The 115,343-nt window shown below is 39.9% G+C and carries 77 protein-coding genes, 2 tRNA genes and 1 other RNA gene (2 of these 80 running past the window's edge); 40 read left to right on the top strand and 40 right to left on the bottom strand.

Annotated elements, in window-relative coordinates; translation table 11 throughout:
- The 6 genes from ACS8FB_RS04165 to ACS8FB_RS04140 all read left to right on the top strand — a co-directional run.
- Positions 1-142, top strand: partial view of a glutamine--tRNA ligase/YqeY domain fusion protein gene (locus tag ACS8FB_RS04165; protein ID WP_439261160.1) — the 3' end only. The gene continues 1,586 nt to the left of window position 1, outside the view; the window shows 142 of its 1,728 coding nt (coding positions 1,587-1,728); its start codon lies beyond the left edge, outside the window; it ends in the stop codon at positions 140-142.
- A gap of 127 nt (positions 143-269) precedes the next feature.
- Positions 270-1,283 carry a patatin-like phospholipase family protein gene (locus tag ACS8FB_RS04160; RefSeq protein ID WP_439261159.1) on the top strand — a complete coding sequence of 338 codons (1,014 nt, stop codon included), beginning with the start codon at positions 270-272 and terminating at the stop codon, positions 1,281-1,283.
- Positions 1,284-1,423: 140 nt separating this feature from the next.
- Positions 1,424-2,170 (top strand): phospholipase D family protein, encoded by a 747-nt coding sequence (locus ACS8FB_RS04155; RefSeq protein WP_439261158.1) that lies wholly within the window; start codon positions 1,424-1,426, stop codon positions 2,168-2,170.
- Between the two features lie 194 nt (positions 2,171-2,364).
- Complete coding sequence (locus ACS8FB_RS04150; protein ID WP_439261156.1) at positions 2,365-3,003, top strand: peroxiredoxin; 639 nt, start codon at positions 2,365-2,367, stop codon at positions 3,001-3,003.
- Positions 3,004-3,167: 164 nt separating this feature from the next.
- A complete protein-coding gene (locus tag ACS8FB_RS04145; protein WP_439261154.1) occupies positions 3,168-3,824 on the top strand; it encodes a glutathione S-transferase family protein in 657 nt (218 codons plus the stop codon).
- 267 nt (positions 3,825-4,091) lie between these two features.
- Positions 4,092-4,958: a DUF4377 domain-containing protein gene (locus ACS8FB_RS04140; protein ID WP_439261152.1), complete on the top strand. Its 867-nt coding sequence runs from the start codon at positions 4,092-4,094 to the stop codon at positions 4,956-4,958.
- A 134-nt stretch (positions 4,959-5,092) separates the two neighbouring features.
- Here the strand turns inward: ACS8FB_RS04140 and ruvC are convergent, their stop codons facing one another.
- Positions 5,093-5,677, bottom strand: coding sequence for a crossover junction endodeoxyribonuclease RuvC (ruvC, locus tag ACS8FB_RS04135; RefSeq protein ID WP_299219227.1), 585 nt, complete (start codon positions 5,675-5,677; stop codon positions 5,093-5,095).
- A gap of 143 nt (positions 5,678-5,820) precedes the next feature.
- On the opposite strand from ruvC, the gene ACS8FB_RS04130 reads away from it, so the two are divergent.
- The gene (locus ACS8FB_RS04130) at positions 5,821-6,441 is read left to right on the top strand and encodes an FxsA family protein (RefSeq protein ID WP_439261149.1); all 621 of its coding nucleotides are present in this window, start codon (positions 5,821-5,823) and stop codon (positions 6,439-6,441) included.
- 110 nt (positions 6,442-6,551) lie between these two features.
- Here ACS8FB_RS04130 and ssrS read toward each other — a convergent pair.
- A non-coding RNA gene (gene ssrS / locus ACS8FB_RS04125) (6S RNA) lies at positions 6,552-6,747 on the bottom strand.
- Between the two features lie 241 nt (positions 6,748-6,988).
- Here ssrS and gpmI point away from each other — a divergent pair.
- Both gpmI and ACS8FB_RS04115 read left to right on the top strand, forming a co-directional pair.
- Entirely contained in the window at positions 6,989-8,626 is a 1,638-nt protein-coding gene (gene gpmI / locus ACS8FB_RS04120; protein WP_439261298.1) for a 2,3-bisphosphoglycerate-independent phosphoglycerate mutase, read from the top strand.
- A gap of 355 nt (positions 8,627-8,981) precedes the next feature.
- Positions 8,982-10,481 carry a S41 family peptidase gene (locus ACS8FB_RS04115; protein WP_439261147.1) on the top strand — a complete coding sequence of 500 codons (1,500 nt, stop codon included), beginning with the start codon at positions 8,982-8,984 and terminating at the stop codon, positions 10,479-10,481.
- Positions 10,482-10,576: 95 nt separating this feature from the next.
- On the opposite strand, the gene ACS8FB_RS04110 is transcribed toward ACS8FB_RS04115, so the two are convergent.
- From ACS8FB_RS04110 to ACS8FB_RS04100, 3 genes are all read right to left on the bottom strand, one after another.
- Positions 10,577-12,238, bottom strand: coding sequence for a sigma-54-dependent transcriptional regulator (locus ACS8FB_RS04110; protein ID WP_439261146.1), 1,662 nt, complete (start codon positions 12,236-12,238; stop codon positions 10,577-10,579).
- Between the two features lie 173 nt (positions 12,239-12,411).
- On the bottom strand, positions 12,412-14,193 hold the full coding sequence (locus ACS8FB_RS04105; RefSeq protein WP_439261145.1) for a sensor histidine kinase: 1,782 nt from the start codon (positions 14,191-14,193) through the stop codon (positions 12,412-12,414).
- Positions 14,194-14,256: 63 nt separating this feature from the next.
- Complete coding sequence (locus ACS8FB_RS04100) at positions 14,257-14,892, bottom strand: response regulator (RefSeq protein WP_299219237.1); 636 nt, start codon at positions 14,890-14,892, stop codon at positions 14,257-14,259.
- Between the two features lie 500 nt (positions 14,893-15,392).
- Here ACS8FB_RS04100 and ACS8FB_RS04095 point away from each other — a divergent pair, with 500 nt between their 5' ends.
- Together ACS8FB_RS04095 and ACS8FB_RS04090 are read left to right on the top strand one after the other, a co-directional pair.
- On the top strand, positions 15,393-16,466 hold the full coding sequence (locus ACS8FB_RS04095) for a serine hydrolase (protein WP_299219239.1): 1,074 nt from the start codon (positions 15,393-15,395) through the stop codon (positions 16,464-16,466).
- Between the two features lie 101 nt (positions 16,467-16,567).
- Positions 16,568-17,245: a thiamine phosphate synthase gene (locus tag ACS8FB_RS04090; protein WP_439261144.1), complete on the top strand. Its 678-nt coding sequence runs from the start codon at positions 16,568-16,570 to the stop codon at positions 17,243-17,245.
- A gap of 40 nt (positions 17,246-17,285) precedes the next feature.
- On the opposite strand, the gene ACS8FB_RS04085 is transcribed toward ACS8FB_RS04090, so the two are convergent.
- Positions 17,286-17,615 (bottom strand): TraR/DksA family transcriptional regulator, encoded by a 330-nt coding sequence (locus ACS8FB_RS04085; RefSeq protein ID WP_439261143.1) that lies wholly within the window; start codon positions 17,613-17,615, stop codon positions 17,286-17,288.
- Between the two features lie 363 nt (positions 17,616-17,978).
- Between ACS8FB_RS04085 and ACS8FB_RS04080 the strand changes: the two genes are divergently transcribed.
- The 5 genes from ACS8FB_RS04080 (at position 17,979) to ruvB (ending at position 23,290) form a co-directional block, all read left to right on the top strand.
- On the top strand, positions 17,979-19,196 hold the full coding sequence (locus tag ACS8FB_RS04080) for a phosphoglycerate kinase (protein WP_439261141.1): 1,218 nt from the start codon (positions 17,979-17,981) through the stop codon (positions 19,194-19,196).
- Between the two features lie 325 nt (positions 19,197-19,521).
- Complete coding sequence (locus tag ACS8FB_RS04075; RefSeq protein WP_439261139.1) at positions 19,522-19,908, top strand: hypothetical protein; 387 nt, start codon at positions 19,522-19,524, stop codon at positions 19,906-19,908.
- Between the two features lie 458 nt (positions 19,909-20,366).
- The gene (fba, locus tag ACS8FB_RS04070) at positions 20,367-21,404 is read left to right on the top strand and encodes a class II fructose-bisphosphate aldolase (protein WP_439261137.1); all 1,038 of its coding nucleotides are present in this window, start codon (positions 20,367-20,369) and stop codon (positions 21,402-21,404) included.
- A gap of 114 nt (positions 21,405-21,518) precedes the next feature.
- On the top strand, positions 21,519-22,139 hold the full coding sequence (gene ruvA / locus ACS8FB_RS04065; protein WP_439261135.1) for a Holliday junction branch migration protein RuvA: 621 nt from the start codon (positions 21,519-21,521) through the stop codon (positions 22,137-22,139).
- A 170-nt stretch (positions 22,140-22,309) separates the two neighbouring features.
- Positions 22,310-23,290, top strand: coding sequence for a Holliday junction branch migration DNA helicase RuvB (gene ruvB, locus ACS8FB_RS04060; RefSeq protein ID WP_299188522.1), 981 nt, complete (start codon positions 22,310-22,312; stop codon positions 23,288-23,290).
- A gap of 78 nt (positions 23,291-23,368) precedes the next feature.
- On the opposite strand, the gene ACS8FB_RS04055 is transcribed toward ruvB, so the two are convergent.
- The 5 genes from ACS8FB_RS04055 to ACS8FB_RS04035 form a co-directional block, all read right to left on the bottom strand.
- The gene (locus ACS8FB_RS04055; RefSeq protein ID WP_439261133.1) at positions 23,369-24,811 is read right to left on the bottom strand and encodes an FAD-binding oxidoreductase; all 1,443 of its coding nucleotides are present in this window, start codon (positions 24,809-24,811) and stop codon (positions 23,369-23,371) included.
- Between the two features lie 29 nt (positions 24,812-24,840).
- Positions 24,841-26,502, bottom strand: a complete 1,662-nt coding sequence (locus ACS8FB_RS04050; RefSeq protein ID WP_439261131.1) for an ABC1 kinase family protein — start codon at positions 26,500-26,502, stop codon at positions 24,841-24,843.
- Between the two features lie 81 nt (positions 26,503-26,583).
- Complete coding sequence (locus tag ACS8FB_RS04045; protein ID WP_439261129.1) at positions 26,584-27,291, bottom strand: ubiquinone biosynthesis accessory factor UbiJ; 708 nt, start codon at positions 27,289-27,291, stop codon at positions 26,584-26,586.
- A 97-nt stretch (positions 27,292-27,388) separates the two neighbouring features.
- The gene (ubiE, locus tag ACS8FB_RS04040) at positions 27,389-28,231 is read right to left on the bottom strand and encodes a bifunctional demethylmenaquinone methyltransferase/2-methoxy-6-polyprenyl-1,4-benzoquinol methylase UbiE (RefSeq protein WP_439261297.1); all 843 of its coding nucleotides are present in this window, start codon (positions 28,229-28,231) and stop codon (positions 27,389-27,391) included.
- A gap of 436 nt (positions 28,232-28,667) precedes the next feature.
- The gene (locus ACS8FB_RS04035) at positions 28,668-29,381 is read right to left on the bottom strand and encodes an FFLEELY motif protein (RefSeq protein WP_439261127.1); all 714 of its coding nucleotides are present in this window, start codon (positions 29,379-29,381) and stop codon (positions 28,668-28,670) included.
- 238 nt (positions 29,382-29,619) lie between these two features.
- Here ACS8FB_RS04035 and ACS8FB_RS04030 point away from each other — a divergent pair, with 238 nt between their 5' ends.
- Both ACS8FB_RS04030 and ACS8FB_RS04025 read left to right on the top strand, forming a co-directional pair.
- Complete coding sequence (locus ACS8FB_RS04030) at positions 29,620-31,281, top strand: ATPase (protein ID WP_439261125.1); 1,662 nt, start codon at positions 29,620-29,622, stop codon at positions 31,279-31,281.
- A gap of 444 nt (positions 31,282-31,725) precedes the next feature.
- Positions 31,726-33,333 (top strand): inorganic phosphate transporter, encoded by a 1,608-nt coding sequence (locus ACS8FB_RS04025; RefSeq protein WP_439261123.1) that lies wholly within the window; start codon positions 31,726-31,728, stop codon positions 33,331-33,333.
- A gap of 105 nt (positions 33,334-33,438) precedes the next feature.
- Here ACS8FB_RS04025 and ACS8FB_RS04020 read toward each other — a convergent pair whose 3' ends face one another.
- A complete protein-coding gene (locus ACS8FB_RS04020) occupies positions 33,439-35,091 on the bottom strand; it encodes an aminotransferase class I/II-fold pyridoxal phosphate-dependent enzyme (RefSeq protein WP_439261121.1) in 1,653 nt (550 codons plus the stop codon).
- A 388-nt stretch (positions 35,092-35,479) separates the two neighbouring features.
- Between ACS8FB_RS04020 and msrB the strand changes: the two genes are divergently transcribed.
- From msrB to ACS8FB_RS04000, 4 genes are all read left to right on the top strand, one after another.
- Entirely contained in the window at positions 35,480-35,905 is a 426-nt protein-coding gene (gene msrB / locus ACS8FB_RS04015) for a peptide-methionine (R)-S-oxide reductase MsrB (protein WP_319050608.1), read from the top strand.
- A 109-nt stretch (positions 35,906-36,014) separates the two neighbouring features.
- A complete protein-coding gene (locus ACS8FB_RS04010; protein WP_439261120.1) occupies positions 36,015-36,500 on the top strand; it encodes a glutathione peroxidase in 486 nt (161 codons plus the stop codon).
- 296 nt (positions 36,501-36,796) lie between these two features.
- Positions 36,797-36,872 (top strand) — tRNA-Val (locus tag ACS8FB_RS04005).
- A 36-nt stretch (positions 36,873-36,908) separates the two neighbouring features.
- Positions 36,909-36,985: transfer RNA gene (locus tag ACS8FB_RS04000), tRNA-Asp, on the top strand.
- Positions 36,986-37,324: 339 nt separating this feature from the next.
- On the opposite strand, the gene ACS8FB_RS03995 is transcribed toward ACS8FB_RS04000, so the two are convergent.
- Entirely contained in the window at positions 37,325-38,602 is a 1,278-nt protein-coding gene (locus ACS8FB_RS03995) for an McrC family protein (protein WP_439261119.1), read from the bottom strand.
- A complete protein-coding gene (locus ACS8FB_RS03990; protein ID WP_439261117.1) occupies positions 38,599-40,923 on the bottom strand; it encodes an AAA family ATPase in 2,325 nt (774 codons plus the stop codon). Before ACS8FB_RS03990 ends, ACS8FB_RS03995 begins: the two co-directional genes overlap by 4 nt.
- Positions 40,924-41,429: 506 nt before the next feature.
- Between ACS8FB_RS03990 and ACS8FB_RS03985 the strand changes: the two genes are divergently transcribed.
- Complete coding sequence (locus tag ACS8FB_RS03985) at positions 41,430-43,691, top strand: hypothetical protein (protein WP_439261116.1); 2,262 nt, start codon at positions 41,430-41,432, stop codon at positions 43,689-43,691.
- Positions 43,692-43,743: 52 nt separating this feature from the next.
- Here ACS8FB_RS03985 and ACS8FB_RS03980 read toward each other — a convergent pair whose 3' ends face one another.
- Positions 43,744-44,472, bottom strand: a complete 729-nt coding sequence (locus ACS8FB_RS03980; protein WP_439261115.1) for a hypothetical protein — start codon at positions 44,470-44,472, stop codon at positions 43,744-43,746.
- Positions 44,378-50,692 carry a P-loop domain-containing protein gene (locus ACS8FB_RS03975; protein WP_439261114.1) on the bottom strand — a complete coding sequence of 2,105 codons (6,315 nt, stop codon included), beginning with the start codon at positions 50,690-50,692 and terminating at the stop codon, positions 44,378-44,380. The genes ACS8FB_RS03980 and ACS8FB_RS03975 overlap by 95 nt, the downstream gene beginning before the upstream one ends.
- Positions 50,693-51,029: 337 nt before the next feature.
- On the opposite strand from ACS8FB_RS03975, the gene ACS8FB_RS03970 reads away from it, so the two are divergent.
- Positions 51,030-52,565, top strand: a complete 1,536-nt coding sequence (locus ACS8FB_RS03970; protein WP_439261113.1) for a site-specific DNA-methyltransferase — start codon at positions 51,030-51,032, stop codon at positions 52,563-52,565.
- A 3-nt stretch (positions 52,566-52,568) separates the two neighbouring features.
- Positions 52,569-55,250 (top strand): DEAD/DEAH box helicase, encoded by a 2,682-nt coding sequence (locus tag ACS8FB_RS03965; RefSeq protein ID WP_087814642.1) that lies wholly within the window; start codon positions 52,569-52,571, stop codon positions 55,248-55,250.
- A 227-nt stretch (positions 55,251-55,477) separates the two neighbouring features.
- On the opposite strand, the gene ACS8FB_RS03960 is transcribed toward ACS8FB_RS03965, so the two are convergent.
- On the bottom strand, positions 55,478-55,867 hold the full coding sequence (locus tag ACS8FB_RS03960; protein ID WP_439261112.1) for a hypothetical protein: 390 nt from the start codon (positions 55,865-55,867) through the stop codon (positions 55,478-55,480).
- 321 nt (positions 55,868-56,188) lie between these two features.
- Here ACS8FB_RS03960 and ACS8FB_RS03955 point away from each other — a divergent pair, with 321 nt between their 5' ends.
- Positions 56,189-57,802 (top strand): hypothetical protein, encoded by a 1,614-nt coding sequence (locus ACS8FB_RS03955; protein WP_439261111.1) that lies wholly within the window; start codon positions 56,189-56,191, stop codon positions 57,800-57,802.
- A 455-nt stretch (positions 57,803-58,257) separates the two neighbouring features.
- Here ACS8FB_RS03955 and ACS8FB_RS03950 read toward each other — a convergent pair whose 3' ends face one another.
- Both ACS8FB_RS03950 and ACS8FB_RS03945 read right to left on the bottom strand, forming a co-directional pair.
- Positions 58,258-58,536, bottom strand: a complete 279-nt coding sequence (locus ACS8FB_RS03950; RefSeq protein ID WP_439261110.1) for a hypothetical protein — start codon at positions 58,534-58,536, stop codon at positions 58,258-58,260.
- Between the two features lie 232 nt (positions 58,537-58,768).
- On the bottom strand, positions 58,769-58,984 hold the full coding sequence (locus tag ACS8FB_RS03945; RefSeq protein WP_439261109.1) for a helix-turn-helix domain-containing protein: 216 nt from the start codon (positions 58,982-58,984) through the stop codon (positions 58,769-58,771).
- 124 nt (positions 58,985-59,108) lie between these two features.
- Here ACS8FB_RS03945 and ACS8FB_RS03940 point away from each other — a divergent pair, with 124 nt between their 5' ends.
- The 5 genes from ACS8FB_RS03940 to ACS8FB_RS03920 all read left to right on the top strand — a co-directional run bounded on the left by ACS8FB_RS03940 (position 59,109) and on the right by ACS8FB_RS03920 (position 66,802).
- A complete protein-coding gene (locus ACS8FB_RS03940) occupies positions 59,109-59,324 on the top strand; it encodes a hypothetical protein (protein ID WP_439261108.1) in 216 nt (71 codons plus the stop codon).
- Positions 59,325-59,326: 2 nt separating this feature from the next.
- Positions 59,327-60,502 (top strand): Arm DNA-binding domain-containing protein, encoded by a 1,176-nt coding sequence (locus tag ACS8FB_RS03935; protein ID WP_439261107.1) that lies wholly within the window; start codon positions 59,327-59,329, stop codon positions 60,500-60,502.
- A 118-nt stretch (positions 60,503-60,620) separates the two neighbouring features.
- Positions 60,621-63,152, top strand: coding sequence for a hypothetical protein (locus ACS8FB_RS03930; RefSeq protein ID WP_439261105.1), 2,532 nt, complete (start codon positions 60,621-60,623; stop codon positions 63,150-63,152).
- Positions 63,153-63,154: 2 nt separating this feature from the next.
- Complete coding sequence (locus ACS8FB_RS03925; protein ID WP_439261104.1) at positions 63,155-66,199, top strand: tyrosine-type recombinase/integrase; 3,045 nt, start codon at positions 63,155-63,157, stop codon at positions 66,197-66,199.
- A gap of 24 nt (positions 66,200-66,223) precedes the next feature.
- Positions 66,224-66,802 carry a hypothetical protein gene (locus tag ACS8FB_RS03920; RefSeq protein WP_201559911.1) on the top strand — a complete coding sequence of 193 codons (579 nt, stop codon included), beginning with the start codon at positions 66,224-66,226 and terminating at the stop codon, positions 66,800-66,802.
- A gap of 247 nt (positions 66,803-67,049) precedes the next feature.
- Here the strand turns inward: ACS8FB_RS03920 and ACS8FB_RS03915 are convergent, their stop codons facing one another.
- From ACS8FB_RS03915 to ACS8FB_RS03895, 5 genes are all read right to left on the bottom strand, one after another.
- Positions 67,050-67,727, bottom strand: coding sequence for a hypothetical protein (locus ACS8FB_RS03915; protein ID WP_439261103.1), 678 nt, complete (start codon positions 67,725-67,727; stop codon positions 67,050-67,052).
- Complete coding sequence (locus ACS8FB_RS03910; RefSeq protein ID WP_439261102.1) at positions 67,727-68,851, bottom strand: patatin-like phospholipase family protein; 1,125 nt, start codon at positions 68,849-68,851, stop codon at positions 67,727-67,729. Before ACS8FB_RS03910 ends, ACS8FB_RS03915 begins: the two co-directional genes overlap by 1 nt.
- Entirely contained in the window at positions 68,848-69,777 is a 930-nt protein-coding gene (locus ACS8FB_RS03905) for a diguanylate cyclase regulator RdcB family protein (RefSeq protein ID WP_439261101.1), read from the bottom strand. Before ACS8FB_RS03905 ends, ACS8FB_RS03910 begins: the two co-directional genes overlap by 4 nt.
- Positions 69,778-69,842: 65 nt before the next feature.
- Positions 69,843-72,338, bottom strand: a complete 2,496-nt coding sequence (locus tag ACS8FB_RS03900; RefSeq protein ID WP_439261100.1) for a dynamin family protein — start codon at positions 72,336-72,338, stop codon at positions 69,843-69,845.
- Positions 72,339-72,379: 41 nt separating this feature from the next.
- Positions 72,380-73,285 (bottom strand): WYL domain-containing protein, encoded by a 906-nt coding sequence (locus tag ACS8FB_RS03895; protein ID WP_439261099.1) that lies wholly within the window; start codon positions 73,283-73,285, stop codon positions 72,380-72,382.
- A 2,471-nt stretch (positions 73,286-75,756) separates the two neighbouring features.
- Here ACS8FB_RS03895 and ACS8FB_RS03890 point away from each other — a divergent pair.
- The 9 genes from ACS8FB_RS03890 to ACS8FB_RS03850 all read left to right on the top strand — a co-directional run bounded on the left by ACS8FB_RS03890 (position 75,757) and on the right by ACS8FB_RS03850 (position 91,007).
- On the top strand, positions 75,757-76,128 hold the full coding sequence (locus tag ACS8FB_RS03890; protein ID WP_439261098.1) for a hypothetical protein: 372 nt from the start codon (positions 75,757-75,759) through the stop codon (positions 76,126-76,128).
- Positions 76,129-76,236: 108 nt separating this feature from the next.
- Positions 76,237-78,531, top strand: coding sequence for a tyrosinase family protein (locus ACS8FB_RS03885; protein ID WP_439261097.1), 2,295 nt, complete (start codon positions 76,237-76,239; stop codon positions 78,529-78,531).
- 903 nt (positions 78,532-79,434) lie between these two features.
- Positions 79,435-79,707 (top strand): hypothetical protein, encoded by a 273-nt coding sequence (locus ACS8FB_RS03880; protein ID WP_439261096.1) that lies wholly within the window; start codon positions 79,435-79,437, stop codon positions 79,705-79,707.
- A gap of 108 nt (positions 79,708-79,815) precedes the next feature.
- Entirely contained in the window at positions 79,816-82,782 is a 2,967-nt protein-coding gene (locus ACS8FB_RS03875; RefSeq protein WP_439261095.1) for a tyrosinase family protein, read from the top strand.
- Between the two features lie 383 nt (positions 82,783-83,165).
- Positions 83,166-83,927, top strand: coding sequence for an acetoacetyl-CoA reductase (phbB, locus tag ACS8FB_RS03870; RefSeq protein ID WP_439261094.1), 762 nt, complete (start codon positions 83,166-83,168; stop codon positions 83,925-83,927).
- 123 nt (positions 83,928-84,050) lie between these two features.
- The gene (locus tag ACS8FB_RS03865) at positions 84,051-84,770 is read left to right on the top strand and encodes a phasin family protein (protein WP_439261093.1); all 720 of its coding nucleotides are present in this window, start codon (positions 84,051-84,053) and stop codon (positions 84,768-84,770) included.
- A 241-nt stretch (positions 84,771-85,011) separates the two neighbouring features.
- Entirely contained in the window at positions 85,012-87,159 is a 2,148-nt protein-coding gene (gene phaC, locus ACS8FB_RS03860; RefSeq protein ID WP_439261092.1) for a class I poly(R)-hydroxyalkanoic acid synthase, read from the top strand.
- A 111-nt stretch (positions 87,160-87,270) separates the two neighbouring features.
- Entirely contained in the window at positions 87,271-89,796 is a 2,526-nt protein-coding gene (locus ACS8FB_RS03855) for a DUF3141 domain-containing protein (RefSeq protein ID WP_439261090.1), read from the top strand.
- Positions 89,797-90,005: 209 nt separating this feature from the next.
- A complete protein-coding gene (locus ACS8FB_RS03850; RefSeq protein ID WP_439261089.1) occupies positions 90,006-91,007 on the top strand; it encodes a D-cysteine desulfhydrase family protein in 1,002 nt (333 codons plus the stop codon).
- Positions 91,008-91,247: 240 nt separating this feature from the next.
- Here ACS8FB_RS03850 and ACS8FB_RS03845 read toward each other — a convergent pair whose 3' ends face one another.
- From ACS8FB_RS03845 to ACS8FB_RS03770, 16 genes are all read right to left on the bottom strand, one after another.
- Positions 91,248-92,228, bottom strand: coding sequence for a glutathione S-transferase family protein (locus ACS8FB_RS03845; protein ID WP_439261088.1), 981 nt, complete (start codon positions 92,226-92,228; stop codon positions 91,248-91,250).
- A 445-nt stretch (positions 92,229-92,673) separates the two neighbouring features.
- Positions 92,674-94,044: a cation:dicarboxylate symporter family transporter gene (locus ACS8FB_RS03840; protein ID WP_439261087.1), complete on the bottom strand. Its 1,371-nt coding sequence runs from the start codon at positions 94,042-94,044 to the stop codon at positions 92,674-92,676.
- Positions 94,045-94,305: 261 nt separating this feature from the next.
- Positions 94,306-95,331: an AraC-like ligand-binding domain-containing protein gene (locus ACS8FB_RS03835; RefSeq protein WP_439261086.1), complete on the bottom strand. Its 1,026-nt coding sequence runs from the start codon at positions 95,329-95,331 to the stop codon at positions 94,306-94,308.
- Between the two features lie 146 nt (positions 95,332-95,477).
- Positions 95,478-97,559 (bottom strand): caprolactamase subunit alpha, encoded by a 2,082-nt coding sequence (gene capA, locus ACS8FB_RS03830; RefSeq protein WP_439261085.1) that lies wholly within the window; start codon positions 97,557-97,559, stop codon positions 95,478-95,480.
- 56 nt (positions 97,560-97,615) lie between these two features.
- Positions 97,616-99,400: a caprolactamase subunit beta gene (capB, locus tag ACS8FB_RS03825; RefSeq protein ID WP_439261084.1), complete on the bottom strand. Its 1,785-nt coding sequence runs from the start codon at positions 99,398-99,400 to the stop codon at positions 97,616-97,618.
- A 117-nt stretch (positions 99,401-99,517) separates the two neighbouring features.
- Positions 99,518-100,903, bottom strand: a complete 1,386-nt coding sequence (locus ACS8FB_RS03820) for a purine-cytosine permease family protein (protein ID WP_439261083.1) — start codon at positions 100,901-100,903, stop codon at positions 99,518-99,520.
- Positions 100,904-101,369: 466 nt separating this feature from the next.
- Positions 101,370-102,044, bottom strand: coding sequence for a hypothetical protein (locus tag ACS8FB_RS03815; RefSeq protein WP_439261082.1), 675 nt, complete (start codon positions 102,042-102,044; stop codon positions 101,370-101,372).
- Between the two features lie 175 nt (positions 102,045-102,219).
- Positions 102,220-103,608 (bottom strand): hypothetical protein, encoded by a 1,389-nt coding sequence (locus ACS8FB_RS03810; protein WP_439261081.1) that lies wholly within the window; start codon positions 103,606-103,608, stop codon positions 102,220-102,222.
- A 208-nt stretch (positions 103,609-103,816) separates the two neighbouring features.
- Positions 103,817-104,842 carry a DUF2345 domain-containing protein gene (locus tag ACS8FB_RS03805; RefSeq protein ID WP_439261080.1) on the bottom strand — a complete coding sequence of 342 codons (1,026 nt, stop codon included), beginning with the start codon at positions 104,840-104,842 and terminating at the stop codon, positions 103,817-103,819.
- 160 nt (positions 104,843-105,002) lie between these two features.
- Positions 105,003-105,746 carry a hypothetical protein gene (locus ACS8FB_RS03800; protein WP_439261079.1) on the bottom strand — a complete coding sequence of 248 codons (744 nt, stop codon included), beginning with the start codon at positions 105,744-105,746 and terminating at the stop codon, positions 105,003-105,005.
- Positions 105,747-105,770: 24 nt separating this feature from the next.
- Complete coding sequence (locus tag ACS8FB_RS03795; RefSeq protein ID WP_192520870.1) at positions 105,771-106,187, bottom strand: hypothetical protein; 417 nt, start codon at positions 106,185-106,187, stop codon at positions 105,771-105,773.
- A complete protein-coding gene (locus ACS8FB_RS03790) occupies positions 106,180-109,098 on the bottom strand; it encodes a DUF2345 domain-containing protein (protein ID WP_439261078.1) in 2,919 nt (972 codons plus the stop codon). Before ACS8FB_RS03790 ends, ACS8FB_RS03795 begins: the two co-directional genes overlap by 8 nt.
- 74 nt (positions 109,099-109,172) lie before the next feature.
- Positions 109,173-110,009: an OmpA family protein gene (locus ACS8FB_RS03785; protein WP_439261076.1), complete on the bottom strand. Its 837-nt coding sequence runs from the start codon at positions 110,007-110,009 to the stop codon at positions 109,173-109,175.
- Between the two features lie 73 nt (positions 110,010-110,082).
- Positions 110,083-111,063, bottom strand: coding sequence for a type VI secretion system-associated protein TagF (tagF, locus tag ACS8FB_RS03780; RefSeq protein WP_439261075.1), 981 nt, complete (start codon positions 111,061-111,063; stop codon positions 110,083-110,085).
- Entirely contained in the window at positions 111,060-114,980 is a 3,921-nt protein-coding gene (gene tssM, locus ACS8FB_RS03775; RefSeq protein WP_439261074.1) for a type VI secretion system membrane subunit TssM, read from the bottom strand. Before tssM ends, tagF begins: the two co-directional genes overlap by 4 nt.
- Before the next feature lie 90 nt (positions 114,981-115,070).
- Positions 115,071-115,343, bottom strand: partial view of a hypothetical protein gene (locus ACS8FB_RS03770; RefSeq protein WP_439261073.1) — the 3' portion only. The gene runs 1,329 nt beyond the window's last position; only the last 273 of its 1,602 coding nucleotides appear in the window; its start codon lies off the right edge, out of view — the gene reads right to left on this strand; it ends in the stop codon at positions 115,071-115,073.

Below are 115,343 nucleotides of genomic sequence, written 5' to 3'. Positions count from 1 at the left end.
ATCGCTCGCCAACGCTGATGCTGGCACGCGCTTTCAGTTTGAGCGTGAAGGCTACTTTATCGCCGATAGCGAGGAGCACACCAGTGACAAGCCGGTATTTAGCCAAATCGTCAGCTTACGCGACAGTTATAAGCCAGCTTAATTATCGTCTATCAAACTCTTGAAAGTACGATGTTTGGATTAGGAATACAAGCCAGTAGTAAGATGTGTTTGATAGTTTGATCCAATAGACATGCTCAACGACATATCTAAGGGAGAGTAAAGAGATTATGATTAAAAAGTCGATCAATCTAGCATTGCAGGGCGGCGGTTCTCACGGCGCCTTTACTTGGGGCGTACTAGACTATTTTATGGAAGATGGCCGAATCAGTGTAGAAGGTATTACAGGGACAAGTGCTGGAGCCATGAATGCAGCGGTATTAGCTCAAGGCTATATGGATAATGGTGCAGATGGCGCACGTGAGGCGCTTGAGCAGTTTTGGCGTCAAGTGGCTTATATGGGCATGATGAACCCCGTTAAACGTAGTCCCTTAAGTATTTTGACTGGCAAGTGGGATGTGGACGACTCACCAGCGTATCTAATGCTTGATTTATTTAGCCGGGTTGCTTCGCCTTATGATACCAACCCGTTGGATATCAACCCGCTACGTGATCTGGTTGAGTCTACCATCGATTTTGAAAAGGTCAGAGCATGTAGCAAGTTAAAGCTGTTTGTGGCGGCAACCAACGTGCATACGGGCAAAATAAAAGTATTCAATCGTGAAGAGCTGACTGCAGACATGATTTTAGCTTCGGCATGTCTGCCTTCTTATTTTCAAGCGGTTGAAATCGATGGTATACCGTATTGGGACGGTGGTTATGTTGGCAATCCACCTTTGTATCCTTTGTTTCGTACCACCAAGTCTCAAGATATTATGATTGTGCAGATTAACCCTATTGAACGCAATGAAACCCCAACAAGTGCCATAGAGATACAGAACCGTATTAATGAGATTTCGTTCAACTCTTCTTTGTTAAGAGAGTTACGAGCGATTGATTTTGTGACCCGTCAGCTGCAAGAAAACAATTTGGATAAGGAGCGCTATTCTAAAGTATTCTTACACCGTGTTGAAGCCACCGAACAAATCAATCCACTGTCAGCGTCTAGTAAAATAAATTCTGAATGGGCGTTTTTAACGCACCTGCGTGATATTGGCCGCGAATCTGCAAAAGCTTTTCTTGATCAACACTACGAGGGTCTAGGTCAACAGTCTACCTTAGATTTACGCCGTGAATTTTTATAAATGAGTTATATAAGTTAAAGTATTGCCGTTATAGATTAAACTCGACAATAGTAGTTTGCAATTGTGCCTATTTCTAGTACGCTAGAGATGGGCCTTTTTGTGCATAAGTATAATCTTAATAATAGATATTGGGGGTAAAGATGGCAAAATTTTTGAACAGTAGTGGCACAACTTATCATTTGGAAGAATTGATCAAAAATGCATCGGATAGGTTGGTTATTATTAGTCCATATCTAAAGCTGAATGAACGTATCAAAGAGCTATTAGAAGATCGTAATCGACTAAAAATTGATATCCGAATTGTTTACGGTAAAAACGACTTGCACCCTGAAGAAATAAATTGGCTTAAAAACTTGACCTTTATTCGTACCAGCTTTTGTAAAAACTTACATGCCAAATGTTACCTTAACGAAAACGAGTGCATTATCACAAGCTTAAACCTGTATGAGTTTAGCCAAGTCAACAACAACGAGATGGGCGTGCTTATCTATCGAAATGAAGATGCTAAGCTCTATGCTGATACTTATGAGAAAGCACAACGTATTATTCGTGTTAGCGATGAGGTACGTATGTCGCTTGAAAAAGTCAGTGAGTCTGAAGATAAAGCGATACCTGCTAGAGAATCAGTAAATCCTAATATCGATACGTTCGGTAAGTCTAGCGCAGAAGCGGTAACGCCAAATTATTCGAAACTCACGACCGCAAAGCTTGCAAAAGAGCTGGGTTTAAAGACGCAAGCGTTAAATGATAAGCTAATCGCAGCAGGCTATTTACAAGAGCAGGAAGGGGATCTGGTGTTGACGGATGCTGGCCGTGTGGCTGGTGGCACAAGCAAACGTGGTAAGTTTGGTGAGTTTTGCTTATGGGATGCTGGAATGGTGATTTAGTCTATATTGATTCCCTTAAACAAAAATGGAATAACCGCATTACAATCCGTCACAAGACATTCATAACCAGTTTGTTAATATAAAATAGAATGCTTACTGACGCTAGCCGAGTCGTTGTTTATCGGCTACGTCTACGATAATAACAGAGCGCCTTGAGACATTTTAGCGCTCATCACTAATACAAGGAATTAAGTATGGCACATTTACGTCTAGGTGACGCTGCACCAAATTTTGACGCTGTAACCACAGATGGTGATATTAATTTTTATGATTGGGCAGGGGATAGCTGGGTTGTATTGTTTTCGCATCCTGCAGACTATACGCCAGTTTGTACGACTGAACTTGGACGTACCGCAGCACTGGGCGGAGAGTTCCAAAAACGTAACGTCAAACCCATTGCGCTGTCAGTTGATAGTTTAGAAGATCATAAAGGCTGGGTCGGTGATATCGAAGAGACTCAGGGTACGGCGGTCAATTTCCCTATCATCGCGGACTCAGATCGCACGGTTGCAGATCTTTATGACATGATTCATCCAAACGCTGATAATACCGCCACAGTCAGAAGCGTCTTTATCATCGATCCAAACAAAAAAGTACGCTTAACGCTAACTTATCCTGCCAGCTGTGGTCGTAACTTTGATGAAATCGTTCGTATCATCGATGCGCTACAATTATCTGATGAATACAATGTCGCGACACCTGTAGACTGGCAAGATGGTGACGACGTTATTATTCCGCCAAGTGTCAAAAACGAAGATATCGCTGCTAACTACCCTAAAGGACATACAGAAATTAAGCCATATCTACGTACCACACCTGCACCAAATAAATAAGCTAAGTGCTATAGTCCGGTTGAATCATAGATTAAAGCCAAAAAACCTCATAACGCAAAGTTATGGGGTTTTTTACTAATATGCTGACAAGTATTAATAAGGCTTTGCTATGATAACTATAGTAGGCTATAACTAGTATTGATCACCCTTCCACGGAGTTTGCCATGAAGACATTGTATGTAACTCGTACTGCCCCTAATCCACGTAAAGCACTTATTTTACTAGCCTCAAAAGGTATCGACGTTGATAATATGGATGACATAAATGTCGTAGATATCGACTTTGCAGCCAATGAGCAGATGTCAGACGCTTTTACCCAAATGAATCCTATGCAAACGGTACCAGTATTAACCCTAGATGATGGTACTGTGCTTAATGACTCTCAAGCGGTTTGCGAATACCTTGATCGCGTTTATGGTGAGCGCTCAGTGATGGGCAATGACGTGGTACAACGTGCCCAAGTCTGCTCTATGCGCCGTATTGCTGAGTTTGAAGTTTTATACAACCTTATGCTGGCATTTCAACACAGTCATCCATCTAAAGCCCAGCGCGTTGAGCAAGTGCCAGAGTTTGTAACACCGTCTATAAACCGTGCGATCAAAGCACTGTCTTATTTTGAAAAAGCGTTAGATAGTCATGAGTACTTAGTTGGGGAGCAATTAAGCTTTGCTGATATTGTGCTATATTTAGGATTAGATTTTGGCAAGATTCTTAAGGTTAATCCCAATGAGCAAGGAGAAAATTTAGCGCGTTTTTATCAAATGATGAATGAGCGTTTTAATATCAAAAAAACGGCCAAACCTACAAAGAATTGCAGATAAAAAATCTCGGTATAACACTATATTTTATACAACATTTAATAATGGATAGCTAAGAAATTGGCTATCCATTGTTATTTAAAAAAATAATACGGACAGTTATATGTGAATATAAGAAAGTACCAAATAATAAAATTAAACATTTAGTTACATAAGGTAACGTAGTTATTCTTACAGTAGTTATACTATTTGATATCGTTCATATCACCTAATAAAAGAAACTGAATACTTGTAAGCAAGTTTAAATAACTGTCGTAAGAGAGATGTAACATGGTAAGTAAAATTTTAAAATTCTCTTTGCTGCCAAGTTTGCTAGCATCTAGCTTAGCGTTAACTGCCTGTAATAATACTTCAACCAATAATAATTCAAGCGATACTACTGTAGAAAACGCGGCTATCAATACTGATGCTCAATCAACACCTACTACTCAAAAACTTAGTGCTGAAGAAAAAATGAGTGCCAAGCTTGCTCGTTACCGCTGGACATTGAACACTGCAACTAATGCCGATACCCAGCCGATAACATCGTTAATGAATATTAACAACCAAGTTGTTTTAAACTTTAACAAATATCAAGGACAAAATACCATCAGCTATAGTGTAGGCTGCAATACTGTTAATGCTGTTTATCAGTTGCAAGATAATATACTGATGACTGAAGATGGTATGGGTACAAAAATGCTGTGTAATGATTTGAATACAGCTGAGAATAAACTAAATGAGTTAATGCAAAGTGAAAGCCAGCTAAGTTTGACAAATGAGGCGCCTCCAACTCTTACTCAAATCACAAGCGACAGCACTACTCTCGTTTGGAGAGGCAGAATGACAGCGCAAGCAAAATATAATAGTAGAGGTGAAACAATATTTTGGGCAGTGGACGCAAACACAAAACTTTGCCCCAATGATAAGGCGCAGAGTTGTTTACAAGTAAAACCTATTACCTATGATGATCAAGGTATTAAGATAGACGAAGGTGAGTGGACAGCGTTCAAAGGTAATATTGAAGGTTATGAGCATAACCCTGGTCATGATGAAATATTGCGCTTGCAGCGTTATAAGCTTGCAGCGGATGGCGACACAGATACAAAGTATGCTTATGTGCTTGATATGGTGATAGAAAGTTCGGTATCCAGTTAAATACAGTAGCTTAAAAAGCAAAACATGGCCATAAAAAGCACGTGCCTATATAGCGATAGCGCGTGCTTTTTGTTTAATGGTTACCGATATTACAATGTGTTGCTTGATCGCTCATATATAGGACAAACAAGTGCTTAACGCAAATTCCCCAAGTCCTCTTCGGTTAGACGCCAGCGGCCCTTTTTCTTAGAAGCACCGCGTCCACGCATAGAGCTATTGAGCAATAATTTATTCATCGAATGACTAGAGTGCGCATGGCAGATAGCACAGGCTAGGCCGTCAGCAGCATCTGCTTGTGGCACCACATCTAAAGATAATATTCGACAAACCATTTCTTGTACTTGCTCTTTAGCTGCTGCACCGTAACCGCAAACTGCTTGTTTGATTTGACGGGCGGTATATTCTGATACTTCTAAATCCAGTGCGACCATTGCTGCAATAGCAGCGCCGCGAGCTTGCCCAAGCTTGAGCGCAGAGTCGGGGTTTTCTGCCATAAATACTTGCTCAATAGCAGCATAAATAGGTTCATTGGCATATTTTAGATGATACTGGGTAATACGAGTTAGACCATTAAAGATACGCTTAAGACGTTCAGGCATCTCTTTTGTGTCAGTACGGATAGTACCTGCATCAATATAAGTTAGCTTGTCGCCCGTTTGCTGAATAACCCCGTAGCCCGTCATACGTGAGCCAGGATCAATGCCTATAATAATTGTCATAGTATTCCGTCTTGCTTTCATTTTTTTATGGCTTAAAAATCAACCTCAAGTTTGATAGTATAGCAATCAATCCCCATATACATGACATGTTAACCATTTTAATTTTATGGTGCTTAATTTTTTATTTGATAGGATGACACTTTATGGGTCAGATAGTTGGTATTGCCATCGTTTGGTTTATTATTGAGATGCTAATATGGTATTTGCTTGCTCAATTTATGAGTGGCTGGCTTGTGTTTATGTGGTTTATTGTCGCTGCTGTCATTGGTATTTCTCTTATTCGTAAAGGCATGTCGGCTCTTAATCCGATGGCTCAGCAGATGAAAGCAGGAGGTATGATGAACCCTGCCATGCGTCCGCAAGAATCGACGATGCTCAAAAGTGTGGCAATGGCGGCGGCTGGAATTTTACTATTAATTCCAGGTATTATTAGCGATGTGTTAGCGTTGCTCGTGGTGCTACCTCCTGTCCAGAAGAAGCTCAAAGATGTAGCCAATAACTATGTCATGAATAATCAACAAAAAATGATGGAGATGATGGCCAAACAGATGGGTGGGCAAATGGGCGGTCAAAACCCGTTCGGTGGGATGGGTGGTCAAAACCCATTCGGCGGTGCAGGTGGGATGGGTAGTCAAAACCCATTTGGACAACAGCAACAGAATCCATTTGGCGATGTGTTCAAACAACATACCACGGTTGATGGTACGGCTAAAAACATTCCAAAAGATGTCAAGAAAATTAGTAAGTCTGCCAATGATGAATAGTTTTTTAATCGGTAAATAAGAGATTAGTTAACGATCAGACATAAGAAAAGCCCCCTTGTTCAATAAACAAAGGGGCTTTTAATGGCGTAACCTAGAAGGTGCGACCGAATATAACAACCAGAGTGCCGCCGTAAAATGGTGACCCATGAACCGTGAAGTTCAGGGCGGATGTGTCACTGCCTCGGCAGGTTTCCTGATACACCGCAAGCGGTGCAGGCATACACAATGAAGCAATAGATAGCACATCCAGGTAAAGCATTATCGGCTCAGGGAATAAACATTCACTAGCTAACACTCTAGAATATTTTTATCTTAACCAATGATATAACTGATTGCAAGCTGATTTACAGATTGATACTTTGTCTTAATCTTCGTTTTACTTATCAACGGCTTTAATTTAGTAACGGTTTAAAAAGCTTCATAAAATATATTGACTGAAAAATGTTGAGTTTTCAGCTATTTTGAGTTTTGTGGTAGTATAGACACTTTAATCTAATACAGTACTATAGGCGTTCATTCATTTGAGGAGCGGTAATCTATGTCCAATATGCAACAACAAGCAGAACATACCACAGACAGTAAAGCTAAGTCTAATAACAATCCTAACAAAAAAGTGCCACATGTCCTAATGATACTAGATGGTTTTGGACATCGTGAGGAAGCTGAAGACAATGCCATTGCCGCCGCAAACATGCCAAATTTGGATAATATTTATCAGCAGTATCCGCATGGGCTTATATCAGCTTCAGGAGAAGATGTTGGTTTACCAGATGGTCAATTCGGTAATTCAGAAGTAGGGCATATGAATCTTGGTGCTGGCCGTGTTCTTTACCAAGACTCAACCCGTATCTCAAATGAGCTTAATAATCGCGAATTTTACAAAAATGACGCGTTGGTTGAAGCAGTAAAAGCGGCTAACGAGTTGGGTGGTAATGTTCATATTATGGGACTACTATCTGATGGTGGCGTGCACTCACATCAAGATCATATTGAAGGTATGTGTCATTCTGCATTGGTTCATGGGGCAAAAAACGTTTTTGTCCATTGCTTTTTAGATGGTCGCGATACGCCGCCAAAATCTGCGGATAAGTATATCAATCGTCTGCGTGACTATATTAATAAACTCAATGCCCATTATGAAGGCGGCCGCGTACAGATTGCCAGTATCATTGGGCGCTATTATGCGATGGATCGTGACAACCGCTGGGATCGTGTCCAAAAAGCCTATGAGCTTATTACTGAAGGAAAGGCTGATCGTCTAGCAACGCGAGCAGATGGGGCTGTCCAAGCGGCTTATAAAGCACGTGAGACCGATGAGTTTATCAGTCCAACGACCGTGATTGGACGTGATGAGATGCCATATACTGTTGAAGATAATGATGCATTAATATTTATGAACTTTCGTGCTGACCGTGCTCGTGAGCTTGCGCAAGCGTTTGTGCTACCAGATCATAAGTTTTCAGGTTTTGCTCGTCAAAAGCAGCCAAACCTTGCAGCTTTTGTGATGTTGACCAAGTACTCTGACGTTTTAGCAGATAACACTAAAACTAGCATAGCGTATTATCCAACCTCACTTACCAATACACTGGGTGAGTATCTGCAGAATCAGGGCAAAACCCAGCTGCGTATCGCTGAAACTGAAAAGTATGCGCATGTGACTTTCTTTTTTAGTGGTGGCCGTGAAGCAGAGTATGAGGGTGAAGAGCGTATCTTAGTGCCATCTCCAGATGTAGCCACTTATGACTTAAAACCAGAGATGAGTGCACCTGAGGTGACTGATAAGCTAGTGGCTGCTATAGAATCAGGAAAGTATGATGTGTTGGTTGTAAATTACGCCAATGGTGACATGGTCGGACATACAGGTATTTTTGAAGCAGCGGTACAAGCTGTGGAAGCGCTTGATGTATGTATCGGACGTATTGAATCAGCAGTACGGGCAGCTGGCGGTGATATGTTAATCACGGCAGACCATGGCAACTGCGAGCAGATGCAAGATTATGAAAGCGGGCAAGTGCATACTCAACATACGACAGAACATGTCCCTCTTATCTACGTTGGTGAGCAAAATATACGAGTACGTAGGGGAGGCAAGTTAAGCGATGTCGCTCCCACTATTTTGTCATTAATGAATATCGAACCACCAGCTGAGATGACAGGTAAGAGTTTGTTAATCCCTACTTTGTAGTAAACACGACTTTTTAGAAAAAAAGGGGAAAGACAGTATTTATCTTTCCCCTTTTTGTTTGCAATATTACGCTATTTTCTAATGGTGTCTTAATGCTATAGTCGATCCTACATAGAAAAAGTACAAAAATATAATAAGCTACTGAGCTAAATCTTGCATAGCATCGAGCTGTATAGGTACAGTAAATAAGTAAAAGTTATCTTAGTAGCATGGTACTTACCTTATACTGAAGCGCCTATATATTATCACTTGTTATCGTATCGCTGCTGTAGACCCATTAGCTTTTTTTAGGGCGTCGGCATTCATGTGGCAATGATAGATCTGTACATATTCTTTATCCTATACGAGTTTCTTTATGCCTTTATTACCTTTAAAACTACCAGCCATACTGCTCAAGTTTGATTTGGTACCGTTTGCTATCTGTGAGTCTGCGCTAAAGATAGGTTTAGTGGGAGTCCTTGGTATAACTGGTGTCAATATATCTGCACAGGCAGCCATTACAGAACCTGTAGGGATGGGTGTAAACACTGATAATCCTACTGCAGACTTGCAACTGATCAGCTTGAACATTGATGACAATACAGTAGGTAGTGACGCGGTAGGCGCAGATGACTTGAGTAGCGAGAATCAACCAACTGGTCAAACAGAGGATGATATAGATGCTGTAGCCGATGAGACAGCAGTTGATACAGTAGAAGATGATTTGTCTGATATACCAGCTGACGTTGCGCAGGTGTCCTTAAATGCAATCTCCCCTGAGACACTAAAAACCTTTGTCGCAGTAGTGGATTTAGTACGTCGTCAGTACGTCGATCCTGTCAATGATGAAGCGTTATTTGATAATGCGATGAGTGGTATGTTGACCAAGCTTGATAGCCATGCTGAATTTTTGGATGCTGAAGCGTATGAAAACTTACGCGCATTTACTGAAGGAGATGTTGGAGATGTTGGCTTAAAGGCAGTATATAAACCAGATGAGGGGTATTGGGTTGTAACTGATATTGTAGATGAGTCACCTGCTGATAAAAAAGGTATTACCGTTGGCGATTATATTCATCAGATTGGTGAGTTTAAGGTTGATGGTGATCGGCAGTCTGATGATGTAGAGCAGCTACTGAACGGAATTGCCGGTACGCAAGTTGATGTAACTGTGTCTAAAGCCGGTCGCCGCAAGCGTGTCATTACTTTGCAGCGCAATAATACTCACCAACAAGATATTGAGACGCGGCTTGTTAATGGTATTGCTGTTATCAAACTTCCCGCTTTTCAAAATAATACACGTGAAAAGATTTTACAAAGTCTAACCAGTCTTGATGCACCCATTACCGGAATACTGCTTGATGTGCGTGACAATCCAGGTGGCGTACTGACATCGGCTGTGAAAGTAGCCAGTCTATTTATGAACGACACTGACGTGGTGCAGGTAAAGAGTAGACAAAGTGAGCTACGTACTTTATCTACCCAAGATACAGCCTTACTTAAATCTTTACCTGTAGTGATTTTACAAAATCGTTATTCTGCTTCGGCAGCAGAAGTGCTGGCAAGTAGTCTACAGACACAGAAACGTGCAACTATCGTCGGTGAAGTCAGCTATGGTAAAGGGTCTGTACAGTCAGTCATACCGCTTAATAACGAACAAGCCGTCAAGTTGACTGTGGCTCATTATTTAACAGCAGCAGGCAAAAAGATAGATAAAATAGGTGTACAACCTGATATAGCACTATCTGGTAATGAGCGCACATGGGAGCAACAAGCTATCGATGTGTTGCGACCGCAAGTACACTCTTCAGGACTTCATTTTGTAAAAAAAGACAACACCTATAGCATGACTGATACTGAAAAAGGGGATTTATAAAAAGTGCTAAAAATAGTATCAGTGAGTTTTATTTGTTAATAAGGCTAGGGCGTTTATACTCATTCCATAACACTAATATAATCTAAGGTATTGCGCTACTCTTCATCAATCTCAAGCTTTTTCATCCGGTAGCGTAGCGAGCGAAAAGTCGTACCTAACAACTCTGCTGCTTGCGTCTTATTTCCATCAGTCTGATTAAGCGCCTTAATGATCAAACGTTTTTCTTGCTCCTGCAAATAGGCTTCTAGACCTTTTTGAGGCAATTCAGCTTCAGAAATACTGACGAGTGATGGTTGCGTATGTATGTCGTCAACAAACTGGTCAGGCTTGCGGCGGTCTTGGTTGTAGACAGATGAAGTATTAACACTGTCAGACTTAGTAGTAGACATCTGAAATGCTGAAGAATAACGTTGGCTATGAGTACGATATGGATGCAAATTGTTCGAAAGATGTCCGCTATTATCATTTTTGATGCTTTGTTTGGGGCCATCCACTTGTAATATCATAGGCTCATCATTTATTGTAGAGACAGTATTGATATCCTCGCGTTCTGCCATCTCTTTTGAGCCTACAGTATCGCTATCATTAAGTTTGGGCAACCCTAGATGGGTATCATTTATCATGGTAGTTTCTGCTAGAGTAATTGCACGCTCTAATATATTGCGCAGTTCACGAACGTTTCCAGCAAATTCATGCTGCTGCAGACGCTCGCAAGCACTTTCAGTCAGCTCTGCTGGTGTACCTAGCTGCCACTCTTCAGATATCAGCGCTAAAAAGTGCTTGGCGAGTAAAGGAATATCGTCACGGCGTGTATTGAGTGTGGGAAGCTTAAGCTCTATCACATTAATTCTATAGTACAAATCTTGCCGGAACTCTCCGTCTTTTACCAACTGGCTTAAGTCTTTATGGGTAGCTGATAAAATCCGAATATCTACAGGTACCTCTTTGGTGTCACCAATAGCGCGCACTGTCTTTTCTTGGATAGCACGTAATAGCTTTACTTGCATAGCAAGTGGTAAATCTGCCACTTCATCTAAAAATAATGTACCACCACTGGCTTGTTGAAACAAACCTTGCTTATCTGCAACCGCACCAGTAAAGCTACCTTTTTTATGGCCAAAAAACTCTGACTCCATAAGCTCAGATGGAATCGCACCACAGTTGACTGGGACAAAACTACCATCACGGCGTGGACTTAAATCATGGATGAGTCTGGCGACCACTTCTTTACCAGTACCAGAAGCACCTGATAAAAATACGGGCGCCTGTGAGCGGGCAAGCTTAATGATGGTGGTTTTTAGGGTTTGCATGACAGTAGAGTTGCCAATCAGGCGACTGTCTAATAACTGCTGTTCAGGCGTAATTTCATCAGTTGCTTGAACACTTTCATCTTGATGAATAACTTTGAGGGCATTTTCGACCAGTTGGCGTAGTCGCGGTAATTCAAGCGGCTTGTTCACAAAATCAAAAGCGCCAATCTTAAGTGCTTCAATAGCCAGATCCATACTACCGTGTGCCGTGATCACAGCAACTGGTGTATTAGAGCTACTACTAATCTGTTTAACCAACTCCAATCCTGAACCATCTGGCAGTTGTAAATCTGTCAAACAAAAGTCATAGTGGTTATTTTCTAGATAAGATTTTGCTTGCGATAAACTGTAAGCCACGTCACTTTTGATGCCCATCTTTGTCAGCGTAATTTGCATAAGTCGGCATAAATCTACTTCATCATCGACGACCAGCGCGATTGCTGTCATATACAACCTCATTATTGCTTAATTGATACAAGGGATTGAACGAATATTCATTATAAATAAAAAACCTTTATCTGTAAGACTTTTTATCTTTTATTAATTGCACACATGTGTTGTACTGACTATGGGTCAAAATCAATGTATTAGCAGTAGATGCATCATTGACACCTTGAACCTTAATATTCGTCATCCCATACTACTTCTGAACAAGAGCCCATGGGTGTGATTAAGCGAAAACAGGTCTTTTCGTGTTCAGCGACATACAGTAGCCTGGCATGATTGGCTTCGCTGAAGGCCTGAGACAAGTAAAGCCCCAGTCCCGTACCTGCTTTATCGGTAGTAAAAAACGGATCAAATAAGCGCTCTACATCAGCTGGAGCGATTTTTTCACCTTCATTTAAAACATCGATTATAACATCGTTCTGCACGCAATATATTTCCACCTCAGCATAAGCATGCGGATGTACAAGACCGCAATAACGCAAACCATTGTTGATTAAATTAATCAATATTTGCTCTAACTGATGATTATCAAACTGTATCACGGGATGAGAGATATCATGCAAAAAAATATCATTGCCACGAAAATAGTTCTCTAAAAATTGTGGCATCCAAGTTCCAAGCTCTATGGTCTGTTTGTTAGAGCGCTGCTGACGTGATAGTTTTAACACATCTTCAATAATACGATTAACACGTTTGGTTTGTGCAAATATCATCTTATACAGCTCATTATTACCACTAGTATTCATAGCAGTTTGACTGTGGCTCTCGTCTGCGTCAGCCACATCGTTCATATCTTCCAATAACAACTGACTGGCTTGTGAGATAGCAGCAAGTGGATTGCGAATTTCATGAGCAATGCTGGCTGTGAGCTGCCCTAAAGAGGCCAGCTTTAATTGTTGGGCATTGGCTTGTTCGCGGCGCAAATCTTCAAGCAATATCAATTGACTGCCATCTTCTAGCGGGATTACTTGTACACGCAGTTTGTTGGTAATAGACGCAGTGGCCGCTTCAGGCAATTCGTAAACAAAGTTCCTTGACTGATTAGTAGGGACAGATAAGCAACTGTTGAGTAGCGCTCTATGCTGATGGGCCAAGGCCTGTTGAAAAGCATATAATGGATTATGATGATTTTTAAAATTACGCTGCTGTTGCCTAAGAGTTGGTTTTGGATCCCTATAATTAGTAGGTACTTCTTTAAACGGTGATACTTCGGTCTCAGGAATACCTAGCAGCTGATAAGTTGCATGATTGGCCAACACAATGTGCTGCTTATCAATCACCATAATGCCGTTTAGCATCTGACTAATGACTTCTTGGTTAATCGTATTTAGACGCTCCACTTCCTCTGCTTGACGCGTTATAAACCTTTCGACATGCACCAAGCGCTGAGAGATTGACCAACTTAAAAAGCCAACTGCTAAAAAGCTGGCTGACATGAGTAGGGCATCACCTAAATTGGTCAGGCTCATACTATTGGAAATCGCGTGGAAAAATTGCTGATAAATGACGAATAAAATTGCAAGTAAGGTAATGACCAGCGCTTGTGAGCTACGCAGCAACATAAAACTGGCTGCTACCACAACCATATATAGCATTGCCAATTGTAAGTCTGGGGCGCCGTTGGTATATAGCAGCAAACTTAATACAATAACATCAATGCCTAGACCAAACACTAACTGGCGTTGTAACTGCTTGGTAGCAACTAAGAATAAACTGAGTAAAATCAAACTAAGAATGACGTAAAACCCAAGTGCAGTTTGTTGCAATAAGCTCAGTAATAACAAATCGGTGTCAGCTTTAATATTGGCATATGCCATTAATAGCAAAAACGCACTAACTACTAATCGATAACCATTATAAATTATCCCAAGCTTACGCAATTGTGATACAGGTAAAGTATTATCCTGCTTTAAAGTCTGAAAAATGACGTTGATGGTTCTAAAAGCAGATTTCATAAAATAACCGAAGGGGAGTAGTAATGAGCAATAGACCAATTAAAAGTACAGATAAGTCTAGTATTAAGGCTGAATCAGCCCATGGCGGATGGCTAGATGCGTCAATTTAACGTCACTATCTACCCCAACTTTTTCATAAATACGGTAGCGATAGGTGTTAATGGTTTTTACACTTACAAATAACTGGTCAGCAATTTGTTGAGGACTTTGACAGTTGACCACCATCATAGCAACCTGTTTTTCGCGATCACTTAGCAAGTCAAAAGGCGAAGAGGCATTATCTGATAGTAATACTTCTGCTAGCTGCTCGGCAACATCATGGCTGAAATAACGGCCACCTTGATATATTTTTTTGATACCGCGTATCATCTCATCAAGTGGTGTGCCTTTAGTAATATAACCATTGACCCCAGCTTTAAGAAGCATTGATGGGTATGGCTGCGCTGACATGCTACTTACCGCTAGTATTTTTATTCCCATGTCCAACTGTACCAAACGCTTTGTCGCCTCAAGACCACCGATATTAGGCATGTTGACATCCAATAAGACCACATCTGGACTAAGCTGCTTAGCAAGTTTTAATGCCATATCACCACTATCAGCTTCACCGACTACTTCAATATCTGCACTGTCAGACAACATCCGACTGATACCCATACGCACCAAGTCGTGATCATCTACTACTAATACTCGAATCATAGTTATACTCTTTACTATTTGATAGATTAATATGCAATAGAATAGCCAAACGCTAATGAAAGCTGGCTACAATACAAACATGTTATTTAATAGTGACTTGTCTTATATAGTTTAGTACAAGTATTTAATTCTATATCGATGTTGCTATTTATAATAATCTTGTTCTATAGTGACTTATATAAGATTGCTTTATTTACGGAAATAATACTTAACGATAACGGTAGAGAAAACTCAATACTTGACTAAGATATGGAACTATAACAAATATTTTTCGAGTATTATTTATTATTACCCAAATCCAAAGCAATTGTAGTAATCTTCGTATATATACAAAAAAATCTTGCGAAGTCAGCCTGATACGTTAAACTTATGTAAAAACCATGATACACTAAAAGTACAAAAACTCTATACGAGTGTCTACAAACACCATCAAAAACGCTACGTTACCCAATTGTGCATAATAATATGCAATTGATGTGAGACCAATAGCAGGGGGAAGAATGAAACATTTACCATTAACCAAACAGCAACTGGTTGCTGCCATGATTTCGTTAAGCTTAGGCAGTGCTGCACAAGCTGCGCTAAGTATTAATGGTAGCCCTGCTGAGTCTAGTGCACGCGTCAGTTGGGGCGGCGCTGATAGCTTATCAGAAGCACGCAACATTATGTACAGCTCTAAAAGTGCTACTACGCCTCTCAAAAAAGTCGACAATGGCTATGGCACTACCAGCATTACCAATTCTAACAGCTACGGTAGCAGTAGTAACAGATATAACACCACTTACCGTGGTAGTTTTGGTAGCAGTAGCATGATTCCGATCAGCACTGACTCACGCAGTGTAGCAGTAATCGATGCTGAAACTGGTGAGTCCATTTATGAAAAAGATGCAAATATTGCTCGTCCTATGGCCAGTATTACTAAGGTAATGACAGCAATGGTTGTGTTAGATGCGGGTCTTGATATGCGTGAAGAGATTACGCTTGATCCAGAGGATTTTGTAGGTCCTAAACGTGCAAGCTCACGTTTAAAGTCAGGCGATCGTATGAATCGTGCCGAACTGTTACTGATGTCTTTAATGAAGTCAGAAAATCCTGCTGCAAAAAGCTTAGCGCGTAATTATCCAGGTGGTTACAATGCCTTTATACGGGCCATGAACCGTAAAGCTCAAGAATTAGGAATGACAACGGCATTCTTTGGTGATCCAACTGGTCTTGATAAGCGTAATGTTGCTTCGTCAAATGATTTGGTAAAAATGGTACGTGCGGCTGGTAATTATGACGTTATTCGTCGTTTCTCTACTACCAAAAGCTACGACTTTTTTGTGGCCAATTATTCAAGTGGCAATCGTACTTATAAAGCCAATAATACCAGTAGCCTTGTGCGCTCAGGGAACTATCCAATTGGTATCTCCAAAACAGGCTTTATCAATGAGGCAGGTCGTTGCGTCGTCATGGAAACCCGTGTCAACAACCGCCCTGCTATTATTGTGATTTTGGGTGCTAATAGCTCAGCGACTCGCTGGGGTGATGCCAAAAACATTTTGACCAGTTTAGCCACGCGTCAGACAGTATAAGGTGCTGATATAAACGGTTGTAAAGCTAAAGTTTGTAGACAAAAAAGGCTGTTATCTAAGATAACGGTCTTTTTTTTATTAATTAAACTTAAGGATAAATAATGGCTAAAACATCAGTTTCGGATATACCAAAAAAAGGGCCTACATTGTATTTGCTGACTAACGATGATGAGTTTGATTTGCTTTATGCCAAGTTAGCGGCAGCTTTAGCGACAGGTACGATAGGGTTGTTACAAATCAGAAGAAAGCGGGTATTGGCACAGCCAAATGGTAAAGAGCAGTTGTATGGTGAAGCCGTAAAAATAGTCACACTGGCTAAACGATACAGGGTGCCAGTCATCATAAACGACGATGTTACTTTGGCTGCCAAGCTTGGCGTGGGGGTACATCTTGGACAACAAGATGGTGCTATCGACGAAGCTAAACAACAATTAAAAACCAACCAAATTATTGGTCGCACTTGTCATGGGAATATGGCCCTTATTGAAGAAGCGATTTCTTCAAACGCAACTTATATTGCTATGGGCGCTATATTTGCCTCATCTACTAAACCCAATGCCAACATTATTACTCGACAGCAACTTATCGATGGCTGCCAATATGCCACTCACAATAATACTGATGTTTGTCTTATCGGGGGACTAACGGCTGAAAATATTCGTCAATTAAAAGGACTGCCTATCGCTTATATTGCCGTGGTTGGGGATATCATGGATTTGCCTGTACAGTCGATAGAGAAGCGCTGTCAAGAGTGGCAACAGGCACTTACCAACTGGTAAATACCTGTCTAAAAATTCAATAGGGTGTTGTGCAAAAAGCCTATTCAGCGTGATCCATACATAAGGTAGCGTAAGGCAATGCTTCTAAACGCTTTTCTTCTATTGGTTCACCGCACACTTCACATTCACCGTAAGTGCCGTTTTCGATACGGCTTAAAGCGTTTTCGACATAAATAAGACTTTGTCTTGCTTCACCCAGTAAATTTTTTCGCATATCGTTTTGACGGTATGAGATGGCTTGATCATCCCAATGCTCGTTCAAGCTGTCTTGTGGATGTTGAATATGATCTTCAATTTTGTTGATGCGAGTTTCATATTCTTCTTTTAACTTTAATAAATCTTGTTTGGCAACGTCAAAATCAATGCTCATCATACTCTCCAAAGAGGTTGTTGTTGTTTTCTATAAAGTTATTATCTATACATCGAGGGTCATAAAGTTTTTTGCGAATAGATAGCCTCTTATACTAAGACGATTGATCAATCAGTGCCACCACGAAATGTTACTAACTCTTCAACATATCTTGTCATTCTGACCACTGATTACGAATATATTCTTAATAATGAATATTAAATGTTTGTAGCGGCAGATTTTTGTTAAAAATTTATGGTCATGCTCGTTTTTTGCCTAGAATGAATGCGCTCTATTGTATAAACTACGGCTCATAAAGTAATAACAGTTAATGTGACTTGTTAAAACGATAGACAAAATAATCAATGTAGCCTAGGAGCGATCATGAATTTTTTACGTATGAGTGAGCTGACCTTAACGGATAAAGTAGTATTGATCCGAGAAGACCTGAATGTGCCTATTAAAGACGGAAAAGTTGCGAGTGATGCACGCTTGCAGGCCAGCTTGCCAACCATCAAGATGGCGTTAGATAAGGGAGCAGCTGTCATTGTATGCTCGCATCTAGGTCGTCCAACAGAAGGCGCTCCTGAACCAAAATACTCTCTTGCGCCTGTCGCTGAGTATCTGACAGATAAGCTAGCTGAACAAATAAAACAGCCAGTAATGCTTAGCAATGATTATCTTGAGCAAGGCGTAGATATTAAAGCTGGTGAAGTGGTTTTATTAGAGAATGTTCGTTTTAATAAAGGCGAAAAGAACAATGACACTGCGCTAGCGGAAGCTTATGCCAGTTTGTGTGATGTATTTGTAATGGATGCATTTGGTACGGCTCATCGGGCGCAGGCTTCTACAGAAGGGGTGACTCAAGCAATGCGTCAAGCTGATAAGACGGTATGTGCCGGTCCATTACTCGCCGCTGAGCTAGATGCACTAAGCTTAGCGCTCAAGACTCCAGCTCAGCCGATGCTAGCCATTGTTGGTGGCTCCAAAGTCTCTACCAAGCTTGAAGTTCTTCATAGCTTAGCGGATATCTGCAGTCAAATTATTGTTGGCGGCGGTATAGCGAATACCTTTTTGGCAGCGCAAGGATATAGCGTCGGTGCATCATTGTATGAAGCAGAGTTAGTCGATACAGCTCGTCAAATCATGACTAAGACTGATATCTTGTTGCCTGAGTTTGTGGTTGTTGCTGATAAAAATGACATTAATTTTGATGATTTTATAGGCTCATTACAGCAAGCAAAAGCCACTGTTAAAGCAGTGAGTGATATTGGCGACGATGATATGATATTAGACATTGCGCCGCAAAGTGCTGAGCAACTGGCTGATGCCATTATCAACGCCAAAACTATACTGTGGAATGGGCCAGTTGGTGTATTCGAAGTAGACGCCTTTGGCGCTGGTACTGAGATTTTAGCGCAAGCAGTAGAAGACAGCGATGGGTTTTCGATAGCGGGTGGAGGTGACACTTTGGCTGCCATTGATAAATATAAAGTGGCTGATAATGTAAGCTATATGTCTACAGGTGGCGGGGCATTCTTAGAGTTTGTTGAAGGCAAGACTTTACCTGCCGTAGCTGCCTTACAAATTGTAGAAAAATAGCTGTTTAAAGATAAACGGTTATAAATACAGTATGGAAGGTAACAGCATTATTACTGTAAAATTACCAAATATTAATATAAGTCACGCTACTAGTAACATTACGCGTACAAATGAAATTTAATATTTAAGGTAGGCTATATAGATGTTATCAGCTGTGCTTGTTATCTAATAAGAACAATGAGTATATAAAGTTGATAATTGAGGATTATTATTAAGCAGTTATTATTTGTTAATATACTGAAAATTATTATTGCATGTCTTATTTGCTACCTATAAAATAGCGCCACCATGTATTTTGACATGCATTATTTATGAGGGGTTTATTATGTTAAAACGTCATTTGTTACTTGCTAGTGTCCTTGCTGGTACGTTTGCAGTCACTGCGTGTAGTCAACAAACCGAAGAGCAAACAGAAGCTGCGGTTGAATCTGCGGGTGATGATGTTGCTGCCAATACAGAAGAAGCTGCTAATGAAACTGAAGCTGCTGCACAAGAAGCTGAAGTAGCGGCTCAAGAAGCTGGTACAGAAGTCGCTGAAGGCGCTGAAACAGCTGGTGCTGCTGCTACTAATGCTTTAGAAAATACTGGTGATGCTATTGCTGAAGGCGCAAACGAAGTTGTCGAAGGTACTGCTGCAGCGGTATCTGAAGGTGCTGACGCTGTTGCTGAAGGTGCAAACGAAGTTGAAGTTGAAGCTGAGCAACAATACTAAGTAATTTAGCTTAGTAATCTAATAGTCAATATATTGATTACTGTTAGATGAGACGTTAAGCTATAATCATTAGACGAATACTTACTCTATAAGCCCTGAAAAATTTAAAAAGCCTTGACAGTAGTCAGGGCTTTTTTGTGTTCGTTATTTGACATAGACCATGAAAGTTAGATTACTGTAAATATCAACGACTTGGAAAACTGACCAGATAAATAAATACTGGTGTAACTGCTACGAGGCGTAGATAATTTTTGCTATAATCACCCCGCTATAATTTGGGTAAGTAAACACTGTGATTATTGTTTATGGTTGCAGTTTGTGCTTAACGCTGAGTAATTGTTAGGTTTAATCTGATTTTTAAGCTTACTCTATTTTTTAGTATACCTATCATGTTAAGTGCATGATATTTTGCAGTTTTCAATAACGTTATTATTTTAAAACCAATCAGAGAGCGTTTTATGGCCTTAATCTCCTTACGTCAACTTTTAGATCACGCCGCTGAGCACAACTACGGTGTGCCTGCTTTTAACGTAAATAATTTGGAGCAAATGCGAGCGATTATGATGGCCGCCGATGCTTGTGATTCTCCTGTCATTGTACAAGCCAGTGCTGGCGCGCGTAAATACGCTGGTTCGGCATTTCTACGACACTTGATTATTGCCGCTATCGAAGAATGGCCTCATATCCCAGTTGTTATGCATCAAGATCATGGCATGTCACCAGCCATTTGCCAGCGCTCAATTCAGCTTGGATTTTCTTCAGTTATGATGGATGGCTCACTGGGTGAAGATGGTAAAACGCCGATGGATTATGACTATAATGCGAGTGTGACGCGTGAAGTCGTCAAGCTTGCTCACGCTTGCGGCGTCTCTGTAGAGGGTGAGATTGGTTGTCTAGGTAGTCTTGAGACTGGTATGGCTGGCGAAGAAGACGGTTCAGGGGCAGAAGGCGTTCTTGATCATGAGCAGCTGTTGACCAGTGCGGACGAAGCTGAACAATTTGTCAAAGACACCAATGTTGATGCACTAGCGATTGCGATTGGTACCAGTCATGGTGCTTATAAGTTTACGCGTCCACCCACAGGTGATATCTTATCAATTGAGCGTGTAAAAGAGATTCATGCACGTATACCCAATACTCATCTTGTCATGCATGGCTCATCATCAGTACCGCAAGAATGGTTGAAAGTCATCAACGAGAATGGTGGAGATATTGGCGAAACCTACGGCGTGCCAGTTGAGCAGATCGTAGAAGCCATTAAGCACGGTGTACGTAAGGTGAATATCGATACTGATTTACGTTTAGCGTCGACAGGTGCTATTCGTGAATACTTGGCAAAAAATCCTAGTGAGTTTGATCCGCGTAAATATTTTAAAGCTTCTATGGTAGCAATGTCAGATATCTGTAGCAACCGCTTTGAGGCCTTTGGTTCTGCTGGTCAGGCGCATAAAATTCGTCCAATTAGCCTTGAAGGCATGGTTGATTTTTATCAATAAGCTCATTTATTGAAAAGTTCGATTTAGGACTTGCCTAAGGGGTGTTAGATGTATGTATACTAATGCTCCTTATATAAAAGTTTCTTATAAATTGTTTGTGACAGGTGAGGTACTATGATTGGTCTGATTACTGGGCAAGTACAATATTTAATGGCACCGACAGCCTGTATCATAACAGCCTCAGGCGTAGGTTATGATATCGAGCTACCATTACCCTCATTTTGTCAGCTACAGTTGGAACAGCAAGCAAGCATCTGGACGCATTTTCATGTCCGAGAGGACGCGCAGTTGCTGTATGGCTTTATCGATCGAAAAGAGCGTGATGTCTTTCGCCAGCTTATCAAGATTAATGGGGTTGGGGCCAAGATGGCGCTTGCCATGCTGTCTGCTATGTCGGCAGCTGAACTAAAAATGTATGTGGCGCAGGACTCAGAAACTGCGCTTACTCGTATACCAGGTATCGGTAAAAAAACAGCACAGCGTTTATTGATTGAGCTTAAAGATAAGCTCAAAAATATCGAAGTCGATGATAGTCATTTAGAGTTTGACATTCAGCCAGTGCCGGTCACGCAGGAAGGAAGTATCATTGCTGAAGTAGAAGGCGCACTGATTAGCTTGGGCTATAAAGAAAAAGAAGCACAGCAGGCAATTAAAGCTGCCAAAAGTAACGGTGATGTCTTTGCTGATACGCAAAGCTTGTTAAAAGCCACCTTACAGCAGTTATCTGGTTTTTAGCCTGTTTGTCTTACATACACAGTTATCTATGGATAAGCGACACTAGTTGTCGCTTATTTTCGTTTTAATGCATACTTTAAAACGTTTTACATGACTTATCCGCTAGGTTTGGTTATGCTATTTATTACCTTTACCTTGTTTACCCTCTTAATATAATGATAGAACCTATGATGCAAGACCGCTTAATTAATCCGCTAGAAGGGGGAGATGATGCCCCTGATAGCAACATTCGTCCTTCGCTTCTGTCTGAATATATCGGTCAGCCAGTCGTGCGTGAACAGATGGAAGTCTTTATTGGTGCCGCGCGAGGTCGTGATGAAGCATTAGATCATACTTTGATTTTTGGTCCGCCTGGTCTGGGTAAGACGACGCTTGCTAATATTATTGCTCGTGAAATGGGTGGTAATCTGCGTTCGACATCAGGCCCTGTACTTGAGCGTCCAGGTGACTTGGCCGCCATGCTAACCAATTTAGAAGCTGGTGATGTGTTGTTTATTGATGAAATTCATCGTTTAAGCTCAGTCATTGAAGAGATACTATATCCAGCAATGGAAGACTTTCAGCTTGATATTATGATTGGGGAAGGCCCTGCTGCACGCTCTATCAAACTTGATTTACCGCCTTTTACTTTGGTCGCAGCGACGACGCGAGCAGGGCTTTTGACTTCACCACTACGTGATCGTTTTGGTATCGTTCAGCGCCTTGAGTTTTATAATATTGCTGATCTGACGACTATTGTAAGCCGAGCGGCGCGCCTAATGCGTGTGTCAATGAGCGAAGATGGTGCTATCGAGATTGCACGCCGTGCGCGAGGTACGCCAAGGATTGCTAATCGCTTATTACGGCGAGTACGTGATTATGCTGAAGTAAGAGGGGATGGCAGTATCAACGGTGTTATCGCTGCTAGTGCGCTAGATATGCTAGCAGTCGATCGGCGTGGTCTAGATCATCTTGATAGACGTTATATTGAAATTTTGCATGAACGCTTTGACGGTGGTCCGGCAGGCGTGGAAGCAGTGGCGGCAGCCATGGCAGAAGATCGCGGCACACTTGAAGATGTGATCGAGCCCTATTTGATTCAGCAAGGTTATGTATTACGTACCGCTCGTGGTCGAATACTAACTCAAGTGGCGATTGATCAGATACAGTAAAAACCATCTGACCGCTTGAATGAAAAATGCGCCGACTTTATGGATATGAAGTCGGCGCATTTTTCATGTAGGCTTATTTTATACTTCTACTGCTTGAGGTGTTTCTATTACTAAAGGTTGAGGCCAGATTTTACCAGGGTTTAAGATATTATTAGGATCAAGAGCGGACTTGATGGCTTGCATTAGCGGTATGGCGTTGCCATGTTCTTGATCCATGTATTTTTGCTTACCTTGACCGATGCCATGTTCACCAGTACAAGTGCCATCCATCTCGATAGCACGTATAGCCAACCGTCCGATGATCTCGTCAGCTTTGGCAGTCTCTACTGGATCATCAGTATCAACCAATAATAAAACATGAAAATTGCCATCGCCAACATGACCGACCATAGGGCCTATCATTCCAGCATCTGCAATGTCTTTTGCGGTAGCGCTGACGCATTCAGCTAAGCGCGAAATAGGCACACAGGCATCAGTCGATAAGGCTTTTGCTTCTGGACGCAGGGCTGAGCTGGCATGATAAGCATTGTGGCGCGCTTGCCACAGACGTTTGCGCTCAGCTTCATTAGTATCCCAAACAAAGTCAGTACCGCCAAACTCTTCGATAATATCATTAAAAGTCTGTGCTTGTTCGCGTACGCTCGCTTCAGTCCCATGAAACTCTACAAACAGGGTAGGTGTCTCAAGTAGATCAAGATTTGCGTATTGGTTGCAGGCTTTTACTTGTAAAGCATCAAGCAATTCGATTCGAGCGATAGGTAAGCACATCTGAATGGTAAGCATGACGGCCTGACAGGCATCTTCAATCGTTGGAAAATGACAAAGACCACTACCAACACATTCACTAAGCCCAAACAGTTTGAGTGTGACTTCGGTGACGATACCAAGCGTACCTTCAGAACCTATTATTAAGCGCGTCAGATCATAACCTGCAGCCGACTTCTTGGCACGCGTACCAGTTCGTACGATCTCTCCGTTTGCTGTCACCACTTCAAGCGCCAGTACCACATCTTTCATCGTGCCATAGCGTACTGCGTTAGTACCTGAGGCGCGGGTCGCAACCATACCGCCGATACTAGCATTGGCGCCTGGGTCTATCGGGAAAAACAAACCTGTATCACGCAGATAATGATTCAGCTGTTCACGCGTGACGCCTGGCTGTACAGTCACTGTCAAATCTTCGTTATTGACTTGCAAGATAGCATCTAGCGCATGCATATCGATTGATAGTCCGCCATAAGGAGCATTTAATTGACCCTCAAGCGATGAGCCAATGCCAAAAGCAATGACTGGCATTTTATGCTGGTTACAAATCGCGACTGCTTTAGCGACGTCGTATTTATCTTGCGCAGTCAGTACGGCATCTGGTGGCTGGTTAGCAAGCCATGTCATGGTATGGCCGTGTTGTTCACGGACTGTCAGATTGGCACTGAGTTGCTCACCAAACTGAGCTTGTAGCTCAGCGATAGCGGCACTATAGTCTGGTTTAGAGGGTATAGCATTAACCTGAGAGCTGATCATAACTTATCCTTGTTAGTAAAGCGGCAGCTTTAAGCTAAGATGCGCCAAATAACCGCTAGTATAGCCAAAATATAAAACACAGGTGATAGCCAGCCGACCACTTGCGTTGCTATAGCGACACATAAGCCAAATCCTGCTAATGCTAGCCAGTCGCGGCGGCGATCATTGAGCATGTCTGCACGTATCTGCTGAATCTCACGTAACTGACTGTCTTGACGCGACCCTTGTGAAGCAAGACTTTGCAGACCTTGATCTAGCAGTTTTGGAATGTCAGTACTGGACAATAAAATCTCTGGAAGTTGTGCGCGTATTTGTTGGAAGTTACGCATAGGATCAAGCTGCTCTTTAATCCAGCTGCTTAAGATCGGTTTGGCCAATGACCAGATGTCCAAATCTGGATACAAGTCACGACCAAGGCCTTCAACATGTACCAAAGTTTTTAATAACAACATCAATTGAGGTGGGATGCTCATATGATGGCGACGGGCAATGTCTAAAATTTGCATTAAGACACCAGCAAAGTCAATCTCATCGATAGACTTTTGTAGCATCGGACCAACGGTGCGTTTCATATCGCGCATCAAAGCATGTTTGTCAGTATTCGGTGGGATCCAGCCAGCACGGCTAACGATATCGACCATAGCAGTGAAGTTATTGTTCATGACGGCCAATAGCATACGCGCTACAATCAACTGATCGTCTTTCGATAGCGTGCCCATGATGGCACAATCAAGACCAATATAACGCGGTTCATAACCAAGGTCGACTGCTTGTATGTTATCACCCAATGTCTTAACTGGTGGGGTCTCTACAAATACATTCCCCGGATGCATATCAGCATGAAAGAAGTTATCTCGAAAAACTTGGGTAAAAAATATCGTTAATCCTTTTTCTGCGAGTGTTGCCCGATCATAGCCTAACTGATCAAAGATATGCGTTTGTGAGATCGGTACGCCTTGAATGCGTTCCATGACCATGACGTTTTTTGCAGCGTCGTAAACCTCAGGTACATACATCAATGCCGAACCCAAAAAGTTGTTACGCATCTGAGTGGTGTTGTCTGCCTCTAAAGTCAAATCCAGCTCGTTGAGCATGACTTGACGATAGTCTTCAACGATATCAATTATATGTATCGCACGTGCCGCTTCAATCCGTGCCGATGCCCAACTGGCAAGCTCACGCAATAGCTCAAAATCTGCAATAATAGTTGTGCGGATATTGGGCCGCACGACCTTTACTACGACTTCACGACCGTCTCTCAATGCTGCGGTATGTACTTGAGCAATGGAGGCTGCGGCTAATGGTTTGACGTCAAAGCGAGCAAATAGCGTCTCAATAGACTGACCCAGACCATGTTTTGAATTTTGAATTTGAGAGATGGCGATATCAGCGTCAAAAGGTTTTACCTTATCTTGTAACTGAATCAGTTGTTCAATAATTTCAGGTGGCACTAAGTCACGACGGGTGGATAGTAGCTGACCAAGCTTTAAAAACAGCGTACCCATATCTTCTAGTGCATACTTAATCGCGTTTGGCTGATGTTTTTTACCCCAAGCCGCTGGGTGCATCCGAATCAGACGTAAGATTGGCTGCAGCTGAGGAGATTCCTCAGCCGTAAAGTGAGTATCAATACGGTAGCTTGCAGCGATGCGCCAAAGTTCGAGAAGACGGGCGCGGTAGGATAATAGCATGGGCGGTGGTTACTCTAAGTAGTTACTTGAAATAAACAGTCTAGATAAGAATGCGGATAAGATGAATAAGGTAAGTTATATTTATCTATCGGTTAAGCGCGCTTGCTCAGCTTTAATCGCTGCTAACCGTGCCTCTTCACGCTCAATATCAGCACGTAGCTTAAGAATTTGCTGCTTAAGACTGTCTGCTTCTGCTTTTTCGATAGGGTCAGGTGGGCTGTTGCCGGCTACGTCATTGGCCCAATCACTCACATCGTCAAAAGTACGTTTGGCAGTATGGCGAAAGCTGCCTTTGAGCTGAGATATCAGTAATTGCAACTGGCTAGCCATCGGCTTGCCAATAAAAGGTTCGAGCTGTCCTGCAATATCAGGGTCAAATCCGGCGACCAGCTGTTTGAGCTGCATCAATACTTTATAGTCACCGTCAATCGGCAGATTGCCTTCAGCGCCGCGTATCAAGTTTAAGAGCTGAGCGGGGTTTTCGACATTAATAGTGCAGTCTGGACGACTATGGCCAATACGTCCCATATCCTTGTTTGCTTGTTGACGCTCATCAGCATCTCGACCAAAGCTTTGCCCGCGTGGCTCAAACACACTATTGGCAGTAATGGGCTCAAAACGCAGATGCTCATGGTTAAATAAAATATCTACTTGTACCTTGGGCGTGACCATATTTAATCGCAGTACTTTACCAGCAAGCGGTGTCAGGCCAGCTTTAGTAATATCATCACTAGCAATAGCCATATTGATGAGTTTTTCGGCACTTGCCAAAAGTAATACCGTTAGCATAATACTCTCGCATATCAAAAATAGTTATGGTCATGCTGTAGCGTTATCAGAATTGTCAGCACTGTTTTGAGGGTTAAATATTATTGAGCAGTCAGCGTTATGCCTTAAAGCCTCTATGCACGGCAACGATACCAGCTGTCAAATTATGGTAATCACAGTTTTCAAACCCTGCTTGTTCCATCATCTGCTTTAAAGTGTGCTGATTCGGATGCATACGAATCGACTCTGCTAAGTACTGATAGCTTTCTGAATCGTTCGCCACAAGCTTACCCATAAGAGGCAACGCAGTAAAAGAGTATAAGTCATAAGCTTTAGATAATGGCTCAAAAATAGGTTTTGAGAACTCTAAGATTAATAAACGCCCGCCTGGCTTTAATACACGGTACATTGAACGTAGAGCCGCATCCTTGTCAGTGACGTTACGTAGACCAAAGCTAATCGTCAATAAGTCAAAACTCTCATCTTCGAAAGGGGCGAGAGTTTCAGCATTGGCAAGGACAAAGTCAACGTTGTTACAGCCGGCATTAATCAAGCGCTCACGGCCAACTTCTAGCATCGCTGCATTAATGTCTGACAAGACAACATGACCATTGCGACCTACTTCACGGCTAAACACTTTAGCCAAATCACCTGTACCACCTGCGATATCTAATACGTGTTGACCTGCACGTACGCCAGATAAACTAATAGCAAAACGCTTCCAAAGGCGATGAATACCAAAAGACATCAGATCGTTCATGATATCGTATTTTTTGGCAACTGAGGTAAATACATCAGCCACGCGCGCTTGCTTTTCAGCTTTGTTGACAGTCTTGTAACCAAAATGAGTCTGTTCTGAACCATCAGTATCCAGTGTATGCGGGTTGTTGATATCATCACGTTGATTAAAGGCTGTTTGTGGCTTTTGATCGTTTGAGATCGGTGCTGAGTGGTTGCTCATTTTGTTGTCATTATATGGCATAGTGGTTTGTTGACCTTGCGATGTTCCTGTTGGTAAGTCTTGTAGTTGAGTAAAGTCGCTATTGTTGGTATTTGCAGTACTGGCATTGTTTACTATTGAATTAGGGCTCGGCGTATTAAAAGTAGGGTTTACACGAGCTTGAGCCTTGGCACTAATGCTTTCATTATGAGCGATACTATCTTTAACTAGTTTATCTTGAATATGGCTGTTCGTAGTGAACTTGTGATTGGTTTTTTTTAAGTCATTGGTCATAGAGTCGTCCTGTGGCCTATTATAGTGTCTATTTGGCTCTTGCAATTATTCAATCATAATTACTCTTTGTCCAAATGTAAAAGCATTTTGCTAGCATTAAATGACCAACAGTGATTGATCATTACAATGCGCGCAAAATGCTCAACTTAGCGACTGTTCAAGACTATGATACAGCAAATACTTCGACGTTGTTGTTACTATCAGCCTGATGAACTTGATCAATGATTTGCAGTTCACGTTTACAGAATGGTTCAATAAAATCACTCACACTTTTAAGAGGCTTCATCGCGGTAAAGCCTGCATCGATAAAGTCGTATAAGGGTTGATAGCCGCGACTATATGCCGTACTTTTAGCAAAAGAAAAAGCCTTACGTAGCATAAAGGAGTTGAGATACTTATCTGTACGATAGCAGACATCCTTGAGGTTATTAATCTGTAGACGGCGTTCGTCTGCTTCATCGACCGCACGATAGGCGGCAAGCATATTTTCTTCATTAACTGCTAAATCTTGCTCTATTAACCACTGTGCCAAATGCATATCCAGCTCAATTGCCAAAATAGCGGCCTGAACAGCCATAGTGCCAGTCTGTAATACGGACTCTTTGGCAAGTTTCTCAAGCTTTTTTGCTTTTGGAAGTATACGTTCTAATTGCTTGGCCAACAGTTTAAATTCATCGCCACCATATAGTTGGGTGAGAAAATAATTTGCCATAGGCTTATTCTTTGGCTGCCCAAATAGCTCTGAATGAGTACGCTGAATACGTGCCCGTTGCCATGCTTGTACGTCCTTGAGCTTAGCATCTAATGCTTCATCATCGTGATAAGGAAGTGCCCAATAGCGCGTTAAATGCTGTTGTAAATCAGATAAAGCAGACATAGAAGTTTGTCCTGTATGGTTAGGTATATATTTTTAAATGAAAATGACTTTTATTTAAAAGTTATAAATGTTGGTAAATAGCATCGCTAGCGTAATATATTACCTTAAAAGAATTTAAGTTAGAATACAAATGTCAAACTGTTACATAGCACTGTAATTTACTGCTTAAGCAAGTGCTATTATTATGAAAGGTCGATAACTAATAACCTCTCGCATAAAAATAAAATGGAACTGACATATGTCTTATAATAAATCAGATGAGGCACAAAAAGCCACAGGCATTCAAATTGAAAAACAGATGATAGATCAGCGTTTGACTCCCAACCCTTTAAGTCAGTTTTCATTAGACAAGGATGCATTGAGATTGGCGTTGGTGACGGCGCAATATGCACTACGAGAGACGCGGCAGCAAACGACATCTCCTACCCACAAGCCAACCGGACTATTGGTACTCGTCAATGGTATGGAGCAAGCAGGCAAGGGGACGGCGGTCAAACAGCTACGTCAATGGGTCGATCCAAGATTATTAAAAGTGGAAGCAACCATTGGCCATCCGCCACTGGCGTATCAGCCTATTTGGCAAGCCCATACTCAAGCCATACCGCGACATGGCGACGTCATGGTCTATTTTGGCAACTGGTATGCAGATCTTTTGTATCATGTGATGCACATGGCGACCACCGCTATGCAGGACGATGAACATCAGGTGCTCCCCATTACCAAATGGCAAGATTATTTACGGCAAGCCCTGCGCCAGTTGCAAGTATTTGAGCGTGATCTAGCTACAAACCAAACCAAACTACTCAAGTGCTGGTTTCATGTTGAGGTTGAAACCTTACAAGCACGTCTAAAGGATAAAGAAGCTGATCCCCAGTTTTTGTATCAAATTGATTGGGGTGATAGCGACGTAGTCGCGCAGTTTAATCGTGTGGCAGCTGAATTATTGAGGCAGCAAGATGACTGGATCGTTATCGATGGCAGCGACAAATCACAAGCAGCAACTGAGTTTTGCCATCAGGTATTACAAGCGATGCAAGGAGCGCTGGCAAGTAGTATCAACATACATGCATCTGCCGACCTTAAAAGGAATAGTAAAACTATCAATACGATTACTAGTACGCCTAAAAGTGACGCCAGCCTAAGTGACGACAACAGGCAGCCAAAACTTGTCTCTGTAGATATACCCGATCAATTAATAGATATTAAGAATCCTGATATCGATAAGTCCGACTATCATAAACAACTTGCAAACAAGCAGTCTGAGCTTGCAGAGTTACTACGCACGCGTAAAGGTCGTCATGTGGTATTTGCCTTTGAGGGAATGGACGCAGCAGGTAAGGGCGGCGCTATTAAGAGACTGGTCACGCCACTCGACCCACGTGAATATCAAATTTATAATATTGGCGCACCGATGTTGTATGAGTTGCAGCATCCTTATTTATGGCGGTTTTGGACACGTTTGCCAAATGAACAAACGGATCGTATGAGCCGTATCGCTATTTTTGATCGTACTTGGTATGGACGGGTATTGGTCGAGCGTGTCGAAGCATTGATAGATGAGTCAGAATGGCAACGCGCTTATGATGAAATCAATCGTTTTGAGGCAGAGCTCATGGCATCAGGAACGATTGTCATAAAGTACTGGCTTGCCATTGATAAAAAAGAGCAGTTGAAACGCTTTGAGGATCGCCGCGAGACGCCGCATAAGCAATTTAAACTCACTGATGATGACTGGCGTAATCGTGATAAATGGTCAGACTATGTTCAAGCAGCAGCTGATATGCTGGCACGTACCAATACTACTAGCGCGCCCTGGTGTGTCATCGCAACCAACCAAAAGCGTTATGCTCGTTTACAGGTATTAGACCATGCTATTGCACAGCTAAAATCTCACTTATGAATGTCAGGTATTGTGTTGTTTTTTATAGCAAAGCAATTAATGAGTAGGCATCAAGTTTTTTGGTCAGAATAATTCGTATGTTTTCTTTGACAATTCATTGTGAATATCGATAATAGGACAAACGAAAATTAAAGGTTTTATCAATTCTATATTTAGCCTAAGTATTAGGCTAATAAAAGACAGATTTTAGCGTTTTAGTTACAAATCTTGTAGTATCGTCATGCAATATGTCTGATTATTTAATATAATAGGCGCGTGATAAAAACGACCAAATAGCATTATTTCAATTACAACTATTATGAATGAACTGTTAAGCCGCAAGATGCTTTAATCGAATGATTTAGCGTGATACTTGCGGCTTAATGGTATGATAAACGCGCTACTTTCTATCATACATTCACATCGCAAATATTTTCAATCAGCTTACGCAAGGCGCATTAATTTATGGGTATTAGCAGCAGTTCTACAGGGTCGACCAAACAAGTTGGCACTATGAGAATCAATTTATTTTTTGCTATTTTACTGATTGCGATGACCGGCTATTTTTTATGGTGGGGACTCGATTATACAATGCGTCAACAGACGACGCTATTTATTGTGGCAACCGCTTTTGGTGTCTTTATGGCATTCAATATCGGTGGTAATGATGTCGCCAACTCATTTGGCACTTCAGTCGGTGCTGGTACATTAACTATTCCACAAGCACTGGGTGTGGCGGCGATCTTTGAAGTATCAGGAGCGGTGCTGGCAGGCGGCGAGGTTACCGATACTATTCGTAAGGGTATCGTTGATTTAGACGGCTTACCTGTTAGCCCCAACCAGTTTATTTATGTCATGTTATCTGCGTTAATTGCCGCCGCATTTTGGCTGTTGTTTGCTACGCGTAAAGGTCTGCCAGTATCCACTACCCACTCTATTATTGGTGGTGTGGTTGGTGGCTCTATTGTGTTGGGTTTTGATTTGGGTGGTAGTGCAAGTGCATTTTCTACTGTTGATTGGGGTACGATAGGGACGATTGCCATTTCTTGGGTACTGTCACCATTGTTAGGCGGTGTATTGGCTTATCTACTTTATGGACAAATTAAGAAAAACATCATTGATTATAACGATAAAGCTGAAGCTCATATCGGTGAGCTAAAAGCCAGTAAAAAAGTCTTGAAACAAGACCATAAAGAGTTTTTGGACAGTCTATCAGAGTCAGAACAGCTGGCTTATACCTCCGCGATGCTACGCGATCAAGAGATTTACAAAGATGATGACTGCGTGGTTGAAGACTTAGAAACAGATTATTATAAAGAGCTTTATAAGATTGAGCATGAGCGCAGTAATCTTGATACGCTAAAAGCCATTAAGCAGTGGGTACCCATCATTGCTGCCATGGGTGGTATGGTGATGACCTCTCTTGTGGTCTTTAAAGGCCTCAAAAACGTCAATAGCAATATGACGACCCTGCAAGGTTTTTTAATCATGGGCATGATAGGGGCGCTGGTTTGGTTAGCTACCTTTATCTATACCAAAAGTATTCGTGGTAAGCACAAAGAAGATCTTACCAAAGCGACCTTTATCATGTTTAGCTGGATGCAAGTATTTACAGCATCGGCATTTGCCTTTAGTCATGGCTCAAATGACATTGCCAACGCTGTTGGACCTTTTGCCGCGATTATGGATGTTATTCGTACTAATGAAATTGCATCACAAGCGGCTGTTCCGCCTGCTGTGATGTTGACTTTTGGTGTGGCACTTATCGTCGGTCTTTGGTTCATTGGTAAAGAGGTGATTCAGACAGTCGGTACGAACTTAGCGAAAATGCATCCAGCATCGGGGTTCTCTGCTGAACTTGCTGCCGCAGCTGTTGTTATGGGTGCATCTACGATGGGATTACCGGTATCTAGTACCCATACATTGGTCGGCGCTGTATTAGGGATCGGTATTGTTAACCGTGATACTAACTGGTCGCTTATGAAGCCTATTGGTTTGGCTTGGGTAATTACTCTACCGGTGGCGGCAGCATTATCGGCCATCAGCTATCTGATCCTCAAGCAAGTTTTCTAGTTAAGCTGTCGTAAAAACCTAAAAAAACGCTTATCAACATCATGCTGATAAGCGTTTTTTTGTAGAGGGTTTAAGATTTAATATCAATAAAATAATATTAAAAAACTAAGCAGTACCAAACTGCTGGCGTTTTTTGGCAAAGAAGCGATCTAGCCGATCCATAGCATCTTCTAAATCGTGAAGATTAGGTAAGAACACCACGCGGAAATGATCAGGTGCATCCCAGTTAAAGCCACTCCCTTGTACCATCAATACTTTTTCTTCAAGTAATAGCTCCATCATAAACTGCATATCGTCCTCGATAGGATAAACGGCAGGATCCATCTTTGGAAAACAATAAAATGCGCCTTGTGGCATAGTACACGAGATACCTTTTATGGCGTTAAGACGAGAAACAGCCATTTCACGCTGCTTGTATAGACGTCCTTTTTCTGAGGTCAGCTCTTTGATACTCTGATGACCACCCATCGCGGTCTGAATAGCATATTGCCCAGGTACGTTTGAGCATAGGCGCATGGAGGCCAGCATGTCTAAGCCCTCGATAAAGTCACTGGCATGTTGTTTTTTGCCCGAGACCATCAACCAGCCAGCGCGAAAACCTGCAACGCGATGCGACTTAGATAGTCCATTGTATGACAAGATAAGCACCTCATCAGACAAAGTGCTCATAGGCGTATGGGCCATATCATCATAGAGTACGCGATCATAAATTTCATCTGCCATGATGACCAAATCATGCTCGATGGCAACTTCGATAATTTGCTTGAGAATTTCGTCTGAATAAAGCGCACCCGTTGGGTTGTTAGGATTGATAACGACAATGCCCTTGGTTTTACTAGTAATCTTTGATTTGATGTCTTCAATATCAGGGTGCCAATTGTCGTCTTCATTACAGCGGTAATGTACGGCGGTGCCGCCAGAGAGATTGGTCGCTGCTGTCCATAGTGGATAATCTGGCATCGGAATCAATACCTCATCCCCATCATTCATTAGCGCTTGCATGGTCATAACAATCAGCTCAGAGACGCCATTACCCAAATAGACATCACGCACATCTACAGCAGAGAGCAGGCCTTTTGATTGGTAATATTGTAATACGGCTTTACGTGCTGAAAAGATACCCTGCGAGTCTGAATATCCAGTGGCTTCAGGCAAGTTCATTGCCACGTCACGCAATATTTCATGGGGGGCACTAAGTCCAAAAGGCGCAGGGTTACCAATGTTCAACTTTATAATACGCTGACCTTCCGCTTCCATCTTATTCGCTGTTTGCAGCAACGGCCCTCGAATGTCATAGCAAACGTTTTGTAATTTAGTAGATTTTTTGAGTGATGTCATAGTATTACTACCTGTATTTATTTTATGTTTTGAGTCTGCTTGGTGATCTGTTAACTGTAGTGCGCTATTAGTTTCTTTACTGACAGGTCTTTCTTGTAGATGAAGAGGCTGTTGTTTGGCTTGGTCGTTTGATAGGTTAGCTGTTTTATCGTTACTAGCAGCGTTTTGTTTCATAGCCTCTTTTTGTATATCGCCACGAAGTAAATAGCCTTCGCTGCATCCTAAAATACGTGCGAGGGTTGGCAATTTAGAGGAAACAATACCGTTAGTGCCACGCTCCCAATTAGAGATAGCACCGCGACTAACTTTTGCACCAGCTGCAGTCATCGCTTGGGCCAATTGTTCGGCAGTAAATCCTTTTTCACGGCGTAGCGCTACTAAGCGTTCAGCTTGTGCCATATTGCTTTTATTATCATTCATAGTTGTCTTAGCCTATTATTTTGATAAGTTTTATCATTATCTATTGCAAGATATTATTGCATTATCCATATAGATGCAAGTTTTTTAATTATTGTCTTTGCAAGTTATTCTTGCATTCGACTATGTTAAAGTAAGAAGGCTGCAGCCAACACGTTGTAGTTAGATTTTTTGCATCTGATATATTGGTTGTCATAAGTATTAATAAGTAATGGCTATCGTAGATGACATATATATGTAACGGAAATTGTATAGTTACCTTGAATAATCGTTATATAGTCAATAGATAGAAGGTGTTAGATTAGTCTGCCAATGTATTTATAGCAGGGTAGTGTTTGTAACAAAACGCTATATACAGACTAGATAACCCATACTCTAATAAGGATAAACCATGCAAGATAACCAATTAAGCAAAGAAGAAATCAGCCAATTGACTGAAGCTGACTGGAAAGAGCGTTTAAGTGCTGATGAATACCATGTGATGCGTGAGAAAGGTACAGAGCGCCCATTCACAGGTGTGTACAATGATGCGACCGATGATGGCGTTTATCGCTGTAAAGGCTGCGGTGCTAGCTTGTTTGATTCGAGTAGTAAGTTTGATGCTAGCTGCGGTTGGCCAAGTTTTGACCAAGGTATTGACAACAGCGCGATTGACGAGCACGTTGACAACTCGCTAGGCATGACTCGCACAGAAGTCACCTGTAGCAATTGCGGTGCTCATTTGGGTCACGTATTTCCAGATGGTCCTACCGAGACGACTGGTATGCGCTATTGCATCAACTCAGTATCTATTGATTTAGATAAGTCCGAAAAGTAAGTCATGTAGATGATTTTAGAAGTGTGAGAGGGAAGTACTTGGTGCTTCCTTTTCAATAGTATTTGCTTGAATGCTCAAAAAAATAAAAACCTCCATTTAAGGATGAATAATGAGTACGATTTATGATTTTACCGCTGAGCGCATGGACAGTAGCTTGCAAGCATTTTCTGATTACAAAGATAACGTATTACTAATCGTTAATACGGCAAGTAAATGCGGTTTTACGCCGCAGTTTGAAGGGTTAGAATCATTATACCAACAGTACAAAGATCAAGGACTGGTCGTCATTGGTTTTCCTTGTAACCAATTTGGCAGTCAAGATCCAGGCAGTAACGATGAGATTGGTGCGTTTTGTCAAAAGAACTATGGTGTCAGCTTTCCTATGATGGCAAGAACCGATGTCAATGGCGCAGATGCCCATCCTATTTACGAATGGCTCAAGAATCAGAAAGGCGGGGTATTAACCGACGGTATCAAATGGAACTTCACCAAGTTTTTGGTCGATAGTAAAGGGCAAGTTATCGAACGCTATGCCCCAACGACTAAGCCAGAAGCCATCAAAAGTGATATTGAGCAAGCACTGGCGAATAAATAAATAGCATATTCAACAAACTTTGATTTTTTAGAAAATATAAAAGTAATAAAAACAATTGCTTGCTAAAAATTTGAAGAAAAACGTCAAAAATATCTTAAAAAGTGGAAAATAGCGTTTGACAGTCATGTGTAAATCTATATAATACACACCCACAGCAAGGGGACTTATTAAACAACCCTAGCTGATTAAGTTAACCTGAGTGTGACAGCTTATGTTAACAAAGCAATACAGAAATTCTATTTAAAGAATTTCTCTTGCGAACCTGAAATTGCAGTGCAATTTTTTAACGGTTCTCAGGGTGATTAGCTCAGTTGGTAGAGCGTCTGCCTTACACGCAGAATGTCGGCGGTTCGAATCCGTCATCACCCACCACTTATTAGCTTGTGGTAAAAAAGCTAAACGACCTAAGCAGCGGTAGTTCAGTTGGTTAGAATACCGGCCTGTCACGCCGGGGGTCGCGGGTTCGAGTCCCGTCCGCTGCGCCATATTTAAAACGAATTTAGACTCTCGAGTTTAAGCAAGTTTCGCCTCAAACATTAGATTGTTTGAGGTTTTTTTGTGTCTGTAATTCTCCTTAAAACCTTTATCCGTAAGGGCTAGTTACTCTGTCTTTATCAACCCCTAAGAAGTAGTCTACTCTTTAATAATGTATTTTCTATAAGTCTGTGTGCGTGTACTCTGACTCTTCTAAATCGGTGACCAAGTGCTCGGTGACCAAACGGTGACCATTTTGTGACCAAGATTATTAAAAGTTACTGATGGTAACTGATCCCCAAATTTTATGCTTATCGATAAGTTCAGGAGCTTAAAGTGTTAGACTCAATTTAAGTGTGAGATAGAGATGGAAACCTTTCTACCCATTCACTAATAACCAATTTGCCAGTTTCAATACAAAATGGTATAGCCCACAATCTCAATTCTTCTGATAAATGAAAGCAATATAAAGGTGTTTCGAACTGATGATGTTTAGGATAAATAAGCATCATGTCCCCACCACCATCCAAATACTTATGACCATAAGCAAACAACTGATAAATATCTGACTGACTGATATTGTAGTCGTTATCATTGTCGCTTAAGTTTATTAACTTCCATTTGGTATCGAGTACATGGTGATTTTTTCTTTCTTTACTTATTAATAGATCAGGCTTCAATCGAAAGCGTGATTTTAAACTTTCTTGGTCATTCACCATGTGCTTACTAGAAGCTTGTGTTGTTAGTTGCCAGGGCGCCTTAACATCTCGTCGTAGGCAGCTTGCTACATACTTTTCGAACAAAATTTCCATTGGGAATAACAATGCAATACCCCGGTGCTCTCCCTTTTGAAAGTTTGGATTAAGCTTTTCGAGTATTAATTGGCACCATGGCTTTATTGCTCGGTAAGATTGCAATATTTTGATGTCTGACCATTTAGGCATTGAGTTTAAAGGCTCTCTAAGACTCGTTATAGGATCTAAGATGTGTGATAGCTCATTAGCCAGTCGCCAGTTCTCAGAACTCTTACAGTGCTGCTGTACGTAATCTAATGCCGTTTTGATTAATTGGTTCTCAAGTCGATTGGGATGATAGACATCATGACGAATATGAAAAAGATGAGCTCGGCCAACCGTTTGCCTTTGTTGAACTGCAATATCAAGCTGGCCACGAATAAATCTACTTTCTTCTTCGATTCTTTGATAGTCAAATCTGAGCCCAGACGCTATCAACTCCTTTAACAGATATAAAAATTGGTAGTATATCCATTCATGAATAGGTAGATTCATTCGATTGAGATTGGCGGATTGGGCTTCTTTATGAGATAAGTTTAAGACGGAGCTTAGTATTTTGCATAAGACGGCTCTGCTCTTATCGGGCTCCTGTAAACCTAATCCTGTCTTTGGTAGCATCTCAATACCTTCACCACAAGGACTTTCTAAATAACCTACGTAAGAATGTAGCTGTAAGTATTGTGGACGCTTATAAGTAATAAACCGCCCATAACTCTCTTTTTCACTTAATTCCACTAACCAATCAAATGTTTCTTGCTTGATAATAGCTAAATCTAAGCTAGAAACATTTGATTGGTTGGTAGTTAGCTGAGCATATTCTCTGACTTGAATCATGCTTTGACATCCGAAGAATTAGACTTAAGCTCGATTAATATTTTCTTATAGGATTCGGGATTGTTAAAAGCAGTCTCATTGATAAGGTAACGACGATCGTTTAGACCTTTAATACTACTATCAAATAATTCGCTAACGGTCGGAGTTATCTCCCCAGTTTGAATAAATTGCTCTGAGTTATGTTTGCTAGGGTCATTCAATACCCAACTAATACGCTCCCAGTCCGAGAAGAAATATTCTTGCAGTAAAGGGATAATTCGTCTCTTAAAAATATTACCTAATTCAATTTCTTTTTCGTCATCTGAATCCAAGTCTTTCAAAGACCAAAAATACGAGTGACCTATTGTGTGTTCACGATCTAACAGCACCTCAATACGCTGATTCATTACTGTTAATACTTCAGATATGGGAGTCTTATAAACTTCTATGCTATCTAAAAGTTCAGGTTGAGGTAATAGCTCAACAAAATCAAATCGACGGCGTAATGCTAAATCTAGCTGTGCAAGAGATTTATCAGCGGTATTCATAGTTCCCAGTACGTAAAGGTTTGAAGGAACTGAAAATTTCTCTTTAGAATAAGGCAGTATCACTTCGCGCGCATCTGTACCATCTTTACGTTTATCAGGCTCGAGCAATGTAATAAGCTCGCCGAAAATACGAGATATATTGCCACGGTTAATTTCGTCAATTATCAGTATATGGTTATTTGAATCTTTTGCAGAATCACTTATAGATTGGCTATCTAGTGAATAACCTTGATGTTCTAAGCTTTCGGCTAAGTCATTCCATGTAAACCTATCAATCTTATAACAAGTTTTTTGAGTTAAGTTGGTATTATTATTTAAGGCATATATATCAAAATTGATATCTTGTAGTATCCAATTTACCTTACGAGTGTGATGGAACTCGGCAAGACCTTTAAAGCTTGTATCAAACTCATAGTCTGACGTTACTATGCCAATAGCTCTTACAGTGTTTTTATTTTTAAGACAAAGTAATACATCTCCAACTTGAATTTTTTCAGAAAAAACCTTTATAGAAGACTTGTCATTGCTACCAAGTCCTTCAAGATATGACAGTTCTTTTTCTGTGCGCTCAGATATATCAGAGTTCAAGTCTCCAGTATATCCCCAGCCAATTCGAGCCTCACCATTGCTGAAGCAATATCTGCGTAATTCTTTCTGCTCGGAATCACCAAGAGATATCTTCCAAAACTTGGGCGCATCTGATAAGCCAGATATATTGTTTCTCGTTACTGTGCGTGAAGCACGCTCTGAAACTTCCTTAAATATACCTGCTTCAACAGTATACGATATCTGACCTTCTTCATTAGTATTTGCTCTAATTCCCTCAACAAAATCCTCATAAGAAAAGCTTTGATGAAATGTCGTAAACGCAATACGCTTTTTCGCTGTTAGTTCATCATACTTATCTTTGATTTTTTGACGCTTGAACTTGTCATTGTTTAGAGACTCATACCAATCAGGAGCAACGCACTGTACAGCAAGTTCTGTAGTACAGTAGGTCTTACCTGTTCCAGGTGGTCCATATAAAATTCGATTAAGGTTAGTCATATTTGATTCTTTACTTTTCGATTTAATGTTATACCCACTCTGTTGTGATGCAACTTTCCTATTAGAGTTTTCGAACCATGCTTCATACGATATTTGCCAAAATGGCTTATCAGTATAGGCCCTTAAACTTGTAAGAATTTTTTGATAATCAGACCAGTTTTCTCTAGGCAAAATAAAGCCTTTATTTTCGAGCCATGGTTCAGTTTGTGCATCTATGGGTAGGTACTGTGATGGACTAATATAGAACAAATATTGAGTAAGTTTTGTAAATCCTGTACCAAGTATTTTTAATGCTGAATTAAAGTCTTGCTCTTTAATATCACCATTACGAGCTTGCCGAAATAACTCCCAAAGCAAGGGAATTGAGTCATCAGAACGTAAATACTCATATGGAAATAACCAAAATTTCTGTGCTTGAGATGTAGGGACTCCATCAAAATCTTTAGGAACAGTAATATCTAGTCCTATCAACTTTATTAGTTCTTCAACAAATTTCCCTCTATTCTTAACTCCAAATTTCATAAAAGCAGCAAAAAAAGTAAAAGGATCTATCTCTTTCAATTCTTCTTTTTGATTCTCAATATGTTCATCTTCTAAACCTTTAATAATACCAATTTTAACGAGTGTATTAACTAGCTCAGGCTGCCTATCCTCGTAGTCAGCTATCCAATCCGCAATAGCTTTAAAAGCCGGAATCCATGTGTACTGTTCATTGCGCGGTCTGACATCCATTAAATAATATTCCATATAATTTTTTCTAACTATTCAAAAATAAAAATTTTCTCGGCACTAACCCAGTCGGAAATCGCTCAAATATTTGAGATTATATGTATGCCGCTAAAGGCATAAACGTAAACAGGAGCGACACCATGAGTAATTCTAATAAAGCAAAGCCAACTTCGAACCAAGGCAACGGCGGAAATTGGCCAACTAAGAACGGTTCAAGCAATCCATCAGGGTCAAATCGCGGAAATGCTAAACCCAAATAAACTTAATCATATCAATACGAGGAAGATAGGTGTAGGTTTTCCTACATCTACTTGGAATAATATGAGATATTCAAGTAATAAGGATTTTAACAAACAAGTTCGAAATTTAATTAAGCAAGGATGGGAGTTTCAGCGCCGTCATAAACATTGCCAATTGATAGCACCTAATAAAAAAAGCATGATTTTTTCAAACTCTCCAAGTGATTATCGAGCTTACCAGAACTTCTTAAATGACATTAAGAACATACAGAGAGGATATTTAGAATGACTAATACATACTACCCTTCGACTCCTTACTTTCTACCTGCGGAGATAGTAAGAGCAATTGCTAGAGCGATTGACACTAAAAATGATAACGCCTCATTGGACAATAAATGTAAAGATTCATATTTGAGTAGAAGTGAGCTTGATGTACTTATCGAGGAACATATTTATAAACCAATTGCGAAAATAAAACTTAAAAAGTCAATTGAAAATGAAATAAAAGCTTTAGTAGCTCAAGTGTTCGATAACTACTTGCAAATTGTTGCAAACTATAGCTTAGCAGAATGGACTAGAGATGATACAGGAGCTTGGATTATTGAGGTATTCTTCTGCCCGTATATGATGAATGCCATTCATTTATTGGGAAAGAGAACAAAGCCGTTTCAGAAATCAGATTATATGGAACTAATAGTAGCTGAGTCTTTAGGTATAGACATTGCTTTAAATATTATAGAGCAAAGAGCCGAAGGCTGGCAGGAATTCTATAGAAAACTGGCTAAAACTGAAAAAGATAAAATAACCTCATGGCGTCGTGGTGAAAGCCTACCTAGTTTCTATAGTCTTTATAACCTTTGTAATTCCTATAATAAAGATAATTCCAAAAACGTACTTTTATTCCTAATAGCGGCCAGAGCGATTGAATACTTTAAGATAACGTATAAATCTAACACATTAATGCAATATGTCGACGAACCTGAGTTATTAGAAGATTTCATTGACTATTTTAAATATAAAATTTGCGACCTGCTGGATAGAAATGCGCAGTATGCCGCTTATTCAAATCAAACTGAAAAACCAGTACATCAAATGTCTAGTATAATCTCAATGTATCTAGTAAAAATCTTGAGAGAGTTTGCAGATGGTAATTTAAAGCAATCTAAAGAAACTTTCGTTAAAGCATTTGATTTAAGCTTATACCGGTGTGGTGATATGTGTGAAAAGGTTATTGAGGTTGGTTTTGTCATTGCTAGCTGGCAAGAGTCACCTGATATGAGTTTAATATCAAAGCTGAAAAGCGTTCAAAACCTATATGGCTACACACTACCTACGATAGTGACTGAGGATACCAAACGCAAGAAAGAAAACCTAGTTGAAGACTGGGAAATCAATATGTGGCGAAGCAATGCCCAGAGGGTGTTCAATAACTTTAAGGTTGAACTACCAAAAAAATACCAGGTGAGTTCAGCTATCTTACCTGTATATTTAGATGCAAAAGAACTGAAGCTTGACCTCAAAAAACCGAATAAGAAATTCAAGCTAAATGACAATAACAAGCTTCATAGAGATAAGAATAAGAAGAAGCAAGTAACGACACAGCTCATTTGGAATACATTGTTAGAAGACCTAGATGCCGTTAATCAACTCTTGCAAGCTGGTGCTGACATCAACATCCTGTCTGATAACAACGAATCGGCTTTATTAATCGCTCTGCAGCACATGAATTTAACTCAATTTGATGAACCAGACGATAGCTTTTATCAAATGCTTAAAAATCTGGAGTATGCGCCAAAGACAATCAACGCAGTAACTGCTAAAAAGCATCTTTTTCCACTATTAAGTGCAGTGCAAACGGGGCGACTTGAGATCGTTGAACATATTGTAAACTTAGGGGCAGATGTCAATCAAAAAGGTGGTGGCAGCCATCTAGACGCCCTAACCATGTGTATATCTCTAATTGGAACAATTAAGAACTCAAAACTACCACTTAATCAGTTTGACATGATGGCTAAGATGGCTAAAGACCCAAAAGTCGTAATAGAAAGAATGAACGACTTTGAGTTTTCGACCTTCATCAGAGACACACAAGGTAGTTTTGGTGTTAATAGACAACAGGTGACTAACCATCTTGCTCAAAGTATGAAAAACTCAAACGCAATGGAGATTTTTAAAGAGCTATCTGAAGTCTTCAAAGAACAAGCTCATGCAAATTACGAGTCATTTGATCTAATAGAAATGCGAAAAATAGCAAAGCTACTAATTAATAAAGGTGCAAACCCTAGCTCTAAATATGACTGGCATGGCATCCACGGGTACACTCCATTCTTACTATCCTGCGAGCTAAATGAAGCTGAACTGGTCTCTCATATGCTAGATAACGCTACTGATTACTCAAAAGATGATATGATCAATACGGTATATAGAGATCGTAGAAATGGTCAAGCTATCGGCTATGAGAGAATTTGTAAACACTTCAAGGCTGACTATGTACTGGATGTTATAGACAGGCATTTAACTTTAGCTAGTAGTGATGAAGTGAGTTAAATTCATCTATGTGGAGTTTGCACAAGATACCATGAACAAAGTTCTTGGTACCTCAAAGGTTCGGAGCTGGTTGATCTTCTTCTAAATCAGCTATTTCATCCTCAATAGCCTCCATAATATTCTCACTTAATGATCTGAATTCTTCCATAATTGCGAGCTTACCTCTTAAAGACTCTATTTTATCTCGGTTCGCTTTAGACTCATCTTCATCTGGATAAAAAAGTCTAATATTGATAACAGGGTCTTCTAAAAGCTGAGCTATTTCATTAAGCCAGCTCTTGGTATCTTCATCTACAGTTTCTTTAATGGCTTGGTCAATACAAAAACAGATAAGGATACGGGCAGTTTTATCTAAAACCCTTGACATTTTAAGCCAACTATTTAAATCTGTTTCATCCTTACCTGAAGAAAGCTGAGCAAATGGATTGGATAGGTATCTATTATTTTGATTGTTAGGATCTAGCGAATTCAATGTTTCCAAAACGGGCTCGAGATTTTCAAATGGGCGTTTGCCATCAGGAAATGAAGAATGTCTTTCCCAAAGCTTAAGTATAGTGTCAAAGCATTCTTGCTTAGCATCCTCATTACCAGTTTGTTCAGCTAATAATATTTTTTCAGAGATATAGTTACACATCCATGCTGTTATTTCGTCAACTTCATCGTCTTTAAAATTATCAATTAAACGCTCACCTAAGTTGATAACGCTTTGTTGTGTCTCTAAGCTTTCCATCTGCAGATAAGAGGAAGGTTTTGCTGTATGGCGGGATGTATCCGAGGTCATCGTCATTACTCCATCTACTGAATGAGTCTTTATATCTTCTTTTAATGTCAACTTGTATGGCAACTTCTACATTCATTTGCTTGCATATGAAAGTCAATAAATCTAAAGATGCTAACGCTTGATTACCATTTCTTATATAGTCGTCATTATGACTGGGGTTATCCTCGCTCCAATATCTGCTTTGTAAGCATGGCTTAGCATCAAGTTGCCAGTCTTTCATATCATTGCTATGAGTGCAATTTATTACCTCTGTAATAGCAGAGTGTAGTTTAAATGGCTGTATCCTTCTGACGCCACCAAGAAATGAATCCTTGGAGCCAACACCGTATCTTTGCTCGTCTGACTCAAGTAATTTTACTGCTGTAAATACTTTGTCGTCATGTCCATCATCGATCAAGCAAAAGTCATACAGAAAACATCTATGGATATAGTTCTCGTGATTGATAGTAGTATGTAGTAAGGACTGACTAAAATTTTCGGATACTAGTATGCTTTTAAATGAGACCCGTTCGATTCTACTATGTTCAACCTCTTCCCATTCGCCTTCTACATTTAACCAGGTACCAGTGTCTTGAGTGCTAACTAGCAAATCAATAAAATCATTCTCTTGTATTTGCCATTGCCATTCTTCACTATCATCTTCAAGTACCCAATCTCTTCTCTCGATAGGTATATAGTCTCTGCTTTCTGATAACAACTTAAGATTGTCATCTAGTAATAAATGTCCGTCCAACCATTCTAACCAAGATGATTTTTCGTGATAGCTGACCTGAACAACTGGCATGGCTTCAATCAATTTTGAAGCTACTGCAAACATCAAGTGATAAGAGATATAAAAACTATAACTATCAATATCGGGGTAGTCCCCGCCTCTACCATGCATATCGTACTGACGTGAATGGCTATTTAGTTTTTTCCAAAGATTTTTTCTACTGTCATTCGTCCATTTACCATCAAGTACCATCTCCCATTCATTAAATAGAATATCCTTTGCTATATCTTCTACTTGTTTTGTTGAAATACCAAATACGCTTCCGAGAGGTGGAAGCCAAGATTTATCAAAATCATATCCAAAATGGAATTCAGGTAAGGTGACGTTAAACTCACCATCCTTATGCCATGGTGAATCTGTACTGTAGGTGTATTTGTCATCGTCAATATTGGGTAGTTGAGATACGCATTTCTGCCCGATAGCACTTAAGGCTGACTCATTGAGACTATCAGGGCACTTCTTGTATATTTGCGAGCATATTTGTTTAGCGTAATATTGGAGTAAGATACCTTGCTTTTTATCTAACGTTATAGAGGTGAAAGTTGTCATATATTTAACTAACGGATCTACTTCTATTTGAACACAACGCGTCAATGCAACTAACAGATACAATTTGGCATGTAGCTCGTAGAAATCATAAGCTGGTGGAATAAAAATATCTAATACTCCATTAGATAGACAATCCATCAGTAAGTCTATTTGCCCATAACATTCCAATTGATATAACCGTATTACTGCATGTACAGCTCGCCAGCGCTCCTCTACAAAAGGGGATCCTAGATTTGCATAGATATAATTAACTATTGCATGCTCTATACTGGTAGGTAATAAAAACTCATCATTCCATAAGCCGTCTGCATATTCTGAATCGATATACTTTTCAAAACGCGAGAGGCCGAAGTCTACTAAGTCTTTAGCTTCTGCAACAGTTAGTTGCGATGCATAATAACGCGCAAACTGAAAGAGCGAACCTGCATCTTCAACTAAGCCAGTTTCAGATAATCCTTTGGTTGCTCCCACACGAATCGCTTCTCTAGAAGCTTCGTTAATAATAAAGGAACCCAAGAAATTTTTCTCGTAACGATTATTATGTGTGAAATTGATAGGAAATCTAGAAGCTAGGTGACTTATCAAGACAGACCAGTGATTCAATAAAGCGGGTCGAGTTTTCCATTGTTCTGGGATTGCTTCGAAAGCGTCTTTAATATCATGAAAGCTCAATTCTTCTGAGTTAACAACTATATCTAAAACAACTAATGACTTTCTAGAACTTACCTGCTCAAAGCAGCCTTGCCAAAAATAATCATCATACTGTCTAGACCTTCTATTGTCTTTAAAAGTAGTAAAAGCTTCTCTAAAGCCATTTTTTGTTAGAATATCTATATGACCGTAGCGTTTTAGCCAGTTCTGAGTTTTTTCGCTATTATCTTTCTTTTTAGAAAGCTTAACAGTAGGGACTATATTAGAATCATCTTTTTCATCAGTCCTGATTAATCCTTCTAAATTATTTAATTCATTATTGCTTAAATTGTACTGACTCGCTATATTTTCGATGGTCTTCCAATCTTTACCAGTACGGCCTTTAACTCTTAATTCCCTAATCACATGATCAAGCATAGTCTGCTGACTCTGCCTATCAGGTGTCATAGCAACGATCTTAGCGAAAAAACCTACCAAGCGACTATCAAAACTGAATGCTGTGAATGCCCATAAAACAATCGGATTAACCTCTTTAATATCTAGAATGCCATTAGCAAGGTTTGAAATACCACGCCATCCAACATCACGCTCTTTCCATCTATTTGCTATTGCCAACGTTGTTAAAGGCGATATTTTTAAGCAAGTAGAAAAAATTTGTCTCTCATCCCAATAGTTTTGCCCTGTATCAGAGTCACCAATTAGCTCTGCCACACGCATATAACGATGGGCAAGCTTTGGACTATATAGTTTGTCTTCAACGCTACGCTGAGCTATAGCAGATATTGCTTCCCATCTATGGGCTACTTCATTGCCAAAATTTGTGGCTTTTTTTAAGCCCGTATCGAAATAGACTGATGCGGCATCTGTATCGATAACTAATATTGCTCTAGCAAAACTTATATAACTATCAGAATAGGTCTCTGGTGGCTCTTCGATATCAAACTTGTTTAAAATTTTGTTTAAATCAGACTCAAAAAAATCAACTAATTCTTCAAGCTCCGGATGTTGACAACTAGCACTTAGAAAATAAAAATTATCCTGAAAGTTACGTTTGATTGCATCTGTCTTCAGTTGTTCGATAAATATATTTATAAAGAAGTCGGATTGTCCAAAAAGTATGATCTCAAATTTTGCTTTAGTTGCTAAATAAGCTTTAGGATCGTAATCTTGATAATAACTAGAATGCGGCTTGGTGAAAACCTCTCTATTATTATTCAAGTTATCTGAACTTACGACATTAACACCGCTAAGAGCTTTTATCCTTAAAGTATACAGTGGTAAAAACTCATTGATTAGAGCACAGCTATCTTTAAACTCCTTTTCTGACTCGTAGTCTTTTTTATCATCTCTTTGAAAACATTTTTTGATAAATGCCTCAAGATCTACCTTAAAGTTATCTTGAAAACTTGCTTGTAAGGATAAAAAACGTAAGAAACTCTCTACTTCGTCCCCATGAGTTCTTATTTCTGAAAGAGCGTATAAATTGGGTAGACTATAGTAATAGTTTAAACCTCTTCTAATATTTTTGATCGGTAGCTTCTCTACCAAACATGCTTCGAAAAAAGATAAGAAAGTATTGTTAGAATAAGAAGTTTTCTCAAAACTATGTTTATCGGGCTTGTTAAGTCGTGTTTTGGGGTTAATAATGATGTTAAGACATCTTGTCAAGCATTCTCGTGGCGGTGTTATACCTACTTGCATAAGTGCTTCGGTTACTGCAAGTATAAAATTAGGATCACTCTTACCATGAGCCGCCATTTTATAAACAGTATTTATATCACCTTTGTTAATTAGCCTCTTTACAAATGGTAAAGTGATACGGTAGATACTTTGTAGCGGTCTAAAACGCAAAATGCGGTCCACACAATATACATAACCATAAATATTGAAACGTGCTGAGGTAAGCTCTACGATATCAATGTCTTCAATCTGTTCATAGAAATGCCCATCTGTATCTTCATTGCGCTTAGCTCTTTTTTCAAAATAGCGGCGTAAAAAGTGTTCAGCAGAACGCAGATAAACTGTAGCCTGTCCTTTTGAATCAGGTAAGCTTGCGAGTAATGACGCCGAATACACTAACTCAGAACCCTGCCATTTCCCTCTTATGACCTTTTTGTGGGCTAGTTCCGTTATTCTGCCTTCTGATAGATTTTGACTGACTAAATCTATATTGTTTTTGAATACTTCATTTTGGCGCTCGTTACTAGCAATTTCTTCACCCGCTAGTAATGCAAGTTTAGTAGCGTCATGAATACGATTAACTTTTAGTGAGGCTTTGAAAGCATACTGTAAACGTGTGATTTTAATTAGGCTCTTATCGTATGGACTGCCTTCAGGTAAGTATTCATCAGACAGTGCCAATGCTACTAATTCATCATACTTTTCAGACTTATGAAGTAATATGGGTAGAGCTTCAGCAATATATGGACTAACGATATCAAGGCGTTTGATAGTATCAATATAGTTTGATATTTGTTCTTTAGTTGCACTAAAGTTGTCTTGAAACCATTTTTCAGTAGGTTCGTCCCGAAACTGAACAGCGTGGTCTGTCAGCCATAAAGGACGTCCTAAATCTGCTACAAAACTTTTTACTAAATCTACTGGAACACTTGCAATAGTAGCTAATACGTATAAAGGAATAAAGGGTGGCAAGGTTGCCAACCCTATACAAATGCTATCGATGTCCTGTCTGAAAGCTGATGGGAAATCGTCTTTCAAATTGTTAATAGCTTCTTCTAACTGTCTTTCTATCAAATCCTCGACAGTTATGATTGTTGAGTTAAAGGACAATAGTAACTCATTTAATGACTTATAATTTAAAGCTAATGCGTTGGCTTGCACTCGAGGGTTACCGCCCGTCAAACTATTAAACTCTTCTGCTTGCGCTATATTTACATCAGCATAATATTGTTGAAGATTTTTTAGCGTTTCTTTAATGGTAAAGGGTGATAGCACTAGTGGTACGATAGAGCTTGGTGGATCAAGTAGCTCCAGCCTTTCAGGCCTACAGGTAAAAACCAACCGACAGTTATCGGGCACATCCTCCTTTAAAAGCTGATTAGCAAAGCAACTTTCATTGAACTCATCTGCCGCCATCATGGCGTTGTCTACAGCATCAAATACGATGACCAGTAGTGCTTGGGGATGATCGGCTGTTAAGTTACTACAAACTTCATCTATCCTGTCTAGAAACTGGCGAATCCAATGTTCATCAGGCTCATTTCTAGTAGGGATAATTTGTAGACAATATCCATCTTTGGCTAATTCATTAATAACCTGCGTCATTGCATCTTTGACAGTATGCCGCTTCTCGCTAGTTTTACGATAACCACCGTTACCAAAGCAGTCATAAGCAATCACTATGTTAGGCATAGGTAAAATATTAACTAAATTACTGCTTAGGATTGACTTGCCTATACCGCCTGATGCCGTGATGATAGTGTGAGTGTTAGTAGATTGAATACTATTGATTATGGTGTCTTGCTGTTGGCGAGGAACATAGTTGTTTGGAAGGGCTTCAAATTTTGGTGGTGCAGGGAAAAAGTCATTAATATCAGTAATATTAAACGCTTCAAGAATGTCCTCTTTTTTTATCGTGTTACTCTTATTCGGTTCTAAGCGTTCCCAAACAGTTGCTACCAATAAATGCTCCATATCGGTAACGTTCTTTGATATCCAAATTCTAGATAGTTCTTTATGAATATCTTGCTTTTGTACGTTAAGATTGCCTTCGATATCATACAAATTAAGATGTGAACAAAAATCTCTTAACTTTGTTTCACTAAGCTTTGTATATTTTTTTAATGTATTGACAGAACGAGTATCTGCAGTAAGCCCTTTAGCAAGGTTATTGACAGTTATTTTAAATTTAGGGCATATTTTTCTATTGGTTATTATAGTAAATTCAAAGTCTGCATAGTCTTTACTATCTTTTGTATCTACAAACCTTTGAGAAAATCCAACAATAGTATCTTTGAGATCGGATATCTTAAAGTCTTCATCGGCTCTAACAGTAGAGTGTTTTAGCTGAAAGTATTCTACTGACTTTTCTCCATCAATTGACTGCCTGTATTCAGCTAGATCAACTACATTTTCACCACCTTGATTAAAATCGTCAGAGCCTTCTATCGTAATATGAGTCAAATCAGTATCGAAATCTAATAACTTTAAGCATCTTTTGACAGCCCAGCGATAGTGAAAAATATCACCAGCTCTTGAAAAATTAATGGATGTTGCATTCTGATTCATAGAAAATGATTCGTCCAATATAATAGTTGAAAAAAGCTAGGAAATATTTCATGACTTGCAAATTACTATTTGAATTCAAATATACCAACACCCCACAAAAATTGATAGGTAAAAACCATACTAAACGTCATTAGATGTCGCATCCAGCCAAATCAACCCTGAAAAATATCCAACAATAGCTTAAAGTATTTCTACCAATGCAAAAGCCTAAGATATCGTATTACAGGTCGATATCTGGTGAGAGCAAGCGGGTTATATGATAAATTACCACTCAGATTATTAAGCACTAAACATGCCAGCCATTTACGGCCGGAAATAAAGAAGGAAGTGAGGCGATATGCCTATATTGAATTGGTTGAATAAAGAGCAAGCATTGACTACAGCGCGTGACTGTCCATATCGTTTGGTGGAGCTAGTGCCGGAATTATCATATGGCGAGTCAGATACTGACAATATGCTTATTCAAGGCGATAACCTTGATGCATTGAAAGCACTCATTCCTACGCATTCAGGAAAGGTAAAGTGCATCTTTATTGACCCGCCTTATAATACTAAAAGTGCCTTTGAACACTATGACGACAATTTAGAGCACAGCAAATGGCTCTCGATGATCTATCCACGCTTAGAGCTATTGCATCAGCTACTATCTGAAGAAGGTTCTATTTGGATTACACTCGACGATTCTGAATCACACTATTTAAAAGTGATGTGTGATGAAATTTTTGGAAGGAAAAACTTTGTCGCTAATAGTGTTTGGCAGAAAAAATATACAATCGCTAATGATGCCAAGTGGTTATCAGATAGTCATGATCATTTATTAATCTATGCCAAAAACAAAGAAGAATGGAGACCTTATCCCTTAGAAAGAACTGAGGCTATGAATAATAGATATAAAAATCCTGATAATCATCCTAAAGGCGTTTGGAAATCAACTCCTTTATATGCAAAAAGAAAAGGATCTGAAAAAGAAGCAGCGTTTTCATATACTTTTAAAAACGGATACATATGGACTCCACCAGCTGGGACATCACCGAGGTTTCCAGAATCGACTCTGAAAAAAATGGACGAAAACGATGAAATATGGTTTGGAGTAAAAGGTGATGCAGCTCCATCCAGAAAAACTTTCTTGAGCGAACTTAAAAGTTCAGGTACACCCTCATCTACCATTTGGTTACATAGCGATGCAGGTCATAATCATGAAGCGCGAGAAGAGGTGAAAGTGTTTGATAAGGAGGATGCTTTTACAACTCCAAAACCTGAAAGATTGATAAAAAGAGTTTTAGATCTCGCCACAAAGCCTAACGATCTTATTTTAGATTCATTCTTAGGATCTGGCACAACTGCCGCTGTTGCTATGAAAATGAACCGTAAGTTCATTGGTATTGAGCTTGGGGATCATGCAGTCACTCATTGCCAACCAAGGCTAAAAAAAGTAGTCGATGGTGAGCAAGGTGGTATTTCAGAAGACGTCAACTGGGCAGGTGGTAGTGGCTTCAAGTTTTATCGATTAGGTGAAGTCATCTTTAATGAGAACGGTTCGTTAAGAGAGGGTATCAGCTTTGATGCGCTGGCTTCGCATATTTGGTATGGCGATACTAGGCAATCGCTACAGCAGTCTACCAAGTCACCGTTACTTGGTGTGCATAATGGTATTGCTTACTACCTCCTTTATAATGGTATTTTAGGTGATAAGCGTCCTAATGGTGGTAATGTACTCACATCAAAAGTACTGTCAATATTACCTCCTCACCCTGAAGATCCAGAAAATGGTCAAAAAGTCATCTATGGTGAGAGGAGATGTATGGGAGACGCTCGATTGAAGAGTGAAAATATTATATTTAAGCAAATACCATACGATGTGAAAGGAAGATAAACGATGTTTGAATTAAAAAGCTATCAGCAAGGCGCACTTGATGCGCTTACGATTTTTTTTCAGCGTTGCCGTATGGATGGCGATATTGACACAGCATTTCAGCAGACACTACAAGACAACAATTTTGTAGAAACCCCTTACCGTGCTTACTCTTTTGCTGATACGCCTTATGTCTGTATTCGTATTCCGACAGGAGGCGGCAAGACTGTGCTAGGCGCTTATGCGGTCTCTACAGCAGCGACCCATTATCTATCGCAAGATTTCCCCATTGTATTATGGCTAGTACCTACTACTACCATTCAGCAGCAGACCGTTTCGGCGCTCAAGAGCAACCCAGACTATACCGATCATTTAAACCGCGCATTTGCCAATCAAGTCAGTGTCTACGATATCGCTGATGTCAATCAAATCCGTGCGCAAGATATTGGCAATAAAACAATCATAGTCGTCTCTACGATTGCCAATTTACGAGTAGCTAAAACATCTGATCGCAAGGTATATCAGTATCATGAAGATTTTGAACCGCATTTTGCCAAGCTAAGTCGTCAGCATCCCTTTTATGACAAGCTCGAGACCGTCAGTGAAGATGATGTTTCTGAAAACGGTTTGACCTTCAATGATATAGGTAAAATAAAATACTCTTTTGCCAACCTATTGGCGCTGTACAACCCTTTAGTAATCGTCGATGAAGCCCATAATGCTAGGACGTCATTAACCTTTGACACTCTGAAACGTGTGCATCCTGCCGCCATTATCGAATTTACCGCTACTCCTAATACCTCAACGACCAATGGTAGCAATATTTTATATCATGTCTCAGCGGCGCAACTAAAAGCTGAAGAAATGATCAAGCTACCCATTATTTTGACTGAGCATATTAATGGCTGGGAAGAAGCGGTACGTGATGCAGTATTAACACGCGATAGATTAGCACTTAAAGCACAAAAAGATATCGACTATATACGTCCTATCGTCCTACTACAGGCAGAGAATAAGAACGGCAAGGTAACGGTTGAAGTACTCAAAAAGTGTCTAATTGAAGATCATAATATTACTAAGGATAAAATTGCGATAGCCACAGGGACACAGCGAGAGCTAGATGGCATTGATCTTTTTGATCCTAACTGTCCTATCGAGTACATCATTACTATAGAAGCTTTGAAAGAAGGCTGGGATTGCTCATTTGCTTACGTATTCTGTTCAGTCAAACAGGTTTCTTCTAGTAAAGATGCTGAGCAGCTATTGGGCCGTGTATTGCGGATGCCTTATGCAAAGCGCCGTGTGATAGAAGACCTAAATAGGGCTTACGCCCATTTGGCAACCACAAGTTTGGCGCAAGCAGCAAAGGAGCTAACAGATAAACTTATCTCAATGGGTTTTGAAGAGTTAGAAGTTGCCACGTTCCTTCGACAGCAAGATGCCAATCAAGGTGATTTATTTGGTCAGGTAGATAAAGATGACGCTGTAAACTCGAAACCTAAGTTGACACCACCTTCTCTGATGGTTGAGGTGCAGGATACGATAGATACTACCGAGTTATCAGAAGAAGAACGCAGTAGCATTAAAATATCTGAGGTAGATGGTCGCCAAGTAGTTACGGTTACGGGAAAAGTCTCAGAGCCGTTGAAAAGAGCCATTACCAAAGTGGCCGTTGAAGATAAAAAAGAGATTGAGACTTCAGTTGATAGGCATAACCTCAGTGTACATGCAGCTTTGTCACCAGCAGAGAATGGAGTGAAGTTTGCCCCATTACCAAGATTGTGTGTCATGGTTCAGGGTGAGCTTGAACTGGTTGAGAAAGAAGTATTCTTGGACGTATCAGGTTGGAATTTATTGGATTATCCAGCTAAGCTCGACTACCAGCCAACTGAAGAGACGACAAGCTTTCTAGTCGATGTAGAAGGCAAAAAAGTTAAATACAACCTTGCTCATGAGTCACAAACTTTAAATCTAAACCTGGCTAATACCGAAGTAACCCAAGATGAGCTTATAGGCTGGCTAGACCATGAATGTCGTCAAAGTGATGTCACTCAGCGTGAAATGACGAGTTTCTTAACTAAGGTAATCAACCAATTATTGCAAATACCGTCGCTGACACTCACTACTCTCATACGTAATAAGTATCCACTTGCTCGTTCTATACAGGAGCTGGTATCTGCATATAGACAGCAAGCAATGACTAAAGGATATCAGCAAACCTTATTCGCAAATGATGCTAACGTGCTTACGACTTATGATTTTAGTTACGAATTCAAAGCAGATAATTATCCAACACGACCTCCTTACTATTCGGGTAGTTATGCATTTGACAAACATTATTATCCGCAAATCGAAGACATGAAATCTTCAGGTGAAGAGTTTGATTGTGCTCAGACTATTGATTTATTACCTCAAGTGAAGCATTGGGTAAGAAATCTAGTTAGACGTGGGGAAGCGTCGTTTAGCTTGCCACTGGCACATACCAACTTTTATCCTGATTTTATCGTTGAATTGCAGGACGGTCGTATCTTAGTGGTGGAGTATAAAGGCAAGCCTTACGAAACCAATGATGATTCAGCAGAGAAACGCATGGTAGGCGAACTTTGGGCAAGTCACAGCCAAGGGCAATGCTTATTTTTAATGGCGGTTAAAAAAGATGATAAAGGTCAAGAAGTGCGACAGCAGATACTTAACATTATTGGATAAAGTAGCTAACCTATGTATAGTTTGCTAACGGACCTAGATAAGCTACCTGACCCTGAAGATATAGCGAGTGACATTATTGACAATATCAAAGCTAGGCTGACAAGCTTTCATACGGTATTGTATGAGCTTGAGTGTTGAGTAGTTTAACCTTTATGACTCACGTAAATATAAAAAAGACGCCTATATATTATATAGGCGTCTTTTTTATTCGCTTGAATATATTTGGCTTACATACAGAATTTTCGTGCGAGATTATTTACTACCTGTTGAGGTATTATGTAATCAGCTACTGCTTCGTCTAAACTTTTAGAGTCTTTGTCGCCCTCTATTCTCGAATATCGAGGATTGTCACAATTTACGTTAATAATTCCTCTAAATCCGCTCATTTTACCGTTAGCTGTCAATGCTACTAGCATAGTTGATGGTATGTTTTGTTTAGTGCCAATATAACTTTCAACAGTCATAGGATAGGCTGTCCAAAGCGTTGAATACACGCCTTCGTGTTGATCATCGAGTATGGTGATACCTTTAGGAAAACTAGGCGCTGCTGCAGCAACAGTAGAAATAAGAGATGAAAGCGTTAAAACAGCTATAGATAGTAAAAAAGGTGATTTCATAGTTACTCCAAAAAATATAATTAATTAATGTTACGCAATTATTGCTAAATAAATATAGCATAATAATTGTATTTTTTTATAATGAACTATAAATAAGCGACAATATATGTCGCGAACCAACTAGTTAGCTATTGTAAAGATATCTGGACATAGTAGATTAAGTATATTGAAATTAATTTTGTTGAAAAGAAGTAAGTGCACTCAACGACTGCTAAATTTAGTTCATAAATTCCTGCCATACGGATGAAATATAATTAAATCAAATTAACGAGCAATAACATATCATTAGAGGGTAAATCGTAGATGGATTCTAGTAGAAGAATGTATTGGGAAGCATTGTGGTGGCTTACAGGAGTATATTTTGTAATTGAAGTAGTTATCAACATTATTGTTTTCAAACAACTCTCAATCAAAAGTGATTTTATTACCATTGAGGGCATGGAGTTTTGGGGGAAAATCATCACAGGTGTTGGTGCTGCCCTCGCGTTCACGAAAATTTTTTATGCACTTAAGTCTCAGTTTGGTTTTGGTGATGACGAGTATTACTATGCTACTGAAAGTCTGAAAGTCATGTTTTTAGGTCTGTTAATCTGCATCCCCCTTAGTTTCTACTTGCAAAACAAGTTGATCGAAACGATGGTAGATAATTCTACGGCTGAGGAGAGGAATAGAGCGATACTTATCATTAATACCCAAGTGACTATGAAGCCTCATTACAACCCTTTAATTACTATCGATAAGAAACCAACAACAATGAATAAGTTGTTACTGCCAATTGGTGGAATGAAAGACAGCTTTATACATAACTACGAGCAAAAACAAAACGTATTGTTTTCAGCATCAAAAAAATGTATTGAAGGCAGCGGTGAAATGTTGGGTGTGATCTCTAATATCGATAAGGCTTTCTTTGCTTATAATGCGCTTAATTCACCTATGCAAGAGCAGCTATATAAAGACACTATTATTTACTATAATTCATGTCTTTTAAGTAATGGAACATACCTAAAGCTAGCAATTCCAACGCCAGAATTTGACGATACTAAGTTCCGTAAGTTTTACGAAAAATACCAAGATAAAACTAGGGTATATTACGAGGCAAATGCTAAGGCGGAAAAGTCTATATGGAGCTCAGTAGCAAAAGAGAAAGTTTACAAAGAATGGTTAAAAGGTGTCAGTAAGACTCTAGGATTCGAATCAACCTTAAGCCCCTACCTTAACTATGACCAGTTTGTTAGAGACCCTGATATTCAAAAATATTTTAGAAAAAAAGCAAAACCAGAGGAACTAAGCTTAATTCCTTATAGCGATGGGTTTGAAGAATCCTTGCGACTAAAGATGGCTGAACCATTGAAAGAATTGTTGCCAAATACTGCTATACCTACCTATATCAGTGAAGGGGATGATGAACCATTAGGAAATTTTATTAAATACCCTAAAAAGTATCAAGGCGAAAAAGCTGAGGTCACACAAGAACAAATAGAGCACAGTGGAAAACAGGCGTATAAAGGCATTGTTATGCCTATAGTTGCACTAGGGGCATCATTGACCTTCTTGCTGTTAAATATAGTCATTGTTATATCTCAACTTATCGTTATGATTATCTTTGTTAAGTTCGGTCAAGAGAAACCACCTTTCGGTCTTAAATTGCTTATATCTTTAGTTTTAGTAGCAGTAATCATTGGAGTGCCGATTAGCTCAAACATTAATGATGATGAGAATGGCAATGTAAGCAAGATGAAAAAGGCAGTTGAGATTATATACTACTATGAAAAAGCGCTAGTAAGTATCCTAGGCATTAATGATAATAGTATTAGCCGCGCCTCATTTAAAATCGGAGAAATAATCACAGATACTGAGACTAATGAAAACAATAATGCTGTAGCAAAAGCATCAGGATTTAACATTAGTGAATTGGAAAAACGGACAGAAAAATAGCGCCTTAGATAATCCTTGCTAAATAAGTAGATTTAAAAATAGAGGTTTTATGGAAAAAACCAGAGAGCATTAGCAATCTGGTTATTAAATACGTTCTAAATTATCACCTACCTATTGTAAGCTGCCCGCCAGAAAAACTGATACATGATTCGCAAAACCAAGATGATTGCTTTCTGATATAAGGTATATCCGCTGGCACATCAAGTTGATACGGCCGTCCACAGTACTCACAGTGAACATCATCTAAGTAGGCCTGGCATTCCGCTAATACGCCAAACAAAATATGATAATCGATATGGTATTGTCTGCAGAGTATTTCTATATACTCTACATACCGCCCATCATGCCCGTATGCCCAATAGTCTTCACATAGCTGTATGTCGGACTGATCTACATAAGGGCTAAAAATAAGTTTTAAGCTCATGGTTATCTCCAAACCAAGTAGTTGACGTTAATCACAACGAATAAGGGACATCGTAGTGATTCATAATGGCCAAAAATTTGGTCTCAAGATTCGTTAAGGTATAACGATTCAGCGCTAATCCTTCATTTAGCTCTCGTTGCACCCATATCCTAACCGCTTCATCATTATAAAAAATGGGGTTAACGCCTAGCATCTTTGCTAACTGTGAACCCTGTTGTATTTGCAGGTTTACCATAAGTTTGGTAGATAGCGATATCGCTTCGGCGCTTAGCCAAATTGAAGCATGCGGCGGTTTAATAAATGTGTTCATGTATAATCTCCTGTAGATTAATATCCATTTCTGTTAGTTGTAATGACTTTCTACAGATTAAATTATACATACATTTTGAGCTATTGCAACTTAAAATAACCTTCTATAGAGCTTTTTGTTACTTAATAGGACCTTTTATTTATTTGAGAGCTATAGTTTGCTGCGTATTATTTGGCGTAATCACTGATAAGCGCAGTATTATCTTATGTTCTAAAAGGAGGAAGGTTTATTCTTATTCCTTAACTATCTCATAAAGGTCGCCCACTTCAATATCCAAATATAAACATAGCTTCTCTACAACCTCTAGATCTACTCTTGTCGCTTCTTCGTTATACATACGTGTGATTGTGCCTCTATTTACATCCGTGTCTCTAGACACATCAGCAATCTTTAACCTTTTTTCACCCATAATTCTAGATAAATTACACTTCACCATAACCTCCTCCATAATAAAATAACCTACTGTAGATAAAAATGTCTTGCAAAAGATTATTTTTAGTGTAAATTATGTTCTATAGCAGGTTATAAAGCTATCAGATAATAACACTTTAATCTTTAGTAAGGATTTTACTATGAGTTATACCTACTTAACAACAGAAGAGCTGTCACAACGTATTAAATATGACAGCAAGACCATACGCAACCAGCTTAAAGATGTTGTGTTTATTGAGGGCGTTCATTACATCAAACCATTTGGAGGTAGAAAAATCCTTTTTATATGGCAAAAGATTGAAGAGCTGATGCTGACAGGCTACGACGATACCATTCCATTTGCAGCGGGAGCGTAATCATGGCGAGTATCAATAGCCGTAATGGCAACCTGTACGTAGATTTCCGATACATAGGTCAGCGCTGTAGAGAGCAAACCTTACTAACAGACACTAAGCCCAATCGAAAGCGCCTAGAAAACTTCGTTAGCAGAATGGAAGCTGACATTCAATTGGGGAGTTTTCGGTACGAAAACTATTTTCCACAAAGTAAAAAACTTGAAAAATTTAAAAGCTTAGAATTAGTTAAGTCGACAAACAGTCATAAAGATTCAAGCTCTAGTTTTAGTAATTTTAGTAAAATCTGGTTAGAAGAGAAAAAACCAGAATGGCGTGATTCACAGATAAGTAATGTCGATGATATTTTTAGAATCTATTTATATCCTCAGTTCGGCGACATATCCTTAAACACGATTACTAAAGCTAAAATTATGGCTTTTAGAGGCAAACTGGTTAAAGGGGGAAATAATGGGCGACCATTATCAGCTTCCCGTATCAACCACATAATGACTCCTTTACGTATGGTAATCACTGAAGCTACCGAGCGCTTTGACTTTGATAACCCTTGGAAAAATATTAAGCCACTCAGTGAACCTAAAAGTAGCGTTAATCCTTTTACCTTAAACGAGGTTATGTTAATCATTAATAACGTGCGTAGGGACTTCAAACCGTATTATATTGTGCGTTTCTTTACAGGTATGAGGACAGGCGAGATAGATGGTTTGCCCTGGAAAAACATAGATTTTGAACGCAGACAAATCATTGTTGATCAGGCGGTAGTAAACGGCATAGTTGGTCCAACTAAAACTAGTGGCTCCAATCGTGTGATTCAAATGAATGCCCTGGTCTACGATGCACTGCTTGAGCAAAAAAAATTAAACAGCCAGCAAAACAAATTTGTGTTTTGTACGAAAGCTGGCACAGCTTTGAATCATCGCAACGTGACGCGGCGAGTTTGGTATCCACTACTGAGGTATCTAGAGGTAGATATGCGTAATCCTTATCAATCTAGGCATACTGCTGCAACGCTTTGGCTAGCTGCTGGCGAGGCGCCTGAATGGATTGCCTCTCAGATGGGCCATAGCAATACTAAGATGCTATTTACCGTTTATTCTCGCTATGTACCGAACCTTACTCGTCAAGACGGAAGCGCGCTGGATAAGCTATTGAAAGACCGAGGTATACTACAAAACCTATGAAAAAGCCTATATATAATAAAAAGACATCTAAATAGGTGTCTTTTTTTTGTATTAAAGCTGGATGGTTTAAATGAACGGAGCTACAGTTATTTAAACGACTTATAACGGTTGCGTAGCAATGGATACAGACAACAAAGCAACTAACAGAGATTACAAAATTGGTGAATGGTTACAAACAAATATTATTGATTGGTCAAATATAGATGAGATTTCGTGCTTACTTGTTGAATTAAAATTTCTACAAGATACTTTGCCTGAGCAATTCAGATCAGCGCTAGAAAGTGAGTACCATGCTTTATCTGAATGGGTAAAAACAAAAGACACAGTTTCTACTTTAATTGAATTAGAGAAACTACAGATATACGAAAGCGGTATTGATCAGAAAAACTTCCTAAAAACCATAAAGACACGTCATAAGTATCTCAAAGATCTCTACCTCATTAATTTTTTAGCCAGTCGTTCAGACTTACCAAAAATAAATAGCATTCGTTCTCTTTACTTTTTCCTCTGCCTTAAAATGGTTGAGCTGACTGACTATGATAGTAGGATTGAAACCACACTTGATGAATGTCGATTTTTAACGAGTAATATTCGTGAATTCCTAGTCCCATTTTTGCCAGACATAACAGAGTTTGAGAGTCTTAATGATCTCCAAAGTCATCTTATCGAGTCTCAAGACAATGATCATTACACCAGATGGTTAAATAGCGCTCCTGATACCTTTGAATCAGAAATAAAAAAATATGGTAACAAGTTACTAAATAAGAGCACATCATTCTCTTCCAGCAATGCTAAGAATGAGCTTAATGGGCGTATAGCTAAATATCTTTATGAATATATCCTGCCGATAGAAAACTATTTCAAAAACGACTCTGGTATTACTCGCGTAACTAGTACCACCTATCAGGTTGCTAATGGCTCATTAGATTATGATGACACGACAGGCAATACAATCAGTGATTTAGTTAATCTTACTAAGGGTATAAATAGTACAGAAGCTTTTGAAGATGAAGAACGTCAAGATAACGAGAAAGAATCTTTTGAACAAGTAACAGTCAATACTCCCAGTAACTATTATCTTGATTTGGTAAGGGCGGAAGGTCAATCAAACAGTCGACGAAAAAGTGCTATGAATTTAGTTACTAGTGTAAATATAGCCCATGAAGATGAAATATCTACATTGGTAAATTACCTTGGTTGTAAGCTGAAGGAACTAAATTTAGGCGAGCTAGATAAAGCAGATTGTATAGATCAGAAGTTTAATTTTGACCTAAGCCATCAATCTGCCCTCTATCTACTTATGATCTTATTAACCAGTATTCAGGGTATATTTCAATCAGATAATTTAGAAGACGGATTTAATGGTTATCGATATAAACTTCAATTCGCACCAGAACGTAGTCATAAGGACGAAAGTTGGGATAAAAAATTATGTGCTAATAATGAAAGTATTCTTTTCCTCTACATGCCAATTATACTGATAGAGCTGCACCGTGAGATGACTTACGTATTGGATGATAATTTAATGATTTCGATTCATGCCCAAGCTATCAACGATATCAAAGCAATCAATAAAAAGTATAAAGTAAGATTAAGTTTTAATAAAATAAAAAACTACTTTACTAGCTACTTATCTCAGAACGGTATCGATAAAGCCTTGATAGAAGTAATTACTGAGTCTCCTGTACATCATTTATCAGCGCTGCCTTATTACAATATCTCTCAGTATAGTCTATATCGATGTCAATTTAAATTTACTAATCACTTGTTAGGTCTGATTGATGATAAAAACATCAAGGGTAGCAAAGGAAGAATAGACATTTTCTTCGAAATAACTAATGAAGACTCTGTGCCCCATTTTAATGATGAGAAAATGGGCTCTTTGCTAGCTATTCGAGAAAAATTATTAACTCCAATCATCGAAGAGTTAAAGAAAAATATTCTAGAAAAAGTTGGTAAAACTAGTTTTTTGAAAGTAGGTGATTTTGTAGAGTTGCATAACTTTTTCACCGATTATCTATATATTTGGCTATCCATTGCTAGCGGTTACCGCCCAGTGAATGAGCCATTCGGTAGACTTTCAGATATAGATACCGGAACAGGTTTGTATTTTATAAGTGATAAAGAAGTTCAGCAAGATACTATAGGACGATTCATATATCTACCAACTATATTATGCCAGCAACTCGAAGAGTACATAAAATTTATCAAAGGCAACGCTAGTCTTTTTAATAAATTAGGGAACGACATTGGACTAATCTATACGAATATTCTAGACGGCAATATTGGACTGGTATGCTACTTGAAGCTGGATGAAGCAACTAGCACAGTTACTAGACTAAAACTGGATAATGCTTTCCTTAAAAAACGTATATCAGCTTATATCTCTTTACCACTCAACTGGCCTCGTCACTATATACGCTCGCTACAAAACGAGCATATTGGAAAATATTCTTTTGACCCATCTCTGAACAAAGACAGTATCGGATATGATGTGGTCAGTGCTTGGATGGGACACTCTGACGAGCTTGGATATAGCTTTTACGATAGATTTAGTGGATTAAAACGAAGTGAGCTTAGGGCTTTTGCCCAAACTATAAATGAACTGACTAAAAATATTGGTTTTAAACTAATTAAGTTAGAGCACTAGATATGAGTAATAATAAATCAGGTGCTGAAACACGTAAAGAAAATCGAGATCAACGAGAAGAAAAACGTTTTTTGTTAGCTCGTAAACTAATAGATAAATATATTGATTTTATTAAAATTTTAGAATCAGAAGACCACCAAAAATCTTTCAATTTAATGTGGGCTAAATTTGATAAAAAGTTATCTACTAACAAGCATTTTCAAGATGTAAGAAAGTATTCTACTGCTTACAATCATGCCGTAAAGTACTGTCAAGATCGTATGGAAGATAAAAACATTACTATAGGTTTTCCAAAACTCATTATTCAATCATCTCGTCCAGCTTCCTTTCGCACACAGGAATGGTTTTCTGATGGTAAGGACGTACTAGATTTCTATTTAGACTGGAGTAAACGATTAGAAGCTCAAACTAATATTGATCTAACTTTAAACGATGTATTTTTAAGTCTTATTTTTCATAGTGCAGTACTAAAAGTGTCTGTGCTACAAGCAATATTGAAGCAGCTATCTGATGACTGCTTAATGATTGAACAAGTCTATGGTCTACCAATCATTGCTGTGATTGTTGACGATAGCTCCTATCATACAAACACTTATGTAGGGACAGAAGCTGTACACCAAACGCAAGTTTTTATATCTCCTCTATCAGCACATATTCTTCAGTCCTATATCAAAGAAAAAGCAGTACCAGTCGCAGATAAGCTAAAAAATATTAACATTCATAATTTATATCAAAGCATGCGACAGACACTAGAAAATAGCGTTAATTTTGGCTTAAGACGATTCTTGATTGCAGCAGTGTATATTTTAGAAAACTACCTTTTACTTAATTTGCCCGAGTATATGTGGTATATCGTTACGGGCAAAGAAGATACATTTAGTTTACCAACTTCCAATTGGCAATCGCTCATATATGAGATTCGGCATGATACAACTAATCAAGCACAGCTGAGTAACCAAGTACCTAGTACTTCTAATAATATTTCTACAGTAACAAATTCTCAATTAGCAGTTGAGATAGCGAAGATTTTTAAAAGTGATAGTAATAATAAAATTTCTAAAAAACTATTTGTTAAAAAATTAAAAAAACTCGATAGCGAACTTAAAAATAGTTATGCGCCTTTAAACGAAAGGGCAATCGTTGGTTGGCTGCTATCAATGACAACCAGTCATATGGTCTCTAGCATTCAGACTTATAGCAATAGAATTACCAATCGATGGTTAGCCCTGACAGAAAATGCGAGTCTAAAGGACTATCAAGAAGATGATTTTGTAGCACTATATACTGAGATGATCGAACTTAGTAAAACTCCAAAGGCCGCGAACGCAGCTGCTGAATTAATTGATAAAATTCATCAGTATATGGTTGCGCATCATAATATAGAATCTATACCTTCGTTTGCTACGAGTGAGAGACCTCATCATAGAGTCGGTTACATTTCAGAAAGTATATTCCAAGTTATACTCAATAAAATTGATAGTCTCACTATGACTGTTGATGAAAAGCAGGCTATAAGCCTAACACTGATACTAGGTCAACGGTGTGGTCTGCGGATTGGTGAAATCGTTAAAATAAGAATAAGAGATATTGCAGAGACACAGAACTATCTAGAAGTTCGAAATAACAAATTCGGAAACAATAAAAGCCTCTCTGCACTGCGTCGTATATCACTTTCTCAATTATTGCTAGAGTCTGATATGCAACTCATAAGACGTGTATATATCAAACGTTCTAGGTACAAAAACCAGACGCTCATAGCAAATCAAGCTGGCACGCCATATAACTCTAATGCAATCTCAAAAATAATTAGTACCCTTATAAAAGAAGTTACTGGTCTTAAATACCTCACTACGCATCATTTAAGACACAGCTGCCTGACTAATTTTCAATTGATGTCCTTTTTATACGATAAAGATTATAAATTCAATAACCATTCAAGTGCAAAATTCTTAAAAAGCCTACTACCTTATGAAGATAAGCAGGCTGTCAATATTATCAATCATTTCGAGACGAGTCTCGCCTACAAAAAAGTATACGCCTTAGCAGGAGTAGCAGGTCACGCCAGTCCTAGTACAACGTTTGCATCCTATGTGCATCTTACTGATATTCAAATTGGACTACTGTTATATCATGTAGATTTTAAACTATCTGTTAAACATGCTCCGCTACTAAAAACTCCAAGAAGAATAAAATATGAAATTGAAAACGTACCATTAAAAATTAATGAATATCTTATATACAAGATGAAACTACCAGAGTTACCACAGCCTAAGAGTAGTAAATCAGTTAGCGAGAATCTAACCAAACAAACTGATAAGACCAAAAGATATGCTTTCGATGAAGTGAATCAAATTTTGGAAGCTTACACCGAAAAAGGTGACTATGAATATCTCATGCATATCTACGATGTCAGTCAAGATACGTTTGAAAAATGGCTTTACAATGCGCAGCAACTAAGGAGGGCATCAGAGTTTCAAACTACAAAAGGTAATCCTAGACTATTTGATCCAAACAATAAGCACAGTCTACTACCTGTAAAGGATAGATACGGTGATGATAGAAAAAATATGATACGAATGACAGATAAATTTCGTGATATTTATAAAGGAAGTAATGATAAAGGTGCTATTAATAAGTTTGTTTTTCATACCCTTATTAACGCTCAACCCAGTAAGAACTTTATCATTTTTAAGCATCCTGCAGACATTTACAACTATCTTGAAATTGTCTGCCAGCTAGTATACAAAAAAGATATTAGCTTAAAGGTCTATAATTATGAGCAGGCCTCAGAGGCAGATCAAACCTCTTGGAATCTTGCATTAAAGACTATACCTCGATCACAAATGGAGTTTAATGAACTCGATTACGCAAAAGGTAGATCATATCAAAAGAAGATTCGAGCTGAGCTTTCACTAACGAGCCAAACTCAGCCTATAAGAATTGAGAATAGACTGGATTCTAATATTCCTATTAGCCAGTGGAGTGTTCGGACATTACAAATATTCTGTCATTATGTATACATCATGATAGGCGAAAAACTTAATTAGATAAAATCTAGAGGTTTAAATAAAATGAATTTATCCGCAAAAACCATCAGATTTAAGAATATTACTAAAATTGACTTACATCCATTGGCTAAAAAACTCTATGAGTTGATTATCGAAGCATATGTTGCAGGAGGGCAAGAAGAGTATCTTAAGCTGATAAGCGATAGATTTGATTGTTACCCTAGTCTACCTATCCATAATGTCTCACTGATAAGTAAAGGTGCTAATAAATATCTATTGATTGGAGGTTGTTTTTCACCTCTATTTAATCTTAGAGAACTTAATGAAAGTAATACGCTTTTTCTCAGTTATAAGACGTCTAAAGATAATACTAACACTGAACATAAAAAGCGTATTGAAAAGGACTTCAATCAAGATGTAGTTGATTTTATTTTTATGGATTTTATTAGATCTATGTCTTTAATCTCGCTCAAAAGGCCTGGCTCTATAGAATCAGCACTAAGAAAAATTACTCAAGATTATAATAGTAGTATTTGGAACGAGGTGTTTGATAATAGGAGGAACTACTTGCGCCAAGCTGATTACTCCGAACTGTTAGATATGGATCGCAACACAATTAAAAATCACAGTAATCCTCTATGAGAATCAATAGTTACGATATGAATAGCTATAAGATTGTTTTATCAAAGTATCAAAGTTCTCTAAGCTAAAAGTTAACAGACCTTCCAATTTTGTGGGCAGCTCTGAGGAGCAATATAACATTTTAACTGAAATATTAAGATATGTGTCAACGTCCGACCATAGCACTGACAGAGCTTAACTTTAGCAATAAGGTGGCAAAAACTAGTCCTGAACTGTTTATAGTAAGGAGCTTATACTAAAATAACTGCTAGTTTACGACCGGATAAAAAGGCTTGCCCCAGTCCATTTTGCTATGATTTGTCATCATGATCTCTAGCATTAATGGCAAGATAGCAGCTAAGATAGCGCTACTGTCTTTGATTTGTGAACGATTGACTTGGCTGTTGTGAGTGGCACCGCCATGCATGATTTGATTGCGCAGGGTATATAACCTATCAAATACTACCGCCAATACGGTATCTGTATCTTTATTACTAAGTGCACGGCGAGCTTTATCTTTGGCACGTTTGAAATCTTCTTCCCATGCTTGATGACTAATCAGACCATTTTGATAATCCCAAAATGGCTGAAAAGTGTATTGATTATCCAGTAATATACGAATGCTACCTGAATACTTCTCCCAAACTAGCTTATAGACCTTCTGGTCAGTGTCTAGACGGCATATCAGTTGTATAAAGCGCCGAAACTCACTACGCTCTGAGCTGGTAGCAAATAATGCTACTTCCCGAGCATAAGCGGCATTAAATGCTATCCATAGAGTGATGAAACGTATGTCGTCATCATTGACTCTCACAGCTTTAGACAGCCAACTTAATGAGCGATGCATACGCAGACGAAAGGGGTCAGAGAATTCAGACTTCTGGGTTTGGTGATTATGTTTGAGACTCTCTAATCTCTGGTAAGAGGTACTACTATCATTATGCATTAGCTATTACTCCGTAATCTATTCATAGCACTCTCTAACGCATCATCTCCCTCTGTATCACTTAATGTACTTGCGAGTAGTGTGGTATTTTGGCGCATTGAATGAACACTATTCAAGTTAAGCTTTACCTTTTGTAAAGTCTTCATAGTATCGTGATAGCCTGCTTGTACTAGTCTATCGACTGTTTCAACTGAAAAATCGAACATCGCCATCGTGCCGCCTATTTCGATGCTAGGTCGGACCTCTATAATAGAGGTATCAGAAAAGTCATGTCGATGCCACAGTGAACCATCAGCTAAGTGCGTCACAATAATATGGCGACAGCCAGCTTCTATCAATGGAGTAATTGGTGTATTGCCCTGTGATTTAAGGTAACCCCCTTGTCCACCATCAGTATAGCGTCCATTTTGACCATCACTGAATGCTTTAAAGAATAAGGGTACTGCAGCAGAGGCTAAAAGCACCTCTTTTTGTTCTTCTAATGATAAAGACTGTATGTGTCTAAACTCTGAAGGAGCATTGTCTATTCCTGCGAGCTCTACTTTAACAACATCTTTTATAGCTAAAAATAAGTCTATAAATGCTTTACCACTTTGTTGCTGTTTAAAAATCGAAACATATAGGGGTATAGAATGCTGTAGATGTTCTATATCTAAATATTCCTCTAACATCATTCTTAATGTGTCATCTTTTAATATATTTTCAACACCAGAAGTTTTAAAACCAACAAATACAGAACTTAACAATCCAAGAGGACTACTAAGCCTTAACCCAGCCGATAGCAGCAGTGTAAAATAAATCAAATAATTAAACTTACTATTTGAGATAGATTTAAGTTTGAACCTAGAGGTCAGAGCGTTGCTATCAAACTGAATAGGCTTAAGGTGAGGCAGCTTATCCCAAAGATTTCCTATACGTTTTACGCCTTCAGCAAAATTAGGTGCTGATGCCAGTACAGCACCGTTTAGTGCACCAATACTGGCACCTGATATCATATCAATGCCAATATTCATTTCATTGAGCGCTCTAACAACGCCAACATGATAAGCGCCTTTTGCACCGCCACCTGATAATACTAAACCAACCTTATTATTAGATTGAGTATTTAATAATTTGTTATTCATAACCCAATCCCTATTAGTCTAGAACTCTCTATACGATTATTCATTTCACCAATCATACGTTTAGAGACTCTGTTGATATCTATCATATTTAGACTTAGATTTTTATACTCGGGCTTTTCATCTTCTGGTAAATCATGATACTGGGTAGCCATAAATACGATAGGAGACTCATTAGGTGATAACCCGCTCCAATCGCCTTGATATGCTAGGGCATGCTGTAATGCCTGAGTCTCCTGACGCTCATTAGGTAACGATAACCACTCACTTTGATGTAAATCTTCTTTGGCACCAATCTGAAGGTTCTGTTTAAATGTACCTATAAGCTCATTTTCTAAAGTTTCTAGCAGCTCGACTTTCTTTTTATCATCCTCATAAGTACGCAGATATAAGCCAAAGTCACCCCAATATAAGGTATCTAAAGTTGTATAACATTGTCCTAAAAGAGATAGCTTAGAAAACTTCTCAGCTTTTAATTTAGCAATTACGTGACCCATTTGAGTGTAAGCATAGCCATAGCTTTCAAGCCTATCCAGTCGATTACTAACTTGGCATACTCGCTGTTCAATCTGTTGCTGAAATTCCAAGACATAACCAGTCAGCTTAGACACTCCTAGTTGAGTGTTTTTGAGCTTTTGATGAATATCAAGGATGGCATGAGTATGACTATCTTGTGACTGCAGGACTTCATTAAAATAATGCTGGCAAGCTTCCAGACCAACGATAAGGTGATCATTGATATTCGCTTGCGCCTGTTGAGTTTTTCCAGACACTAAAGATAAGTTGCGAGAGAAAAAACTACTAGGCTGCATGGTTTTGCTGTTTAGCTCTGAAGCCGCGTCTAAACCATTAACAAAATCAATGACCATCTTATCCGTAAGGTAAGGTACGTTTTCTTGTATAGACTGCTGATAAGTTGATAAGTTCACAATAAATACTTCCTTTTAATACTCTAAGACATAAATAATAATTTTCGTATAATTGGCGAGGTAGACTAAGCAGCAATATCGCTCTTAAGTCGAGTGTCTACTTTCTCAACAGCAAACTTATCTGACAGATTTTCCCAGTTCTCTTCAGTCTGTTGACTAGAGTTTTGAAGTTTTACAATTTTTTCCTTGTATTGCTTTTTCTCTTCTAAATCAGGCATCTTTTCTTGGATAATAGCATTGTTCATTTCTTGCACTACATCCTTTATAGTCTCATTAAACTTATTAATAGAAGTAATATTTTTATCCAAAAGCTCTGATAGAGTGCTTTCAATCTCTTTACCTAATGGAACAATAATCTTTTCTTTTATAGTAACTTTTATTCTATCGTTCATATCTCTTTTATTGATAGTATAAGTCTCTATATCAACTTGATAAGTCCCCCAACTCTTCCCAAACCAACCTCCAAACTTCCTTTTAATGCCCGATGTTATTCCACTTTCATTTCTGGTTTCGCTAATTTTTTTATATGAAACGTTTAGGTTTAAGTTTTCTAATACACCGTTTTGATTCTGCTTTATACGCGAATCTATACTTTCTATTTTTAGCTCTTTTAAGCCTTCTCTATTAAACTCGTCTTGCAAATTATTCAATAGCTGGTTGCACTTTCTATATAGCTCTGTAGTTATTTTTTGCGTATCTTCTATACTTTCATCTAATATTGAACTGTAGACGTTAACAACTTCTTTAATTAAATCAGATGTCATTGCTTCTACACTTTTTTGAAAGGCATTAAGATCAGATTTTGTTGAGAAAACTAGTGCATACTTACTAGACTTTGCAAGTTCTTTAGCTTTATCAAGTTCTGCCAACTTTAATTTTCGCTCGTCAGACTCTTCATGGTTAAAAAACTTTTGTAAAAGAGTCTTATTTATCGTTTCATCTATTTTTCCAACTTCTTTTTTAATTTTTTTACTTTCAATACCAAACATATCATTTAGCCTTATCTCTATGATTGGCATTATTTTTGTGGTTTCTTCTTTTTTTTTCATCTCTTTCTTTGCTTTTTGCTTTATATCTGAGAATGTTTTTTTCATATTTTCAGACAGTACTTCTGACTCATTAATTTGCTTCTCTAAACTTTTTATGGTTTTTTCTAACTCAACTATCTCTTCATTCGTCATTTTCTCTTTTTCAGCGAAATGTCCACGAATATTGAAGAAGTTATGTAGCTTTTCAAATACATCACTTGCCCCTGCGAGAGCAGACTGAATGGCAATATAAGGAGCGTTTTTTTGCATATTTACGATAACATCTGTTAAAGGCTCTGACATGCGACTATCGTCTATCAATGCTCTTAGCTCCTCAGAGATGTCCTCTGCGTCCATCTTTTCATATTTTTGTTCAGCTCTTTTACCCAATACTTGCTTAGCAAAGTCCTCTATCCAAGTCCCTTCTTTATAGTCAGGTTTGTTTTTATTCTCTAACAGGTAACTTTCCATCCGATTGGCTAAATAAGCATCTCTTGCTGATATAGGATAGATATGCTCCAGATCAATTTTGTCTTTGAGTAGGTTGTTGAAAATATGTTTTTTAGTGGTTTCAGCGTCATCCGCATTGGCTGACTCTTGATCAAACTTATTAACTAAAGCAAACAGTCTTGATTTTTGGATAGTAGGAATGGCTTCTATCTCATTTTTTATACTTTCTTCGGCTTCAGAGTTGAGCTGCGTATAGTCCAAAACCAGCATGACTGCTGAGCTACGCTTTAGCTGCTCTCTCAACAGGCCTAATAGCTCTTTATGACCTGACTCATTTGGCCCAGCTGTATCTAACAGCATAAAGCGACCATTAGTTTCAAAGTCGTCTTGTAGTCTAAATGCCACTTCAATCATTGGTAGAGCATCTATGTTTTGATAGCTGTCATAGGGAAATTTTAATAACTCATTATCAGCTATACTATTTATCGTAGTAGCAAGACGAACTAAATCATTCAATCGTTGTAAAAAATCAAAGATGTCAGTTTCGCCGTTATAGGTATCACTAAATGAAAAGCCTTCTTGAATGAACTCTATTAGCTCGACAATTTCTGGACTTGGATTTTCAATACTACAAACTCTTAGCGCACTTTTTACTTCAACTAAAAACTTGTTAATAGGTTGACTATTAAAATTTAGCTTAGGTGTTGTTTGTTCTTTATTATGGCAGATTAAAGTAGGGAGGGATGTCATTGGACGATTGCGATTGGGTAGTATCTCGCGCCCGACAATAGCGTTAATAGTAGTGGATTTACCGGCTTTCATTGTGCCCACAACAGCTAAGACCACATCAAAGTTTTGTAGCTTATGAACTTCACCCTTCAGAACCTGCTTGAACTCTTTACAGGTCTCCGGGGTTAAAATACCTTCACTTTTAGAGTCATAATTTTTTGACTCCTCTTCTTTACTTAAGATGTCAGACTCGATATCTGAGAGCATGCTTATCTGGGTTTGCAATATTTTAATAGCATCATCTTTATAACCATTAAGCGCTAATTTTGTCATTCCATTATTCGCAATACTCATCATTTCACCTTAAAGTCTTTCAATAATTAATGTTTGGGTTTTTAGAGCTTTTCTAAATAACCTTTGAGCAGGTCTTGCATTTGTGTTTGAACACTACTAGGGCTAATCACACGAATATGAGGTATCCAATATTGGACGATAGGCACAACTTCTCTTGGGTGCACATTTTTACAGGCTAATAGCAAATCACCACTATCCAGTTTGCGTATTAGCTCTTGATTGGGCAGTAGATCACGACGCTCAAAATAACCGGCTACCTCAGCATTAACTTGTAATACGATCTCATTGATATGATTATCAAAGAACAAGCTGTCAGTTCTGATTAAGTCAGCCTTAATTTGCTCGTCACATTCGAAGCACTCATTAGTGATTACTAGATTGCTGATTTGCGTGAAGCAAAAAGTACGCGTTTGGTGATTACGTCTACCCACTACATACCAAATACCATTTTTATTTAGTAAGTGATAAGGCTCTAAATAATGGTTCTTGCTATAGTTAGCAGAATTCTGTTTGCCAATTTTTTGATAGTCAAAATTAATATATTGACTATTGGCAATAGCCTCGCTGATAGCTTTAAAATCTTTACTTCGACTGCTAATATCTTCATATGCAAACCCTTTGACTAATACACTTTGATCAAGTTTTTGCTGAAAGAACTGACGATCAATTTGTGGTAGTAGGTCTTGGATACTGGCAAAGCTAGCAAAACGTTTGATGTCAACTAGCTCAAAACAGCCGATATTTCTGGTGGCAAGACGATAAAATTGTGGGCCTGATTCACTGAAATCTAAAATTGTCAGACGATCCTGAAAATCTCGTTTCAATGTGCGAGTAGAAACCTTATAAGTATCTGCCAACTCAAAAATATCTAAGCGCTCACCAGCGTTTAGTCGAATGATAATGTCAGATAAACGATATGCGAGACGTTCATGCTTTTTTAGTTCCATTAATCTTACTCAATTAACACCATATAAAAACCTGTAACAATATTACATGAACAATACAGAAATGTAATTATGCACTTTTATCTGGATTTCTCAATCAATATTTAACGCTCTTGAGTCATATTTTATGTAGGTTATTGATATTCATACTCTTTACATGGTAAAGATAATTTATGGAAATAATAATAGAATATTAAAGTCGCCAATTACGATAGTCTTTTTCGTAAAAAACAATGGGAGCATGAAGACGCGGTATCAGTACGAACTTGGAATTCACATTTATTTGTCGAGTGATAATACGTTGTCCACGACAGCGCAGAAACTGGTGTAAGCCTCTTGTATCTTCAATAATTACATTGCTATTAAGGTTGATACGTTGACCAGAATCCAATTGAAACCAAATAGGAATGTTTTGAGGCAGGTGCCGTGTTATAGAAAGATCGCTTAATAAGAAAAGTCTTTTATCTCTACAATTTTTCCCTAAGAATTTTTCTAGGTAGATCATTACTAACACTCATAAATACAGATTAAGCATTAGTCTAGCGTAGGGGTGTGACAGGTTGTGTCAAGAATACGAAATTGGAAAATAATTTTGGAGGGTGTTTGGGAGTATCGATTCGTAAAGGAATGAATGAATAAAAATGCAGCTATATCCAGTCTAATGGATTATGCTGCGGCTTCTTAGATTATAGTAACAACACAGATATGAGTGGGGGCGAATAGACAAAACGACCAGTGTAATTAGAATAACTAAGCCCATTTATTGGGCATTTATATATTATGAATGCCCAATAATTACACTATGGTAGCGACCAAAATATATATTTTATCCTTATTGAGATATGTTAAAGTACGCTAAACGTCCTACTAAAAAATCATCTATAGCTCTTTTGGTATAAAGCTTTGTAGGTTAATGTTACTTAATACCATTTAATGAAAAATGGTGGGTCTAGCCTGTCACGCCGGGGGTCGCGGGTTCGAGTCCCGTCCGCTGCGCCATATTTAAAACTTAGTTTTAATACAAAAGTTTCAACCTCAAGTATTAGTTTACTTGAGGTTTTTTTGTGTCTGAATTTTCTCTTAAAGCCTTTATCTATAAAGGTCGGTTATTCTGTGTGTATCAACCTATAAGAAGTAGTCTACTCTTTAATAAAATATTCGCGATAAGTTTATATTTTTATTATACTTTCAAAATTAATGATCACCTACTAACGGTAAGAACAAAGCATCGGCTCTAGCGGCGCTAACACTGGTAGCATAGGGTGGCCTGATCGCTTATGTGATTTTGACTCTATCTTCTCTTATATTGGAAGCTGACGCATGGCAGGTGGTGACATTTATGCAGGCATCACTTAAGTCTTGGCTGTCGCTTAAATCTATTGTCTATATCTCAACGCTGATTGGCTTTGAACTGTAGGCGCACCTGCTGGCGCAAAATATGGCTTCAAAGGTTGCATCATTTGCCTTGTTGGTGTCTGTATCCGGTATGGCAAACTCAGTGCTGCTTATGAGAGAAGTTGTAACGTGGTGAAAGATCCGGCTATAGTGCTGATTTTATCTTGGCTTGTGCTGGCAAATGTGAAGATAGGGGTAGATACAAAGTCTGCTACTAACTAAATCGTGTTAACACTCTGTCTTTTAGATAAGGTATAGTTTTAAACAATACATCAAGACAAGCATATTCCTCAAACATTAGCTTGTTTGAGGTTTTTTGTATTTGATGACTTGCTATTAAATAGGGGAGTATTACTGTGGCATACTTCACTAGAAACGATATTAATATTCTTTATCTATCATAGGCTTACAATGAAAAATTATATTCTAGAAATAGAATACTGTATAAAGTAGAGTATTGTATAGTCTACAAGTTAGAATTCATTAAACTGTAATTTACGTATTCTTTAATAGATTCAGCTTGCGTTGTCTTTACGAGAGAGTTATGGTTGTTATATAGCTGATACTAAATAAAATAAATACGCTGTATCTTTATACGATAATGGGATAAGTTTTTTAAGCGCTGTCTTTGTTAGGCAGTGCTATAAAAAGTTATTCTAATATCATTATATTTTTATTTTAAACGAATGATATATAGTTTATACACCGTTCTCAGGCTGTATAGTCAGTCCACTATAAAATGAATACAGTGTAAGTGACTGGGGTAGATTTTACATAGCTTCTGGCTGTAACGACACCGCAAGCAAGTAACATGCGCACCAGTAACAGGTTATGATGTTTGTACTTTTTTTATTTAAGGATAGCTACACTCAAATATATTCATATGAGAGAATAAATTTGAGTATATGGTAATCGTTATTGCTTCATTTGATAGAAGTCTTCTAATCAAATGAGCTTAAGATAATTATCAAAATTTTAAATTCAATGTCGAACCTATTCGGCAATGAACCAATGATCCATGCTTTTGTAACATCAAAATAAACAGCTGTAATAAATATTTAGCTAATGGAGAAATTGAGATGACTAAAAAAGACAAACTTACCTCAGATAAAAAGTATCCTAAATCTACAGAATACAAAGGACGTAAAATTAAGTTTTCTGATCTTTCAAGCTCTGAATTACAAAGCTCTGAATTACATGATAAAAAAGCACATGAAGTTGAGAAACGTGCTGGTCTACATGATAAAAGAGCACTTGAAGTCGAAAAACGCGTTGACCACAGCCAAAAGCACTTACGAAAATTAAAAGTTGAAGTTGATGAAAAAGAATTTGAAGTTGTAGAGCTGCAAGAAGGAGTATTTGAGTCTGGCCTATTACCATATTCTTCATACGAATCACCAGTTGAATTGGCACAAGACGTGATTAATTACGTATCAGAGTTTAAAAAATAACGCCTCTTAAATATACAGTTTGTTCAAATTCACACTGCCTGGACGTTTGCTTCTAGTCACTAATGCCTAGCATTTGTTTCCAAGCATATTAAAAAGGAATTTTCACTCATGACTTGTAGAAAAAATGTGAATGCTCTGACGACAGAAGAAAAGGCCGCTTTCATTACCGCTATTAAGCTTATGAAAGCGGAAGAGTACGTATATGTTGACAATCCAAACGATCCCGCACATGTACGTGATAGATATCCTAATATAACCAATACTTATGATAAGTATGTACTCGATCATCATATCGGTATGTATACAGGAACCCCAGGGGGCTGGGGAAGCAATTTTTTAACTCGCAATGCAGTGTACCGTGGTCCAGCGTTTTTACCATGGCAACGTGAGTTTATACGCCGTTTTGAGCTGGACTTGGATAGATTGGTGCCGGGGGTGACTTTGCCCTATTGGGACTGGGCGTCAGATGCCGCGGATCCTATGAATGCCGCTATCTGGGCTGATGATTTTATGGGCGGCAATGGATCTGGTGCGAGTAGAGTGGTGCAAAGTGGGCCATTTGCTTACGATGATGCAGATCCAGAGAACAGTTGGGTTATTATCAATTATTTGGGACTGCCTGACGGTGGGTTGGTTCGGAATTTTGGTTCTCGGCGCAACACTCCAGATTTGCCCACGCAAGCTGACATTGACGAAATCCAGCAGATATCCACCTATGATAGCGGTAACTTCAATACGAATAGCGTGGGTTATCGCGGCGCGAATGAAGGACGCATACCTGTCAACGGCAAAACCCCTCCGCCTGGTAATACCCATGCCCTCGTACATGAGTGGATAGCTGGCTCTATGATGCTTGGTACATCGCCTAATGACCCGATATTCTTTTTGCATCATTGTTTTGTAGATAAACTATGGGCTGATTGGCAAGCGCTGCATCCAACAGTGCCTTATGTACCCGACGATACAGCAAGCAATGATCTCAATGGTCATCGTTTAAACGACGAGCTTTTTGGTTTGGGTACGCTGATATCTGCGACACTAGATCATCACGCTATGGGATACTCGTATGATACGGATACACCACCCATAGTAACACCGGTCAATACGGAATTAGTGTTTAACGACACGCCTATAGGTACGACAGCGGTACAAGCTGTAACTTTTAACATTAGTGCCCCCATTCCTGATAACAGCTTTTGTAGAGATCTGGTATTCACTATTACGGCTGGCCCGACAGGTACAGGGTTTGGCATTCCTAACGGCGATAGAGTCGTCATTAATAGAGACAATACCAATGTAGCAGAAGTTTGGTTTTCTTACACGGCTACTAGCGACACTGATCCAGTCACAGGAACCGCACAAATTTCCTGTGTGCAAACGGGGCAGACTTGGTCCATTAATTTATCTACCAACACTATGCCTGCCGATAATACTACTAGAAAAAATTTAAATACCCTAACGACAGAGGAAAAAGCTGCTTTCATTAATGCTATTAAGCTTATGAAAGCGGAAGAGTACGTATATGTCGATAATCCAAACGATCCAATATACGTACGCACCAGATATATTAACATTACCAACACCTATGATAAGTATGTACTTGACCATCATATCGCTATGTACACGGCAACACCCGGAGGTTGGGGTGGAAATTTCATGAATCGAAATGGAGCGCATCGCGGTCCCTCATTTTTGCCATGGCATCGCGAGTTCATACGCCAATTTGAGCTGGACTTGGCCAGATTGGTACCGGGGGTGACCTTACCTTATTGGGACTGGGCGTCGGATGCCGCGGATCCTATGAATGCCGCTATTTGGGCCAATGATTTTATGGGCGGCAATGGATCTGGCCCGAATAGAGTGGTGCAAAGTGGGCCATTTGCTTACGATGCAGCAGACGTAGAGAACAGTTGGGTTATCATTAATTATTTTGGACAACCTGATGGCGGATTGGTTCGGGATTTTGGAGGTAGTACGCCCAATCTGCCGACTCAAGCTGACGTTGACGAGATTCAGCAGATCTCTACTTATGATAGCGGTGATTTTAACCAAGCCAGTGTGGGCTATCGCGGGGCGAATGAAGGGCGTTTACCTGTCAATGGCAAAACACCTCCGCCTGGTAATACCCATAACCTCGTACATGAGTGGATAGCTGGCTCTATGTTACCTGGCACATCGCCTAATGACCCGATATTTTTTATCCATCACTGCTTTGTCGACAAACTGTGGGCTGATTGGCAAGCGCTGCATCCAACAGTGCCTTATGCACCTGACGATACAGCAAGCAATGATCTCAATGGTCACCGCTTAAACGATGAACTTGTTGGTTTGGGTACGCTAGTATCTGAGACGCTAGATCATCATGCTATGGGATACTCATATGATACCGATAGCCTGCCATAATGACATCGCTCAATACAGCGTTAGCGTTTGATGACATGGCTATAAGTAGTACAATCATGTAAGTTGAAAGTTTTAATATTGATACATTCAATCATGATGGTAATAGCGTTGTGATTGATACATAAAAGCCAAAGGGACGACATAGATTGTCCCTTTGGCTTTTTAATGCTTAGCTTTTATAGCTTAGTATTAAGAGTTAGGTGATTCCTACTTTTCAATCAGTATATTTTTCATTGTAAACCTTTTCTTATCTAGCATAGTGCCAATTAGTGTAGTGGCAATAAATAAGTATCTAATTAATCCATCGACATATAATCCATTACTTATGAATGTAGCCTTGGCTCATTTAAAACATTATATTTCTCCTCAAACAACATTAATCTACTATTTCGTTTTTACTTCACACTTATAAGTCATTCTAAAAATCGTATTTAAAAATTGTCATGCATCATTCCACGAGATAAATTTTATTTATTGAGTATATTTGTAATTATAAATCTATTAGAGAGCCAAATTTTTTAAATAAATTAACAATAGTTTTTAAGATATTAATACAACGCTTACCCTCGTTCAAAGCTATGTATTCAATGCTTTATTCTTTTCTACTATCAATACTAAAAAATACCAAAACAAACATGGACGGACAAATATTGTTAAGCCACTAATCAAAACCTCTGCTAATGAAGCATTATAGGTTTGACAATTTAAATTAGACTGTGTATAGCTAAAGGTGATAAACCCTTGATGTAATGGATAATTTCCAAGCATTAGTACATTTATTTTATGTGTTTGGTAATCATTTCTACATCTGCTCGTGCTGCTGACTTTCAGTTGTGATGTCTGCCGCAATGCAACGCTAAACCAAATAATCGTAATAAATATCTGGCTAATGGAGAGTTTAAAATGATTAAAGACAACAAGCATATCCCAGATGAAAAGTATCCCAAATCCATAGAGTATAAAGGACGAAAAATTACCTTTTCTAAACGGCCAATCTCTGACAAAAGCCGAAAGATTTTACAGGTATTAAAGGTTGAAATAGACAATAAAGCATTTGAAGTCGTAGAGTTTCGCGATGGACTATTTGAGTCCGGTTTAATGCCGTATTCTTCGTACGAGTCGCCAGTTGAATTGGTGCATGATGTGATTGATAACCTACCGAATTTTGTAAAATAATCAATTTTGCCTACATGGTTTATTTAAGCTCACAATGCCTGGACCTTTGCTCATCGTTATTCGTTTCAAGCATCTAATTCCAAGCATCTAATAAAGGAATTGTCACTCATGACTTGTAGAAAAAACGTGAATTCTCTGACGACAGAGGAAAAGGCCGCTTTCATTAATGCTATTAAACTGATGAAGGCTGAGTTATACGCATACGTCGACGATGAAAATGATGCCGCACACGTACGCGCCTTATACCCTTTAATCAATAATACCTATGACAAATATGTACTTGACCACTATATGGCCATGAACTGGGCAACACCAGGGGGTTGGGATTGGGCTTTAGATCCAATGAGTCCTAGCCTGTTCATGATTCGAAATGGAGCACATCGCGGTCCAGCGTTTTTGCCATGGCACCGTGCGTATATACGCCAGTTTGAGCTGGACTTAGACAGATTGGTACCTGGGGTAACATTACCATATTGGAACTGGGCAGCAGATGCAGCGGACCCTATGAATGCCGCTGTCTGGGCAAATGATCTTATGGGCGGCAATGGATCTGGTGCGGGTAATTTTGTTCAAGATGGTCCATTCAGAGCAGACATTTGGGATATTGTAGTCGTTGACGTTGATTTTAGAGACCTAGATTTGACCAATCCACAGGTTAGAATTGACGAAGATCTGGTTCGACGGTTTGGCGCTAGCGTTAGGGCTCCTAACTTGCCCACTCAGGATCATGTTGATGAAATTCAAGCGATAACGCCATATGACAGTGCTGATTTTGATAGAGTAAGCATAGGTTATCGAGCTGCGAACGAAGGGCGTATGGCTCTTGCAAGCGGAAACTCTCCACCACTCTCCAACACTCATAATCTCGTCCATGAATGGGTAGGAGGTTCTATGCTTCCAGGCACTTCTCCCAATGACCCAGTCTTTTTTTTACATCATTGCTTTGTGGACAAACTATGGGCTGATTGGCAAGCGCTGCATCCAACAGTGCCTTATATACCAGGCGATACGGCAAGCGATGATCTTGAGGGTCACCGCTTGAATGACGAGCTCTTTGGTTTGGGGATGCTGGTATCTGAGACGTTAGATCATCATGCTATGGGATACTCGTATGATACGGATACGCCGCCTATAGTGACACCTCTCAACACGACGTTAGTATTTAACGCCACACCTGTAGGTAGTACAGCGGTGCGGGCTGCAACTTTTAATATAAGTCCTCCCGTTCCTGACAACAGTTTTTGTAGAGAACTAATCTTTACTATCACGGCTGGTCCTACAGGTATGGGGTTCGGAACGCCTGACGGTGATAGGGTTGTCGTTAATAGAGATAGTACCAATGTAGCGCAGGTTTGGTTTTCGTACACGGCAACCAGTGTTGGTAGCTCAGGTCCAGAAACCGCGCAAATTACCTGTGTACAAACTGGGCAAGCGTGGTCTCTCAGTTTATCTGCCACGACTATCCCCAAACCAACGGTCGCCACCGTTTTGGTATTGGATAAATCTGGTAGTATGGCTTGGGACGCAGGCGATGGTCGGTTACGTATTGAAGTGCTCAAAGACAGCGCGCCTGTATTCGTCGATCTATTGGGTGACGAGGACAGTATTGGTGTGGTGTACTTCGACAACGATGCGACTCTGGGGACTTCGATTGCGGTTGCGGGCGCGTTAGGGACGGGCTCTGGGCGTATAGCTGCGAATGAAGCCATCACGGATCAACCATCACCTGGCGGTTCGACGTCTATTGGTAGTGGGATCGAGTTGGCCAGTAGCGAGTTGGATGATTTGACTCCTAGCAGCTATAATCATACCGCTATAGTGGCGCTAACGGATGGTCGCGAAAACCGAGCGCCTTACATTAGCCAACTTATAGATGATGGTATCATTGATGATAGCGTCTTTGCTATTGGCTTGGGCACGGCGCTACAGATCAGCCCTGCTGCTTTGGAAGCATTGACTGGTAGTACAAATGGTTATGTCTTAATGACTGGTACTTTGGATACTGATGACTACTTTACGCTTCAAAAATATTTTTTGCAGATATTGTCAGGGGTTAAAAATACGGAGGTAGTGATGGATCCCGAGGGTTGGATTCAACCTGCCCGCGAGATACGTATTCCGTTTAATCTTAACGAAGCAGATATCACAGTAGATGCAATCTTGTTGACGGGAGACGCTCTACCAGATGTTTTTGACTATATGCTTGAAACTCCGAGTGGCAAAATAATCGACCCAAGCATTGCCAACGCTTCTGTTGAGTTAGCGTTTTTAGCAAGTGAACATGTGCAGTTTTATCGCATGACTTTACCGACCGCTGTTGCAGGGCTTGAAGAACGTGAAGGTCAATGGCATGCAGTCCTCAATCTGAATGAAAAAGTGTTCGCTAAATATTTAGCCGGCCTCGAAAATGACCGTGAAAAATTTGATGAGGTCAAGACACACGGGCTACGCTATTCTTTTAATGTGCATTCTAGTTCTGATCTAAGCTTTAGAGCGCAGCTTGAGCAGGCTACCCGAGAGCCAGGCGGCATGATAACTTTATCAGCTCAATTGACTCAGTACGAGCGCCCCTTAGACAATGGTACGTCCATCCGAGCAGAGTTAGAAAGACCCAATGGCACTAAAGTAAATTTAACCCTATCGGAGGTTGAGCCTGGTGTTTTCAATGTCGCATTCCATGCTGGTTCAGCTGGTGTCTATAAGGTGCGGGTTTTGGCGAAAGGTCAATCAATACAAAACAACCCCTTTACAAGGGAGCAGCTCTTAAGTGCTTCTGTCTGGATAGGCGGTGATGATCCGTTCCCAAGCAGTAATACGGATGGATATGATCAAAAACTCTGCCATCTGCTTATGTGTTTGCTAGAGAAAGATAGTATTCGCAGCTTTCTCAAACGACAAAAGATTGATGCCGAAGAGGTGAGCGAATGCCTTAAAAAAGCTTGTGCAGATAACCGTCGATCAAAGTTACGACCAGAGGTTACTAACAATACAGAATTGACCGATGCCTTGGTCGCGTTTGTTAAAAACCCAAGCCTCATAGTAAAGTGGCTTAGAAATGCAAAAAACAAGCCGTAATCTTATGGACGTATAGCAAGATGGATGTATAACAAGCCAAAGGAACGGCATACTGCGTTTCTTTGGCTTTATAATTAATATATGAATGATTTTCAAAAATTTTTCAACATTACTCAGATTGGTACCTAAGTTTAGATTGTTACTTGAGTTTAGATTGGTATCTAACATGGTAGTTTTGATAAATATCTAAGTAACTTGACCTTTATGTTGTATTGTTAAACGCAGTCGTTTTCTTTAATACTAAACCCCTACAAATAACAATGGTTTATTACCAACATGGAATAACTACTATGAAATAACTGTGCTATATTCTAATGAAAGAATACGACTGTGCACTCATTGGTCATTAATAATTAATCCTCACTCATATAAGGAAGTTTTTTATGTCAAGGTCAGATGTTTCGGATAAAAAAGTTGCTTTAGTAACAGGTGCGCTTGGTGGAATTGGTACAGCTATTTGTGAGAAGTTAGTGACTAATGGTTATCATGTCATAGCGACCTTGAGTCAAGAAGATCCTGAGCGTACAAAAAAGTGGTGCGAAGATAATGGATTTGACTCGGATAACTTTGAGTTTCTTGCTGTTGATTTGAGTAATCACGAAACTGCGATGGCAGCGATTAAGCAGACAATCGATAAGTACGACAGTATTTATGCTTTGATAAATGGAGCGGGTATCACTCGTGATAGCAGCTTCAAAAAAATGAGCTTTGCGCAGTGGCAGCAGGTGATAGAGACTAACTTGACGTCTCTTTATACCATTGTCCATCCAGTTTTCGTCAAGATGCTAGAACAAAAAACCGGTCGCATCGTCAATATCAGTTCGATAAATGGCTTACGTGGTCAGTATGGTCAGACGAACTATTCAGCCGCCAAAGCAGGTATTATTGGATTTACTAAGGCATTGGCATACGAAGGAGCTTCTTCATCAGTTACCGCCAACGTCGTTGCTCCTGGTTATACATATACACCCATGGTAGAGAGTGTACCTGAACATATCATGGATAAAATTAAAGAAACCATTCCAATGAATCGTTTGGCTAGTGCAAACGAAATCGCTGCTGCTTGTATGTATCTTATCAGTGAGGATGCCATATTCGTCACAGGTGAAACCATATCAGTTAATGGTGGTCAGTATATGTCTTGACTTTACTGTTAAACATTTTTGTTACAGTACTGTATAAAGTGACAAACTTAATAATATTATAATGTTTTCTTAACCTTCAACGCATACGATTTTTTCTCAACCGTCAATATACGGAGCAATAAGATGTCACAACAAACCCCGCAAGATTATATGAACCAGTTCAATGAAAATGCAAAAAAAATGTTCGAACCTTGGACAAAGCTAAACCAATCGTTCGATACAAGGAGTAATGATATGTCACAACAGACCCCGCAAGATTATGTCAATCAGTTCAACGAAAGCGCCCAAAAAATGTTTGAACCTTGGACCAAGTTGAACCAAGCTTTTTTAAAAAACGCTGAAATGATGACCGAGTTTTCACTTAATACTATTAAGACCTACGCAGAAATGGGTTTAGAAAACATGCGTCAAGTTTCAGAAATAGACTCTCCAGAAGCTGCCAAAGACTTTAGCAGTAAGCAAGCAGAGATGCTTAATACTATCAGTCAGAAAATGCTATCAGACGCTCAGCGCATGACAGAGCTTGGCAGCAATATGCATGATGACGTTATGAAAGTTTTGGGTGAAGTTCAGGGTCAAACCAGTGAGCAAATGCAGTCAAGTATGCAGAAAACTGCTGATCAAGCAACAAAAAAAGGTCAAGAGTACGCAGCAAACATGAACAAAATGGCTGAGCAGTTTACTGAACAAGCCACAAAAGCTGCGAAAACTGCGACTGGTGCAAATACCAAATCAGGTGCAAAGACAAATACCAATACTAACTCGAATACCTCAAATACGAAAACGAGCACAAAGACTGGAACTAGTAATACCAGCAGTACTGGAAAATCAACAAATAAGTAATTGTAATTACTGATAAATTTAATCATCTTATTGGTTGTTATTGATGAGATATCATGTAATTATTAAACCTAAAAGGTGGGTTAGAGAACTCTATCCCATCTTTTTTCTATTGTGCTAGCTTTATTGGATCAATAGGCTTGCACTTTTGTACAAATTAGAAGTGTTTTATAACTATATATCGTTTAAAGCTGGATACTGTTTAAATCCAGTATCGTTTATGGATAGGAAAATAGGTAAAGATATGGATAATCATAAGTCCGATAAAAACAATCAGCAATCCGATGACCAATCAAATACATCATCGCAAAAACCAAATACACAACAGTCAAATACACAAGATAGTCAAAACAACACTAGCGATGCCTTTAACTTTAATAGCTTTGGTCAACAATATTTAGATCAGTTAAACCAAGTAAATCAGCTTAATCAATCTTTATTTGATCAATCTAATCAAGCTTCAAATCCGTTCGAAGCCAACATGAAGCTATGGCAGAACTCAATCAATAATTTTGGCAATTTTATGATGCCAAGTACTTCTGAAAACGTTGATTCGCAAAAGCCAGACTCACAGCAAGGTGATCAAAACAAGGACCAACAAAGCGCTGACAGCGATATGGGTGATCTTAACGAGTTGTCCCAAAAGTTTTTTAGCGAAACGTTAAAACGAGTTGGCCAAGATGACAACATAAGCCAATCTCTGATGCTCAATATGATAGATGGATGGCAGAAGTTTAGCACAGGCGTAGCAGACAAAAGCCCCACTGCATTAATCGAACAACAGATGAATTTATGGAAACAACAGTTCCAGCTGTATCAAAATACCCTGATGAAGGGCTCTGAAGACCAAATACAACCTCTTGTCACTCCAGAAAAAGGCGATAAACGCTTTACAGACGAAGAATGGACCAACAATCCTATTTTTGACTTTCTAAAACAAAGCTATCTTCTAACCGCTAATGGCATGATGGATACCATTGATAATACTGAGGGAGTTGATGAAAAAACCCGTCAGCGCTTATCATTTTTTACTCGTCAATGGTTAAATGCAATGGCGCCAAGTAATTTTTTATGGAGTAATCCTGAAATACTGCGCTTGACCATGGAGTCAAAGGGACAGAATCTGGTAAGAGGACTCAAGCAGCTAACAGAAGACATGGAAAAGAGCTCCAAAATGCTGAGCATTCGCATGACGGATCATGATGCTTTTAAGCTTGGTGAAAACATCGCTACAACGACAGGCAAAGTGGTGTTCCGTAATCGGTTGTTTGAGTTGATACAATATAATCCAACGACAGCTAAAGTTCATAAACGTCCTTTATTGATTGTACCGCCATGGATTAATAAATTTTATATCATGGACCTAAAAGAGAAGAACTCATACATTCGTTGGGCGCTCAATGAAGGCCATAGTGTCTTTGTGATGTCGTGGGCCAATCCAACGCGGGCTTATAAAGACGTCAATATGAAGGATTATATGCACGAGGGACTGCTGACGGCTTTAGATGTCATTAAGGAGATTACAGGGGAGTCAGCCGCTAACGTCATCGGTTATTGTATCGGTGGTATGTTACTGGCGTTGACGCTATCTTGGTTGACTGAAAATAAGCAGGCAGATCGTATAGCCAGTGCAACTTTTTGGGCCACGATATTTGACTTTAGCGATCCTGGAGACTTAGGCGTATTTATTGACGAACGTACGGTCAGTGCGCTTGAGCAAGAAGGAGAGCAGCAAGGGGTGTTTGACGGACGTCTGATGGGCGCCGCCTTTAGTCTATTACGTGAAAATAGCCTTTATTGGAATTATTATGTGCAAAATTACCTAAAAGGGGAGCGTCCAATTCCTTTTGATCTTTTATATTGGAATTCTGATGCTACCAACGTGACTGCTGCATTGCATAGCTTTGTATTGCGCGAGCTGTATTTGGGCAACAAAATGATTGAAAAAGGCGAGTTGGCATATGACGGAGTAAAGGTTGATTTGTCAAAAGTGACTATCCCAACCTATGTCGTCGCAACATTACAAGACCATATCGCCAAATGGAAAGGAAGCTATGCGTCTACACAAGTGCTGGGTGGTGATGTTACCTTTGTACTCGGTGAGTCAGGGCATATCGCTGGCATTATCAACCCGCCAACGGGTAAGTATGGCTTTTATACCCATGAAGATTATGTCGCCGATCCTGATGAATGGTATGCCAAAGCAGAAAAGCACGATAAGAGCTGGTGGCTACATTGGAGCGAATGGATCAATCAGCACAGTGCAGGTGAAGTAGATAGCAGACAACCGGGTATCACGTATACAGGTAAAGAGTGGCAGATACTCTCTGATGCTCCAGGGGAGTATGTACATGTCAGGGCAGATGAAGCTTTACGCTCAACTGAACCTTAATAAATCTTGTCTGTTAGTAAACAATTAGCCTTAGTGGAATTAGCCTTAGAGGATAATCAATAATAGCAGTATATAAAAAACATTATCGTCAACTCAAAATTGGAATCACCTATGTCAGACACTATTGAAAAAAATATTGAAAATCCAAACAAAGCCGAGGTGTGGTTAAGTCGTAGCAACCCACATCATAGAGCTACAGGTTTGATACCAAACTTTCAAGAGATGGTAAACCATCAGTTTTACAAAAATGAAAATACCATAGACGAGCTCAACCTACAAAATAACTATAGAACAGACGGCGCAGGTTTACTGATAGAGGTTACTTGTAAGCATTTACAACAAAATCATAAGCAAATTCAAGAAAATATCCAGACACTGAATCAAGATAAGAATGCCATCATAAAAAGTTGGCAGAAGATCTCTACGCCAAAAAAACTATGGCAAGAATGGTTGAGCTACAGTACAGATAGTAGTAAACGACTTTTACAAACAGTCGATGTACTTAAAGAGCGTGGTGATATTTTTCTTGAGCATGAGCTGGCTGGCTGCCCGCCAGTCTTAGATTATGACTACCAAGTAATCATGGATGCAACCAAGTTTGAACGCCCATGCAATTACGTCTTGCTAAGAATAGAACCACCTAAAGGGATTGTCACCAACGACGATGAGCGCCCTTATATCGTGATTGACCCCAGAGCTGGCCATGGTGCAGGTATTGGTGGCTTTAAGCATGAGAGTCAAGTCGGTGTCGCACTTAACAAAGGCCATCCTGTGTATTTTGTGGCATTTAAGCGTCTTCCTGAGCCGACGCAAACCATTGCCGATATTACTTATGCTGAAGGAAAGTTTGTCCGTGAAGTAGAAAAAAGACATCCCCATGCACAATCACCAGTAATCATTGGTAACTGTCAAGGTGGGTGGGCGGCGCTTATTTTGGCTGCAACCAACCAAGATATCAAAGGGCCTATCGTCTTGAATGGTGCGCCCATCTCAGCTTGGAGCGGAGAGGTTGGAGTCAACCCGATGCGTTACAAAGCAGGCGTCAATGGCGGTACTTGGCTATCTATGCTTAGTGCTGACATAAATAATGGCGTATTCGATGGGGCAGCACTGGTTGATAATTTTGAAAAAATGACCCCTTATCGTAACTATGTCGGAAAATATTACGATCTTTACAAGAACCCAGAAGCTAATCGTCAGCGCTTTCTTGACTTTGAGCGTTGGTGGGGTGGTTTCTTTTTAATGAATGACAAAGAAATTCAGTGGATTGTAGAAAACATCTTTGTTGGCAATCGTCTTGCTCGCAATACCGCACAGTTAGAAAAAGGGACAAATATTGACCTGCGTAATGTCAAAGCACCTATTATCGCTTTTGCTTCACATGGTGATGATATTACCCCGCCTCCTCAGGCATTATCGTGGATTCTAGATGCTTATAGTGATGAGCGAGATGTTGAGGTTTGCGGTCAACGTATTATCTATATGATTCATGAGCAAGTAGGCCATCTAGGTATCTTTGTCAGCTCCAAAATAGCCAATCATGAGCATACAGGTATAGCCTCAATCATGGATATGATTGAAGTTTTACCACCAGGATTGTATGAGTTGCACATTGACCATATTGAGGGATCGGGGCAAGAAAAAACGTTTACCGTTGATCTAAAACGTCGTACTTTTAAAGATTTAAACCAAGCGCTAGGAGACGACCGAACCGATGAAGAATTATTCAAAGCGGTACATCGGTATTCTATGACTCAGACTCAAGCTTATGAACATAATTTGCGCCCACTAGTAAAAGCTATGAGCAATGAAACTTCCGCTCAATTTCTTCGTACTATGCACCCATTGAGACTCCAAAGAAGTATATGGAGTAGTAGAAACCCGCTAGCAGTAGCTACTTGTCATTTGAGTAAAGCAATGACTGGTACAACTGATAACCAGCAGAGCGAAGACTTCGTCCCTGCAAAAAAAGCTAAAAAAGCGCGTCATTCTTCTGATAGTTATGCCAGAGTGAAACTGCCAGCCATCGAATCTATGCAGCAGGACAACCTTTTCTTGCAAGTCGAAAAAATGTTTATGGATAGTGTCAGAGTGACGCTAGACTTTTGGCGAGATTGGCAGGGTAGATATACAGAGAGTATGTTCTTTGGGATTTGGTCAATGCCTTGGTTTCGTGAATATGGAGAATCAGTAGGCTCACGTCGTCTGTTGAATAAAGACGAACTGCATGAATTGCCAAAGGTAGAAGAGGCACTGACCAAAATCTCTGAAGGCAGTTTTAATGAAGCTGTCGTGCGTATGATGATTTTGTGTAATATAGTTGCTGATGACAATATAGACCGTGACCAGCTGATGCGTTTGACTGAAGTGCTGACTGAACAAGAACCATTTAGTCAACTTTTGAACACCGAATTGGCAGCCATGATACATACTCAGACGCTTATCGTTCGTTTTGCTGAAGATGCCTCTATTGAGTCTTTGAACACACTCATCGAAACCAAGTCAGAACGCATCAAAGCATTCAAACTGGTTTATTATGTGGTTGGCGATAAATCAGAAGATAGGAATTATAGGACGCTATCGATGATGAATGGTATCAAAGCTGCATTGGGTTTAGCTGATACTGATATTAAATAGTAGTTTTCACAAATGTGAAAACCTCAAGTATTGGTTTACTTGGGGTTTTTTTGTCTGATGGCTTGTTGAGCATAGTGCATGATTAAATAAATATTTTTGCAGCTTGAAACTATGCTGTTAATATTAGCTAAATAACCACTTTGCATAACGGTTGCCAGTGGATAAGGCTTAGCATTATCTATCATTTTCTATTATAAAATGGACAAGACATGGAATATAACCATATACCTAGACAGTCGTTAGGATTTTTCCCAACACCATTAATTGAGCTCAAAAGATTGAGTAAAAAACTTGATGGCCCTAAGATTTTTATGAAAAGAGATGACAATACGGGGCTAGCATTGGGTGGTAATAAAACCCGTAAGCTTGAGTTTATCATCGGTGATGCGCTGGCCAAAGGCACTGATACCATCATTACGGCGGGTGCTGCGCAATCCAATCATTGTCGCCAAACGGCAGCTGCTGCGGCAAGCTTGGGTCTTGAATGTCATTTAGTATTAGGCGGAGAGGAGCCTGAGCAAGTCAGTGGCAATCTATTATTGGATAAAATATTTGGTTGTCATATTCATTGGGCAGGAGCCAACCGCAAAGGTGAAGACATTCCTCAAATCGTTGAGCAATTAACCAAAGCGGATAAAAACGTTTATGTGGTGCCTTATGGTGGCTCAAGCGAGCTCGGTGCTCTAGCATTTGTAGAAGCTTTTAAAGAGCTAGAGTTGCAGCGTGAAAGTATAAACGAGACATTCACTCATATCGTCTTTGCATCCAGCTCTGGTGGCACACAAGCAGGCTTAATGCTTGGAAACAAGATTTTTAACTCGCCCTATCAGATAGTAGGCATCAACATTGATAAGGGCGAAACCGATAAAGTGCCGTTTGATCAATATACTGTCGCACTTGCTAACAGTACAGCAAAACTCATCAATGCAGATTATAAGTTTTCAGAGTCCGATTTGATGCTTAATTCTGATTATGTTGGCGAGGGTTATGGGGTGGTTGGCAAACTCGAAAATGAAGCTATTGAGATGATGGCGCAAACAGAAGGAATATTGTTAGATCCGGTTTATACGGGTCGTGCGATGGGTGGTCTCATAGACATGATTCGTACGGGCCAAATCAAGAAAACGGATCGTGTTTTGTTTTGGCATACGGGCGGTGCGCCTGCTTTATTTGCCTACTCAAGTGATTTGGATGTCACTCAGAAACGCTAACATGAGTGACGTTTAAAACATCCAAAAAAAGAGCTACCCAAGATTATGCTTATAATCTTGGGTAGCTTATTTCTTATGCAAACACTTTTTTATTTACTATAATCGATACTAAATAAAATGGATACGTTATTTAATAACGCAAAACTGGTATGAATTTTACTTACTTACTGTAGCTAGCAGATAGATGCTGCGAAAAACTCATACCAGTCGCCCTATATCTTGTTATCGTTACCTTTTTATTTACGATAGCTGTTCGCGATCATGCGGCGTATTAAAGTCAAGATAAGGACCGATAGGTACGATACCAGTTGGGTTGATGTTGGCATGACTGGTGTAATAATGGGCCTTAATATGATTCATATTGACGGTCTCAGCTATACCTGGCACTTGGTATAAATCTCGCAGGTAACCCCAAAGGTTAGGGTAATCAACGATACGGCGCAGGTTACATTTAAAATGACCGACGTACACGGCATCGAAACGCACTAGGGTAGTAAACAAACGCCAATCGGCCTCGGTAATGGTATTACCAACCAAATGACGCTGATTCTCTAAGCGCTTTTCTAATACATCTAACGCATCAAATAGCGTATTCACAGCTTCTTCGTAAGCTGCTTGCGTGGTTGCAAAGCCGGATTTATAAACCCCATTATTGACAGCAGAATATACAAATGCATTAATCTCATCAATCTCTGCTAATAGCTCTGACGGTATAAAATTACCTGGTAGCGCACCAACCTCATCAAAGGCTGAATTGAACATGCGAATGATTTCAGATGACTCATTGCTAACGATAGTGTTGGTTTTTTTGTCCCATAAAATAGGGACAGTGACGCGCCCTGTATAGTCTGATTTTGCTCTAGTGTATATCTCATAAGCGTAGTTAGCATGTGAGATAGGGTCGGCAATGACACCCGCACCTTCTCTAAATGTCCAGCCGTGATCACCCATATAAGGATGAACGACCGATAGCGAAATCATATCTTCCAAACCTTTAAGTTTACGATAAATAGTCGTACGATGCGCCCAAGGGCATGCTAGAGATACATACAGATGATAGCGATTAGGCTCAGCCTTAAAGCCACCTGCACCTGTTGGTCCTGCGCTACCGTCTTTGGTAACCCAGTTTCTAAAGCCTGACTCTTCGCGTTTAAAATGGCCGCCACTAGCGTCGGTATCGTACCATTGGTCCTGCCATTTACCATCGACTAATAAGCCCATACCGATCTCCTGTCTATTTTGATTTTAGTATTGATTTTCAATTTAAGTTTGAATTAAAAACGACGATAACTAATATTGACAAAGATAGGTGATCGTTCAGCTTGAGTATTTATTAAAAAGGGTATGCAAAGAGGTGCTATCTTCTTATAATTTTGTAGTTATCACCAAGCGTTTATCTCGTTCGTAATCAATCCTACCGTTATATAGTCATTATAGTTTATGGGCTATAGACAGATAAACAGCAATAATCACAAATGAAAGTTCTTGTTTAAAGAACAATGATAAACCAGGTTAGGATGTATTGGGCATTAACGACAAACCAGCCGTAAAAAATAGCGAAGCAGTAAGCTTTTATTTTTCACCCCAAAAGTTACCGTTCGCTATGTCTTGTACAATGCTTATTATTGAAACTTGGACAGTACCAAAATCCAGTCAGTGTTACTATTTAGCTGTGACTTACTTGAGTATCATAATCAATCAGTCGCTCTGGTTCAGACGACTCACTAAGAATACGATTACCAACGACACCAGAAGTAATTGAGCCACTAACATTGACTAAAGTACGCATCATATCGATTAATGGTTCAATAGATATCAACAAACCAGCGAGCTCTAGCGGCATCCCCAAGGTTGATAACACGATAATAGCTGCAAATGTCGCTCCGCCACCAACTCCTGCAACACCAAAAGAGGCAATCATAGAGACGCCAATGACGGAAGCTATAAATCCTATCGACCAAGGGTTAAGTCCCATAGTCGGTGCAATCATCACAGCCAGCATGGCAGGATAAACGCCAGCACAACCATTTTGACCAATGGTCGCGCCAAACGATGCTGAAAAATTCGCAATAGGTTTAGCAATACCAAGCTTATTAATTTGCACATCAATATTTAAAGGAATAGACGCTGCTGAACTACGTGAGGTAAAAGCAAATGTAAGTACAGGCGCAATTTTTCTAAAGTGTTTGATGGGTGAGCGCCCGGTTAATAAAATGATAAGTGCATGCATAATCAATACAATGAATAGGGCAACGTAGGAGGCAAGGAGGAATTTTGCTAATTGCCAAACTGCACTGGCATCGGTAGTGACAATGACTTTAATCATTAAGGCAAAAACGCCATAAGGAGTCAAACGGATAATAAAACGTACCAGTGCCATCACCCAACTTTGCAATATGCCGATACCGCGAATGATTACCGCACCTTTTTCAGGTTCTTTTGCATTAACCGTTAAAGCGGCTATCCCTAATAAACTGGCAATGACCACAGCAGATATCATCGAAGTGCTTTGTAAGCCTGCAAATGTCGCGCCGATACTAGTGGGAATGAAGCTTAAAATTAATCCTGGAATGGTCAGATCAGAGACTTGAGTGCTGCTCTCAACCATGCTTTGTCCACGCTCAATTTCTGCTTGACCAGCAACAATAGAGCTGGCATCAAGATTGAATAAATTGGCAATAATCGCGCCGTCTAAAGCAGCAAGCCCTGTCGTAATTAGTAAGGTGCCAATAATCCAGAAGCTCATAGAGCCAATCATGGACGCTTTTTCTAAACGAGCGATGGCTGCCAAGATTGAAATGAATACCAAGGGCATTGCAATCATCTTCAGCAAATTGACATAGCCATTTCCGACAATGTTTACCCAGGGTAAAAAATTACTGGTATCAATATTAAGCGCTGAAAGCGCCAAACCAAAACCTACGCCGACAAATAAACCTAGGAAAACACTACGACTTAACGAATCACTCTGACGGTGATAACGCCACAAGCCATATAGTAATGCGACAAAAACAGCCACTAGTAACAATAACTGCATTACAAACTCCTAAGAAATCAAAAAATGAATAACAAAGGAGTGATTATCCTGATTTTTGGAATAAGGTCTAACACCGAGTTATCATGTAGTTATTCCATTTAGGAATAAACGGTAGGGCTAATTGGACTCTTAAAAAACTTAGTTATTAGTCGTGCACATCGATAAGTAAAACTGCCGATAAACAATCGTATCAATAATGGAAGTCAGACTTTATTTATTAAGAGCATAAGCTTGTAGGTGGTATTAGTACGCTAGTATGATTTAATTAGTATTCGCTCTGTGCTCATAGGGCTTGGCGTCATTAAAAGGTGTATCTTTGGGTGAGAAGCCAAAGTGTTGTTTGTAAATACGTGAAAAGTAGCTTTGATCGGTAAAACCAACTTGATAAGCAACCTCAGCAACAGAGCTATAATTGGCTTTGGTTAATAGTTTGTTTGCAGCCAGTAACCTGGTCAGTTTGACCCATCCTGAAAACGAGTAAGGTAGGTCTTGAAACAACAGATGAATATAACGTTCAGAGATATGACAAGATTGTGAGACCAGTTTAGGAGAAATCTGAGGATTGGCTAAGTTAAAATGTATAAAGTCTTCGATCCGTTGTAGATGCGCGGCTTTGATCGTTGAGTTTTGACTATCTGCTAGAGATAAGGTGGGTCGATGTAGAGTATGTATGATTAAGTCTAATAGTTGTTGCTCGAGAAACTGAGACTCTGTAGAGGATAATGTAAAGTTAGTGGCAAGGTGCAGAGCATGATTGATTTGATGATTAAGTAGTCTGCCCGAGCCTTGTTCAGTAGTAATGGCCTGAGCAAAATACTGCTCTATTAAACGCTGATGGTTTTCTAGTCTGGCTATCGGTACTTTTAAGACTTGTAGCTTTACCGTTTCGGTATGATAAAATTGATAAGGTTGGTGAGATAGCTCAATAAAGAACTGACCAGGGTGACAAGTTAATAACCGTTTTTGTTGTTCAAAGCACACTGAGCCATTCAGTGGAAACGTAAGCAAAATACTATCGCAAGCCTTGGATACATCCTGTCCACTACGTTGATAATGTACAGAATCCGCGATATAGCCTGAGACACCCATTTGGGTTAGGATGGCTTGTTGAAGTTGACCTGTGAACTGGTTGGGGTTTTTAACTTGTACCTTTAAGTCAAAATAGGTATCACTAATTGCGTTTTGCCAGCCATCAGCATTTAGTAAAGGCTTGATTGGTTTTTGAGTGCTACTGGTGTTATCTATATGCTCATAGAGTTTTTTGCTTATGCCTTGACTATGTTCCATTTGCATTCATCCTTAAATGCTAGGTAATAAGTTTACAGCTCTTTATTCTCTCCACTTGGTTTTCAGATTTATCTTAACAAAAACGATAAATACCCTTCTCCCATAAAGAGAGAAAGGCTGAAATAGTTATGACTATTATATCCACATTATTGAATTTTGCTCAACTTGTATGTTCCAGATTGATGCAAATCAGCTTGCCAATTAGGTTTAACCACAATAGTTGTGGTTGGCTCTTCAATCAAAGCTGGACCGGTAACAACCGCTCCTGCACCCAGTTTATTGCCATCATAAATAGGGGTTTGCATCCATTGATAAGTATGGTCATGTATCATCTTGCGCTCATCCACTTTAGCGCTCTCCACCGATCCAACTTGAGTATCTAGGGTAGGTAGCTCAGGTTTGTTGACTTTCCCAATGATTGAAACTTCTACATTGACAAGCTCTACAGCACTGTCTCGTTCATCATAAGTATACAATTCTTTATGACGCTTGTGGAAGGCTTGTAGGATATCTTCGGCTGCATTACTATCTATGTTGCCGTTTGGCACGATGACATTGCATTCATGGACTTGTCCAACGTAGCGCATCTCCATAGCGCGTTCAATTTCTATATCTTCGTCACTAAATCCATCTTCTTTAAGCTTTGCAATACCGTCTTGCTCAAGCCTTGTAAGGGTATCGTTTAATGTTTCTAGCTCAGCATCTGCAGACATAATCATAATTTGAGTGGCTAGATACGAGTATTTGACATCAGAGATGATTTGTCCAAAAGCGCATAGGCAAGAGGCTGACTTAGGTACAAGTATTGTATTGATACCCATCTCCTCTGCTAGTGAGATAATATGCATACCCGCAGCACCGCCAGCACAAACTAAAGCGAAGTCGCGAGGGTCATAGCCTTTTTCGATAGTAATACGGCGAATACCATTGGCCATGTTTTGATTGACAATCGTACTAATACCATAAGCTGCATGAGGTAAATCGATATCTAAAGGCTTGGCAATATGCTCATCGATAGCAGCCTTTGCTTTATCTTCATCTAAAGTGACAATCCCGCCTAGTACGGCACCAGACTGCAAATATCCCAATACTAAGTTTGCATCGGTGACCGTCGGTAGTGTGCCACCTTTACCATAACACGCAGGTCCTGGGGTCGCGCCTGCACTTTGTGGTCCGACCTCTAACATGCCAAAGTTATTGATATGACCAATAGAGCCACCGCCAGCACCTAGGGTTTCGACATGAATCATAGGTACACCAATGCGATTGCGCAAAAAGTCAATATCGCGATTTAGACTGGTTTTGCCATCTTTTGCTAGTGTAATATCGAACGAGGTACCACCCATATCGACAGTAATTACGTTATTAATACCGAAAGGTTCAGCGATATACAATCCCGCTTGCGGGGCAGAGGCAGGCCCTGAGTTGATCGCGTTAACCGCACGCTCTTTCATGACTTCACCCAATGCAAGCCCGCCATTAGATTGGAAGTAACGTACTGGTTGATCAGCGCCAAGTTGTTTGAAGTAATCATCTATCTTATATACGTAAGATGACATAATCGGACTGAGATAGGCATTAACTAGGGTCGTTGAGGTACGCGTATATTCTTTAATCTGCGGATAGACCTCACTACCGCAGCACACAAATACATCTGGCATATGCTGCTGTATCAGCTCTTTTGCTCGTTGCTCATGTTTGGTATCGCGTATTGACCATACAAAAGAGATGGCCACGCTTTTAACGTTTTGGCGTTTTAGCTCTTCTATGGCTGCTAAAATATCGTCTTCATTGAGCTCTTCACGCTCTGTCCCATCGGCAAGTATTCGACCGCGAATAGGGAAGCGCAAATCCCGCGGCGCTATTTGCGGTGCTGGCGGGTAGCTTGCATCGTAGCGGTGGCCTTCTTCTTTATGGCCCAGACGAATCTCAATGCTGTCTTCATGACCTTCCGTACAGAGTAGTCCTACTTTTACCCCTTTCATTTGAATCAGAGCATTTAGGGCAACGGTGGTACCATTAATACATAAGTCGCAGGCTTGGATGATCTCGGTAATTGGGCGATTGAATTTTTCGGAAATCTGTTGCAGCCCGTTAGCAATCGCTTTAGTACCGTCCTCTGGGGTAGAGGGGGCCTTAAATAGATGTATATCACCCCCGTTTTCAGCCAACACAAAATCTGTAAAAGTACCACCAGCATCTACGCCTAAACGAAATTCATAACTCATAATTCATCCTTAAACTTTTCTATTTTATATGTAGAGTCAGTACATCCCTGTACCAACTATGCCGCCTCTGCCCGTAATGCTTGAGTCGCTTTTTCATCTAGTTGCATGGTTTTGCTATCAATGACGACACCGTATTCTTTTGCAGCGGCAGTCACAGAGACAATCCCTTCGATGACGTCACGTAGCACCGCTTCAGGCTCACGCTCAAAAGAGCGACCAAAGCCGCCGCCACCAGGATTGGTATTCCGCGCGCGCTCTCCTGACTTAATCTCAATTACCGTATTGTGAAGATGAGTATCGGTGGTGCCACCTTCACGGAACACTTCTAATTTTCCTAACTTGAGCTCTGGAGAGATTTGCTCAGCACCGCCTGCACCCATCGTTGGGATATGACGCCCTTCACCAAAAGCAACAACGGTCATGGTGTGATCGAGGGGTTCTACCTCCCAAACTGTACCGCAGCCGCCGCGCAAGCGTCCTGCGCCACCACTATCTTCTGCCAGTCCATACTTATGGACGACGATAGGATATTGATATTCTAATAACTCGATATCACCTGAGCTTAACGCACCAAAGCAGCACAAAGGCCCGCAAGCATGCCAACCATCCATTTGCTGAGTGGCGCCTGCGCCTGAGATAATAGAGGCGAGTACCATGGTGACATATTGCTCACCCGTTTTTGGATCAATGCCGGCGATGTTGACTCCTGACGAATGTCCCCATGATGCCGTTACGCGCTCAGGCGCTGCGTCCTCTAACGCCTTACGAACTGCATCTGTCAGCGTCTCCATCGGTGTGGTGGTACAGTTGACGTGAGGCGCTGGCTCTTTGGCATTACATAGCGTGCCATGTTCACCTAAATCAACGGTGACGCAGCGATACAGACCTTCGTTATAAGGAGGGTCCACTTGCGCGAACATCATGAGGCCAAGCAAGACGCCTGACATCGAGTTGCCAGCATAAGAGTTAATAAAATAAGGGACTTGTGGCGGGCTATCTATCTTGATGTGTACATCGCTACCTTTGATAGTGATGTCTGCACTGATAGTCAAATCGCCAAGACCATGCCCTGAATCTTCCAGAACGGCCTCGCCATGATACTCACCATCATTCAGCGATTCGATGAGCGAGCGCATATGCTTATCAGCCATGTTTTTCAGCTCTTCGATCGCTGCACGAACCGTCTCTACGCCATATTTGTCTAGCAACGCAATCATGTTGCGCTCACCAACCGCGCAAGCACCGTACTGGGCATTCAAATCGCCTTCCTGATTGCGACGTGAGCGCATATTGCTATGAATTAGGTTGATAACGTCATCACGTCTAACGCCTTTTTCCCATATTTTAATCGGTGGAATGCGCAAGCCTTCGGCATAAATCTCTTTGGCATCTGGGTTATATCCAGCAGGTACAGGGCCGCCAATATCGGTGACATGACCTTTGCATACCGTCCAAAATACCAGCTCACCGTCATAAAATACAGGCTTATACATACAGCAATCTAAAATATGACTGCCCATAACGACAGGGTCATTATGATAAATAATGTCGCCTTCATGAATGTCGTCACCATAAAATCCTGCCACCGCTTTCATGGCTGGCATCAATGAGCCTAAATGGATAGGGATATCTTGACCTTGCAGTATCATCTCAGGTAGATGATCAAACAGCGCATTACTATAATCATGCGCTAAGTTAAACACACTAGAGCGTGCTGTTTTTTCTAAGGTAAGTGTCATCTCGCGCTGCGCGGTTTCTAATGCGCCGCGGACAACGGATAAAGTGATAGGATCGAGGGCCTTGGTTGAAGCGGTGGTCGAGGTGTTTTTAGCTTGATTCATGATTCACTCCTTGTAATCTTATTATCGCACTGGCTTTACTATAACAATGCTAACCACAAATAAATGGATTGAGCAGGCACAGTATTTGACTGTCAGTGCACTTTTTATCTCATTTATTTAGCCAGTCGTTGTTTTTGGTGAGAGTTGTAAAACGTGTTGCTGAGTTTTGGGCATCAATATCGCGTACAGGACAGTCGCTGTAATAAAGGTCAAGGTCGCATACCAATTGACCCAGCTGCCGCCCAGATTCATAAGCACGATTCCGACGATTGAGGCTGCTATCCAAGCGACCAATCCTGACTTATCAAATGCTGGCAAGCGCTGCGGATCAATGATGGGAACCGCGCCAAAGATGTCTTTTCGTTTAGGATAAAGAATATGGGTGAGGGCAATCGCCACCCAAGCCACCACAAATACACCTTGATAGGCAAGCGCTTGTAACAGATAAGCAAATACATCGAGTAGCATCAGAACGAAAATAAAAGTACCAATTAATAAAGCGCCAACAAATTTTGGAATTTGAATATTGATGGTATCTTTGAGGAATGCTTGCAGATTGGTTGTCGCCAATAAGTAGTTGGCAGTATTAATACGAGTTTGTGTAACGACGACAAAGATAAGACCGAACACACCCATCAATTTTACCAGTCCTAAAGTGATGGACACCTCGGATAATGCGCCTTCTAAGGGGATAGTGCTCACTAAATAAATCCCCGCCAGTCCGCTCAAGAAAAAAGCGACTAGATAGAAGGGGATGCCGAAATTAAACCAAGATAAGAATTTGCTGTCTTCTTGCTTGCCATAACGCGCATAATCAAAGGTATACATCATCAATACCCATATGCCCATGTAATATACGGCAACGTTCCACCAGCCAAAAGGCAGTGCTTCTTCAGGCCCTAAAGACAGCCAAGCACTACTATAACCATACTCATTGGTCGCCATGACGACCGCCGCAATGAGCCCGATAATGTAAAACGGCAAGAGCACACCATTTAGTTTGTCCAGCCAGTTTTGGACACTGCCCATAATCATAGGCACACTATAAGCCACCACGATTAAAGCGGCGATCCAGTAAGGAACAGAAGGGTAAGTTTGGCTAAAGGTGACGGCAATGACAGAGCCTTCAAATACCGCGTAATACATCGCCGTGGCAAAAAATATCAGTGTCGCTAAAGCTGCGCCTTTATGACCGAATAATACGCGAGAAAACAAGGCCACTGACATGCCTGTGCGAATGGCATAGCGAGTGATGATTCCATTTATGATTCCGTAAGCGCCGCAGCTTATCAATAAGCCGATAATCGCATTCTTAGTCCCATAGTTCTCTGCCATTGCAATACCAATGACCAGATAGAACATGGCGCTACAGACGCCCCACCATGCCATGGTTAAGGAACCTTTGGTGGCTCGGTCTGCATTTGATACCAACTCTTGGTTAGGATCAGAAGGGGTAGCAGAATTATCCTGGCCCTTATTCTTTGGTTGTATTACACCTGCCATATCACACTCCTTATGATAGTCTATTGGTTGTACCGTCGTCGTAATCGTCTATCGGCTAAACATAATTAGCAAAGACTTCTGTTTCGTTGACAGTAGCCACACCATGTTTTTTACGTCCTGTAAAATGGTGTTATTCCTACAATATCTCTATAACTAAAAAGATAAATGTAGTCATTTAACTATAGACAATACTTTAAGAAATAAAATGACTGGAGATGCAGTATTTTTGATTGAGGGTGCAGGTTTGTTAGAATTTTTCGGTTGGTGGTTTGGGTGGACTTTGAGAGATTGGTTTATGATTGCCAAATCAAATTTGTGTTACCTATTAAAAGAGTAAAGTGTGCTTAATAAACGTTACTGCACTGATCTAGTTGTTATCCGCTGAGCTATCGATGATAGTGAAGGGCATTTGCTATGATTATTGGTCTATTGTTCTTTAACGATGATCTGTAACTGCGATTACGTCTTAATCAATTATTAAAGTTTTAAGCATACTGAAGTTACATTCTTCAGTTGGATGTGTATTGCGATTAATACCCCAAAGTTCAAACAATTTACCTTCATAACGAATATATGTATGCAGCGTTTCACCATCACTTAATACGTCATTATTCTCAACTTTTACTAAGTACTGTTGATAGAGTTGCTCTAGTATTTCTGTCGCTTTTCCATGGTCATCAATGACTAAATTGATAGCTTCAGTCATGCCGAACTTTTCCTGATTAAGTAATTGATGTCCGTACTTATTTCTTTTACGGTAATCTATTGGACTATAATATATTTTTTGTATTTTTTCTGGATTAAGACCATCGCTGTTAATAGATATTTTACTATTAATATCATTTAGATCAAACCTAAGTTTATAATGATTCGTAAAATATCCTTTACTTTCTAATAAAGAGGCCTCTAGTTTTTCAATGAATAGGTCTTTGAGTATTATATCAATAGGTTCATCTCTTAATACTCCTGTATCAAGAGCAGTCTTTTTCAAAACTAAAAAAGGATCTACTGATTGTTCATAACAAACTACTGGCTTATCATCTGTTTTAGATTTCTTTTCCATTTTTTTTTGAGTGTCTAAGCTCGTGCATCCTACAAGTAACGCTGAAATAGCTATAAGAATATTTTTTATATTTTTCATTGAGTAAACCTTTTACAGAATATTTATAGTCATATTCAAGCGTCAGAAGAGTTCATACTTCTGTCACTACGTAATATATCCCATTGCCATTTGAAAAGTGCCCACATATTTGGACAGTATGGATTATTTACATCTTCTTCTTTCTGCTCAGGACCCCATTTCTTATCATAGTCCATTAAATTGTCAGTATAGCCTCTATAAAAAAATGCTTATCGGAAAATATTTCATCAAAGCTATGTGGTAGACTAAAACTATGACCTACTTCGTGAACCAAAGAATATAAGTCTTCATTACCTTTATTAAATAATGCAATTGTATCGCCATAAAATACAGAAGGGTATTCCTCTGAGCCAATTACCTTACCATCTGCTCTTCCGTATACAATGCCATCCTCCTCCTTAACTATATAGTCTGTAAAAATTATAAAAGTAGTCTTAGGTTTCTTACTAACACTCAGTTTTTGGAATTTTTCATCTCCAACTGAACGGTCAGTTAGATTAAATAGCTGACATAGTGCCATTATATCTTCTAATAGTGCTTTAGACTGACTACCGTAAACCATATCTTCTGGCTTGTAGTCTGCTAAAAAATTTTTAATCGCATTGTTTTTTATAACTTCAATATCTGAAATTGTATGTGCTTTAGATTTTATTTTGTAAAGATTATGCAAATCAGCGATATTAATATGCTTTTCATTATTTACCTGTGTTTTTATCAAGGCCTGATTAAATGAACGTGCTTCAAGGAATTCTTTATAGTTTTCTGGTGTAGGTACTGGGTTTTGTCCGGCAGTAGTGCAGAAGTTTATCGTTTGGATTTCTGCTTTTTTAATATCACTATTAGGATAGAGCATAAGCAGTCCTACATGACGTTTTTTATTACCTTTTATGGCAACAACCTTGACATAACCTGCTTTGTTATAAACATCAGTTGCCTTTATATTAATTGTGACTGCTTCATCTTTGTAGTAGTAGACAGTTTTCGTTTTTAGACTTGAGTCAGTAGCAGTAAGGATTCTTGGAGAAAGCGATTTTTTACTAATAACATCTCCTAAATCTATTTGTGTTGGTGTTACAACCACACCAAAGCTAGTCTCAAATTTTAATACTGTTCCATCAATGGTTAAATCAGTGATATCGTCACCTATCTCTTGATCGATTTGTAAATGTAAGCTAACGCCATCTCTATTGATTGGGTTGGAAGTTGGGAATACAGAAAGCCAAGCAGGGATATAAGTTTCTTTATTTTCTGTTACGATTTCATCAACTTCTTCTAAGTTGTTTGCATCACTAGATTTTAAACGAGTATATTCTTTTATTAAGCTATTAATATTACCTCGATACAATCTTTTCTTAACATCTCCTTTTTCAAATACATTTTCAATATCATATACATACTCATCCCTTAACCAGTCAAAGCCGTAAGAGCCATCATAACCAGATTTTATAGGCCGGCGGAAATGAACTAAGAACTTTCTGAGTTCAGGTCCTGTTACTTTTACAACTTGATTGTTAGTACCGGTTTTCAGCTTTCTAGTTGTTGTTTTAGGTTCATTTACTGCCATAGTTATGTTTCTCAATATTTAATCAATCATTAAAAGTGCTTCGCAAATTAAACAATCAATTACTATCAGCTCAAGTTACACGAGCTAAAGTTCAAACCCCAAGATAATAACCAGTAGGTGTGCCAGAATATGTTTGTATATAATCCAGGGACATCGTTGCTTAATATTTAGATTGTTGTCATAGATAAACGAAGATTTACAGTTCTACTTAAAAGTTATCTTTCTTACCCTCAGTCTGCCATTTAAGATCAAGACGAACGTCAATCTCATCCTCATTATCAGAATGGAAGCGAGCAGACCAACCATTTTCATCGGTAGTGCCCTTAAAATTTTCACCAGTTGTCTTGTTCACTGCCGTATAAGGCGTATTAGCATAAGGTACTTCGTCATCATCAACAAACTGATACGCTAAATTATAAACCCCATCCATTAGCGTTTTTGCATAAGGTATCAAACTCGGCAACACCCCAAGCCTCAAACCATCCATTCCACCCCCAGCCTTACCATGCTTACCGCCTTTCTCGACCACCTCTTTTGCCGCAATCGTAATATCAGCACCATCAAGGGTGATACTCGCACCTCCCGCCATGATCGTAATCTTATTCGTCGTCACCACTTCAACCTCTTTGGTTGAAGAGGCGATGTTCACATCTTGCTTGGCCGTTGCTTCAAGTTTGCCAGTATGGGCGGAGAGGGTGATATTGTCTTTCGCGTTGGTCATAACAAATTGACCATCGGCTATGATATTCAATGACTCACTACTGATTTGGTTATGTGTCTCACCACTACTGATCATCATATCTGCTTGCGTAGTGCTGATCATCTCTCCCATAGAGCGTTGGATAAGGGTATCGCTACTCACATAGCTGCTATCTGCTGCGCTATCGATCAGGGTGAATGGCGTCTGTTGGTGGGTCTTAGTTTGTTGTTCTTTAGCGATCGTCTCAAGCTGGGTTTTAATCGCTTTGTGATTGTTAACCTGACGGCCTAAGCCTGTTGCTAACTGCGTAAGGCGCTCCGCCAAGTGCTGACCGCCAAGAGCCGTTTGGGTCAAAGTAGGGGTATGATGTTGGTAATTGTGCTGTCCTGCCTGCGCATGGGTTTGTGGCTGGGTTGACAGCACCATCGCTTCGTTTGATTTAATGTTTATTTGCGCGTTGGTTGTCGCATTGATACCTTGGCGTTTGCTGCGCTTTGCTGAGTTAATCACGCCCATCTTGATATGAGCACTCACTTGTCCGTCTTTAACTTGCAATTGTGAGTAGGCTTGCTCACTTCTATGATCGCTGATCCATTCGGATAAACCGTTATCCGTGTTGCGATAGCCGCTCTCAATGGCTTGCTCATCAGTTGTGGCAAATAGACTAGGATGGGTTATTCAGTGGATTTAATAATTAGTTGCTGAAGAGCTTGCTTTTAAGCTCATTCTTGGCAGCTTCAAAGTTCTCACTATTACAAGCTTCATTCAATATTTTATTGGAGGGAATACTAGACCAACCAGCTTTATAGTCAAACTTATACGCTTCGTAATTACCTTCGTCTGAAAAACAACAAGCATAATATCCAACCAAAGCTTTACATTCTTTTCCTGATATTTTTGCATCGATTATATTTAGGTTTGGTGTACCAAGAATTTCCGCAGAAAAATAATCAAGTCTCTTATCGTTACTAGGCATAACCTCATAAATAATATCTACACCGTCCAAATTTAGATCGTAATAGCTAGATTTTCCATTGTTGTAACTTAGTGAAGGAGTTGTAGGAATATAAGTCACTAGTGCATCTAGTCGGGTAGGAATATTAGCCTCTTTAGAGTACAAGGTTCTAGCTTTATCATCAAAAGAAGCTATGAATTTATTGTTCTTTAATATAAAGATATGTTCAGGATTCTCATCATTAGATAGTATGGTAAATCCTTTAGTCTCATATTTTGTATAATTATCTGAGAATATATCGCTATTTTTAATTTTGCTATCAAAGTCCTTAATATCTTTAGTTGTAAACCCATATCTTTCTAAATCACTTTTATCAATATATTCTATTATTGATACTTTTTTAGGTTCAGTTATGTCTGAGTTATAACTACAAGATGATAGAAAAGCAATAACAATAGGTATTAATAAATACTTAATTTTCATGGGTGGGCTGTCCTTATATCTTAATTACTGGCTATAACATTGATTTCCTACGTCTTTCCAAGCTTCTTCAAAAGTATCATAATTGTCCCAGTTCATATAATCTAAGCATCTTCTTACACCTGGCATAGAGCTCAGTTCTTGGTATTTTAACCTTTCGCCAGTAGCCTTATACCAGTTATAATCTTTTAGAAAAATGTTCCTTATTTGATTAATACTTGCTTCTCCACCTACTAACATTGCTTGTAGAGCACCTAAAAGACCACTAGGAGCATTCGAATACTCTTTAAGTAACGCAGTTACTATTATATCTGTAGTCCTGTCTTCAATATTGCTAATTTGATCTTCAGAAATATAAGAAACTTTTTGTACCACTTTATTCTGGAGCTTAGCTTTAGTTTTGTTGCTGGTATATCTTCTAGCGTGAATAACTGGATCACTCATAAAAACCCCTCATTTTTTGCCATGGTAAGTGTAAACTTACTTCAATTTCATCTTCGCTTTCTGAGTAAAACTCTTCAGTTAAACCATCTTCATTAGTAGTACCATGATAGACTTGACCAGTTCTTTTGTTTTTACCTATATATTTAACATTTGCATAGGGTATGTTATTAGCAAACACAAATTGATAAGTTAAATTATAAGACTTATCTGCTGTTGTTTTTTGCCAAGGTAGATCTAAATGGACTTCAATTTCATTTTCAGAATTTGTATAAAATTGTTCAGTCCATCCATGTTCGTCAGTGACCCCATTAAACGTTTCACCAGTTACAATATTTTTAGCTGTATAGGCTACACTAGCGTAAGGTATATCGTTTTCGAAAACAAACTGATACGCTAAATTATAAACCCCATCCATTAGCGTTTTTGCATAAGGTATCAAACTCGGCAACACCCCAAGCCCCAAACCATCCATTCCACCCCCAGCCCGACTATGCTTACCGCCTTTCTCCGCAAACTCTTTGGCCGCGATAGTAATATCAGCACCATCAAGGGTGATACTCGCACCCCCAGCTGTTATCGTCACTTTATTAGTTGCCACCACCTCAACTTCTTTGGTGGAGGAGGCAATGTTCACGTCCTGTTTAGCTGTGGCTTCAAGTTTGCCCGTATGGGCGGAGAGGGTAATCGTCTCTTTGGCATTGGTGAAGCTCACTTGACCATCGGCTATAACATTCAGTGCTTCATTGCTAATCTGCTGGTGAGACTCGCCACTACTGATCCTCATGTCTTGCTGAGTGGTAGTAATTATCTCACCCATTGTTCTATGAACGAGCGTGTCGCTACTCACATAGCTGATGTCGGCACTGCTATCTATTAAGGTAAGTGGCGTGGTTTGATGGGTTTGGGTTTGTTGCTCTTTGGCGATACTCTCTAATTGCGTTTTAACAGCTTTATGGTCGTTAACTTGTCGTCCAAGTCCGGTTGCCAACTGCTTGAGTCGCTCCGCTAAGTGCTGACCACCAAGTGCCGTTTGAGTAAGGCTTGGAGTATGATGTTGGTAATTGTGTTCTTGCACTTGTGCGTGGGTTTGCGGCTGAGTGGATAAGACTAAAGCTTCTCCTGATTTAATACTGATTTGCGCGTTGGTTTTGGCGCTAATGCCTTGTTTCTTTATCGTGCCATCACTTTGTGAATCGATAATACCCATCTTAAGACTGGCAGAAATTTCTCCTGCATCGACGTTGAGTTGTGAGTAGGCTTGCTCACCTCTATGATCGCTGATCCATTCGGATAAACCATTATCCGTGTTGCGATAGCCGCTCTCGATTGCTTGTTCATCATTTGTGGCGAACAGGCTGGGACGACTATTAGACAGTAAGCTACCGGTATTAATCAGATGCTCGCTATCACCGATGGACTGGATTAGGGTTTGATCATCTTCTCTGTGGTTGAAGTGGCTGCCATAATTGCTTCCTGCTTGGGCTTCTAATCGATTGATAGATTGAGCAGGGCTATCTAATAAATAGTTGCGTGTCGGCGTCATATGATTGCGACTGTCCGTATCAGACTGGCTATCTGCGATCCCTGTCATCGGAGGGAGTACTTGTCTGCTATACAAAGGACCGACCCAAGGGGTGTCGGTGGTGATTAGCCTGAGCTGGGTTAAATGAATACCTGCTTCTAGACTGGAGGCATGACGCTCGTGATGACGACGGCTATTGGTCAACCCTGTTACATGAGCGAGGCTATTGCGTGCTAAATGCACGATATGAGTGGCACGGTAATGCTGATTAAGATGGCTATGACCCACTAGGGTAAAGGTGTCCGCAATGTTTAAATCAGTACAATGAGCAAGCGCATGGTAAACGCTGTAGCGACTGTGGTGACTGTTTGCCATGATAGTAGCGTCATCGATAGACTCAGTATTTGTCACAGGAGCAAAGGCGGCTGGAGTGTCTAAGGTTAGGGCGTTTTGTCCTCCTTGATGACTCTCTTCGTTATCACTTTGACCAACAGCAACATCCGCTGACTGAGTTGGGTGCGCCACGCTAGCGCTATTAAAGCGCTGCATTGTAATCGTGTTTGGTTGGCTACTGATCTGCTCACTGAGGGCTAGGATAGGCGCGTCGACACGGTCATGCAGAACTTGTTGGTAGCGCACCGGACCGATGTTTTGACTGATACCGTCCTCATTGCTGGGATAGGCTGAGGTGATGATAAGGGTGGGCGGGGCATGCTCCTCAGTTTGAGCATGACGCAGGTAAGCGGTGAGTCCTTGTCTTGAAAGGCGCTCACAGATATGACTCCAGTCACTGTTTTGCCACTGAGTCATACGCGCTGGGGTCCAACTGGCGTTTTCTTCACTACTGCCCTCAGTGCCACTGTCATCGATTACGTCTATTTCTTGCATGGCGACGCGTTCTGATACCATGGCTTGTACCGACAAGTCAGTATCTATCTGGCTGCGGGTATGTTGATGTAAGCGATAGGTGATGGGCTGAGCGATGAGTCGATAGTAGCCATAGCTACCATCATGATCTAATTGTCGTGTTGCAGTGATATATAGATGACGATAGGTAAGCCCACTTGGGGTATCAAAGCTGAGGGTTAAGGGGCTACCAATCAAATGGGTCAGTGGCATAAAAGAGGGGTGATTGAGCTCATGGATATAGACATGCAGCACGTAGGTGTCGATACCGTGCTGCTCTGACGATGAAGGTCTGCCCGGACTACTTGGGTTGAGCTGGGCGATGATATCGTCTTCACAGGATCCATGAATCAGCTTATGTAGCCACGCTTGATGCGCACTGATATCTTGATGGCTACTGGCATAGGGTGCTTGAGTGCTGCACACGCTAGCATAGAGTCTATCAGGATGCATGGGGAGCACGGTATTGGTCAAGCGTAGCATGGTGGTTGTCCCTATTGTTAAGCGAAAGCATTATCAGCTTGAGTACTTATTTGCTATCGTCGTATATAGCGGTATTATTGACCAAGGAGAAATTCGATACGGCGATTACGAGTACGCCCCTCTTCAGTCTCATTGCTGGCGATAGGATCAGCGTCGCCTTTTCCGGTGGTACTTAGACGAGCAGCATCTATATTACGACCGATTAGATATTGCTTGACCGCTTCGGCTCGCTCATTGGATAGGGCTAGGTTGGCAGTAGGGTTACCCACATCATCAGTATGACCAGTGATCGTAACTGGCTTATCACCTAGACTTTGAATGACGCCTGCCATGTCGTCTAAGATTCCAAGACCTAATGGGGTGAGGTTGGCGCTGCCTGATTCAAACTCGACGATACGGTTGCCGAGAGTGTCATCTATTAAACGTTGTTCGCCTTCTATTACGACTAGCTGATTTTCTAATTGATAGAGATCGGTCAAACGTGTATGGATGCGATTTTGGATCGCTTGCCTTTGCTCAAGACTGCTGACTTTGCCATGTAAGCTAATAGTAGTGCCATGAATATCGATTCGGCCTTGACGAATATTGGAGATATCGCTATCGATAATGGCTGTTGCTATCTGTTGCCAATTGGTCGGTATGCTGATATTGGAGCGAACTTCAATTTCATCTCTGACTGGTTTATTAGGGTATTGTGCTTTGAGCTTTTCAAGGAGCTGCTGCTTATCCGAGCTAGTAGCGACGACACCTTTAATGACGACCGGCACATCTTGAGAGCCATTTGTAATATGGGCATCGTTGTGTTCTGCAAAGACAACGGCACTCATAGGAAGCGTCATAGCAGCAGCCAATAGGAGACTTTTTTTGCGACCTGTTAGCTTAGGTATTGTCGTTATGGAGAGGACTTTCATTAAAGTACCTTTTTAATCTAGATGTTATTAAACAGTTATTAAACAAATTAATCTTAAACATAGTCTCAAAAAGCTATTGTGCTAAGAAGGTTTTTTTGAACAGTTGTCTGGTATCATACAGGTAAAGATTGTCTTGCAACAACACTTTATTAAAGCGGGTCAGACCGATATCTTCATCGATATAACCTTGTGTCCAGTCACTATTAGCGATCCAGACCCAGTCATCAGGTTTTGTATCTCCGCTACTTGTTAGTTGGCTAAGTACGCGTCCGTCAGGTTTAGTGAAGTTCAGTAACAAACGATAATGATTAGAGGTGCGATATAGATAAGTGTTGAGACAGATTTGATGTGGCTGGTAAAACCCACTTATCAAGTCATGCCAAAAAGTCGCCATATGTATAGCGCTGGCTTTATCAGAAGTTAGTGTCCAGCATATGGATTTGTTGAGACCGTTGAAGCCTTTAGCGAAAGTAGGCAAAAACAACAAGCCTGTCGCGATAATCTGCTGTACCAGTTGCTGTTTACTGATATCCATTAATACCGAAATGTCTTGTAGAGTCATGGTATTAATAAAATCATAGTAGTGTGTGCTGGCATTGTTATCGATAGTCAATAGACAGTCGTTTAAATTGTCAGTCACTTGTGTATTATCGCTCTGAGTCTTTGCCGCACTCAACGTTGCATAAATATCATCCCAAATAGTAAGCGATTTGATAGGAAGGTAGTTCGTCCAGCTTTTGGGCTTATCCAAATGGATAACGCCAAAGCCGATAAGAGGATACTTTCTATGACTACTATCATGACTGGGTATGAGCACTCCAGTAATGATTTGATTTACAGCAGTATCGACGTGACTGAAATTTAAAAAGGGAGGCTCTTTGGAGGGTACATCACCTTCTGATGACTCGTTCAATATGGAGCCTGAAGTAGTCAGAGCTTGACTTACCCACTGATCAATAATGTTGGTTTCATTGATATGAGCGCGCGCACGCACGAAGTCTCCGCGAGCAGGCAGCTTGCCAAAATAAACTAAAGGTAGTGATTCGGGCATCATCGCGTTTGCTCCTGCTGCTCAGATGGTGCAGAAGTGTTATTCGTAGTTGCACTACCTTGTTCATTGCTTTGATCTGCTAAATTATTAGCTGAAGAGCTGTTATTGTCAGCGTTAGAATTAGCAATTGGCTTTGCACTACGCGTAACGCCAAGGGCGATTACATCAGCAGGTAGTTTCATGCCAGTAAATGGATTGTTGGAGCGACCTTGACTGGCAGTATTACCACTGATAACTCTAAAGCGGACAGAGATAGTTGTGCCATCACCTGACCATGCCATCTCAAAGATGTCATCGCCAAGCTCGGTCCGGCGTGCGCTATTGATGAGGCGTTCTACCCCGAAGCTTCCGGCTTCTTCAAAGACAGTAAAGTCTCTGCCATCATAGTCCTTGGCTCTAATACTAGCGCCAGGCTGGCTACTAGGGTTTGGCCATACAAAAGTCGTCCATGCTTGTGTGCCCATACGATAACGCAGCTGCTGACCGTCGACTACGATTGTATACTCTGTCAAGCCGCTCACTGGTAATGGCATAATCTGGAACGTTGTTTGATTGGAAGCAGCACTAGGTCCAGACGGGCCTGAGCTATTGCTACCAGTATAGTTGACAAAGTAACGACCGAAGTCAGCGACGAACTGTGGGTTCAGACCTAAACCTGCACCATTCCAAATCTTACTCGAAATTTGATCACCGCGACGAATGATAAAGGGCGATAAAGTCTCGTTAACGAATCTCGACACATAGCCATCTTCCCCAAAGAATTGACCAATCTCTGCTGGTGTCGCCTCTAAATTAGCATTGGCAGTAAATGGATATTTTTTCTCTAAATTATCGAGGAACGGTTTGCGTACTTGCGCTTGCCAGACTTTATTAATCTCAGCCTTAGTAGGTGTAAGCAGCATATTGAATGAGCGAGTCAGCGGCTCACTTAACAATGGGCGAACAAGCTGTTTTATCTCCGAATTGGCTTGACTTAGTATTTGTTCATCTAAGATCTGTAGAGACTTGGTTAGTTCTGAGCCGTCAGGACTTAGGGTCTGTGAAGCAAACAATAGGGCATCAGGACCGATATCGTCACTACGCGCTATATTATTAAAGCGTGTTCTAATATTTCCTAAGCTTACTAGGTAATTGTCTAACAGCGACAGATCTTGATTATCCTCTCTTGGCGTGACTAAAGCATGAATAGAGGAGAATTCTTGTGCGATCACACCTGAATTGGCTTGCGGAGCAGAATTTGTGTCACTAGAGCTACTACCGTTGTTCATTGACGCTTCTGCCATACGCAGTTCAGCTGGACTTTGGCGCAGTATGGTCTGCTTAAACCAATTTACAAATGAGCGTCGAGACTGACCACCATTAGCAGAGCCTAGGTTAGCAGCTTGGTTGTCCCATTGAGTTTGACGATCAACCGTCTCAAATAGAGTTTTTAACGGTGATTCTTTTGCGTTAGACAATTGATTTAACAAGACAGCATGGTCATCGAATCCCTCGCTATCACGAACGTAAACTTGCGATATAAATCGTTTCCATTCAGAGATATATTCTTGCTTATAACGATTGACTAAATATTGTCGTATTTGTTCAGGGCTACCAGTCAACGTGAGATCATCTTGGCTACTGGTTGCCAGCACCCAATCATCTGCTACTATTCTAGTAGTGGCAGCTTTATCAATCTCATCACTAACGAAAGACTCCCACGCTTGCTTGGTAAAGGTACCTGAGATCACATAGCTACCAAGTAGTGCTTCATTGGCATCATTTTGAGTGATCTGTGCAACCGTAACAGAAGGGAAGCGAGCAGATGAGCGCATTTTGATTTCAGAGTAGACGCGCTCACGTGCAGGCTGGCCTTTGCTGACTTTAGATAGGTTGCTACGCGCTTTATCTATCAGTCCTAAGTCATTTTGGATGAGCGGGAAAGCGGAGTCGTCGACATGTGCCAGGGTAAAGCTTAAGATGCGCTCAGCTTGGCGAATCATTTTGTCGCGTGGCATGTCAGCTCGATTGGCATCGAGCCAGTTACGCCAAAACCTTGTCATTTGGTCACTTAAATGACTGGTTTCTAAATTGTCGTGATTACCTAGCATAAGATAAGCTTTTAACGCATTATAAGCATCTTCAACATCGGTCGGATCGGACTGAATATAAGCGTCATTAGTCGTAGTCTCAGTTGTATTTTCAGTTGCAGATTCCTCTGTGCGTACTGTCAGTTGCGCCGCGTTAGTATTTACCTCTGTCAGGAACTTTTCTATATTTTGTTTGGTAGGGGCTAAGACGATGATGCGGATGCCGTTATAGTATTCTGCTAGTAGTTTTTGTTTGAGCTTGCCGCCTTGATAGAGACCAAGACTCAAAGACAGTGGTTTATCTTCTTCATAGTTCTCAAGCTGCTCTATTCGGCTTTGTAAAATACTAAGTGACTCAAGCTGAGACTGCAGATCACCATTAGCGTTTTTTTGTAGCTCGGCAACTTGTTGTAAGTCGGCTACTACGCGTTCAGTTAATTGCTTATTATTAGCATATGACCATGTCCATAGGCTGACAGCCGCGCACAATGCAACTACAGCGCCTAATGTAGCAATAGCACGATGACTGCGTTTATTACGGTTTTTGTGTTGTTTGACCAAATGCTTGTCTTTTAGGATGACTTTAGAAAATAAATCTTGTAAGAAATAAGGTTTATCAGCAGCTTCTTGTTGGGTATTGAGGGGTACAGCTGGTGGATGCAAGTCGTAATTTTGCACCATTTGCAAAGTCATCTGACTGCTAACCTGCCCATCTTGTAAGGCGCTAGTAAAGTAAAATCCGCGCAATATGGGCTTAAATTGAAAAGGGTTGTCCTCAAACAAAGCATGCATGAGCGTCCTTATCATCGGACGTAGCGACTGAAATTCCATAGGAAAAGTCATCAGACTTGGCGAGACAGTACGCTGATGACGCAAAGACAATTTTGTCGTACTCAAGTCTTTTAAACCGTTGACCAATACGCCAAAATGCTCTTCGAATACGTCAGTGATGTTGATGTTTTCGGGATCTTCAGGGTAAGGGATGGTCGCGCCCCATACTTGACTACGCTCTTCTTGTTCATAATCATTAAAAAAGTCACGAAAGCCTGAGACCAAGTCCATCTTGGTAAAGACTACGTAGACAGGGGCGTAGACTTCCAACTGTTCGGTCAAGTCTTGGACACGGCTGCGTAAGTTTTTGGCTAAGTCTAAGGCATAGCTTGGATCATTTTTGGTAAGTTCGGCGATACTGACAGCGATAATAATGCCGTTAATTGGCGCTTTAGGTCGATTCTTTTTGAGCAGATTTAAAAAGGATAGCCACTCCAAGCGATCTTCTTCGTAGACAGAGTAACGGCCTGCGGTATCAAGCAAAATACCTTCGGTTGAAAAGAACCAGTCACAGTTACGCGTACCGCCAACGCCTTTTACCGATAGCTTATTGGTTTTTTCCATAAATGGAAACTTCAATCCAGAATGCAGTACAGCTGAGCTTTTACCTGCTGCTGGATTACCAATAACCATATACCATGGCAGCTCATATAATGCCGCCTTACCGGTTTGATCACCAATCTTTGACTTCCGGATAGTCTTGATAGCGTCTTGCATTTGTTGACGTAGCGCTTGCACTTCTTGTGCATTTTCATCTTTGGCCTTGTGAGCGCTATTTTCGTCGTGACTCTCATTACCACTATCTTCTACCAAGTTCGCAAGTTCGTCTGAAGCTTTTTTACGCCTTTTCCATAAGTAGTAGCTAAATACCCCTAGCACTGTGCATGTCAACAATATACCAATAATGATGGTAAAGGTTTTGATGGTCACATAATCATACAGCAAGACTAGAGCGACTATGATACCCAAGACCAACAACACTCTTGGGTTATAGATAAGATGAAAAAACCTTGAAAACATGCGTGCTACCTAGTGTGATCTTAAGACAATAAAATAAGTATTTACAACAATGAAGCGTCAATTTTTTCATAAGAGCTACGCTTAAAACGCCTAGGAAAAATCTGCTAACCAAAGCATAGAACATCGCTTATGTTGGGTTTCTAAAAATATATAATCTGACTCTTGTTGGTTGGTATTAATTAAATTGACGAATAATGATAAACCGATAAATGGTTTCAACCAAAGGTTAGATGGCATATAATGCCCTAAATAAAGCTCATTTACTAGTATATCTTGTGCTGTCAGTGCATCAATAAAGCTCATATATACTGACATATCATACGGTTGTTTCTCCGGATTAATGTCAGTTATAGATGTAACACT

The sequence above is a fragment of the Psychrobacter sp. 1U1 genome, assembly GCF_051847535.1.
GTDB lineage: Bacteria > Pseudomonadota > Gammaproteobacteria > Pseudomonadales > Moraxellaceae > Psychrobacter > Psychrobacter saeujeotis.
Note: the sequence above shows the minus strand (reverse complement) of the source record. Positions and strands in the feature narration are given on the sequence as shown.

Coding starts and splice junctions, on each gene's coding strand:
- ACS8FB_RS04020 (WP_439261121.1), bottom strand. CDS start 35,091: ATGAATGATAATAAAAGCAATATGGCACAAGCTGAACGCTTAGTAGCG.
- ACS8FB_RS03835 (WP_439261086.1), bottom strand. CDS start 95,331: ATGGAACATAGTCAAGGCATAAGCAAAAAACTCTATGAGCATATAGAT.
- ACS8FB_RS04100 (WP_299219237.1), bottom strand. CDS start 14,892: ATGATTCGAGTATTAGTAGTAGATGATCACGACTTGGTGCGTATGGGT.
- ACS8FB_RS04050 (WP_439261131.1), bottom strand. CDS start 26,502: ATGCTATTATCCTACCGCGCCCGTCTTCTCGAACTTTGGCGCATCGCT.
- ruvC (WP_299219227.1), bottom strand. CDS start 5,677: ATGACAATTATTATAGGCATTGATCCTGGCTCACGTATGACGGGCTAC.
- ACS8FB_RS03840 (WP_439261087.1), bottom strand. CDS start 94,044: ATGCAGTTATTGTTACTAGTGGCTGTTTTTGTCGCATTACTATATGGC.
- ACS8FB_RS04030 (WP_439261125.1), top strand. CDS start 29,620: ATGTCTTATAATAAATCAGATGAGGCACAAAAAGCCACAGGCATTCAA.
- tssM (WP_439261074.1), bottom strand. CDS start 114,980: ATGTTTTCAAGGTTTTTTCATCTTATCTATAACCCAAGAGTGTTGTTG.
- ACS8FB_RS03875 (WP_439261095.1), top strand. CDS start 79,816: ATGACTTGTAGAAAAAACGTGAATTCTCTGACGACAGAGGAAAAGGCC.
- ACS8FB_RS03990 (WP_439261117.1), bottom strand. CDS start 40,923: ATGGAATATTATTTAATGGATGTCAGACCGCGCAATGAACAGTACACA.
- ACS8FB_RS03820 (WP_439261083.1), bottom strand. CDS start 100,903: ATGGCAGGTGTAATACAACCAAAGAATAAGGGCCAGGATAATTCTGCT.
- ACS8FB_RS04110 (WP_439261146.1), bottom strand. CDS start 12,238: ATGACAGCAATCGCGCTGGTCGTCGATGATGAAGTAGATTTATGCCGA.
- ACS8FB_RS04075 (WP_439261139.1), top strand. CDS start 19,522: ATGTTAAAACGTCATTTGTTACTTGCTAGTGTCCTTGCTGGTACGTTT.
- ACS8FB_RS03940 (WP_439261108.1), top strand. CDS start 59,109: ATGAGTTATACCTACTTAACAACAGAAGAGCTGTCACAACGTATTAAA.
- phaC (WP_439261092.1), top strand. CDS start 85,012: ATGGATAATCATAAGTCCGATAAAAACAATCAGCAATCCGATGACCAA.
- ruvA (WP_439261135.1), top strand. CDS start 21,519: ATGATTGGTCTGATTACTGGGCAAGTACAATATTTAATGGCACCGACA.
- ACS8FB_RS03970 (WP_439261113.1), top strand. CDS start 51,030: ATGCCTATATTGAATTGGTTGAATAAAGAGCAAGCATTGACTACAGCG.
- ACS8FB_RS03985 (WP_439261116.1), top strand. CDS start 41,430: ATGACTAATACATACTACCCTTCGACTCCTTACTTTCTACCTGCGGAG.
- ACS8FB_RS04155 (WP_439261158.1), top strand. CDS start 1,424: ATGGCAAAATTTTTGAACAGTAGTGGCACAACTTATCATTTGGAAGAA.
- ACS8FB_RS03960 (WP_439261112.1), bottom strand. CDS start 55,867: ATGAAATCACCTTTTTTACTATCTATAGCTGTTTTAACGCTTTCATCT.
- ACS8FB_RS03790 (WP_439261078.1), bottom strand. CDS start 109,098: ATGCTACGCTTGACCAATACCGTGCTCCCCATGCATCCTGATAGACTC.
- ACS8FB_RS03880 (WP_439261096.1), top strand. CDS start 79,435: ATGATTAAAGACAACAAGCATATCCCAGATGAAAAGTATCCCAAATCC.
- ACS8FB_RS04080 (WP_439261141.1), top strand. CDS start 17,979: ATGAATTTTTTACGTATGAGTGAGCTGACCTTAACGGATAAAGTAGTA.
- ACS8FB_RS04130 (WP_439261149.1), top strand. CDS start 5,821: ATGGGTCAGATAGTTGGTATTGCCATCGTTTGGTTTATTATTGAGATG.
- ubiE (WP_439261297.1), bottom strand. CDS start 28,231: ATGAGCAACCACTCAGCACCGATCTCAAACGATCAAAAGCCACAAACA.
- ACS8FB_RS04085 (WP_439261143.1), bottom strand. CDS start 17,615: ATGAGCATTGATTTTGACGTTGCCAAACAAGATTTATTAAAGTTAAAA.
- ACS8FB_RS04045 (WP_439261129.1), bottom strand. CDS start 27,291: ATGCTAACGGTATTACTTTTGGCAAGTGCCGAAAAACTCATCAATATG.
- ACS8FB_RS03915 (WP_439261103.1), bottom strand. CDS start 67,727: ATGCATAATGATAGTAGTACCTCTTACCAGAGATTAGAGAGTCTCAAA.
- capA (WP_439261085.1), bottom strand. CDS start 97,559: ATGAGTTATGAATTTCGTTTAGGCGTAGATGCTGGTGGTACTTTTACA.
- ACS8FB_RS03950 (WP_439261110.1), bottom strand. CDS start 58,536: ATGAACACATTTATTAAACCGCCGCATGCTTCAATTTGGCTAAGCGCC.
- phbB (WP_439261094.1), top strand. CDS start 83,166: ATGTCAAGGTCAGATGTTTCGGATAAAAAAGTTGCTTTAGTAACAGGT.
- fba (WP_439261137.1), top strand. CDS start 20,367: ATGGCCTTAATCTCCTTACGTCAACTTTTAGATCACGCCGCTGAGCAC.
- ACS8FB_RS03795 (WP_192520870.1), bottom strand. CDS start 106,187: ATGAGTGATCCAGTTATTCACGCTAGAAGATATACCAGCAACAAAACT.
- ACS8FB_RS04150 (WP_439261156.1), top strand. CDS start 2,365: ATGGCACATTTACGTCTAGGTGACGCTGCACCAAATTTTGACGCTGTA.
- ACS8FB_RS03975 (WP_439261114.1), bottom strand. CDS start 50,692: ATGAATCAGAATGCAACATCCATTAATTTTTCAAGAGCTGGTGATATT.
- ACS8FB_RS04160 (WP_439261159.1), top strand. CDS start 270: ATGATTAAAAAGTCGATCAATCTAGCATTGCAGGGCGGCGGTTCTCAC.
- msrB (WP_319050608.1), top strand. CDS start 35,480: ATGCAAGATAACCAATTAAGCAAAGAAGAAATCAGCCAATTGACTGAA.
- ACS8FB_RS03890 (WP_439261098.1), top strand. CDS start 75,757: ATGACTAAAAAAGACAAACTTACCTCAGATAAAAAGTATCCTAAATCT.
- ACS8FB_RS03955 (WP_439261111.1), top strand. CDS start 56,189: ATGTATTGGGAAGCATTGTGGTGGCTTACAGGAGTATATTTTGTAATT.
- ACS8FB_RS04145 (WP_439261154.1), top strand. CDS start 3,168: ATGAAGACATTGTATGTAACTCGTACTGCCCCTAATCCACGTAAAGCA.
- ACS8FB_RS03845 (WP_439261088.1), bottom strand. CDS start 92,228: ATGGGCTTATTAGTCGATGGTAAATGGCAGGACCAATGGTACGATACC.
- tagF (WP_439261075.1), bottom strand. CDS start 111,063: ATGATGCCCGAATCACTACCTTTAGTTTATTTTGGCAAGCTGCCTGCT.
- ACS8FB_RS03925 (WP_439261104.1), top strand. CDS start 63,155: ATGAGTAATAATAAATCAGGTGCTGAAACACGTAAAGAAAATCGAGAT.
- ACS8FB_RS03885 (WP_439261097.1), top strand. CDS start 76,237: ATGACTTGTAGAAAAAATGTGAATGCTCTGACGACAGAAGAAAAGGCC.
- ACS8FB_RS03980 (WP_439261115.1), bottom strand. CDS start 44,472: ATGACCTCGGATACATCCCGCCATACAGCAAAACCTTCCTCTTATCTG.
- ACS8FB_RS03945 (WP_439261109.1), bottom strand. CDS start 58,984: ATGGAGGAGGTTATGGTGAAGTGTAATTTATCTAGAATTATGGGTGAA.
- ACS8FB_RS03850 (WP_439261089.1), top strand. CDS start 90,006: ATGGAATATAACCATATACCTAGACAGTCGTTAGGATTTTTCCCAACA.
- ACS8FB_RS04105 (WP_439261145.1), bottom strand. CDS start 14,193: ATGAAATCTGCTTTTAGAACCATCAACGTCATTTTTCAGACTTTAAAG.
- capB (WP_439261084.1), bottom strand. CDS start 99,400: ATGAATCAAGCTAAAAACACCTCGACCACCGCTTCAACCAAGGCCCTC.
- ACS8FB_RS03785 (WP_439261076.1), bottom strand. CDS start 110,009: ATGAAAGTCCTCTCCATAACGACAATACCTAAGCTAACAGGTCGCAAA.
- ACS8FB_RS03930 (WP_439261105.1), top strand. CDS start 60,621: ATGGATACAGACAACAAAGCAACTAACAGAGATTACAAAATTGGTGAA.
- ACS8FB_RS03815 (WP_439261082.1), bottom strand. CDS start 102,044: ATGAAAAATATAAAAAATATTCTTATAGCTATTTCAGCGTTACTTGTA.
- ACS8FB_RS03865 (WP_439261093.1), top strand. CDS start 84,051: ATGTCACAACAAACCCCGCAAGATTATATGAACCAGTTCAATGAAAAT.
- ACS8FB_RS04090 (WP_439261144.1), top strand. CDS start 16,568: ATGGCTAAAACATCAGTTTCGGATATACCAAAAAAAGGGCCTACATTG.
- ACS8FB_RS03935 (WP_439261107.1), top strand. CDS start 59,327: ATGGCGAGTATCAATAGCCGTAATGGCAACCTGTACGTAGATTTCCGA.
- ACS8FB_RS03855 (WP_439261090.1), top strand. CDS start 87,271: ATGTCAGACACTATTGAAAAAAATATTGAAAATCCAAACAAAGCCGAG.
- ACS8FB_RS03995 (WP_439261119.1), bottom strand. CDS start 38,602: ATGATTCAAGTCAGAGAATATGCTCAGCTAACTACCAACCAATCAAAT.
- ACS8FB_RS04095 (WP_299219239.1), top strand. CDS start 15,393: ATGAAACATTTACCATTAACCAAACAGCAACTGGTTGCTGCCATGATT.
- ruvB (WP_299188522.1), top strand. CDS start 22,310: ATGCAAGACCGCTTAATTAATCCGCTAGAAGGGGGAGATGATGCCCCT.
- ACS8FB_RS03900 (WP_439261100.1), bottom strand. CDS start 72,338: ATGAGTATTGCGAATAATGGAATGACAAAATTAGCGCTTAATGGTTAT.
- ACS8FB_RS04010 (WP_439261120.1), top strand. CDS start 36,015: ATGAGTACGATTTATGATTTTACCGCTGAGCGCATGGACAGTAGCTTG.
- ACS8FB_RS03895 (WP_439261099.1), bottom strand. CDS start 73,285: ATGGAACTAAAAAAGCATGAACGTCTCGCATATCGTTTATCTGACATT.
- ACS8FB_RS03965 (WP_087814642.1), top strand. CDS start 52,569: ATGTTTGAATTAAAAAGCTATCAGCAAGGCGCACTTGATGCGCTTACG.
- ACS8FB_RS03920 (WP_201559911.1), top strand. CDS start 66,224: ATGAATTTATCCGCAAAAACCATCAGATTTAAGAATATTACTAAAATT.
- ACS8FB_RS04055 (WP_439261133.1), bottom strand. CDS start 24,811: ATGATCAGCTCTCAGGTTAATGCTATACCCTCTAAACCAGACTATAGT.
- ACS8FB_RS03800 (WP_439261079.1), bottom strand. CDS start 105,746: ATGAAAATTAAGTATTTATTAATACCTATTGTTATTGCTTTTCTATCA.
- ACS8FB_RS04115 (WP_439261147.1), top strand. CDS start 8,982: ATGCCTTTATTACCTTTAAAACTACCAGCCATACTGCTCAAGTTTGAT.
- ACS8FB_RS04140 (WP_439261152.1), top strand. CDS start 4,092: ATGGTAAGTAAAATTTTAAAATTCTCTTTGCTGCCAAGTTTGCTAGCA.
- ACS8FB_RS04025 (WP_439261123.1), top strand. CDS start 31,726: ATGGGTATTAGCAGCAGTTCTACAGGGTCGACCAAACAAGTTGGCACT.
- ACS8FB_RS03810 (WP_439261081.1), bottom strand. CDS start 103,608: ATGGCAGTAAATGAACCTAAAACAACAACTAGAAAGCTGAAAACCGGT.
- ACS8FB_RS04035 (WP_439261127.1), bottom strand. CDS start 29,381: ATGTCTGCTTTATCTGATTTACAACAGCATTTAACGCGCTATTGGGCA.
- ACS8FB_RS03910 (WP_439261102.1), bottom strand. CDS start 68,851: ATGAATAACAAATTATTAAATACTCAATCTAATAATAAGGTTGGTTTA.
- gpmI (WP_439261298.1), top strand. CDS start 6,989: ATGCAACAACAAGCAGAACATACCACAGACAGTAAAGCTAAGTCTAAT.